General features: G+C 29.2%; 104 protein-coding genes, 2 tRNA genes, 1 pseudogene and 2 riboswitches (1 of these 109 only partly in view). Of the genes and pseudogenes, 46 read left to right on the top strand and 61 right to left on the bottom strand.

Features of this window, described 5'->3' with window-relative positions:
- Nucleotides 1-248, top strand: partial view of an NRDE family protein gene (locus tag BLT70_RS02140; RefSeq protein ID WP_091890920.1) — the final stretch only. Its footprint begins 451 nt before the window's first position; 248 of the gene's 699 nt are visible here — the last part of the coding sequence; the start codon falls outside the window, past its left edge; it ends in the stop codon at nucleotides 246-248.
- A gap of 49 nt (nucleotides 249-297) precedes the next feature.
- On the opposite strand, the gene BLT70_RS02135 is transcribed toward BLT70_RS02140, so the two are convergent.
- From BLT70_RS02135 to apaG, 4 genes and pseudogenes are all read right to left on the bottom strand, one after another.
- Nucleotides 298-1,035 (bottom strand): SDR family oxidoreductase, encoded by a 738-nt coding sequence (locus BLT70_RS02135; RefSeq protein ID WP_091890919.1) that lies wholly within the window; start codon nucleotides 1,033-1,035, stop codon nucleotides 298-300.
- A 114-nt stretch (nucleotides 1,036-1,149) separates the two neighbouring features.
- Nucleotides 1,150-1,980 (bottom strand): hypothetical protein, encoded by an 831-nt coding sequence (locus BLT70_RS02130; RefSeq protein ID WP_231962790.1) that lies wholly within the window; start codon nucleotides 1,978-1,980, stop codon nucleotides 1,150-1,152.
- A 12-nt stretch (nucleotides 1,981-1,992) separates the two neighbouring features.
- Nucleotides 1,993-2,124: pseudogene (locus BLT70_RS17540) on the bottom strand (DUF3667 domain-containing protein); the annotation flags it as partial.
- A gap of 161 nt (nucleotides 2,125-2,285) precedes the next feature.
- Nucleotides 2,286-2,672 (bottom strand): Co2+/Mg2+ efflux protein ApaG, encoded by a 387-nt coding sequence (gene apaG, locus BLT70_RS02125; RefSeq protein WP_091890918.1) that lies wholly within the window; start codon nucleotides 2,670-2,672, stop codon nucleotides 2,286-2,288.
- A gap of 390 nt (nucleotides 2,673-3,062) precedes the next feature.
- On the opposite strand from apaG, the gene BLT70_RS02120 reads away from it, so the two are divergent.
- Together BLT70_RS02120 and BLT70_RS02115 are read left to right on the top strand one after the other, a co-directional pair.
- The gene (locus BLT70_RS02120) at nucleotides 3,063-3,401 is read left to right on the top strand and encodes a hypothetical protein (RefSeq protein ID WP_091890916.1); all 339 of its coding nucleotides are present in this window, start codon (nucleotides 3,063-3,065) and stop codon (nucleotides 3,399-3,401) included.
- A 123-nt stretch (nucleotides 3,402-3,524) separates the two neighbouring features.
- The gene (locus tag BLT70_RS02115) at nucleotides 3,525-4,859 is read left to right on the top strand and encodes a sigma-54 dependent transcriptional regulator (protein ID WP_091890914.1); all 1,335 of its coding nucleotides are present in this window, start codon (nucleotides 3,525-3,527) and stop codon (nucleotides 4,857-4,859) included.
- Here the strand turns inward: BLT70_RS02115 and BLT70_RS02110 are convergent.
- Nucleotides 4,856-7,285: an ATP-binding protein gene (locus BLT70_RS02110; RefSeq protein WP_091890912.1), complete on the bottom strand. Its 2,430-nt coding sequence runs from the start codon at nucleotides 7,283-7,285 to the stop codon at nucleotides 4,856-4,858. The genes BLT70_RS02115 and BLT70_RS02110 overlap by 4 nt on opposite strands.
- 75 nt (nucleotides 7,286-7,360) lie before the next feature.
- The gene (locus tag BLT70_RS02105; protein ID WP_091890909.1) at nucleotides 7,361-8,575 is read right to left on the bottom strand and encodes a DUF5103 domain-containing protein; all 1,215 of its coding nucleotides are present in this window, start codon (nucleotides 8,573-8,575) and stop codon (nucleotides 7,361-7,363) included.
- 152 nt (nucleotides 8,576-8,727) lie between these two features.
- Between BLT70_RS02105 and BLT70_RS02100 the strand changes: the two genes are divergently transcribed.
- From BLT70_RS02100 to nqrF, 8 genes are all read left to right on the top strand, one after another.
- Nucleotides 8,728-10,629 carry a sensor histidine kinase gene (locus BLT70_RS02100; RefSeq protein WP_091890906.1) on the top strand — a complete coding sequence of 634 codons (1,902 nt, stop codon included), beginning with the start codon at nucleotides 8,728-8,730 and terminating at the stop codon, nucleotides 10,627-10,629.
- A complete protein-coding gene (locus tag BLT70_RS02095; protein WP_091890903.1) occupies nucleotides 10,626-11,270 on the top strand; it encodes a response regulator transcription factor in 645 nt (214 codons plus the stop codon). Before BLT70_RS02100 ends, BLT70_RS02095 begins: the two co-directional genes overlap by 4 nt.
- Nucleotides 11,271-11,830: 560 nt before the next feature.
- Nucleotides 11,831-13,180: a Na(+)-translocating NADH-quinone reductase subunit A gene (locus BLT70_RS02090; RefSeq protein ID WP_091890901.1), complete on the top strand. Its 1,350-nt coding sequence runs from the start codon at nucleotides 11,831-11,833 to the stop codon at nucleotides 13,178-13,180.
- A 4-nt stretch (nucleotides 13,181-13,184) separates the two neighbouring features.
- Nucleotides 13,185-14,384, top strand: coding sequence for an NADH:ubiquinone reductase (Na(+)-transporting) subunit B (locus BLT70_RS02085; RefSeq protein ID WP_091890899.1), 1,200 nt, complete (start codon nucleotides 13,185-13,187; stop codon nucleotides 14,382-14,384).
- Nucleotides 14,385-14,386: 2 nt separating this feature from the next.
- Complete coding sequence (locus BLT70_RS02080) at nucleotides 14,387-15,133, top strand: Na(+)-translocating NADH-quinone reductase subunit C (protein WP_091890897.1); 747 nt, start codon at nucleotides 14,387-14,389, stop codon at nucleotides 15,131-15,133.
- Between the two features lie 3 nt (nucleotides 15,134-15,136).
- A complete protein-coding gene (locus tag BLT70_RS02075) occupies nucleotides 15,137-15,784 on the top strand; it encodes an NADH:ubiquinone reductase (Na(+)-transporting) subunit D (RefSeq protein ID WP_091890895.1) in 648 nt (215 codons plus the stop codon).
- 79 nt (nucleotides 15,785-15,863) lie between these two features.
- On the top strand, nucleotides 15,864-16,589 hold the full coding sequence (nqrE, locus tag BLT70_RS02070; RefSeq protein WP_091890894.1) for an NADH:ubiquinone reductase (Na(+)-transporting) subunit E: 726 nt from the start codon (nucleotides 15,864-15,866) through the stop codon (nucleotides 16,587-16,589).
- A 4-nt stretch (nucleotides 16,590-16,593) separates the two neighbouring features.
- A complete protein-coding gene (gene nqrF, locus BLT70_RS02065) occupies nucleotides 16,594-17,904 on the top strand; it encodes an NADH:ubiquinone reductase (Na(+)-transporting) subunit F (protein WP_091890893.1) in 1,311 nt (436 codons plus the stop codon).
- Nucleotides 17,905-17,985: 81 nt separating this feature from the next.
- Here the strand turns inward: nqrF and BLT70_RS02060 are convergent, their stop codons facing one another.
- Nucleotides 17,986-18,447 (bottom strand): Na(+)-translocating NADH-quinone reductase subunit F, encoded by a 462-nt coding sequence (locus BLT70_RS02060; RefSeq protein WP_091890892.1) that lies wholly within the window; start codon nucleotides 18,445-18,447, stop codon nucleotides 17,986-17,988.
- 152 nt (nucleotides 18,448-18,599) lie between these two features.
- Here BLT70_RS02060 and BLT70_RS02055 point away from each other — a divergent pair, with 152 nt between their 5' ends.
- From BLT70_RS02055 to BLT70_RS02040, 4 genes are all read left to right on the top strand, one after another.
- Complete coding sequence (locus BLT70_RS02055) at nucleotides 18,600-19,058, top strand: retropepsin-like aspartic protease (RefSeq protein ID WP_091890890.1); 459 nt, start codon at nucleotides 18,600-18,602, stop codon at nucleotides 19,056-19,058.
- Between the two features lie 29 nt (nucleotides 19,059-19,087).
- Entirely contained in the window at nucleotides 19,088-19,540 is a 453-nt protein-coding gene (locus BLT70_RS02050; protein ID WP_091890888.1) for a GatB/YqeY domain-containing protein, read from the top strand.
- Between the two features lie 16 nt (nucleotides 19,541-19,556).
- Nucleotides 19,557-19,630 (top strand) — tRNA-Arg (locus BLT70_RS02045).
- A 139-nt stretch (nucleotides 19,631-19,769) separates the two neighbouring features.
- On the top strand, nucleotides 19,770-20,186 hold the full coding sequence (locus BLT70_RS02040; RefSeq protein ID WP_091890883.1) for a CBS domain-containing protein: 417 nt from the start codon (nucleotides 19,770-19,772) through the stop codon (nucleotides 20,184-20,186).
- A 54-nt stretch (nucleotides 20,187-20,240) separates the two neighbouring features.
- Here the strand turns inward: BLT70_RS02040 and BLT70_RS02035 are convergent, their stop codons facing one another.
- The 3 genes from BLT70_RS02035 to BLT70_RS02025 form a co-directional block, all read right to left on the bottom strand.
- Complete coding sequence (locus BLT70_RS02035) at nucleotides 20,241-21,602, bottom strand: exonuclease domain-containing protein (RefSeq protein ID WP_091890881.1); 1,362 nt, start codon at nucleotides 21,600-21,602, stop codon at nucleotides 20,241-20,243.
- A gap of 158 nt (nucleotides 21,603-21,760) precedes the next feature.
- On the bottom strand, nucleotides 21,761-22,417 hold the full coding sequence (gene rpe, locus BLT70_RS02030) for a ribulose-phosphate 3-epimerase (RefSeq protein ID WP_091890879.1): 657 nt from the start codon (nucleotides 22,415-22,417) through the stop codon (nucleotides 21,761-21,763).
- Between the two features lie 270 nt (nucleotides 22,418-22,687).
- Entirely contained in the window at nucleotides 22,688-23,551 is an 864-nt protein-coding gene (locus tag BLT70_RS02025; protein ID WP_091890876.1) for an RNA polymerase sigma factor RpoD/SigA, read from the bottom strand.
- 205 nt (nucleotides 23,552-23,756) lie between these two features.
- Between BLT70_RS02025 and BLT70_RS02020 the strand changes: the two genes are divergently transcribed.
- Genes BLT70_RS02020 through BLT70_RS02010 form a run of 3 tightly spaced genes read left to right on the top strand, consistent with a single transcriptional unit; the run spans nucleotide 23,757 to nucleotide 25,366 of the window.
- A complete protein-coding gene (locus tag BLT70_RS02020; protein WP_091890874.1) occupies nucleotides 23,757-24,329 on the top strand; it encodes an RNA polymerase sigma factor in 573 nt (190 codons plus the stop codon).
- Nucleotides 24,330-24,331: 2 nt separating this feature from the next.
- A complete protein-coding gene (locus tag BLT70_RS02015; protein WP_091890871.1) occupies nucleotides 24,332-24,514 on the top strand; it encodes a hypothetical protein in 183 nt (60 codons plus the stop codon).
- Between the two features lie 18 nt (nucleotides 24,515-24,532).
- Entirely contained in the window at nucleotides 24,533-25,366 is an 834-nt protein-coding gene (locus BLT70_RS02010) for a hypothetical protein (protein WP_091890868.1), read from the top strand.
- 121 nt (nucleotides 25,367-25,487) lie between these two features.
- On the opposite strand, the gene BLT70_RS02005 is transcribed toward BLT70_RS02010, so the two are convergent.
- Together BLT70_RS02005 and BLT70_RS01995 are read right to left on the bottom strand one after the other, a co-directional pair.
- Nucleotides 25,488-26,102, bottom strand: coding sequence for a deoxynucleoside kinase (locus BLT70_RS02005; RefSeq protein WP_091890865.1), 615 nt, complete (start codon nucleotides 26,100-26,102; stop codon nucleotides 25,488-25,490).
- Nucleotides 26,103-26,669: 567 nt separating this feature from the next.
- Nucleotides 26,670-27,269, bottom strand: a complete 600-nt coding sequence (locus BLT70_RS01995) for a ribonuclease HII (protein ID WP_091890853.1) — start codon at nucleotides 27,267-27,269, stop codon at nucleotides 26,670-26,672.
- A gap of 168 nt (nucleotides 27,270-27,437) precedes the next feature.
- Here BLT70_RS01995 and BLT70_RS01990 point away from each other — a divergent pair, with 168 nt between their 5' ends.
- Both BLT70_RS01990 and BLT70_RS01985 read left to right on the top strand, forming a co-directional pair.
- The gene (locus BLT70_RS01990; RefSeq protein WP_231962788.1) at nucleotides 27,438-29,396 is read left to right on the top strand and encodes a putative porin; all 1,959 of its coding nucleotides are present in this window, start codon (nucleotides 27,438-27,440) and stop codon (nucleotides 29,394-29,396) included.
- A 43-nt stretch (nucleotides 29,397-29,439) separates the two neighbouring features.
- Complete coding sequence (locus BLT70_RS01985) at nucleotides 29,440-29,694, top strand: hypothetical protein (protein WP_091890847.1); 255 nt, start codon at nucleotides 29,440-29,442, stop codon at nucleotides 29,692-29,694.
- Here the strand turns inward: BLT70_RS01985 and BLT70_RS01980 are convergent.
- Nucleotides 29,648-30,097, bottom strand: a complete 450-nt coding sequence (locus BLT70_RS01980) for a GNAT family N-acetyltransferase (RefSeq protein WP_091890844.1) — start codon at nucleotides 30,095-30,097, stop codon at nucleotides 29,648-29,650. The genes BLT70_RS01985 and BLT70_RS01980 overlap by 47 nt on opposite strands.
- A 1-nt stretch (nucleotide 30,098) precedes the next feature.
- A complete protein-coding gene (nhaC, locus tag BLT70_RS01975) occupies nucleotides 30,099-31,568 on the bottom strand; it encodes a Na+/H+ antiporter NhaC (RefSeq protein WP_091890841.1) in 1,470 nt (489 codons plus the stop codon).
- A gap of 80 nt (nucleotides 31,569-31,648) precedes the next feature.
- Here nhaC and BLT70_RS01970 point away from each other — a divergent pair, with 80 nt between their 5' ends.
- Nucleotides 31,649-32,671, top strand: a complete 1,023-nt coding sequence (locus BLT70_RS01970) for a metal-dependent hydrolase (protein WP_091890838.1) — start codon at nucleotides 31,649-31,651, stop codon at nucleotides 32,669-32,671.
- A gap of 152 nt (nucleotides 32,672-32,823) precedes the next feature.
- Here BLT70_RS01970 and BLT70_RS01965 read toward each other — a convergent pair whose 3' ends face one another.
- The gene (locus BLT70_RS01965; RefSeq protein WP_091890835.1) at nucleotides 32,824-34,023 is read right to left on the bottom strand and encodes an aminotransferase class I/II-fold pyridoxal phosphate-dependent enzyme; all 1,200 of its coding nucleotides are present in this window, start codon (nucleotides 34,021-34,023) and stop codon (nucleotides 32,824-32,826) included.
- Between the two features lie 158 nt (nucleotides 34,024-34,181).
- Here BLT70_RS01965 and BLT70_RS01960 point away from each other — a divergent pair, with 158 nt between their 5' ends.
- Entirely contained in the window at nucleotides 34,182-34,640 is a 459-nt protein-coding gene (locus tag BLT70_RS01960) for an Lrp/AsnC family transcriptional regulator (RefSeq protein WP_091890832.1), read from the top strand.
- Between the two features lie 9 nt (nucleotides 34,641-34,649).
- Here BLT70_RS01960 and BLT70_RS01955 read toward each other — a convergent pair whose 3' ends face one another.
- The 15 genes from BLT70_RS01955 to BLT70_RS01880 form a co-directional block, all read right to left on the bottom strand.
- Nucleotides 34,650-36,695, bottom strand: a complete 2,046-nt coding sequence (locus BLT70_RS01955) for a DUF3857 domain-containing protein (protein WP_091890829.1) — start codon at nucleotides 36,693-36,695, stop codon at nucleotides 34,650-34,652.
- Nucleotides 36,696-36,697: 2 nt separating this feature from the next.
- Nucleotides 36,698-38,605, bottom strand: a complete 1,908-nt coding sequence (locus tag BLT70_RS01950; protein ID WP_172824372.1) for a DUF3857 domain-containing protein — start codon at nucleotides 38,603-38,605, stop codon at nucleotides 36,698-36,700.
- Between the two features lie 216 nt (nucleotides 38,606-38,821).
- Nucleotides 38,822-39,463 carry a YceI family protein gene (locus tag BLT70_RS01945; protein ID WP_091890826.1) on the bottom strand — a complete coding sequence of 214 codons (642 nt, stop codon included), beginning with the start codon at nucleotides 39,461-39,463 and terminating at the stop codon, nucleotides 38,822-38,824.
- An 80-nt stretch (nucleotides 39,464-39,543) separates the two neighbouring features.
- Nucleotides 39,544-40,257, bottom strand: a complete 714-nt coding sequence (locus tag BLT70_RS01940) for a ThiF family adenylyltransferase (RefSeq protein WP_091890824.1) — start codon at nucleotides 40,255-40,257, stop codon at nucleotides 39,544-39,546.
- A gap of 1 nt (nucleotide 40,258) precedes the next feature.
- Nucleotides 40,259-40,897, bottom strand: coding sequence for a TatD family hydrolase (locus tag BLT70_RS01935; protein WP_091890821.1), 639 nt, complete (start codon nucleotides 40,895-40,897; stop codon nucleotides 40,259-40,261).
- A gap of 6 nt (nucleotides 40,898-40,903) precedes the next feature.
- Nucleotides 40,904-41,356, bottom strand: a complete 453-nt coding sequence (gene dtd / locus BLT70_RS01930; protein WP_091890817.1) for a D-aminoacyl-tRNA deacylase — start codon at nucleotides 41,354-41,356, stop codon at nucleotides 40,904-40,906.
- 3 nt (nucleotides 41,357-41,359) lie between these two features.
- Nucleotides 41,360-42,331, bottom strand: a complete 972-nt coding sequence (rsgA, locus tag BLT70_RS01925) for a ribosome small subunit-dependent GTPase A (protein ID WP_091890814.1) — start codon at nucleotides 42,329-42,331, stop codon at nucleotides 41,360-41,362.
- A gap of 468 nt (nucleotides 42,332-42,799) precedes the next feature.
- Nucleotides 42,800-43,882, bottom strand: coding sequence for a bifunctional 3-deoxy-7-phosphoheptulonate synthase/chorismate mutase type II (locus BLT70_RS01915; protein WP_091890807.1), 1,083 nt, complete (start codon nucleotides 43,880-43,882; stop codon nucleotides 42,800-42,802).
- A 21-nt stretch (nucleotides 43,883-43,903) separates the two neighbouring features.
- Complete coding sequence (locus tag BLT70_RS01910) at nucleotides 43,904-44,755, bottom strand: prephenate dehydrogenase (protein WP_091890804.1); 852 nt, start codon at nucleotides 44,753-44,755, stop codon at nucleotides 43,904-43,906.
- Between the two features lie 57 nt (nucleotides 44,756-44,812).
- On the bottom strand, nucleotides 44,813-45,970 hold the full coding sequence (locus tag BLT70_RS01905; protein ID WP_091890801.1) for a pyridoxal phosphate-dependent aminotransferase: 1,158 nt from the start codon (nucleotides 45,968-45,970) through the stop codon (nucleotides 44,813-44,815).
- 10 nt (nucleotides 45,971-45,980) lie between these two features.
- The gene (locus tag BLT70_RS01900) at nucleotides 45,981-46,805 is read right to left on the bottom strand and encodes a prephenate dehydratase (protein WP_091890798.1); all 825 of its coding nucleotides are present in this window, start codon (nucleotides 46,803-46,805) and stop codon (nucleotides 45,981-45,983) included.
- Between the two features lie 338 nt (nucleotides 46,806-47,143).
- Entirely contained in the window at nucleotides 47,144-48,166 is a 1,023-nt protein-coding gene (locus BLT70_RS01895) for a UDP-glucose--hexose-1-phosphate uridylyltransferase (RefSeq protein ID WP_091890795.1), read from the bottom strand.
- Nucleotides 48,167-48,186: 20 nt separating this feature from the next.
- Nucleotides 48,187-49,335 carry a galactokinase gene (gene galK / locus BLT70_RS01890; protein WP_091890791.1) on the bottom strand — a complete coding sequence of 383 codons (1,149 nt, stop codon included), beginning with the start codon at nucleotides 49,333-49,335 and terminating at the stop codon, nucleotides 48,187-48,189.
- A gap of 10 nt (nucleotides 49,336-49,345) precedes the next feature.
- Nucleotides 49,346-50,239: an aldose 1-epimerase gene (locus BLT70_RS01885; RefSeq protein ID WP_091890788.1), complete on the bottom strand. Its 894-nt coding sequence runs from the start codon at nucleotides 50,237-50,239 to the stop codon at nucleotides 49,346-49,348.
- A gap of 3 nt (nucleotides 50,240-50,242) precedes the next feature.
- Nucleotides 50,243-51,241 (bottom strand): GntR family transcriptional regulator, encoded by a 999-nt coding sequence (locus BLT70_RS01880; RefSeq protein ID WP_091890785.1) that lies wholly within the window; start codon nucleotides 51,239-51,241, stop codon nucleotides 50,243-50,245.
- 210 nt (nucleotides 51,242-51,451) lie between these two features.
- Here BLT70_RS01880 and BLT70_RS01875 point away from each other — a divergent pair, with 210 nt between their 5' ends.
- Nucleotides 51,452-52,543 carry a formylglycine-generating enzyme family protein gene (locus tag BLT70_RS01875; RefSeq protein WP_091890783.1) on the top strand — a complete coding sequence of 364 codons (1,092 nt, stop codon included), beginning with the start codon at nucleotides 51,452-51,454 and terminating at the stop codon, nucleotides 52,541-52,543.
- 136 nt (nucleotides 52,544-52,679) lie between these two features.
- Here BLT70_RS01875 and BLT70_RS01870 read toward each other — a convergent pair whose 3' ends face one another.
- The 27 genes from BLT70_RS01870 to BLT70_RS01740 form a co-directional block, all read right to left on the bottom strand.
- Nucleotides 52,680-55,427, bottom strand: a complete 2,748-nt coding sequence (locus tag BLT70_RS01870) for an outer membrane beta-barrel protein (protein ID WP_091890780.1) — start codon at nucleotides 55,425-55,427, stop codon at nucleotides 52,680-52,682.
- Nucleotides 55,428-55,544: 117 nt separating this feature from the next.
- Nucleotides 55,545-55,618, bottom strand: a tRNA-Asp gene (locus BLT70_RS01865).
- A gap of 64 nt (nucleotides 55,619-55,682) precedes the next feature.
- Nucleotides 55,683-56,606, bottom strand: coding sequence for a DUF58 domain-containing protein (locus tag BLT70_RS01860; RefSeq protein ID WP_172824371.1), 924 nt, complete (start codon nucleotides 56,604-56,606; stop codon nucleotides 55,683-55,685).
- Between the two features lie 65 nt (nucleotides 56,607-56,671).
- Nucleotides 56,672-56,989: a thioredoxin gene (trxA, locus tag BLT70_RS01855; RefSeq protein WP_091890777.1), complete on the bottom strand. Its 318-nt coding sequence runs from the start codon at nucleotides 56,987-56,989 to the stop codon at nucleotides 56,672-56,674.
- 65 nt (nucleotides 56,990-57,054) lie between these two features.
- The gene (locus BLT70_RS17500) at nucleotides 57,055-57,180 is read right to left on the bottom strand and encodes a hypothetical protein (RefSeq protein ID WP_302847799.1); all 126 of its coding nucleotides are present in this window, start codon (nucleotides 57,178-57,180) and stop codon (nucleotides 57,055-57,057) included.
- Nucleotides 57,181-57,195: 15 nt separating this feature from the next.
- Nucleotides 57,196-58,152: a methylenetetrahydrofolate reductase [NAD(P)H] gene (gene metF, locus BLT70_RS01850; protein ID WP_091890772.1), complete on the bottom strand. Its 957-nt coding sequence runs from the start codon at nucleotides 58,150-58,152 to the stop codon at nucleotides 57,196-57,198.
- Between the two features lie 226 nt (nucleotides 58,153-58,378).
- Nucleotides 58,379-58,615: a hypothetical protein gene (locus BLT70_RS01845; RefSeq protein WP_091890769.1), complete on the bottom strand. Its 237-nt coding sequence runs from the start codon at nucleotides 58,613-58,615 to the stop codon at nucleotides 58,379-58,381.
- Nucleotides 58,616-58,674: 59 nt separating this feature from the next.
- Nucleotides 58,675-61,350, bottom strand: coding sequence for a methionine synthase (metH, locus tag BLT70_RS01840; protein ID WP_091890766.1), 2,676 nt, complete (start codon nucleotides 61,348-61,350; stop codon nucleotides 58,675-58,677).
- A complete protein-coding gene (locus tag BLT70_RS01835; RefSeq protein WP_091890763.1) occupies nucleotides 61,347-61,628 on the bottom strand; it encodes an antibiotic biosynthesis monooxygenase in 282 nt (93 codons plus the stop codon). The genes metH and BLT70_RS01835 overlap by 4 nt, the downstream gene beginning before the upstream one ends.
- A 67-nt stretch (nucleotides 61,629-61,695) precedes the next feature.
- Nucleotides 61,696-62,697: a homocysteine S-methyltransferase family protein gene (locus BLT70_RS01830; protein WP_091890760.1), complete on the bottom strand. Its 1,002-nt coding sequence runs from the start codon at nucleotides 62,695-62,697 to the stop codon at nucleotides 61,696-61,698.
- A 51-nt stretch (nucleotides 62,698-62,748) separates the two neighbouring features.
- Nucleotides 62,749-62,854: riboswitch (SAM riboswitch) on the bottom strand.
- Nucleotides 62,855-62,914: 60 nt separating this feature from the next.
- Nucleotides 62,915-63,802 (bottom strand): cysteine synthase CysM, encoded by an 888-nt coding sequence (cysM, locus tag BLT70_RS01825; RefSeq protein ID WP_091890757.1) that lies wholly within the window; start codon nucleotides 63,800-63,802, stop codon nucleotides 62,915-62,917.
- Nucleotide 63,803: 1 nt separating this feature from the next.
- Nucleotides 63,804-64,562 carry a serine O-acetyltransferase EpsC gene (gene epsC / locus BLT70_RS01820; protein ID WP_091890754.1) on the bottom strand — a complete coding sequence of 253 codons (759 nt, stop codon included), beginning with the start codon at nucleotides 64,560-64,562 and terminating at the stop codon, nucleotides 63,804-63,806.
- A gap of 9 nt (nucleotides 64,563-64,571) precedes the next feature.
- Nucleotides 64,572-64,901: a 2Fe-2S iron-sulfur cluster-binding protein gene (locus BLT70_RS01815; protein ID WP_091890751.1), complete on the bottom strand. Its 330-nt coding sequence runs from the start codon at nucleotides 64,899-64,901 to the stop codon at nucleotides 64,572-64,574.
- Nucleotides 64,902-65,135: 234 nt separating this feature from the next.
- Nucleotides 65,136-66,191, bottom strand: a complete 1,056-nt coding sequence (locus tag BLT70_RS01810; RefSeq protein WP_091890748.1) for an NAD(P)/FAD-dependent oxidoreductase — start codon at nucleotides 66,189-66,191, stop codon at nucleotides 65,136-65,138.
- Nucleotides 66,192-66,360: 169 nt separating this feature from the next.
- Nucleotides 66,361-66,939 carry a bifunctional precorrin-2 dehydrogenase/sirohydrochlorin ferrochelatase gene (locus BLT70_RS01805; protein WP_091890745.1) on the bottom strand — a complete coding sequence of 193 codons (579 nt, stop codon included), beginning with the start codon at nucleotides 66,937-66,939 and terminating at the stop codon, nucleotides 66,361-66,363.
- A gap of 4 nt (nucleotides 66,940-66,943) precedes the next feature.
- On the bottom strand, nucleotides 66,944-67,714 hold the full coding sequence (cobA, locus tag BLT70_RS01800; RefSeq protein WP_091890742.1) for a uroporphyrinogen-III C-methyltransferase: 771 nt from the start codon (nucleotides 67,712-67,714) through the stop codon (nucleotides 66,944-66,946).
- 17 nt (nucleotides 67,715-67,731) lie between these two features.
- Nucleotides 67,732-69,825 (bottom strand): HEPN domain-containing protein, encoded by a 2,094-nt coding sequence (locus BLT70_RS01795; protein WP_091890739.1) that lies wholly within the window; start codon nucleotides 69,823-69,825, stop codon nucleotides 67,732-67,734.
- 45 nt (nucleotides 69,826-69,870) lie between these two features.
- Entirely contained in the window at nucleotides 69,871-71,118 is a 1,248-nt protein-coding gene (locus BLT70_RS01790) for a sulfate adenylyltransferase subunit 1 (protein WP_091890736.1), read from the bottom strand.
- Between the two features lie 101 nt (nucleotides 71,119-71,219).
- On the bottom strand, nucleotides 71,220-72,125 hold the full coding sequence (gene cysD / locus BLT70_RS01785; protein ID WP_091890733.1) for a sulfate adenylyltransferase subunit CysD: 906 nt from the start codon (nucleotides 72,123-72,125) through the stop codon (nucleotides 71,220-71,222).
- A gap of 9 nt (nucleotides 72,126-72,134) precedes the next feature.
- Nucleotides 72,135-72,749 carry a phosphoadenosine phosphosulfate reductase family protein gene (locus BLT70_RS01780; RefSeq protein WP_091897322.1) on the bottom strand — a complete coding sequence of 205 codons (615 nt, stop codon included), beginning with the start codon at nucleotides 72,747-72,749 and terminating at the stop codon, nucleotides 72,135-72,137.
- Entirely contained in the window at nucleotides 72,749-73,012 is a 264-nt protein-coding gene (locus tag BLT70_RS01775) for a DUF2061 domain-containing protein (RefSeq protein WP_091890731.1), read from the bottom strand. The genes BLT70_RS01780 and BLT70_RS01775 overlap by 1 nt, the downstream gene beginning before the upstream one ends.
- A 228-nt stretch (nucleotides 73,013-73,240) precedes the next feature.
- Nucleotides 73,241-74,461 (bottom strand): acyloxyacyl hydrolase, encoded by a 1,221-nt coding sequence (locus BLT70_RS17360; RefSeq protein WP_231962786.1) that lies wholly within the window; start codon nucleotides 74,459-74,461, stop codon nucleotides 73,241-73,243.
- A gap of 35 nt (nucleotides 74,462-74,496) precedes the next feature.
- Complete coding sequence (locus BLT70_RS01760) at nucleotides 74,497-74,916, bottom strand: Rrf2 family transcriptional regulator (protein WP_091890728.1); 420 nt, start codon at nucleotides 74,914-74,916, stop codon at nucleotides 74,497-74,499.
- Between the two features lie 96 nt (nucleotides 74,917-75,012).
- Nucleotides 75,013-76,224 (bottom strand): polysaccharide lyase family 7 protein, encoded by a 1,212-nt coding sequence (locus BLT70_RS01755; RefSeq protein WP_091890725.1) that lies wholly within the window; start codon nucleotides 76,222-76,224, stop codon nucleotides 75,013-75,015.
- 113 nt (nucleotides 76,225-76,337) lie between these two features.
- Nucleotides 76,338-77,504: a PLP-dependent aspartate aminotransferase family protein gene (locus BLT70_RS01750; RefSeq protein ID WP_091890722.1), complete on the bottom strand. Its 1,167-nt coding sequence runs from the start codon at nucleotides 77,502-77,504 to the stop codon at nucleotides 76,338-76,340.
- 81 nt (nucleotides 77,505-77,585) lie between these two features.
- Nucleotides 77,586-80,984: a bifunctional aspartate kinase/homoserine dehydrogenase I gene (gene thrA / locus BLT70_RS01745; RefSeq protein ID WP_091897319.1), complete on the bottom strand. Its 3,399-nt coding sequence runs from the start codon at nucleotides 80,982-80,984 to the stop codon at nucleotides 77,586-77,588.
- 98 nt (nucleotides 80,985-81,082) lie between these two features.
- Nucleotides 81,083-82,357, bottom strand: coding sequence for an O-acetylhomoserine aminocarboxypropyltransferase/cysteine synthase family protein (locus BLT70_RS01740; protein WP_091890720.1), 1,275 nt, complete (start codon nucleotides 82,355-82,357; stop codon nucleotides 81,083-81,085).
- A gap of 192 nt (nucleotides 82,358-82,549) precedes the next feature.
- Nucleotides 82,550-82,674: riboswitch (SAM riboswitch) on the bottom strand.
- A 377-nt stretch (nucleotides 82,675-83,051) separates the two neighbouring features.
- Here BLT70_RS01740 and metK point away from each other — a divergent pair.
- The 15 genes from metK (at nucleotide 83,052) to BLT70_RS01665 (ending at nucleotide 103,984) form a co-directional block, all read left to right on the top strand.
- Nucleotides 83,052-84,308, top strand: a complete 1,257-nt coding sequence (gene metK / locus BLT70_RS01735) for a methionine adenosyltransferase (protein ID WP_091890718.1) — start codon at nucleotides 83,052-83,054, stop codon at nucleotides 84,306-84,308.
- A gap of 230 nt (nucleotides 84,309-84,538) precedes the next feature.
- On the top strand, nucleotides 84,539-86,287 hold the full coding sequence (locus tag BLT70_RS01730) for an LruC domain-containing protein (protein ID WP_091890715.1): 1,749 nt from the start codon (nucleotides 84,539-84,541) through the stop codon (nucleotides 86,285-86,287).
- A gap of 319 nt (nucleotides 86,288-86,606) precedes the next feature.
- Nucleotides 86,607-89,087: a zinc-dependent metalloprotease gene (locus BLT70_RS01725; protein ID WP_091890712.1), complete on the top strand. Its 2,481-nt coding sequence runs from the start codon at nucleotides 86,607-86,609 to the stop codon at nucleotides 89,085-89,087.
- Between the two features lie 200 nt (nucleotides 89,088-89,287).
- Nucleotides 89,288-89,653 (top strand): hypothetical protein, encoded by a 366-nt coding sequence (locus BLT70_RS01720; RefSeq protein WP_091890708.1) that lies wholly within the window; start codon nucleotides 89,288-89,290, stop codon nucleotides 89,651-89,653.
- A gap of 488 nt (nucleotides 89,654-90,141) precedes the next feature.
- A complete protein-coding gene (locus BLT70_RS01715) occupies nucleotides 90,142-91,818 on the top strand; it encodes a glycoside hydrolase family 2 TIM barrel-domain containing protein (protein ID WP_091890705.1) in 1,677 nt (558 codons plus the stop codon).
- Nucleotides 91,819-92,149: 331 nt separating this feature from the next.
- Complete coding sequence (locus BLT70_RS01710; RefSeq protein WP_091890702.1) at nucleotides 92,150-93,745, top strand: glycoside hydrolase family 30 beta sandwich domain-containing protein; 1,596 nt, start codon at nucleotides 92,150-92,152, stop codon at nucleotides 93,743-93,745.
- Nucleotides 93,746-94,288: 543 nt separating this feature from the next.
- A complete protein-coding gene (locus tag BLT70_RS01705; RefSeq protein WP_091890699.1) occupies nucleotides 94,289-95,566 on the top strand; it encodes an APC family permease in 1,278 nt (425 codons plus the stop codon).
- Nucleotides 95,567-95,759: 193 nt separating this feature from the next.
- Nucleotides 95,760-96,953, top strand: a complete 1,194-nt coding sequence (locus BLT70_RS01700; RefSeq protein WP_091890696.1) for a hypothetical protein — start codon at nucleotides 95,760-95,762, stop codon at nucleotides 96,951-96,953.
- A 327-nt stretch (nucleotides 96,954-97,280) separates the two neighbouring features.
- On the top strand, nucleotides 97,281-97,556 hold the full coding sequence (locus BLT70_RS01695) for a hypothetical protein (protein ID WP_091890693.1): 276 nt from the start codon (nucleotides 97,281-97,283) through the stop codon (nucleotides 97,554-97,556).
- Nucleotides 97,557-97,660: 104 nt separating this feature from the next.
- Entirely contained in the window at nucleotides 97,661-98,161 is a 501-nt protein-coding gene (locus tag BLT70_RS01690) for a hypothetical protein (protein WP_091890690.1), read from the top strand.
- 138 nt (nucleotides 98,162-98,299) lie between these two features.
- Complete coding sequence (locus tag BLT70_RS01685) at nucleotides 98,300-99,346, top strand: D-alanine--D-alanine ligase (RefSeq protein WP_091890687.1); 1,047 nt, start codon at nucleotides 98,300-98,302, stop codon at nucleotides 99,344-99,346.
- 2 nt (nucleotides 99,347-99,348) lie between these two features.
- A complete protein-coding gene (locus tag BLT70_RS01680; RefSeq protein ID WP_091890684.1) occupies nucleotides 99,349-100,026 on the top strand; it encodes a hypothetical protein in 678 nt (225 codons plus the stop codon).
- 234 nt (nucleotides 100,027-100,260) lie between these two features.
- Nucleotides 100,261-101,664 carry an FAD-dependent oxidoreductase gene (locus BLT70_RS01675; protein WP_091890681.1) on the top strand — a complete coding sequence of 468 codons (1,404 nt, stop codon included), beginning with the start codon at nucleotides 100,261-100,263 and terminating at the stop codon, nucleotides 101,662-101,664.
- A gap of 5 nt (nucleotides 101,665-101,669) precedes the next feature.
- Nucleotides 101,670-102,341, top strand: coding sequence for a DUF6796 family protein (locus tag BLT70_RS01670; protein ID WP_091890679.1), 672 nt, complete (start codon nucleotides 101,670-101,672; stop codon nucleotides 102,339-102,341).
- Entirely contained in the window at nucleotides 102,338-103,984 is a 1,647-nt protein-coding gene (locus BLT70_RS01665) for a CRTAC1 family protein (RefSeq protein WP_197678379.1), read from the top strand. The genes BLT70_RS01670 and BLT70_RS01665 overlap by 4 nt, the downstream gene beginning before the upstream one ends.
- Nucleotides 103,985-104,183: 199 nt before the next feature.
- On the opposite strand, the gene BLT70_RS17495 is transcribed toward BLT70_RS01665, so the two are convergent.
- Complete coding sequence (locus BLT70_RS17495) at nucleotides 104,184-104,309, bottom strand: hypothetical protein (RefSeq protein WP_302847798.1); 126 nt, start codon at nucleotides 104,307-104,309, stop codon at nucleotides 104,184-104,186.
- A 368-nt stretch (nucleotides 104,310-104,677) separates the two neighbouring features.
- On the opposite strand from BLT70_RS17495, the gene BLT70_RS01660 reads away from it, so the two are divergent.
- From BLT70_RS01660 to BLT70_RS01635, 6 genes are all read left to right on the top strand, one after another.
- Nucleotides 104,678-105,871 (top strand): hypothetical protein, encoded by a 1,194-nt coding sequence (locus tag BLT70_RS01660; protein ID WP_091890676.1) that lies wholly within the window; start codon nucleotides 104,678-104,680, stop codon nucleotides 105,869-105,871.
- A gap of 89 nt (nucleotides 105,872-105,960) precedes the next feature.
- Nucleotides 105,961-106,566, top strand: a complete 606-nt coding sequence (locus BLT70_RS01655; protein ID WP_157691819.1) for a hypothetical protein — start codon at nucleotides 105,961-105,963, stop codon at nucleotides 106,564-106,566.
- Nucleotides 106,567-106,601: 35 nt separating this feature from the next.
- Nucleotides 106,602-107,135, top strand: a complete 534-nt coding sequence (locus tag BLT70_RS01650; protein WP_091890668.1) for a hypothetical protein — start codon at nucleotides 106,602-106,604, stop codon at nucleotides 107,133-107,135.
- Nucleotides 107,136-107,719: 584 nt separating this feature from the next.
- On the top strand, nucleotides 107,720-108,643 hold the full coding sequence (locus tag BLT70_RS01645; RefSeq protein ID WP_091890666.1) for a hypothetical protein: 924 nt from the start codon (nucleotides 107,720-107,722) through the stop codon (nucleotides 108,641-108,643).
- 65 nt (nucleotides 108,644-108,708) lie between these two features.
- Complete coding sequence (locus BLT70_RS01640) at nucleotides 108,709-109,188, top strand: hypothetical protein (RefSeq protein ID WP_091890663.1); 480 nt, start codon at nucleotides 108,709-108,711, stop codon at nucleotides 109,186-109,188.
- Nucleotides 109,189-109,266: 78 nt separating this feature from the next.
- Nucleotides 109,267-110,223: a tRNA-dihydrouridine synthase gene (locus BLT70_RS01635; RefSeq protein ID WP_091890660.1), complete on the top strand. Its 957-nt coding sequence runs from the start codon at nucleotides 109,267-109,269 to the stop codon at nucleotides 110,221-110,223.
- 175 nt (nucleotides 110,224-110,398) lie between these two features.
- Here the strand turns inward: BLT70_RS01635 and BLT70_RS01630 are convergent, their stop codons facing one another.
- The 3 genes from BLT70_RS01630 to BLT70_RS01620 form a co-directional block, all read right to left on the bottom strand.
- Nucleotides 110,399-111,280: an NAD(P)-dependent oxidoreductase gene (locus BLT70_RS01630; protein ID WP_091890658.1), complete on the bottom strand. Its 882-nt coding sequence runs from the start codon at nucleotides 111,278-111,280 to the stop codon at nucleotides 110,399-110,401.
- Nucleotides 111,281-111,436: 156 nt separating this feature from the next.
- Nucleotides 111,437-112,402 carry an endonuclease/exonuclease/phosphatase family protein gene (locus tag BLT70_RS01625; protein ID WP_231962784.1) on the bottom strand — a complete coding sequence of 322 codons (966 nt, stop codon included), beginning with the start codon at nucleotides 112,400-112,402 and terminating at the stop codon, nucleotides 111,437-111,439.
- Nucleotides 112,403-112,419: 17 nt separating this feature from the next.
- The gene (locus BLT70_RS01620) at nucleotides 112,420-114,054 is read right to left on the bottom strand and encodes a mechanosensitive ion channel family protein (protein WP_091890652.1); all 1,635 of its coding nucleotides are present in this window, start codon (nucleotides 114,052-114,054) and stop codon (nucleotides 112,420-112,422) included.
- Between the two features lie 90 nt (nucleotides 114,055-114,144).
- On the opposite strand from BLT70_RS01620, the gene BLT70_RS01615 reads away from it, so the two are divergent.
- Both BLT70_RS01615 and BLT70_RS01610 read left to right on the top strand, forming a co-directional pair.
- A complete protein-coding gene (locus tag BLT70_RS01615) occupies nucleotides 114,145-114,549 on the top strand; it encodes a Spy/CpxP family protein refolding chaperone (RefSeq protein ID WP_091890649.1) in 405 nt (134 codons plus the stop codon).
- 175 nt (nucleotides 114,550-114,724) lie between these two features.
- The gene (locus tag BLT70_RS01610) at nucleotides 114,725-115,189 is read left to right on the top strand and encodes a hypothetical protein (protein ID WP_091890646.1); all 465 of its coding nucleotides are present in this window, start codon (nucleotides 114,725-114,727) and stop codon (nucleotides 115,187-115,189) included.
- Nucleotides 115,190-115,343 lie beyond the last annotated feature (154 nt).

Below are 115,343 nucleotides of genomic sequence, written 5' to 3'. Positions count from 1 at the left end.
TATATACTGATGAAATGAAACAATTAAGAAAAGATTGGTTTGCTGATTGGTTATTAGAAAACGAAGTTTTTAAACAAGAAAAAGTTTTAGAATTTCATCAAAATGAAAATTTAGGAACTGTAGAGACTTCGTTAAAAATGAAACGTACTTTTGCAGAAACAGTAAGTATTACATCCATCAAAAAAGAGAATAATAAAATAAAAATTACATATTTCGATTTTTTGAAGGATGAAGTTAAAACACTATAAATAGATTTCTAAAATTAAATAAATAGTTGAGAGTTATCTAGTTTTTCTTCTAAACTAGAGCGCCGTTTGCGCCTATAACTTGCCCAGAAATCCATTTAGAATCATCGCTTGCTAAAAACAATACAACTTTTGCAATATCTATAGGTTTTGCTAATCGGTTAAACGCATTCATAGAACTTAATTTATCAATAAATTCTTGAGATTTTCCATTCATAAAAAGTTCTGTTTCTGTTGCTCCAGGTGCAATTGCATTTACAGAAATTCCTCTACCAATTTCTTTAGAAAACACTCTTGTAATTTGTTCTACAGCGGCTTTTGTTGCAGAATAAATTGAATAAGTTGGCAACATTAATTTTGTAGTGCTAGACGAAAAATTAATGATAATTCCATTGTCTGCTAATTTGCTATCTGCTTCTTGTAACGTATTAAAAATACCTCTTACATTCACTTCAAATTGTTTTGTAAAATCTTCTTGCGTAGCATCTTTTAATTTTTTAGAAATCATTGTGCCTGCATTATTTATTAAAACATCAATTTTGCCAAATTCTACTATTGATTTATCAAACAATTGTGTTACTTGATCTTTATTGCTCACATCTGCCTTTATAGAAATTGCTTTTCCTCCATTTTCTACAATTTTAGCAACTGTAGCAGCTGCTTCTTTTGGACTATTAGAATGATTAACAATAATTTTTGCGCCATTTTTAGCTAATAAAATAGCAACTTCTTTACCAATTCCTTTTGATGAACCAGTTACTAAGATTACTTTGTTGTTTAAGTTATTCATTATTTAGTTTTGATTTTAATTGGTGTAAATTGGGTTGAAATTTTTAATTTCTGGTTTTTTCTAATGAACTAAAAGTAATACATCAGAAAAAAATAAAAAATTAAAGGTATAAAATTAATAAAACACAAAAGAAATTAGACCAACAATTATAATTCCAAAAGATCCTAAAAAAATATAAACCATATTAAGCATTATAAATTTTATAAATGTTTTGAAAAACCCTTGCTGATAGAATTTTCTCATTGCAATAAAAAGGTAAATCAGAAATAGAATTAGAAAAATCCAAACATTACTTATATCAATATCTGTAAAAAATGAAATAAGATAATACATTGTAAGCAACATAAAAAACACTGTTTGTGTATGAAAAACAAAAATTAAATGATCTACATACGTAAATTTTCTTCTGATGTAAAAAAGCTTTAAAAATAAGGTGAAAAAAGGTAAGAATATAAAAAGAGAAATTGAACCATAAGATAATAAATCACCAAAATATTTTTCTCTATTTTCTTTTTTAACAATAGAATTAGCAGCTTTTGCTCTTGTATATAAAAATCTATTTGTAAAGTTTTTATCGTAGCCTAAAGAATCTAAAGCAGTATCTATTTTTGAATCTGGGTAATCTTTTTGATATTGAATAAATTTGTCTATTCTTGTCGTTCCGCCAAAAGAAATTCGATTTCCTGGTGCAATTTTAATAGATGTTGTGTCCTTTACATCCTTTTCAATTTCTTTTAAAATTTGATTTTTTGTAGCTTCTGGAATAGGAATAAAAGAGCTGTTCATTTTATCTGAAACCTCTTTTTTTATAGAATCGAGTTCTTTTTCACTTAGAGCTTCTTTACCTTTATTGAAATCATCTTTCATAACTTCAACAATATCATCTTTACTTTCTTTTGTTAATTCTTCAAATTTGCTTTTACTTATAGAAAGCCCAACAATCAAAAAAAAGAAAATGGAAACAGTTAAATAAAAACGAAATGGATTAGAATATCTACTTCTTTTTCCTTCAACATAATTTTTAGAAACTTTTCCTGGATTATTTAATAGCGGAATTATTGTGCGCCAAAACTTTGCATCAAAAGAGATAAACCCGTTAAAAATTTCGTAAACAAAACTGCCAAAGGTAATTTTATTTCCTTTGTTTTCCTGGCCACATTCTGGACAGAATTTTTCTTGTCCGCTAAAAGGATATCCACAATTTAAACATGCTGGATCTTTAATCTTAGCTACTTTATTTTTTTGTTTTCTTAGTTTGATAATACAGGATTTGTTAATTGAAAAGTTGGTATAAATACTTTAAATTCTTCTAAAGTGTTGCAATCTTTCATAATATAATATCCTTTCATTGCACCGATTGATGATTCTAAATAACACCCAGAACTATATGTGTAATTGTCATTAGGCTGTAAAATAGGTGTTTGCCCAACGACTCCTTCGCCTTCTACAATTTCTGTGTCGTTAAGTGAATCTATAATTTCCCAAAAACGAGTGGTTAATTGTACAGTTTCTGAAGATTTATTTTCGATAGTGATAAAATAAGAAAAAGCGTAAAACAACCTATGGTTAAGGTATTTTATACCATTGTATTTTGTTTTTACAGAAATTTTAATCCCTTTTGTAATTTGTTCTACCATTCATGGTAAATGTAGTTTTTTTGATTAAAAAACACAAATGATTTTTTACCCCATTTATGTCTTTTATTGCTCTTAAATAAATATTTCTTTTTTTTGGAAAAGATTTAAACAGATTATTATACTAAAATAATGAGGTTTTTTATCTTGATACTTTTTTAAAGTTTATTAATCGTTAGTAGAATTATCAATCTTTTTTGAGTAAAATTTACACAATGTTACTTTTAATTACACATATTTTACACAACTTAAATAAGTAACATAAAACTTAAAATTATTTTAACTTCTGATAACTAAGGTTTTAGTTCTTTTTTTTTGAAATAAGTGTTTTGCGGTATGTTTATTTCTATATACCTAATCGTAAAACAATTATTAATATTAAAAACTTAAATCATGAAAAAATTAATTTTAACAGTAGCAGTAACTATTTTAACAAGTTCAGTTTCAATCTCTGCTTTTGCAAACAACAACACTAACAACAATCCTAAGGAAGTTATTGTAGTGGTAATGAATGAAGAATTTAAAGAAATTGCTGTAAAAGAATTACCAGAAGCAGTTGCTAAAGCATTTTTAGAAAAGTATGAAACAGCTGCGATTACAAAGGCTTATGTAAATGGTAGCGAGCAATATAAAATTGAATTTACTGTTAATGACACAGAAAGTGTTGTTTATGCAGATAAAGAAGGAAAATGGTTAAAAGAAGAAGATGTGAATGCCGAAAAAGTAGAGTAATTTTTAGATGTACAAATCTATAATCTCAATTTTTCAAAAAGGAAAGACATTTTTTAATTAAAATGTCTTTTTTTTATATCAATCAATATATCTTAATACTTTTGTAAGAAATGTATAAGCATTATGAAAGGGATTTTATTAGTAGAAGATGATGTATCATTTTCAGAAATGTTAAAGCAGTTTTTAAAACGTCACAAATATGTTGTTGATGTAAGTTATAATATAAAAAACGCCTTACAGCAATTAGAAAATAAACATTACGATTTAGTCTTTACAGATTTAAGACTGCCTGATGGTGACGGAATTACACTTTTAAAACAAATAAAACTTAGCAATAATGCAGTTCCTGTAGTTTTAATGACTAGTTATGCTGAGGTTTCTACAGCTGTTGAAGCTATGAAGCAAGGCGCTTTTGATTATATTTCTAAACCTTTTAATCCAAGTGAGGTTTTAGAAGTGATTAGCAATGTTTTAGAGGAGAAAACGAATCACACAGAAAATCAACATAAAAAACAGGAAAAAAGTAAATCGAAAATAGATTTTGTAAAGGGAATTAGTAATTCTTCAAAAGTCTTAGACGAATATATTTGTTTAGTTGCACCTATTAATATGTCTGTGCTTATAACTGGTGAAAGCGGAACAGGAAAAGAAGTGGTTGCAAAAACAATTCATTTAAAAAGTCCTAGAAGTAATAAACCATTTATTGCTGTTGATTGTGGTGCAATACCTAGAGAAATAGCATCTAGCGAATTTTTTGGTCATAAAAAAGGTTCTTTTACGGGCGCAAATGATGATAAAATAGGTCATTTTGAATCTGCAAATGGTGGCACACTTTTTTTAGATGAAGTTGGTAATTTAACCTACGAAAATCAAGTGCAATTGTTACGTGCATTGCAAGAAAGAAGAATTAAACCTATTGGCAGTAGTAAAGAAATTGAAGTTGATATTCGTTTAATTACGGCAACAAATGAAGATTTGCTTACAGCAGTTGAAAAAGGAGATTTTAGAGAAGATTTGTATCATCGTTTAAATGAGTTTTCTATTAAAGTGCCTAATTTAAAAGATAGAACCGATGATCTAATTTTATATGCCGATTTCTTTTTAAATAAGGCAAACAAACAGCTAAATAAATCGGTAATAGGTTTTTCTAAAGAGGTGTTAACCATTTTTCAAAATTATCAATGGCCAGGTAATTTGCGCGAATTATCTAATGTTGTAAAAAGAGCAACTTTATTAACCAAATCAGAAATTATTGATGTTGATGTTTTACCTAGTGAATTAACTAAAGTTAAAGAAAGTAATATCTTATCAAATAAGTTTTCTAAAAAAGAAAACGAGAAAGCGTTGATTATAAGTGTGCTAAAAGAAGTAGATAATAATAAAACTCAAGCTTCAAAATTATTAAATATTACTAGAAAAACACTTTATAATAAAATGAAAGAATACAATATTAACTAAGAGTTAAGATAGTTTTTTAATGATTTGATAAAATCATTTAAGTGTTCTTCAAATTTAATAAAAACGGTGTTGTCTATAAATGTAGAATTTTCGAAGGCAATTAAAAAAGGGATAACATTTTTAACTTCTAATTGCTTAAACATACTAAGCATTTTATGACTAACTTCTTTAAAAAGTTTAATATCATTTTGTTGTTTTGCCTTTTTTAAGATTGAATAATTGTTTTTAGTATCTTCTAAAAAAATATGTAATGTATTTCTTATTTGAGTACTATCATTATTAGAAAAAGATTTTAAAGTATCAAGATTAAAATCGGCAGTTAATTTTTCTTCACTATTAGTTGTGTTAGTATTAAAGTCTACAAAATTTAAATTAAAAAATTGATGTAAAATATCTTGAAGTGTATTTGAGTCAAAAGGTTTAATTAATACATCAAAAAATCCGCTTTTTAGATATTCTTCTTTAGAGATATTTGCACGACCTGTCATTGCAATTATTGGTTGATTTTTATAGTTTTTATCCTTTTTAAGAATTTCCATAAAATGTATACCATTCATTTTTGGAAGTTGAATATCCGTTAAAACAAAGTTATACGCTATTTTATCAATAGATTTGATTGCATCTTGGGCATTATTAAAAGTGTATGTTTTAATATTAAATTGTTTTAAAAAATCTACTAGAAGTTGTAGCATTGAAACATCATCCTCAACAACAACCGCGGTTAAATTAAAAAGTGTGATTGCATTTTTATTTTCATCAGTTGGTATTATGGGTTTTGTTGATAGTTTTACAGGTATTTTTAGAGTAAAAGTACTACCAACATTTAATGTGCTTTTTAAAGTTAATGTTCCGTTTAATAATTCTGCTAATTTTTTAGATATGGTTAAGCCTAAACCAAAGCCTTTAACAGTATTGTTTGTATTATCAGCTTGACTAAAAGCTTTAAAAATAGTTGCTATTTGATCTTTACTGATGCCAATTCCTGTATCACTTACTAAAATCTCTAGATTAGTTTTATCTGCGTTCTGCGTAATTAAACTCTTAACAGTTATAGTGCCTTTGTTGGTAAATTTACAAGCATTTACAATTAGATTATATAAAATTTGTTTTAATCGAAACGGATCACTAATTATTAGGTTTTTTATGTGTTCGTCATGTTTAATTATAAAACTTATTGGTTTGTCTTTAACATTATTTTTTGTGATTTGAGTAATTTCATCAATAAGATTTTTTAAATCAAAAGGGACTGATTTAATAGAGATATTACCGTTTTCTAGTTTAGAAAACTCTAAAAGGTCGTCTACTAATTTGCTCATATAAGTAGATGCGTTTTGAATATGATCTATATAATTTTTGTCTTTTGTGTTTTGTGATGATTTTTGAAGTAGTTCGCTAAAACCAGAAATAGTACTTAATGGTGTTCTTAAATCATGACTTACCATAGAAATTAAACGCTCTCTACTTTTTAAAAGTGATTTTGTAGTTTTATTAGCTTCCTCTAATTGTTTACGGTAACGCTGGGTTTTCCAAAAATCATTTAAAATAATTAATGAAAAAATGATAATGATAATAAAACTGATACCTGCTGCAAATAAAATAATGTTTTTACTACGATTAAATGTATCTTCTCTACTTTTAATCATGTTATTAGTGTAGAGAATTATATCTTTTTCTAGGTTTTCTAAAAGCTCTTGTAATTTTCTAGAAATCGTTAAATCATTTTCAATAAGTTCGTTTTGTTTTCTTTTTAGGTAAATACGATTATTATAGGTTTTATCTTGAGCTTCTTTTAATATTTTTCTAGAAATAGATACAAGAGAGTCTATCTTTTTTTGTTCTGCTTTATTTATAGAATCTTTTGGGGTATATTCATAAAGGGCAATAGCAAAATTCTCTAATTTTGAACGAGTATCATTATCAATAAAATTTGAATTTTTAATAAAATCTGTAACTGCTGTTTTACTTAAAAGAGAATCAATAGCGCTTAATTTCTTTATGGCCTTATTAATAGATTTATCAGAATCATCGTTGCTATTTAAATTTTTTAAATCAATTATGTTTTTTAACTTTTTATCAATAATTAATTTAATGCTGTCTAGTATAAAATCTTGAGAATTATTGTTAGCAATAAGGCTTAGAGAGTCTATTTTAGATACTAATTTTTTATTTTCAGCTAAATATTCATTAAATTTCGATTTAGAATTAAATTGTAATGCAGCTCTAGCTAAACTTTCGTTTTTATAAATATTAGCTATTAAAGTACCAGTTTTTACAATTATTTTTCTATCTAATATATCTTGTTTTTGTATTTGTGTAAATGTTTTTACTTCAGAAAGTATTAAAAAACCAGAGATTGCTGCTAATAGGCCAAGTATTATATAACCTATTAAAACTTTAAAAGTAATTCTCTTTTTTAATGATTGCATAAAAACAAATTTGTACTCTAGTCTATTATTTTTGTTGTCTAAAAAAAATTACATATTAAAATGCTAATGTGTAGTTTATTTATTTTGATTAAAATAACCAGTGCCAATGCCAACAACTCTGTCATATAAACCGCCAAAAGCCTTGTAGTATACAATAACATTATATTCGTTTTCAGTTTGAAAAAACGAACCATTTATTTCATTTGTATCTACATTTTTGTTTTCATCAACTGTAGCAAATGTGTAATTATAAAAACCTTGTTTTAGAAGTATTTGTCCTTGATAACTTTCATTTTCAAAATTATAAAAGAGTCTATTTTCTTCGGTAATCTCAAAATTATTAAAGGCGCCATAAACGTATACTCCTTTTTCTGCAAAAGGTTCATCAGCAAATAAAGTAAAATGCATCATTGCGTAATCTGCTTCTGTATTTGCTATGGATGCATTTAAAGTTCTAATTACAAATTGCCCATTAATATCAGGATTGTATTTATATTTTATATTTTCATTATAGGTGTAAGGGTATAAATAATGATGAAAAATATCTTTCATTTCTATTTTTACAACATTTAAACTTTTATTTCTGATGAATTTACTATCAAAATTCAAATATTCGTTTCCTCCCCAAAAATTAGTTTTATTGGTATACGTGTATTGTAGTTGGTTTTGTTTAAAAAATGTTGGTTGTAAATTGGTTATTTTTTCATTCCAGTTTTCATTTTTTAGAATCACAACATTTATTTCTTGTGATGGATTATTGATGCGTAAATTAGGATGATTTATGGTGAATTCTACAGTTTGTTGTGTATTAATGTTTTTTGTATTTCTACTTCTAGAAACCTGAACACCAACAGATGTAGCGTTTTCATACAAAACTAATTTTCTTGAAAAAACAACTTCATCATAATCATCGATAACAGATATTAAATAATTTCCACTTTTAGTAATTACAGAATTTTTATTCGGAATTTGCACTGCATAATGTGTGTAATTTTGAAATGTATTAAAAGAATTAGTAACATCAATAATTGCGTTTTCATCAAAACCATCTATATATTGACTAGATAGTAATCTGCTCTTTTGCCAATCATGCGTCATGTGTTCTATTTTGTAATTATAATCTTTACTGTCTGCATCTAAATCATCAAAAGACAATTCAAAAATGGTTCCTAAAGGCATAATTGCAGAATAGTTATCTTCTTGTAAAGGTCTTAATTGTATAGATTTTATGTTTTGAGCAAAGAAACTTGTAGAAAAAAATATAAAAAAAAGGATTATTTTTTGATTCATAACTATATTTTGTGCTTTGTAAAAGTAATAAATTTTAAACTTCTAAAACCTGTGCAAAAACCGTTCCTTAACATCTCTTTTAAAGTAAGTTACAAAAGATAATTCTTAATTTGTATATTTATCAAACTTAAATAAAACCAAATATCATTCTTTTGAGAATTGAAATAAAAAAGCTGCTAATATTTTTTTTCTGTATTTTTTTAATACCTTTTTTTTATGCTCAAAAAGTAACCGAACCTATTAGCACCACAAATGTTGATTTTATAAAGTATAATTATAAAATAGGTTTAGAATTATTGTTACAAGAAAAATTTAAAGAGGCTAGAGTTAAAATATCTACCGGATTAGAAGCGTCTAAAAAATTAAAAAATAAAAATTTAATGGGTTTTGGTTATCAATATTTGAGCGATTGTTATAATCAGCAAAAAAACTACCAATTAGCAACATTAAATTTAAAAGAATCTCTACATATTTTTACTGATTTAAATATTGAAAAAGAAATTTATAATTGTAACTTTAAACTGGGACGATTATATTTTAAAATTTCTGAGTATGATAAATCTTTAGAAAGTTATTTTATTTCCTTAAAAATTGCAGAACAAAATAAAAATGAATTACAAGTTGCTGGTAATTTACAAAACATCGGTGAGGTTTATTTGTTAACTCCAGATTTAAAAACTGCCAGAATAAATTTTAACAAAGCATTAGTTATCTATAAAAAACTAAATAATGAAGAAGGTATAATTGGAAGTTTAACAAATTTAGGTGCAAGTTATCAAAAAGAAGGAAGTAGAAACAACAATGAAGCTCTTGTAATTAAGGCAATTGAACTTTTTAAAGAAGGTTTAGAAAGAGCAAGAAAAGATGGTTTTAAAAGAAATGAATCTATTTTTTTAGGAAATATTGGTTCATCTTTTAGACGTTTAAAAAAATATGATGAATCTTTAGAGTATCTTTTTAAGGCGTTGCAGTTAAAAATTGAATTAAAAAGGTTTTCTAGTGCAGCACATTCTTGTAACGATATTTCAGAAACTTACTTAGAAATAAATAACCTAGTTAAGGCTAAAGAATATGCGTTAAAAGCTGTTGAATATTCAAAAGAACTAAATATCCACCAAGAAAGATATGCAAGTTATTTGTTATCCAAAATTGAATATAGAACTAGAAATTTTAAAAACGCTTATAATTATTTAAAAAAATATCATCAAATTGATGACAGTTTGTTTTCTATTAAAAAAATTACAAAAATTAATGACTTGAAAATTAAATATGAAACTGAAAAAAAGAACCTAAAAATAGAAGCGCAGCAAAGTAATATTGCATTATTAGCATCAAAAAATCAAAATAAAAATCAATGGTTATTTTTTGGCGGAATTGGGCTTTTATCTGTATTATTAATTACAATACTCTCCTATTCTAGAAATAATGCAAAAAAAGAAAAAGCACGTCAAGAGAAGTTCTCTCACGAATTATTGCAATCTCAAGAAGATGAAAGAACAAGAATAGCAAGAGAATTACACGATAGTGTTGGGCAACAATTAACTCTAATTAAACAAAAATCTCAAAATTTACAACAAGATGAAATTACAATTTTAACTAATAATGCTTTAGACGAAGTAAGAAGTATTTCAAGAGGATTGTATCCAGCGTTATTAAAAGAGTTGGGTTTATCAGAAAGTATAGAGCAATTAATTAATGATTTTGATGAACAAACTAATTTATTTTTTTCTATGGATATTGATGCTATAAATTCTTGTTTTACAGAAAGTATTAGTCTAAATTTTTATAGATTAATTCAGGAGTGTTTAACAAATATTGTAAAACACGCAAAAGCAAAATCTGTTACAATCTCAATTAAAAGAGAAGCAAATACTATACTTACATTAATTTCTGATAATGGAAAAGGTTTTGATATAAATGATGGAAAAAAGAAATACAGTTTAGGTTTAAAAACAATTTCTGAAAGAATTAGAATAATGGATGGCAATCTTTCTATTGATAGTAAATTAGGTTCAGGAACAAGTTTTATTTTCTCAATACCAATAAAAAAATGAATCATAATATAAGTATTTTGGCTGCTGATGATCATCCTATTCTTTTAAAAGGATTAAGGGATGAATTATTAAACTTAGGTTATAATGTTTTAGAGGGTGCAACAAATGGTGCCCAAGCTTTAGAAATTATTATTTCTAAAAAACCTAAAATTGCAATATTAGATATAAATATGTCTTTTTTAACTGGTTTCGAAGTGATAAAAAAATGTAAATCAGAATCATTAAAAACCAAGTTTATTATCTTAACGTACTATAAAGAAAAAGGGTTTGTGTTAAAAGCAAAAAACATGAATATATCTGGATATTTGCTAAAAGATGAGCCAATTTCTGAAGTTCATACATGTATTCAAGAGGTTTTAAATGGTAAATTTTATGCAAGTAAAACTTTTGATGATGTTTTTAACAACGAAATATCTCCAGAAATAGAAAAAATAAAATATTTATCTCCATCAGAAAGAACAATTATTCGATTAATTGCAGGGGAAAATACTTCAAAAGAAATTGCAGAAATTTTATCAATTTCTATAAGAACTGTAGATAAACATAGATCTAATATTATAACAAAGTTAGACATAGCCTCTACATCAGACTCACTTTCTTTGTGGGTAAAAAGCAACAAAGATTTATTAGAAAATTTTTAAAAATAAGTACGGGTACTTACTTTATGTAGCATGTACTTATTTTTAAAGTAACATTTATAAGTTATTTTTACCAAGTATTAATCTTATAATATTGCTATGGGAAGAAAAAGTACACATTCTTAGATATAAAAAAAACTATTATAATTTAACGGAATAAAATAGGGGTATTTGACAGTATTTTCTCTAGTTTATTTACTTACAGAGAATTTATTTTTTGTTAAATAATAGTGGTTAGATAAAAAAAAAGTAAAGCTCTCGTATAGATTAATGTATTTTGTTAGCGTTTTTATACTTACAACTAAATAACTAACCAAACTTTTTCTTAATTAAGGTTGTATAAATAGAAAATTACTTATTTTTTTGTTCAGGCCTCATGTCTTTTTTAAGATATGAGGTTTTTTAACTTAAATAACGAAATCGTTTTCATTAAAAATATTTATTTAGAATAAATATAAATAAGATTTATTATTAAATATATAATTCAAAATACATCATCAATAATGGTTAAAAACATTAAATTTGCATGATTTTTTTAGATAACTAAATATTCCAAATTTACTATGTCAAAAGACATTCGTATTAAAAAAGGCTTAGATATTAAGCTTGTTGGTATTGCAGAGAAAAACACCGCAAACACTTCTGTAAGCGCTGTTTACGCAATTAAACCAGTAGATTTTCATGGAATTACACCTAAACTTATTGCCAAAGAAGGAGCAGTTGTAAAAGCTGGTGAAACACTTTTTTATTCAAAAAGTGATGAACGTATTTTATTTCCTAGTCCGGTTTCTGGTAAAGTTGTAGAGATAATTCGTGGAGCAAGAAGAAAAGTATTAGCGATGAAAATTGCTGCTGATACAACTCAAGAATATAAACAATTTGAAACTAAAGATGCGGCAAAAATGTCTGCAGAAGAAGTTAAGAATTATTTATTTACTTCAGGTTGTTGGCCATTTATAAAGCAACGTCCTTATGATGTTATTGCAAATCCAAATCAAGCTCCAAAGGCTATTTTTGTATCTGCATATGCAAGTGCGCCTTTAGCAGCAGATTTAGATTATACTTTAGCAGATAAACAAGCAGAATTACAAGCAGCAATTACCGCAGTTTCTAAACTTACCGATGGTAAAGTTCATGTTTCTGTTGGTGCTAATTCTAACTCTTCATTTGCAAAATTAAATGGTATAGAACTTCATAAAGTTTCTGGCCCACATCCTTCAGGAAATGTTAGTACTCAAATAGCAAAAATTGATCCTATTAATAAAGGTGAAGTTGTTTGGGTTGTATCTCCGCAAGATTTAGTAATTATTGGTGAATTACTTTTAACAGGTAAATTTAATGCGACAAGAACAGTAGCATTAACAGGATCTAAATTTAATAAGCCACAATATGTAACTGCAATTGCAGGAGCAAATATTGCAGATATAGTTGCAAATAACATAGATAACAACAACACAAGAATTATAAGTGGTAATGTTTTATCAGGAACTCAAGTAAAAGAAGATGGCTTCTTAGGGTATTATGATAACCAAATCACTGCAATTCCAGAAGGAGACGATTATGAATTTTTTGGTTGGACAAAACCAGTATTTAATAAGGTTTCTACTTCTAGAGCGTTAACTTTTTCCTGGTTATCACCAAGCAAGAGATATAATTTAAATACGAACACAAATGGAGAACATAGAGCATTTGTTGTAACAGGTTCTTACGAAGAGGTTTTTCCTTTAGATATTTATCCAATGCAACTTCTAAAATCATTTATGTATAAAGATCTAGATGAAATGGAAGCTTTAGGTGGTTATGAAATAGCTCCAGAAGATTTTGCACTAACAGAATTTATTTGTGTGTCTAAACAACCTCATCAGAAAATAATTAGAGAAGGTTTAGATTTAATGAGAGAAGAATTAGGATAAGATTATGGGCTTAAAACAAAACTTACATAATTTAAAAGAGAAATATAAAGGAACTAAAATGGCACCTGCATTTAATGCAATCCATACCTTTTTATATTTACCAAATGATGTTACTCACGGAGGAACACATATAAAAGCAGCAGACGATTTAAAGCGTACCATGAATACGGTAATTTTGGCTTTAATTCCTTGTTTGATTTTTGGAATGTTTAATGCAGGTTATCAACACTATGCAGCTATAGATAGCTCTTTAAGAGCAGATGTGTTAGCTAACTTTTTTACGTTAGATAACCTTTGGATTGGAATTATAAAAGTATTACCATTAGTAATTGTTTCTTACGGTGTTGGTCTTGGAGTTGAATTTATTTTCGCTATCATTAAAGGTCATGAAGTAGAAGAAGGATACCTAGTAACAGGAATGTTAGTTCCTTTAATTGTACCTATTGATACGCCTCTTTGGATGCTAGCAGTTGCAGTTGTATTTGGAGTTGTAATTGGTAAAGAAGTTTTTGGAGGAACTGGGATGAATATCTTAAATCCTGCATTAACTATTAGAGCATTCTTGTTTTTTGCATATCCTACATGGATGTCTGGAGATAAAGTTTGGGTATATCAAGCAGTAGAAAGAGCAGGAACAGCAGATGCAATTTCTGGTGAAACCATTTTAGGAAGTTATGCTCAAAACAGCGAGGTAATTTACTCTAATTGGGATAAATTCTTTGGATTTATTCCAGGTTCTGTTGGAGAAACTTCAACATTCCTAATTCTTTTAGGAGCAGCTTTTTTAATTTTTACAAAAATTGGAAGTTGGAGAATTATTGTTTCAACTTTTTTGGGAGCAGCAGTAATGGGCTTTATTTTTAATCAAATTGTAGCAGCAGATATTATTACAGAATCTAGTAAATTTTACGGATTAATGAATACAGTTTGGTGGGAACATTTAATGATTGGTGGTTTAGCATTTGGAGCAGTTTATATGGCTACAGATCCTGTAACAGCATCACAAACAAATAAAGGAAAATGGATTTACGGTTTCTTAATTGGTTTTATATCTATTATGATTCGTGTATTTAATCCTGCATATCCAGAAGGTGTATTTTTAGCAATTTTATTGTTAAATGTGTTTGCACCAACGATAGATCATTATGTGATTCAAGGAAATGTAAAAAGAAGATTAAAACGTACTAAAGTTAAAACTGCCTAATTATGAGTAAGAGAACAGATAGTAATTCATATACAATCATTTTCGCCGTAGTAATGGTGTTAATTGTTGGGTCGTTATTGGCATTTTTGGCTTCGTCTTTAAAACCTAATATCGACGAAAATAAAAGAATAGAGAAGCAGCAAAACATCCTTTATGCAATGGGTGTTAATGAAAACGAAGGTACAAGTGCAAACTTTGTTTCTACAGATGTTGCCGGAACCGAGTTTTTAAAATATATTAAAAAGCAAATAATTATTCAAGGTGATAAAGTTACTGAAGATAATAAAGCTTATTTAATTGATGTTAAAAAAGAACAAGCTTCTGCAAAAGCAGGAAATGAAAGAAGATTACCTTTATTTATTGGAGAAAAAGATGGAAAAACATTTTATGTAACTCCAATTAGAGGAAAAGGTCTTTGGGATGCAATTTGGGGTTATGTAGCTATGGATGAAAATATGGTTGTTCAGGGAGCATATTTTGACCATAAAGGAGAAACACCAGGTTTAGGTGCAAACATTAAACAACGTTTTTTTATGGATGATTTTATTGGGGAACACTTAATGACAGATTCTGGAGAATTTAAAGGAATTACTGTTAAGAAAGGTAACAATGATCCAAAGAACGAAGAAAAAACAGATTATGAAGTAGATGCAATTGCTGGTGCAACAATAACTGGTGATGGTGTTACTGCCATGATAAAATCTGATTTAAAATTATATGTACCTTATTTTAAATCATTAAAAAAATAATTTATGGGACTTTTATCAAAAAAAGACGCAGCATTAATTACAGATCCATTATTGGATAATAACCCAATTACAATTCAAGTATTAGGTATTTGTTCTGCATTAGCAATTACTGCAGAATTAAAAGCTTCTATTGTAATGGCAATATCAGTAATGGCAGTTTTAGCAATTGGTAACGTAGTAATTTCATTATTACGTAATGTTATACCATCAAAAATTAGAATTATTGTGCAACTTATTGTTGTTGCAACTTTGGTTATTATTGTTGATTTAGTTTTAAAAGCTTTTCAATATGAACTAAGTAAAACACTTTCTGTTTTTGTTGGGTTAATTATTACAAACTGTATTATTATGGGACGTTTCGAAGCTTTTGCTTTAGCTAATAAACCATGGAGATCTTTCTTAGACGGAATAGGTAATGCAGCTGGTTATGGTTTAATTCTTATTATTGTTGGTTTCTTTAGAGAATTATTAGGTTCTGGTACTTTATTAGGATTTAAAGTTTTAGGAGATCCAATAGAAAAAACGGGATTATATGCAATAGGGTATGAAAATAATGGATTTATGTTATTATCGCCAATGGCTTTAATCGTTGTAGGAATTATTATTTGGATACAACGTACTAAGAATACATCATTAATAGAAGAGAATTAAAAAACCAATTATCAGTGTTCACTTATCAATGAACATAACATTGAAAACTGATTACTGATAACTGATAATTGAAAAAAATATGGAACATATAGAATTATTTTTCAAATCGATATTTATAGATAACATGGTTTTCGCAACCTTTTTAGGAATGTGCTCTTACCTTGCTGTATCTAAAAAAGTATCTACTGCTGTTGGTTTAGGAGCTGCTGTAATTTTTGTATTAGCAGTAACTGTACCCTTAAACTGGTTGTTAGATCAATATATTTTAAAAGAAGGCGCATTAGTTTGGTTAGGTCCAGAGTATGCAGAATATGATTTAAGCTTTTTATCATTTATCATGTTTATTGCAACAATTGCAACTATGGTACAATTGGTAGAGATTATCGTAGAAAAATTCTCACCTTCTTTATACAATTCATTAGGTATTTTCTTACCATTAATTGCTGTAAACTGTGCAATTTTAGGAGGAAGTTTATTTATGCAATCAAGAGAAATTCCTACTTTAGGCTTAGCACTTACTTATGGTGTTGGTTCTGGAATTGGATGGTTTTTAGCAATTTTAGCAATCGCTGCAATTCGTGAAAAAATTAGATATTCAAGTGTTCCCCCTGCTTTAAGAGGTTTAGGAATTACGTTTATCATTACAGGATTAATGGCTATTGGTTTTATGAGTTTTGGGGGAATGTTAACTGGTGGTGATGAAGAGGAAGCAGCAAAACCAAAAGTAGAAGCTAAAATTGAGAAAAAGGAAATTAAAAAAGAAGCTAAAGAAATTGTAGCTGAAAACACAAATATAAATCAATAGTAGCATGATATTAGCAGCAGGTACAACAGGGACCATTATTGCAACAGTAACAGCTTTTTTAATATTAACACTGGTATTAGTAGCTTTATTATTGTTTGTAAAACAAAAATTATCTCCTTCTGGTCCAGTAACAATTACCATTAATGGAGAAAAGAAAATTGAAGTAGGTTCTGGTAGTTCACTTTTAACAACATTAGGAAACGAGAAAATATTTTTACCATCTGCTTGTGGTGGTGGTGGTTCTTGTATACAATGTGAGTGTCATGTCTTAGAAGGTGGTGGAGAAGCATTGCCAACTGAAGTACCACACTTTACAAAAAAAGAATTAAAAGAAGGAATTCGTTTAGCGTGTCAGGTTAAAGTAAAACAAGACATGAATATAACTATTCCAGAAGAAGTTTTCGGAATTAAGAAATGGGATGCAGTAGTTGTAAGAAATTATAATGTAGCTTCTTTTATTAAAGAATTTGTAGTTGAGATTCCTGAAGATATGGGATACAAAGCAGGTGGATATATTCAAATTGAAATTCCTCCGTGTGAAGTTAAATATTCTGATATGGATATTACGGCACATCCAGAAGAGCACGAAACTCCAGATAAATTTGAAGCTGAATGGGATAAGTTTAAACTTAGACCTTTAGTTATGAAAAATACTGAAACTGTAGAAAGAGCATATTCAATGGCTTCTTACCCAGCAGAAGGAAGAGAAATTATGTTAAATGTGCGTATTGCAACACCTCCTTTTGATAGAGCAAAAGGTGGCTGGATGGATGTGAACCCTGGAGTAGCATCTTCATATATTTTTAACTTAAAGAAAGGCGATAAATGTGTTATTTCTGGGCCTTATGGAGAATTCTTTATAAATGAATCTGAAGCAGAAATGTTATATGTAGGTGGTGGAGCTGGTATGGCACCAATGCGTTCTCACTTATATCATTTATTCAGAACTTTAAAAACTGGTAGAAAAGTATCATATTGGTATGGAGGGCGTTCTAAAGCAGAATTATTTTATATAGAACACTTTAGAGCATTAGAAAAAGATTTTCCAAATTTTAAATTCTTTATTGCATTATCAGATCCTTTAGAGGCAGATAATTGGATAGTGAAGAAAGATATTAATGATGAAGCTGGAGATGGTTTTGTAGGGTTTATTCATAATTGTGTAATTGAAAACTACTTAAATCACCATGAATCACCAGAAGATTTAGAATTGTATTTCTGTGGTCCACCATTAATGAACAATGCTGTTCAAAAAATGGGAGAAGACTTTGGTTTATCAGATGAAAACATCCGTTTTGATGATTTTGGAGGATAATCTAAGTTAAATTCTGATACTAATTCAGAACTTTTATAACTAAAGATAGAGAAAACCGATACTAATATGTGTCGGTTTTTTTTAGGCTAAAAAAGTTTCTAAATGATATACAGGTTCTCCGTTTTCTTGTTCAAATAATTTTGAATAATCTAGAATATAGGGAATGTCATCAAAAGCACATAGCAGCTCTATAACTTTGCATAAACCATTAAATAATACTTCATTAGAAGAATGATTTTTTGGTTTAGGATTATAATGACATAAAGGAGTTTTAAATCCGCAGGAATCTAAAAACACTTTTTCTATTTGTAAAATTTCTTGTGGAGAATAACCATTAAATTTTCTCCCTAAATTTTGATGAACTTGACCAACATAACTCAATTGTAAAGAACCATGTTTATCAGATAAATGCTTCCAACTATCATGATTATCTAAAATATTACCTACTGCGCATGCAGTACAATCTTCTGGTTTTAATCTGTTATTATGATAAGCATTGTATAATTTTATTAATGCAGCTTCTAATCTTCTTGTCGTTTTCATCATTTATCAATTATTTATGTTTTAAAAATACTAATTATTTGCACTTATTACAAATCTGTTTTATCTGTAATATTTATAATTATATTAAATAATGCTCTGCTAGGTTTTTTATCAAATGATTAAATTGTATTTTTGAGTACTTAATTTCTACTATGAAAAGTATTCAAAAAATTTTAAAAAAGAAAAAGTACGTTAAAATTAAATTAAAGAAAATTGCTACAAATCATTTAGAATTGAGAGCTAAAATAAATGGTGTTAAAGGCCAATTTATTTTAGATACAGGTGCTTCTAACTCGTGTGTTGGTATAGATATGATTGAATATTTTAAGCTAGATGCGCAAGTAAGTGAAACCAAAGCTGCTGGAGCAGGTGCAACAGATATGGAAACTCAGCTATCAGAAAATAATAATCTTAAAATTGGAGATTGGACTACAAAAAATTGTCATTTAGTTTTGTTTAACTTATCGCATGTAAATTTGGCATTAACACAGCATAATGCTAATGAAATTCATGGAATTATTGGAGCCGATATTTTACAAAAAGGAAAAGCATTTATAGATTATACAAACAATATTCTATTTCTAAAAAAAGTTAAAAAGAAAAAGAAATAAATTTATTAAAATCATAAAATATTTAAAAAATGAATTTGCAAAAACAAGTAATGGATAAGATGAAAGAAGCTATGAAAGCAAAAGATACTGTTGCTTTACAAGCTTTAAGAGCTGTTAAGTCTGCCTTTTTATTAGCAAAAACAGAAACTGGTGTTCAAACAGAATTGACAGAAGAACAAGAAATTAAGATAATACAGAAGCAAGTAAAACAAAGAAAAGATAGTGCAGCTATTTTTATAAAACAAGGTAGACAAGATTTAGCAGATCCTGAGTTAGCTGAGTTAGCTGTTTTAGAACAATTTTTACCAGAAGCATTATCAGCAGAAAAAATTGAAGAAGTAGTTATTGCTACAATACAAAAATTAGGTGCCTCTGGAATGAAAGATATGGGTAAAGTTATGGGAGTTGTTTCTGCAGAATTAGCTGGTAAAGCAGATGGTAAAACTATTTCTACTTTAGTAAAAAAGGTTTTAATGAGTTAAATTTTAATATAAATTTGGCTGTGTAGTTCAACTGGATAGAATATCAGATTTCGGCTCTGAGGGTTGGGGGTTCGAATCCCTTCACGGTCACATTAAAGTAACCTCAAGACAAATTTGTTTTGAGGTTTTTTTATGTTATAAAAAACATAAAAATCTTGAAAAATGATATTAATCATCTTTTAAAATCAATAATTTATAGAAATTTGTATCAGAATTAAAATACATACTGATGAAAAAAATAATCCCCATTTCTGAAATTATGACAACAAGTGTCGTAACATTAAGTATTGATGATACTTTAGAAGAGGCAGAAAAAATATTTAAAGAACATAAAATAAAACATATTCCTATAGTTAAAAACAAAGAAATTGTGGGGATGTTAAGTTATACAGATTTACTTAGAATTAGTTACGCAGATGTTTCTGATGATGAAAAGGATGTTGAGAATTTTGTTTATGACATATTTACAATTCAACAAGTTATGACTAAAAATCTTTATACAGTTCCTCCTTATTCTACCGTTAAAGACGTAGCAGAGTTATTATCTCAAAAAGAATTTCATGCATTACCAGTGGTTGAAGATAATGAATTAGTGGGTATTGTTACTACTACCGATTTAATCAATTACTTAGTAAAGCAATTATAGTTTTAAAAATAGTTATTTAGTTATTTAGTTAGTTATTAGTTAAAAAGAGGTTTTTTATAAGGCCTCTTTTTTCTTTAAATAAGCTGTAATAATTCTCTGAATATCTCTATTATCTTTTTTAGGCTCTACAAAAAATTGATAATCTTCTGGATTCTCTAATTCTCTAGATTGATAAATATCTACATAACCAAAACCCTGATAAATTCCATTTAAAATTAAAGCAAAACCAATTTCGTTTTTAGTTCTACCTTTTTCTTTAATTACTAAATTTTCTGCTCCAATTCCTACAGATTTTATTGCTCTTCTTACTCTAATATTATAATCTTCTACAGCTTCTTTATCGCTGCAAACACCTTTACATTCTTTAATTTGATAATGAAAACAGCTAGCAACGTTGGTTTGTAAATGGCAATATTTTGGGCATAATTCAAACTCCTTACAAAGCGTTTCTGTGTAAGTTCTGGCTTCTGCAACAGAATAAAATTTCATTATTGGGTTAGGAATTAATTTTAATCGATTCCATGCCAAATGTATAACACCTCTTTGATCTTCATAAGAAAATAATCCTATAGCTTCGGATGCTCTTCTTTGTGCTCTGTTAAATTTTGGATATATATGTTTTATTTCTGATGATTCATGTAATAACGCCAACAATTCGCTACCTGTTTTTGTGAAAGAAATATCAGCAATTTCTAAACACATAGTTTGCTCTTTTTTCTTTTTGTCATAAAAATGGCTGATAACTCGTTGTTTTATATTATTAGCTTTACCAACATAAATAATTTCTTTATCAATATTTTTAAAATAATAAACACCGTGTTTTTCAGGTAAATTATCAACTATTTTTTTGTCTAACAGAGGCGGTAATGTTGCTTGTCTAGACTTAGGATTTAAAAAAGAATTAATAGTAAAATTATCATCTCTTTCTATTAATCTTCTAAACAATTCTGTAGTTGCTTCTGCATCTCCTTTTGCTCTATGTCTTCCATTAATAGGAATATTTTCTGATGTACAAATGTTTCCTAAACTATAAGAACTTAAACCAGGAATTATCTTTCTTGATAAACGAACCGTACAGAGTTTTTTTCGCTTAAAGTCGAATCCTAAGTTTTTAAATTCTTCGTGAATAATATTATAATCGAAATTTACATTATGAGCAACAAAAATTGTGTCTTTCGTAATTTCGGCTACCTTTTTTGCAATTTCATAAAACTTAGGTGCATTTCTTACCATTGCATTTGTAATGCCTGTAAGATTGGTTATAAAAGCAGGAATATTTTGCTCAGGATTTACCAATGATGTAAATTCATCAACAATATTTTTACCATCAAAAACAAAAATGGATATTTCGGTTATTTTAGAACCTTTATATCCATTTCCTGTGGTTTCTATGTCTACAACTGTGTATTTACTCAAAACAAATAGATTTTTGGTTTTTATACTTGTTCTTTTTCTATTTTTTTGTGTTAAAATTTTAAACCATAGCTAGAGCTATGCTTTGAAATTTTGCCTTGAAAAAGAAAAAAATTACTGCCTCTAAAATTCCCAAAACCTATATGTTTTGAGTATAACAATTATGATATAATATTTTTTAAATCTGCAATAGTTTCTGTTGAATTTTCTGATCCAAAAACATAACTACCAGCAACCAATACATTTGCTCCAGCTTCAATTAATTTGTTTGCATTTAGATTCGTAACTCCGCCGTCAATTTCTATTTGGCAATTAGATTCTGTAAATTCAATTAAATGTTTTAACTGACTTACTTTTTTATACGTGTTTTCTATAAATGATTGTCCACCAAAACCAGGATTTACACTCATAATACAAACCATATCTAAATCTTCAATAATATCTTCTAAAACTGCAATTGGCGTATGAGGGTTTAAAGCAACACCAGCTTTCATTCCAGCTGCTTTAACTGCTTGAATTGTTCTGTGTAAATGTGTACAAGCTTCATAATGCACTGTTAAAATATTTGCGCCTAATGCTGCAAAAATTTCAATATATTGATCTGGATTTACAATCATTAAATGTACATCAATTGGTTTTGTAGCGTGTTTTGTAATTGCTTTTAAAACTGGCATTCCGAAAGAAATGTTTGGCACAAAAACGCCATCCATAATATCAATATGAAACAAATCTGCTTCACTATTGTTTACCATTTCTATATCTCTTTGTAGGTTTGCAAAGTCTGCTGCTAAAATTGAAGGTGCAATTAAATTACTCATTAGTTTGTTGTTGTGTTGTAAATTTATTTTGCAAAGGTAATTAATTCGTAATTGTGATAAAGAAAGATAAAATTTTATTTAAAGCAATTAGTTAATAAACAAGTTTAGCCCCGATTGAAACGGCATCCTTTTTTGTTTTTACAAAAAAGATATAGTGAAAAGCGGGAAATAGCTTCAAATAAAAAAACTCCCAAAATGAATTTGAGAGTTTTATATATGTTTTACACTTTTTAAAAGCATAAGTGAAATACCAAAAGAGGTTTGCGACCTCTAGCCTAAGTATGTCATTAAAATTTTAGATCTAGAAGTATGTTTTAATCTTCTAATTGCTTTTTCTTTAATTTGACGAACACGCTCGCGAGTTAAATCGAAAGTTTCACCAATTTCTTCTAAAGTCATTGGTTGGTGTTCACCTAAACCGAAGTATAATTTTACAACATCTGCTTCACGAGGAGTTAATGTTTCTAAGGCTCTGTTAATTTCGATTCTTAAAGATTCGTGTAATAATGTTCTATCAGGGTTTGGAGATTCTCCAGAGTTTAATACATCATATAAATTAGAATCTTCACCTTCAATTAAAGGAGCATCCATAGATACGTGACGGCCAGAATTTTTCATAGATTCTTTTACGTCATTAACTGTCATGTCTAATTTCTTAGCAATTTCTTCTGGACTTGGAGGTCTTTCGTTTTCTTGCTCTAAGAAAGCGTACATTTTGTTAATTTTATTGATAGAACCAATTTTATTTAACGGTAAACGTACAATTCTAGATTGTTCTGCTAATGCTTGTAAGATAGATTGACGAATCCACCAAACGGCGTATGATATAAATTTAAATCCACGAGTTTCATCAAAACGTTTTGCTGCTTTAATTAAACCTAAGTTTCCTTCGTTTATTAAATCTGGTAATGTTAATCCTTGATTTTGATATTGTTTTGCAACAGATACAACGAATCTTAAATTGGCTTTTGTTAATTTTTCTAATGCTCTTTGATCGCCAGCTTTAATAAGCTGTGCTAATTCTACTTCTTCATCAGCAGTAATTAAATCTACTTTTCCAATCTCTTGTAAATATTTGTCTAACGACGCAGTTTCTCTATTCGTAACCTGCTTGGTAATTTTAAGTTGTCTCATCTAATTCTCTATAACTTTTTAAAGGATTAATGTATTGCTACATTTACTTATACGTAGGAACTTATATAAATGTTACAAAAAATAAAAAATTCTTTTTTTCTTAAAGTAAAAATCAGACTTATTAACGAGGAAATTTAGCTGTCTAACTTTTTTAATTATTTTATGTGACTTAAATATATACTTTGTGTCCAAAATATAAGAAGTATTGAAAACTAGTAGCATACAAAAATTATCTGATGAAGATTTAGTCTTTAAAATAGTAGAAACAAACAACTCGCAATTGTTTGCTGTTTTATATGATCGATTTTCTAAAGTAGTTTATAATAAGTGTTATGGTTTCTCTAAGAATAAAGAGGAAGCAGAAGATTTAACACATGATGTTTTTATTAGATTATTTGTAAAACTAAAAACTTTTAAAGGAAACTCTAAGTTTTCTACGTGGTTGTATTCTTTTACATATAATTTCTGTGTAAATTATGTGCAAAGAAATGATCATAAAAAGAAAGAAAGAGTTACAGTTGTTACAGATCAAGTAAAAGATAATGATGATGACATAGAAGACATTGAAGATGCGCAATTATTTGAATTAAAATCTGAAAACCTAGCTAAAGCATTTGCTTTGATAGATGTAAAGGAAAAAATGATTCTTTTAATGAAATATCAAGATGACATGACTATTAAAGAAATATCTGAAGCATTAGAAATTGGAGAAAGTGCTGTTAAAATGCGTCTTAAAAGAGCTAAGTTAAAAGTTGTTAGTGTGTACGAAGAATTGTAAATATGAGTAACCCATTTAAAGAGATATTGCAACATCAAGAAGTTCCTGAAGTATTAAAGCAGAAGGTGTTAGATGATATTAATATGATTAAACTTACTATGGATATTGCAGATCTGTTTTTGGTAAAATACCCAAGTACTATTGGTGATATTTTAATAGGAAGTACATCAAAAAAGAAAAAATAACCAAATTTATTAAATATAATGAAAGCACTATTAATTATGCAACAGGCAGATTTTGATTTTAGTTTTTTACAAAATCTATGGAATAATATCGTCGATTTTTTACCTCAATTATTAAAAGGAATTGTTTTTTTAATCTTTGGATGGATTCTTATAAAAGTTATTTTATTTAGTATTAAAAAAGTATTAGGTTTTACAAAAATAGACAGCTTACCAGAAAAATTAAATGTTGATGAAATTTTTGGAAATTCTGCAATAAAAATTCAACCAACGAAGATTATAGTAACTGCCATTAAATGGATTCTTATATTAATTTTTATCATAATCGCATCTGAGTTACTTGGTTTAAAAATGATTTCTGAACAATTAAGTAATTTAATTGCTTATTTGCCAAAATTAATTAGTGCTTTACTTATATTTGCCATTGGAATTTATATTGCAAATATTGCAAGAAAAGCAATTTCGGCCATGTTTTCTTCGTTAGAATTAACTGGAGGAAGCCTTGTTGGGAACATTTTTTTCTATGTAATTTCAATAATAGTAAGCGTTACAGCACTTAATCAAGCAGATGTAAAAACAGACTTGATTACTAACAATTTATCTATTATATTTGCATCGATTTTACTAGCTTTTACAATAGCTTTTGGTTTAGGATCAAGAGATATAATAAAAAGATTATTATTTAGTTATTATTCTAGAAAAAATCTTCAAGTAGGCAATAAAATTAAAACAAATAATTTAGAAGGAGTAATAGAATCTATAGATAATATATCTGTAGTTTTAATATCAGAAAATAAGAAAGTTATAATTCCTATTAAGGAAATTGTAGATAATAAAATTGAAGTACTGAGTTAATAATTCTCAACTTAAGATCTGATAGAAAGTTGGGGGACTATCTATCATGAGTGATTTATCACAAAAAAAGAGACCGTTTTCACGGTCTCTTTACTTTTTTATATAATTATATGTTTATTTTTTAAAATAAACCATTTATTTGTGAATCTATTCTATCAATAATATATCCTAAATCTTCTTGGTTTGTTACAAAATCTAAATTATCTACATCTATAATTAGTAATTTACCTTTTGTATAGGTAGAAATCCAAGCTTCATAACGTTCGTTTAATCTACTTAAATAATCGATACTAATAGAGTTTTCATAATCTCTACCACGTTTATGAATTTGCCCAACTAAAGTTGAAATATCTGCACGTAAATATATTAATAAGTCTGGCGGAGAAACTATGTTTTCCATTAACTCGAACAAAGAGCTATAATTATGATAATCTCTATTGGTCATTAAACCCATTGCATGTAAATTGGGTGCAAAAATATGTGCATCCTCATAAATGGTTCTATCTTGAATAATGTTTTCTCCAGTTTCTCTTAACTCTACTATTTGACGAAAACGACTGTTTAAAAAGTAAACTTGTAAGTTAAAAGACCAGCGTTCCATTTCTCCATAAAAATCATCTAAATAAGGGTTTTCATCTACAGATTCAAAATGAGGTTTCCATTTATAATGTTTGGCTAAAAGTTGTGTTAGTGTGGTTTTACCAGCACCAATATTTCCTGCAATTGCAACGTGCATATAGTTAAATATTCTAAAATTAAAAGTGACGATAAAGGTAGTAAAAAATATAGTTAACCTGTTGTGCATTTTAAATAATGCTAATTTTAATATTGTTGATATTTCTGTTAAAAATAAACTTATTGATTTATTGAATTACAGCGAGCGTAGTTATTTTAAATAACACTCTATTTTTAAGCCTTTTAAGAGATTTAACATAATTTCTTCTAATCACAAATTGATCACAAAATTTAGCAAATAGCGTTTCGATTCTCTTTCTTTTTTTTCTAAATATATAAGGTTGATTTTTATAGTTTTTCTGATTTTTTCTCATAGGTGCATTCCATTTTATATTACAAGTTTCTAATAAATTAAGTTGTATTTATGTTGATAGGTAACCTTTATCAGTAATCAAATGAACAATTTTTTATTTTAAATTATAATGCACAAAAAACAGGTTAAAACTAAGATTATGCTAAAAGATAGAAAGCAGACTTAGCCCTGATTGAACGGTCTGTTTGAGCTCTTTTTTGCTATTTTGAAGCAAAAAAAGCGAGTAGTGAAAGCAGGAAATAGCTTCTAAAAAAATTACAAATCTAATTTTACTTGTTCTGGCAATAATCGAAATGTTTTTCTGTGATGGATATTTGCCCCAAATTCTCGAATTGCATTTCTGTGTTCTTTGGTTGGATATCCTTTATTTTTAACCCAATTAAACATAGGAAATTCTTGATGAATCTTTGCCATATATTCATCTCTATAGGTTTTTGCTAACACAGAAGCCGCTGCAATACTTAAATATTTTGCATCGCCTTTTACAATGGTTTTATGCGGAATTTCTTTATAATCTTTAAATTTATTACCATCAACAATAATAAATTCTGGTGTAATATTTAGTGCTTCGATCGATCTATGCATTCCTGTTATTGAAGCTTGTAACACATTTATTTTATCAACTTCGTCTTGCCAAACAAAAGAAACACCAAAAGCAATTGCATTTTTTTCGATAAATGGACGTAATTCTTCCCTCCTTTTTTCTGATAATTGCTTAGAATCATTTAAAAAAGGATGTGTAAAATCTTTAGGTAAAATTACTGCTGCAGCAACAACTGGACCGCATAAACAACCTCTGCCAGCTTCGTCTGTGCCTGCTTCTAAAGTAAAACCACTAAAATTAGATTGTAACATATTACAAAGAAAAGAAAACTTTTTCTTTTAGATTACCATTTTTACAAGAATGAGATTTCTTTTGAATCTTAAATAAATTTGAAGCAACATTTTTAAATTAACAGATTTCATCATAATTATTAACAAATATTTTCGTTTAATTATTTTACATTTGCCTTTGTATAATATATGATGAACAAACAATTCCTTTTCTTTTTAGTCTTAATTTTACTCACTGCTACAAATACTTTTTCTCAAAAAAGAATGTTGCAGAATGAATACACCAATCTTAACGGAATCGATAATGATTCTATAATCTCTGGGAGAACAAAAATTGAACTTTCTGGAAAAACCAAATATACAGATTATAAAATCTTTTCTCATAAAGGAGTTACCACATACATCGACACAACTTTATCGATTAAAAAAGAATACAAATTTAATTATTTAAGAAAAGATAATTTTGAACTTTTAGAGTTTCATAATCAAGGGCAAACTTTTAATAATTTAGGTTATAGTTTTAATAATTTAAAACAGTTTCCTGATATTGGTTTTACCGCAAAACAGTTTAGTTATTTTGAAATTGAAGACATAAAATATTATGAAGTTCCTACGCCAACTACAGAAATTTTATACAGAACTGGTTTACAACAAGGACAAGTTGTAGATGCGCTTTTTACTTTAAACTTCTCTAAAAGATTAAACGTTTCTGCTTCTTATAAAGGTTTGCGTTCTTTGGGCGCTTACAGGCAATCTTTAGCTAGTAACGGTAATTTTAGAGGAACTTTTCATTACACAACTAAAGAAAATCAATATGAAATTAGAGGACATTTTACAAGTCAAGATTTTTTTAATGAAGAAAGTGGCGGTTTAACAACTTCTTCATTAGAAAATTTTATTTCTGATGACCCAGATTATACCACGCGTGCAAGATTGGATGTGAATTTAGATGATGCAGAAAATCAATTTGACAGCAATCGAACTTATTTAGAACATAGTTATAAATTAATTTCTAGCAAAGATTCCATCAACAATAAAGACTTTAGCAACTTAAAAATTGGTCATATTTTTACCAATGAAAGCAAGAGTTACAATTTTACACAAGGAACCGAAACTACCGATATTTTTGGTGAAATAAATGCAACTGAAGCAACTGATAAAAATGCAACAAGTAAGATTACTAATAATGAAATTAACTTAGAATTTAACTCAAAATACGTTTTAGGTAAGTTTAAAGCAAAAGCAAATTACACTAGTTATTCCTACGGATATGACTCAATTTTAAACAGTAATAGTACAATTGATAAATTAAAATTAAAAGGAAGTGCCATTTCTGTTGGTGCAGATTGGAATGCAAAAATTAAAAAATTTCAATTAAATGCAGATGCTTCTTTAACACCTGGTTCTGGAAGGTTATCTGGTAATTATTTAAAAGGTGAAGCATTATATAAAAATGATAGTCTTTTTACTGTAAAAGGAAGTTTATTAATTAGTTCTAAATCTCCAAATTTTAATACTTTATTACATCAAAGTAACTACGACGATTACAATTGGGAAAACGATTTTAGTAATGTAAACACAAGAGATCTAGGTTTTACTTTTAATTCTAAATGGATAAATGCTACTTTAAATTTCACCAATATTGATAATTATACCTATTTTGATGAAAATAACACACCACAACAATTTGAAAATCAGATTACTTATTTAAAAGTAAAAGCTAACAGGGAATTTAAATTCTGGAAATTAGCTCTTGATAATACCCTAATGTATCAAAATGTTAGTAGTGGAAGTTCTGTTTTTAGAGTTCCGGAGTTTGTAACTAGAAACACTTTTTATTATACAGATTATTGGTTTAAAGGAAAACCAATGTTGGTAAATATGGGAGTTACTTTTAAGTATTTTACAAAGTATAATGAAAATGCATACAATCCTTTATTGGCAGAGTTTACGATACAAAACAATGAAGAAATTGGGTATCCTACTTTTGATGTTTTCTTTAATGCACAAGTTCGTAGAACGCGTTTGTATCTAAAAGTAGACAACATAACTTCTAGTTTTTCTGATAAAAATTATTTTTCTGCACCAAACTATCCTTACAGAGATTTTACAGTACGTTTTGGATTAGTTTGGAATTGGTTTATTTAAGCTAAAATCTGGCAATAAACTAAAATTTATAAACTCATATTACATGAAAAATCAACTTAAACATAACTGGAAACTTTTCTTAATTGCAAGTTTAACTTTAGGATTAGCGCCTTTTAATCCGCCACATATTTTAGGTAAAATTCAATGGATTTTAGGTGGAAATGCTTTTTCTGGAGAACATGCAATGCAAGCTCAAGATTGGTTTGACGTTTTGCTTCATGGATCGCCTTGGGTTTTACTTTTGATTTCTATTATTCTAAATCTTTTTGCAATAAAGGCAAAAAACGACCAACAATAGCGCTTTCTTTTTTACCAATTATTATAAATCCTTTAGACTCATAAAAAGAAACTGCATGAGGATCTGCTAATAAAGTAACTCGATTACAATTTAATTTTTTAGATTTTATAAAAGCATGTTGTAGTAACTGATTTCCTATTCCTTTACCAATAAAACTAGGTAAAACAAATAAAAATTCTAATTCAATTGATTTTTGTTTTGGCTGATTTAAAATATAGAAACCAATTATTTTATCATCAGAAATAAATTTACAAACTATCATTTCTTGAATCATTTTTTCGGAAACCGTTAAATCATGCGTCCAACTTTTAAGTAATTCATCAGAATATCCCCAATAAGATTTAGATTTTAAAGCAATTTCGGTAAGTTTTATTGCATCAGAAACAACAGCAATATCAATCATATTATTTCTTAGCTAATTGTCTAATTTTAATACTAAAAGCTGCGAACGTTAAAGTCATTATTGGACTTAAATAATTAAAAATTGCATACACAAAATAATCAGAAACAGAAACTCCTAAAACTCCAGATTGATATGCTCCACAAGTATTCCACGGAATTAAAACAGAAGTTACAGTTCCTGAATCCTCTAGAGTTCTACTTAAATTTTCTGGCGCTAAACCTCTATCTTGATACGCTTTTTTAAACATTTTACCAGGAATTACAATTGCCAAATATTGATCTGAAGCAATTACATTTAACCCCAAACAACTTACTACTGTACTTGCAAATAAACCCAAAATAGAAGTTGCTACAGATAATAATTCTTTCGTAATTTTTGCCAAAGCACCAATTGCGTCCATAATTCCACCAAAAACCATAGCACAAATAATTAATAAAATGGTCCAAATCATTCCTTCTACTCCTCCAGAAGAAAATAATTCTGATAAACTATCATTATCAGTCTCTATTTGAACATCAGTAAGTACAGCTTTACTTATTGCACTAAAATTAGAATCAGAAATTCCGTTTAAAACATCCGATTGAAAAATAAAAGCAAAAACAGCCGCTAAAATAACACCAATAGCTAAAGCAACTAACGGTTTCGTTTTCATTACAATCATTGCAATTACAACACCTGGCACAATAAATAACCAAGGAGAAATGTAAAAAGTATGATCTATAGTTGTTAGTAAATTACTAATATCTGCATTTCCGTTTGTATCAATTGTTCCGCTTAAAATAGTAAAAACGATTAACGTAATTATTAATGTTGGCACAGTTGTATATGCCATATATTTAATATGTGTAAATAAATCTGTACCTGCCATCGCTGGCGCCAGATTTGTTGTATCTGATAAAGGAGACATTTTATCGCCAAAATAAGCCCCAGAAATTACTGCTCCGGCAATCATTCCAGTTGGGATTCCTAGTGCACTTCCAATTCCAACCAAAGCAATACCAACAGTAGCAGAAGTTGTCCAAGAACTACCTGTTGCTACAGATATAATTGCTGCAATTATTACTGATGCTGGCAAAAATATTGCTGGACTTAACACTTGTAATCCGTAATAAACCATTGCAGGAATAATACCGCTTACCAGCCAAGTTCCTGCTAAAGCACCAACTAAAAATAAAATTAAAATAGGCACAAAAACGCTTTTCCAGTTTTCCCAAATTTCTGTAAACATTCTTTTTAGCGATACTTTATTATAAAAACCAACAACTGCAGATGCAATTCCGCCCATTAATAAAATATATTGATTTGTATAAGCTCCAAACCATTCTTGACTTTCTACAAAAAAGATATTATACGCTAACATACTCATCAAAAATACTACAGGAATTAAAGATTCTAATAGACTTAACTCTTTATTTACAATAATTCCCTGATCTTCAATCTTTATTTTTGATAAATTTTTATCGTCTTGCATTCTCTATTTTTTTTGATTTGTAATGTTACGATTTTACATAATATTATGCAAATCAAATTGCTTCACTTATTTTTGCGCTTATGGATTCATTAACTCAAATTGTTTTAGGTGCTGCTTGTGGCGAAGCTGTTCTTGGTAAAAAGATTGGAAATAGAGCACTTTTATTTGGTGCAATTGGTGGCACAATTCCAGATTTAGATGTTTTTATTGGGCGACTTTTATACGGCAATGAAATACAAGCAATGGCTTTTCATAGAGGTTTTATGCACTCTATTTTATTTGCAATTTTAGCTTGTTTTGTTTTTGGATGGATAACTTACAAACTATATAATACTGGTAAAAGACAAGAATCAACAACTTTAAAAAACTGGATTTGGCTATTTTTCTGGGCTATTTTTACACATCCCATTTTAGATTGTTTTACACCTTATGGCACACAACTATTTGCGCCTTTTTCTAGTTACAGAATTGCTTTTAACAATATTGCTGTTGTTGACCCTTTTTATACTATTCCGTTTTTAATATGTATGATTAGTTTAATGTTCATCCACAGAAAAAGTAAAAAAAGAACCTTTTGGTTAAAAACAGGAATTTACATAAGTTCTGTTTATATGATTTTTACAGTATTTAATAAATTTTATATGGATGCTGTTTTTGAAAAGTCTTTTGAAAAAGCAGGAATTAAGTTCACTCGATTTTCTGCACAACCCACAATTTTAAATAATATTTTGTGGTACGCAGTTGCAGAAACTGATAAAAATTATCATTTAACTTTTTATTCTTTGTTGGATAAAAAATCAATATCAGAAAAAGTAATTACTGTTAAAAAAAATCATGATTTACTTGATATGAATAATGCTAATTTACAAACCTTAACTTGGTTTAGCAATAAGTATTACAATATCTCGAAAAAGGAAAAAATAGGCACTTATAAATATGTAGATTTAAGATATCCAATGTTAAATCCTGATGATGCAAATACGTCTATTTTTAACTTTACCATTTATAATAAAGATAATGAATGGGATATTTTACCTTTTGACCGATCACCACCAAATAAAGAAGATTTTAACAAGTTTATTGAACGCTTAAAAGGGGTTTAGAAAAAGTGGTTAGTGTTAGTGTTAGTGGTTAGTGGTTAGTGGTTAGTGGTTAGTGGTTAGTGGTTAGTGAAACTAAAAAAATATAAATTCAAAAAAACAAAAAAGTGTGACATTTTAATGACACACTTTTTTAACTTGAAACTTAACGAGAACTACAAAACACCAACTTCAATCATACAAGACTTCATCATTTGATAAGTTCTTTCAATATCATTATCTAAACCGATAGAAAAACGAATTAAACCTTTAGAAAGTCCCATTTCTTTTTGTTCATCCGCAGGAATTTCTGAAGAAGTTGAAGTTCCAGGAGCAGAAAATAATGTTCTATAAAAACCTAAACTCACAGCCAAATTTCCTATATTTTTTTGTTGCATTAATTCCATTAACTCATTTGCTTTTTCTAAAGTACCAACATCAATTGTTAACATTCCACCAAAACCAAATTCGGTATTCATACTACTTTTAAAAAGATTGTGAGAAGGATGAGAATCTAAACCTGGATACACTGTTATTAATCCATCTGCTTGAAATTTATCAGCCAAATAAGCAGCATTAAAACTGTGTTGCTTCATTCTAATATGCAAAGTTCGCATGTTTTTTAAGATGGATGAAGCTCTTAAACTATCCATCGTTGAACCCAATAACATAGACGCTCCGTCATTTACATTTCGTAAATCATTTATGAATTCTTGCGTTCCACAAACTACGCCTCCAACGGTATCCGAAGAACCATTTATAAATTTTGTTAAACTATGGCAAACCACATCTGCACCTAATTTTGCGGGTGAAATTGAAAGCGGAGAGAAAGTATTATCAACCACTAATTTTAAATTGTGTTTTTTAGCTAAAACTGATAAACCTTTAATATCTGCAACTTCTAATAACGGATTACTTACTGCCTCACAATATAAAACTTTAGTATTTTTAGTAATTGCAGCCTCTACAATATCTAATTTTGTAATGTCTACAAACGTAGTTTTGATACCTAATCTTGGCGAAAAGTTTTTTAAGAAAGCGTATGTTCCTCCATAAATAGTTCTACTAGAAACAATATGATCACCAGCACCACAAATCTGTAATATTACTGGTGTAATTGCGCCCATTCCTGATGCTGATACATTTGCAGTTTCTGTGCCTTCCATTGCTGCTAAAGCTTTGCCTAAATATAAATTACTCGGCGTTGAATGACGAGCGTATAAATAACAACCATCTGCATTTCCTTCAAAAGTATCAAACATTGTTTTTGCTGATAAAAAAGTAAATGTAGACGAATCTGAAATTGATGGATTTACACCTCCAAATTCTCCATAATATTGTAAATCTTGAATATTATCTGCTGGATTAAAGCTCATGAGTAGTTATTTTAAGTTCAACACAAATCAACAACTAAATAGAAATTATATCAACATAAAACTATATATATAGATTATTTTTCTAAATTTGAGTTATTTATTAGTTTTAAAAACCAAAAATAATTCATTAAAAATCATTTTTTAGATAAAATTTAAGTATGCAATTAGATTCTATAGATAAAAAACTCATCAATTTATTACAAAATGATAGTAAACAGACTACAAAACAATTGTCATTACACCTCAACTTATCTATAACTGCTGTTTATGAGCGTGTTAAAAAACTAGAAAATCAAAAAGTGATTGATAAATACGTGGCGATTATCAACAAAAATAAAATTGAAAAATCTTTTTTGGTCTTTTGTCATTTAAAATTAATTCAACATTCTAGAGAATATGTAACTACTTTTGAGCGTGAAATTTTAAAACTAGAAGAAGTTTCTGAATGTTTTCATGTAAGTGGCGATTTTGATTATATTTTAAAAATCTACGTAAAAGACATGCAAGAATATCGAAATTTTATGGTTTCTAAATTAACAGCCATAAAATATATTGGCAGTACGCACAGTATTTTTGCCATAGAACAAGTTAAAAATACAACCGCAATTAACTTGTAGTAAAAAACATTACTCTTTAATTAACACTATTTTTTCTGATTGTTTGCTTACAGTTTTATCAAAGAAATCTTTTAAATCTTTATAATACTGTGCACCAATTAAAGGTTTATTAAATTGTAAAACAGAAATTGCTTTTATTTTATTACCAACTTGAGAAACTTGATATTTAAAAACGCCCATATTATCTGGTAAAGCAATAGCCAAAACTTCTGGTAATTTTTCTACTTTATAGCCTAATGGAATTTCGATTGTAACTCTATTTAATTCTTTCCAAGAAGCTGTAAAATCTATTGGAAACTTTCTTTCTTCTAATTTAAAAGGATTGTTATGTTTTGTTAGAAATAGCAAAGGCTCTATATATAATTTACCATTTATTCCTTCAATTAAATCATTACTAGAGAATTTTATCATTCTAACAATGGGTTTACTTAAATCTACCTTATTTTGAATCTTAAAATCTGTTATTTCTACATTGTTATTTTCTTCAAAATTGGTAATTAAGCTTTCTTCTTTTATGTGATTGTAACTTCTTCTAAAATCTAATGCTTTTAAATTATCGAACTTTGTTCTAACATAACCTTCTGTTACTAATTCGTTATTAATTTTTATCATTATCATGTTTTCCTCTAAAGAATGCTTTTCCGAAGTTAAATTTATCCAAGAAGAGTTACCATCTTTTTTAACCAATCTTCCATCCCAATTTAAAGCTCTTTCTGGTAAAATATTTGGTAAACTATAAGGTTCTGTTGCATCTAAAAGTACATATGTATTATCTTTAAAAGTAACAGCAGCTATTACATAATCAAAACCTTTTATTGTTGGAAATAACGGAATACCATTTCCTCTAGAACTTACCAAAACAGGATTTGCATCCAAACCTGCAAAACGCAACATAGAAGTTAACATTAAATTGATGTCTGCAACATTACCTACTCTTTCCTTGTACGCCTTTTTAACACCATTATATGTATACTTATCATAATAACCATTCCATTTTACTCTTGATTTTACAAACTGAAAGATAGTAGCAACTTTAAGCATATCAGACTTTCCTTCTAAGCTTAATGAATTTAAATCGTCCTTATAAAAACTAGACTTATCTAACTCACTACCAAAAGAAGAAGATCTAAAAATTTCTTTACTAACATCTGTCCAATCTGAAGAATAAAATTTCCTATCTCCACCAAGTTTTGTAAAGTTGATTTCTTTAATTTCAAATTCCATACCACCTCTGTAATTATTAATATTGTTAACAAAAGGTTCATTATTTTTTAAAGCTGGTATATTTTTATCATTAAAACTTAATTTTAAAATTTCGTAACTAAATTTCTCATAACTATATGTGGTATTACTTGCTTCTCTTGCACCAGTAGAAATACCTGTTGGTCTACCAATATTTTTTATTGTATAAGTTAAATTCTTACTTTTTGATTCTTGATTCGGAATTATAGAATGATATCCTTTTGTTCTTTGACTAAAAACATAATACTCAGGTATTGTAACCTCATAGTCTAGTTTTTTAACTGGGATATTATATTGAAAAACTAAATCATCAATAGTTCTTGTATAAGGTGAGGTTAAAGTGTATTGTATTTCAATTACTGAACCTTCTTTAATACTTGGCATTGTAATTTTTTTTTCGCTTCTATATTTGTTTCTTTTTTCTTCGAAAATATTTTTTTTAGCTAATTTAGTCTTTTCAACTTTTCCATTTAAAAGAGAAAAAGTATATCCTTTAATTGAACTTACAGACTCTTTACTTTCACCTTCTGGATTATAAAAAGGTATTAATTTTGTTCCATAATTAAACCCTTCTTTATTATAAATTTTTATTCTTTCATGTATTTCTGTCACTATTTGAAACCTACCTTCTCTTTGTAAAAACTCATAATATGTATTTCTACTTCTATACAAATAAGCAGCATCTGCTGTTGAATCTAAAGGATAAAATTTTTCTTGTAGCTCTTCTTTTGATACTTTTCCGAATTTGTAATCTTGTGCAAATGTTGCTAATTGAGTGAACACAAATAATGTGAATGCAATTTTCTTAATCATAACTATTTCTTTATTAATGCAATTCTTTGATTTTCTAATTTTGCTGTTGTTCTTCTAAAACTTCTATATTTTTCATATTCTTCTTTTGGATGAGTTCCTGCAAGAATAATAATTGTTCTTTTATAATATAAGGTGTTTTCATCTAATTTAGAAATACTCATTTCATAGCTACCAAACTGCGTTTTAATTTCCTTTTTTTCTGGAAGATATTCTACAGCATATTCTTTAGGAATTTTAATAATATATTCGTCAATATCTTGATAACCTCTAACAATCTGTAAAGGCAGTTTTCTTTTTCTATACCTTTTTGGCACTTGATTTATAGCATTAAATACATTTACTCTAAATAAATATTCCTTTTCATTTACAGTAGCAAAATCAGAAATATTTATTTTTAAATTTTCTGTAAACTTTATAGAATCTTTATCATTATTGATAACCATTTCCGCAACTTCTAAATTATTATTATAACTCCAAACATTCGATTTATAAATTTTCGTCAATTCTTCATCGGAAAAAGTATCATACCCAAACTTATCATCATATTGTATTCCTTCTGATGTTCTTTTTAAAGTTGCTTTTAAGTTTCCAGCTTCATCAAAATTTATTGTTGCTTTTGTAATTTGAAGATTTTTTTCGTTTTTATAGGCTGGTGTTCTTTTTATAATGCCGCCTTCAGGTGTTACAACTAAAACATTTCTATCCTCAGTAAAATCGCCTAAAAAATTAAAAGGCATTGTTTGATTTGTGCATTCTAACCAAATGTCGTTGCCTTTATTTGGGATATTTAAAATAATATGATTTCCTTGAATAGACGAAAATTCTTTATCAATATCTCGTTTTTCATCAGCATACACAATTGTATAATACGATTTTACATCGGCAACATCCATCAATGCTTTTGTGTAATTTGTTAATCCTTTACAATCTCCATAACCTACCTCATCCACTAGATTTGCAGCAATAGGTTCCCAACCACCAATACCAACTTGCACACTTATATAACGTGTTTTATTTTGCATAAATTGATACACCAATTTTGCTCTTTCAATGGGATCTTCAACTCCTTCAACTAATTTTCTAATTTTAAGCTTGGTAGATTCTTCTAAAATGTCTCTATCAGTAAGTAGTTTTTCGTTCATCCATTTACCAAATTCACTCCAGTTAGCATATTCTCCATAAACACCTTTTAAATAAAATTTATCTAAAGCAAAAATGGCTTTTGGCAAAATTTCTCTATAATGAACTGATGAATTTTCATATTTTAATGCTTTCTCATTTTCTAAAACATACGTTAATTCGGAAGGAGAATTCGTTGTTTTTATAGTATAATTTTCAAAATTGACTTCTTTTTTTCTAAAAGGAATTTCCTTCGGATTTTTGAAAGTAAAGCTACTTTTTTGAACGGATACAAAATATCCATTCACAGGAAAAAACCAAGGAATAAAACCCGTTGTTTCTGTTTCATACTCAGATTCGAAAACCAACGTATAAGGATAAGAAACCGGTGTGTAATCGATATATTTTACTCTAGAATCTGAGTATAAGGTTCCACCACTTACAGCACTTATATCTTCAAATTTTCTTTTAGAATATTTTTTTATTTCATTACCAAACGCATCATAAATTTTAGCTGATAAATCATTTATTTTAGTATCTTGATCATAACTTTCAGAAATTACTGCATCAACATCACCAAGTTTATTAAGTACTGTAACAACTTTTCTTTTTTTTACAGTCATTTTATTAACATCTTCAATTGTAATTTCAACGGAATTATCTCGTACAACTGCATTCGCATTTTCTTTTAATTCCACAGGAATTAGAAGCGCAGAATAGTTTATATCTTGAGAATAGAAAGTTGTACAAAGAAAAAGTAGCAGTAGTGTTGGGGAAATATATTTTATCATAAAAATTCTTTAATAGCACTGCAATTTAAAAAAAGAAAACCCAAAACAGATGTTTTGGGTTTAAAATTTATGAAATAAATTTTTTACTATTTATTTACATGTGATCCATCACAGTTTCCGTTTGGGTCTTCTGTATTTCCACATCCGCAAGGTCTATCAGCTTTTTGATTTTTCATGTTTTATAGTTTTAAATTATTAAATTCTTTTTTATTAATGTTATGCTTTTGTTTTTACAACAAAAGAAATTTCCATAATGTCGTCAATAAATTTATCTTTTAAATTATCAAAGAAAGATTTTGATTTATATTTTACGTTATAATCTGTTCTATTCACATTAAAAGTTTTACTTTCAAAAGTAGTTACTCCACCTTCAGTAGAAATCGTTGCAGGAATTGTAATACTTTTTGTAACGTCTTTTATTGTTAAATTTCCCGTTACATCCAATTTTCCATCTTCTGATTCCTCTACGTCTGTAATTACAAATTTTGAAGTAGGATATGTAGCTACATCAAAAAAGTCTGCCGATTTTAAATGAGCTTCAATTTTACCTGCTCCAGCGCTTCCTTTCATATCAACATTTACAATTGAATTCATATCAATTACAAATTCTCCATCAATTAATTCATCTTCTTCAATAATTAAACTTCCACTTTTTAGAGAAACAACTCCGTCGTGTGCGCCTAAAGGTTTTGTTCCTTTCCAGTTTAAAACTGATGCTTCTGTATCAACATTATATTTTTCTAATGTTGTTGCCTCAAATTCTACTACTTCTTTTACAGCTAATTTTTCTTTTTTCTCACTTTTACAACCAGTTAAAACTGATGCAACTAAAACTAATGATACTATTATTTTTTTCATTTTTTTTAAAATTTAGATTAATGGTTTTTTATTTTCCATGGCAAATATACATTAAATTTATTTTCCAAGGGAAATAAATATTACTTTTTTATAATTTCATTAATTACAAAAGCAGCTGCTTGCAATCCAAAAGCAGCTGGCATATAACTTATTGTACCATAAAAAGATTTTTTGAAGTTTAATCCATCAGTCATTTTTAGGCTTTCTGCAATTTGAAATTCTTCCGAATATACAGCTTTTATGCCTTTATCAACTTTGTGTTCTTTTAATCTTTTACGCAAAGTTCTTGCCATTGTGCAATTTTTAGTTTGCGAAATATCTTTAATCTTAATTTTCGTAGCATCTAACTTACCTCCTGCTCCCATAGAAGAAATTATTTTTACTTTTTTTCTTCTTGCGGCAACTATTAAATTAATTTTAGGAGTAATACTATCGATACAATCTAAAACGTAATCAAACTCTTCTGATACGATTTCAAAAGCTCTTTCTGGTGATAAAAATTCTTCTAAAACTGTCAATTCAATTTCTGAATTTATATCTTTTAATCTCCTTGCTAAAACTTGTGCTTTCGATTTCCCTATGGTAGAATCTAATGCCGTTAATTGTCTGTTTTTATTGGTGACATCAAAAACATCGCCATCTACAATTGTTATTTTATTTACTCCTGCTCTTGCTATAAACTCGGCTGCAAACGAACCTACTCCGCCCAAACCAACGATTAAAATATTAGCTTTTTGTAATTTTTCTAATCCTGCTTTTTGTACTAATAATTCTGTGCGTTCTAACCAACTCATTTTATAAATATATTTTTAAATTCTGATGAATTGCCTCTTGCAAATCTTTTAAATGTATGTTTTTTATTTCTGATGCTTTCTGATAAATTTCTTGAATCTCTAATTTTGAATCATCAGTTTCTAATAAAATGGTGGAAATCGGAATTTCTAAAAACACTTCTTGTAACTTTTTACTTTTGATAATTGCCGCGCCAAAAGAAAGTAGTATTCCGTTTTTGATAAAACTTTCTGCCAATTGTTTGCTTTTATTGAATCCGTGTAAAACCCAAGTTTGATTTGGTTGTATTTCTTTTTTAATTTCAATAATTTCTTGATATGCTTTTACACAGTGAATTATCAATGGTTTTTTATATTTTTCTGATAATAGAATTTGCTTTTTAAACACCTTTTTTTGAAGTTCAAAATCTACATCAATTAGTTTATCTAAACCACATTCTCCTAAAGCGACACAATTTTTATCTTGTAATTTACTTTCTAAAAGTAAGATTTCTTCTTCAATTTTATCAATATTGATAAACCAAGGATGAATTCCCATTGAAAAAGGTTGCGAAAAATTCAATGAATTTGGATAGGTATTTACAATTGAAAACACATTTTTATCCGAAGAAAAAGTATGTGTGTGCACATCAATAAAATCCATAGAAAATTATTCTTTATTCTTAGAATCGATAATAATGGTAACTGGTCCGTCGTTTAGTAAAGCCACTTTCATATCTGCACCAAATTTGCCAGTTTGTACTTTTTTATTCAATTCTTTTTCTAAGGATTTTACAAAATTCTCGTACAGCGGAATTGCAACATCCGGTTTTGCAGCTTTTATATAACTCGGTCTGTTTCCTTTTTTTGTAGCAGCTTGCAATGTAAACTGACTCACCACAATTGCATTTCCAGCTATATCTAAAAGTGAGTTATTCATCACTTCATTTTCATCATTAAAAATGCGAAGATTTGCTATTTTTCTTACTAAAAAATTAATATCTTCTTGAGTATCCTCATTTACAATTCCTAAAAGAATTAGCAATCCTTTTTTGATGTTTGCTACTTTTATTTCATTAATAGTAACACTTGCTTCAGAAACTCTTTGAATTACAATTTTCATATTTTAATCTACTTCGTCTTCTTCTCCGTCCCAAATATCTGTTCTGTAATGTTCAGATTCTTCTTCTCCGTTTAAAATTTGAAGATAACTTTTATAACGGGACCAAGAAATTTCTTCGGTTTCTAGAGCTTCTTTTACCGCACAATTTGGTTCTTTTAAATGCAAACAATTATTGAATTTACAATGTTGTTTCATTTCAAAAAACTCAGGAAAATAATCTCCTAATTCATATTTATCGATATCTACAATTCCGAAACCTTTAATTCCTGGCGTATCTATAATTTTAGCATCAAAACTTAAATCGAACATTTCTGCAAACGTTGTGGTATGTTTTCCTTGATTATGTTGATCGGAAATCTCTTTGGTTTTTAAATTTAATGTAGGTTCAATTGCATTTACTAAAGTAGATTTCCCTACGCCAGAATGACCAACAAACATCGATGTTTTACCAGTCATTAGTTCTTTAATTTTATCAACATTTATATTTTCTGTTGATGAAACTTCTATACATCTATAACCTATTTTTTCGTAAATATCTTTTAAATATAAAATTTCTGCTCTTTGCTCAATTTCATACGAATCTATTTTATTAAAGACTAGAATAGTATCTATTCTATACGCTCTTGTAGAAACTAAAAAACGATCTATAAACGCCGTAAAAGTTGGTGGATTATCAATCGTAATCAGCAAAAAAACCTGATCGATATTCGCTGCAATAATATGTATTTGCTTAGAAAGGTTTACAGATTTACGAACAATGAAATTATCTCTGTCTAAAATCTTTTTAATAACGCCTGTTTCTTCACCTCCTTTCTTTTCTAAATCGAACACAACTTTATCTCCAACTGCAATTGGGTTGGTACTTTTGATGCCTTTTATTCTGAATTTTCCTTTTATTCTACATTGGTAAAATTCTTCGTTATCAGATTTTACTTGATACCAACTTCCTGTAGATTTGTATACGATTCCTGTCATTACTACAAAGATGCAGAATTAAAATTGATTTAAGAAAAATTGGATTGAAATTGGTATGAAATCATGAATTAAAAAAAACTTCTCGATACAAAATTTCTGAAAAAGAAATTTCACTCGAAGTGACAGTTTTAGAAAAACCATTTTTTTTCCACACATTGAATGATAGAAAACATCTTTTTGTGGAAAAGTAAACCTGTGAGGTTTGTAAATATTATGAGATTTGTAAAAATTCTAAAGTAATAGTTCTAAAAATTTCCTTATTAAAGTTCGCTTTTGCGTTAAGGATTGAGCAATTGTTTGAGCTCTTTTTTGTTTTTTCTACAAAAAAAGCGAGTGTGAAAGCCTGACCAAGCTTTTTTGCTTGGTAACGCCCAAAAAAAATACCTTCAAATTTTAAAAAACTTGAAGGCATTTAAATATAAATCGATAATGATACTGAAACAAGTTCAGCATAATCTTCTCAGATTATTATGCGTTAATAATCTTTTCTTGATGATTTATTGATTCTTGATGAATTGCTTTAAACATTTTTAATATAAATTCTTCACTTAAACCTTTACTATTACCTTCCATAACCATGTTTCCTAAAATCTCGTTCCAACGACGTGATTGTAAAACAGCAACATTTTGCTCTTTCTTTAACTCACCTATTTGGTCTGCTACTTTCATACGTTTTCCTAACAAATCGATTAATTGATCATCTACAACGTTAATTTGAGCTCTTAAGTTTTCTAAAGGTTCTCTGTAACTAACTGCAGTTTCAGTTTCTTTTTTAACTTTTAAGTCTTGCATAATTTTCTTTAAAGAATCTGGTGTAACTTGTTGTGCTGCATCAGACCAAGCATTTTCTGGATCGTAATGAGTCTCAATCATTAAACCATCGAAGTTTAAATCTAAAGCAGTCTGACAAACATCAAAAACCATGTCTCTATTTCCTGTAATATGAGAAGGATCGTTGATTAATGGTAAATCCGGAAATTTATTTTGAAACTCGATAGCTAATTGCCATTCTGGAGTGTTTCTATATTTCGTTTTTTCGTATGTTGAAAACCCTCTGTGAATTGCTCCTAAATTTTTGATTCCAGCAGTATATAATCTTTCGATACCACCTAACCATAAAGCTAAATCTGGATTTACTGGATTTTTAACTAATACAATTTTATCTGTACCTTCTAATGCTTCTGCAATTTCTTGCATAATAAAAGGAGATACGGTAGAACGTGCACCAATCCATAATAAATCTACATCGTACTCTAAAGCTAATTTTACATGTGCTGCATTGGCAACTTCTGTACAGGTTTTCATACCTGTTTCTGCTTTTACTTTTTGTAACCATTTTAAACCTAAAGCACCTACACCTTCAAAATTTCCTGGTCTTGTTCTTGGTTTCCAAATTCCCGCTCTAAAATAATTTACATCAGAATCTTTTAATTCGTGTGCTATTTTTAAAACCTGTTCTTCGGTTTCTGCACTACAAGGCCCTGCTATTACTAGTGGATGATCTAATTTCATATCGTCCAACCATGTTCTTAATTCTTTTGTATTCTCCATTTTTCTACTTGTTGTGGCTTATTATTTTATGCCGTTTAAAATTTGTTTTATATAATTTGTGTTCTCCATTTCGTTAAAAATGTCTGAGAAATTATCTTGTTGCATCAATTCTTTAAAATGTTGTAAATTATTGATGTATTCTTCTAACGATTCTATGACGTTGGCTTTATTTTGTTCAAAAATTGGTGTCCACATTGCTGGCGAACTTTTTGCCAAACGAACTGTTGACGCAAATCCTGAACCTGCCATATCAAAAATATCGCGCTCGTTTCTTTCTTTATCAATGACCGTTTTACCTAACATAAATGCACTAATGTGAGATAAGTGCGAAACATACGCAATATGCTTGTCATGAGAAACTGGGTCCATGTATCTAATACGCATTCCAATGGCTCTAAAAAGTTCTAAAGCTTTTTCTTGAAGCTTAAAAGTTGTCTTTTCTACTTCGCAAATAATGTTCGTTTTTCCAACGTATAAGCCAGAAATCGCTGCTGTTGGTCCAGAATTTTCTGTTCCTGCAATTGGATGACATGCTAAAAAATTTCTTCTTTTTGGATGATGTTCAACTGCTTTACAAATTGCTTCTTTTGTTGATCCAGCATCTACAACCAATCCATTATCAGAGATTTTATCTAAAATTGTTGGCAATAATTTTACGGTAGCATCAACCGGAATAGAAACAATTACTAAATCTGCATTTTCTAAATCGTCTAAAGTTGCTTTTTTATCAATTAGCTTTAATTCTAACGCCTTATTTAAGGTTTCGTCTTTTCTACTAATTCCGTGAATTACAACATCTGGATTGTTTTTTTTAATGTCGATAGCAAAACTACCGCCAATTAAACCAATACCAATCATGTAAATATTTTTCATTTCTTCCGCTTTTCGCCTTTAGCTTTTTGCTATTAGCTATTCTACTTTTGCTAATGGCTAATTGCCAATAACTAAAAACCTACTAATTGCTTCTTTAATTACATCTGTAGTTACACATAATGAAAAACGAATATATCCTTCTCCTTGTGAACCAAAAATAGTTCCTGGTGTGATAAAAATATCATTCTCATACAACACTGCATCTGTAACTTCTTCAGATTTTTTTCCTTCAGGAATTTTTGCCCAAACAAATAAACCCGTTGAATTTTTATTATAAGTAGCATCTAATTTATCTGCCAATTGCCAAATTAAATTTCTGCGTTCTTCATAAATTTTATTTTGAGAAGCAAACCAATCATCAGAAAGTTGTAAAGCTTCTATTGCTCCTTTTTGAATTCCGTAAAACATACCAGAATCCATATTAGATTTTACTTTTAAAATCTCGTTGATGTATTTAGCATTTCCCAAAACCATACCAACTCGCCAACCTGCCATATTAAAGGTTTTGCTTAAAGAATTTAACTCTAAAGCAATATCTTTTGCGCCTTCAACTTGTAAAATACTGATAGGTTTATCATTTAAAATAAAACTATACGGATTGTCATTAATAATTAATATCTGATGTTTTTTACCAAAAGCCACTAATTTTTCTAACGTTTCAATCGTTGCGTTTGTGCCTGTTGGCATGTGTGGATAGTTTACCCACATTAATTTTACATTTGATAAATCTTGATTTTCTAATTCCTCAAAATTTGGTTGCCAGTTATTTTCATCACTTAAATTATAAAAAAGTGGTTCTGCTCCGACTAAATTTGTTACTGATGTGTATGTTGGATAGCCTGGATTGGGAATTAATACTTGATCGCCTTCATTTAAAAAAGCCATAGAAATATGCATAATTCCCTCTTTGCTTCCCATTAAAGGTAAAATCTCGTTTTCTGGATTTGAATCTACTGCATATTTATTTTTATAAAAATCTGCAATTGCCATCCTTAACTCTGGCAAACCTTGATATGATTGATATTTATGTGCATTTGCATCTGCTAAGCTTCCTTGAATTGCTTCAATAACTTTTGCTGGTGGTTGCAAATCTGGAGATCCAATTCCCATATTGATAATTGGTTTTCCTGCAGCTACTAAATTTCTTACTTCTCTTAATTTTATAGAGAAATAATATTCTTTAACTGTATCTAATCTTTTAGCTGGTTGTATCATAATAACTTCGTTATTTTCTTCCGTTTTTGTAAACTCCTAAAACCTTAAAATCTTCTGCCATAATTTCTATCAAAGAATATGCTTTTTGATAGTCTTTATAATCCTCAAAAGTTACATCTACAAAAAAAGAATATTTCCAAGGAGTATCTATTACTGGTAAAGATTGTATTTTAGTTAAATTCATTTTACAATCGCTCATGGCATTTAAAATGGCTGCCAAACTTCCTCTTTTATGATTTAATTGAAATTTAATTGATGCTTTATTTACATTTTCATCTTCTTCTGGTTTTGTTGTTTGAACAATTACAAATCTTGTAGAGTTGTCTTTTATGGTTTGAATTCCGTCTTCAATAACAACTAATTTAAAAATATCTGCTGCAATTTTTGGAGCAATTGCTGCAATACCAACTAAATTTTGTTTCGCTATTCTTTTTGCAACTTCTGCAGTATCTACATCTTCTACTAATTTTATATGTGGATGTTTTTTAAAGAATTCTTTACATTGTAATAATGCCATTGGATGTGACCAAACTTCTTTAATGTCTGCAAGACTTTGACCTTCTAAAGCCATTAAATGATGATGAATATTTAAATATTCTTCGCCAATAATGTGCAAATTATGATTATCAATTAATGCATAATTAGGTATTATAGAACCTGCAATCGTATTCTCTAAAGCCATGACACCAAGGTTTGCAGATTTATCTAAAAGACAATCTACTAAAACATCAAAAGACATGCATTCTTTTAATTTTACAGATTCCCCATAAAAGTCGCATGCAACCTTATGATGATTTGAGCCTTGAGCTCCTTGTATGGCAATAATTTTATTCATTAATTTAAAATAATGTCAAAAAAAAAGCCTCGAATTAGATTCGAGACTTTATATTTTATATGTGATGCTTAATAACACGATACAAAGTCTCTTCTTTTATTGTAAAAATAAAAGTAGAAATAGAAACGTGTAAAATTGTTATTTAACATTTTAATTTTTCTTTGTGAGCAACAAATCTAAAGATTAAATTGGTATTTACAAATATTATTAAAAAACTTTATGAATTTTTATGGATTAAGTAAAAATACCAAATTATGCTACATAATAGCTAAACAAATTGCAGAATCCCTTAAAATTCTGCAATATTTAAAGCTTTATCACTTTATGTTTTTAACTATTTATAGTAAATCTCTTAATCTTTTAGCTGCAATTTCTGCCGTAATATCTCTTTGAGGAGAACCAAACATCTCATAACCAACCATAAACTTCTTAACTGTTGCACTTCTTAATAAAGGCGGATAAAAACTCATGTGCCAATGCCAATGCTCGTTTTCTTCTCCGTCTGTTGGCGATTGATGAATTCCGCTTGAATACGGAAAAGAAGTATTAAACAACTTATCATACACTTGCGTGATTACAGAAATTGCCTCAGCATAATCTTTGGCTTCACTATCAGATAATTCTAAAATATTTTTTTGCGCTTTTTTAGGAGCAATCATTGCTTCAAAAGGCCAAACTGCCCAAAAAGGAATTAACACAACAAAATCATCATTCTCGAAAATAATTCTTTCTTTAGCTTCTAATTCTTGTTTTAAATAATCACCTAAAAGACTCGTTTTATTTTTTTCGAAATACGCTTTTTGATGCTGATCTTTTTTATCAACTTCATTTGGCAATGTAGATTGACTCCAAATTTGACCATGAGGATGTGGATTACTACAACCCATTACAGCTCCTTTGTTTTCAAAAATTTGAACATAATTAATGCCATCAATTCCACCTAATTCTTTGTATTCTTTTTGCCAAGCATTTACCACTTTTTTAATGTCTGCAACTTCCATTTGTGCCAAACTCTTAGAATGATCTGGGCTAAAACAAATAACTTTACAGATACCTGTTTCGCTTTGTGCTTTAAACAAGCCATCATTTACTGCAAAAGAAGGTGAGTCTTTTTGAAGTGCTGCAAAATCATTTGTAAAAACAAATACGTCTTTATAATCAGGATTTACTTCACCGTTAATACGTGTATTTGTTGCACATAAATAACAACTTTCGTCGTAAGCAGGTCTTTTTTCTGTTGATATTTCTTCATTTTGACCTTGCCAAGGACGTTTTGCTCTGTGTGGAGACACCAAAACCCACTCGCCAGTTAATATATTAAATCTCTTATGTGAGTAATCTTGTAAATTTGTATTTTCCATTTTATATCTTTTTTAGTTGATTATTTTACTAAATGTGTACCATCAGAAAGTTCTATAAAATACACAGAACACTCATTATCAAATTTATTTTTAAATGCTTTAGATGCAGATTCTGCAAAAGATTTTGCTTCGGTTTTTGCAATTAAATTAATTGTACAACCACCAAAACCACCACCCATCATTCTTGCTCCTAACACATTTTTATTTTTCTTAGCTTGATCTACCAAGAAATCTAATTCCTCACAACTTACTTTATATTGATTTTGTAAACCATTATGAGACGCATAAATTAAAGCACCTAAAGTAACCAAATCGTTTTCTTCAATTGCAATGGCTGCTTTTTGAGTTCTTTCTATTTCTTGAATTACATACAACGCTTTTTGATAATTTTCTGGCGTAACTTGGTCTATAATTGCCTCTAAATCTTCTTCGGATGCTTCCCTTAAAGTTTCAATATTTAAGATTTTTGCAACGCTTTCACATGCAGAACGTCTATCATTATAAGCACTATCTGATAAACTATGTTTAACGTTTGTGTTTATCAACATTAATTGATGATCTTTAAAATCAATTTCATAAGGTTTAGATTCTATGGTTCTACAATCTAACAATAATGCGTTGTTTTTAATACCAAACATACTTGCATATTGATCCATAATTCCACATTTTACACCCACATAATTATGTTCTGCTTTTTGGGAAATTAAAATCATTTCTGTTTTTGTTAAGCCTAAATCAAATAATTCATTTAAACCAAAAACTACACTATTTTCTAAAGCTGCAGATGATGACATTCCTGCTCCTCCTGGAATATTTCCTTTAAAAATGATATTAAAATCGCCAACAACTTTATTTCTATTTTGTATTTCTGCAACCACACCAAAAACATAGTTTTCCCAACTACCTTCTTTAGATGGTTTTAATTTATCTAATTCAAACTTAATTGTGCTATCTAAATCTAAAGCAATTGCGGTACTTGAACCAGAATCACTTTTTTGAATTGCAGCAGCAATACCTTTATCTACAGCCGCAGGAAAAACAAAACCGCCGTTATAATCTGTATGTTCTCCAATAATATTTATTCTACCTGGAGAAAAAATAAGAATCGGTTCTGTATTAAAAGTTTTTAAAAACTTCGCTTTTACATCTTTTATTAGTTGTGCGCTCATTATTGTGGATTTAATTATTATTGAATTTTACATTCCAAGTTATAGAATACGTTTCATTTGGTTTTAAAACTTGCAATCCTATTTTATTATTAAAACTATTAGAAATACCTGTCATTGGTTCAATCGCTATTAAAGGCAACCCTTTTGGTGTGTATAATTGCAAATAGTTTTCTATTTTATCTGTAGAAATTTCTAGCTGATATGTTGGTGTTTTAAATTGAACAACATCAGAATTTAGGATAAAACAATCATCTAATTGTTTGTCTTCAATTTTAAATTCATCTTCAGTTATATGATCTATCACTTTTTTTGTAATTAAATTCTCATTGAATTCAATTTTTTTATCACTTTTAAAACTTAAAGAACTTTTAGTTATATCATCACTTAAAAAATAAGGATGCCAACCTAAAGTGAAAGGAAAGGTTTTAGCATCTGTATTTTTTATTTTTATAGATAAATTAATATCGTTTTCAAAAAGTGTATAGGTTACAAAAATGTTATAAGTATAAGGAAAACCTTCAATTACTTTTGTTTCTTTATAAGCTATTGTAACAGCACAAAAATTAACATTTTCTTCTTTACTTATCAACTCAAATTTTTGGTTATATACCAAACCATGCAATGCATTTTTACCCGTTTCATTTAAATAAAACTGATAATCTTTATCTTCAAACGAATATTTACCTTCTTGAATTCTACTTGCAAACGGAAACAAAATTGAAGATGCATACGAATCTTTGTAATCAAAATTTTGCTGATCTTTTATTAAAAAAAAATCCTTAAATTTTAATTCTTGAAGCCTTCCACCTTCATTTAAAGAAATTCTTGCATTTGCTGTATTATGCGGGTTTTTTAACTCTAAAAAACTACTCTTATTTTCTGATATTTCTTCTACTTTATACATTTTTTAAATTGATTTTCTTAAAATTAAACTACTTGGATTCTCTATTTTAACTTCTTCGTTATTCAAAATCATCTGCGCCAATCTTTCTCCCATTAAATTAAAATCTGTAGAAATTGTTGTAATTCCGTCTTCTACAACTTCTTTTAACAAGTTGTCATTAAAAGAAATGATACCAATATCTTTTGCTAAAACTAATTTATTTTCTTTTATTTTTTTGATGATTCTAATCAAATTTTGATCATCTAAAACCACATATAATTCTCCAATTTCTGGAACTCTACCTTTTATAGATGCAACAACTTCATGTTCAATTTTATATTTTTCACAGAATTGTATAAATCCTTTTAAAATACCTTCTGGTTGCTTTTCATCAGGAAATAATAAAACTATTTTTTGATATTTTACAATACTTGAAATTCCAGAAGAAAGACCGTTAAAAACATCTTTTTCAAAATTTTGATAAATAGCAGCATATTCTTCTAACCCTTTATGAACTTGATCTAAAATATAAACTTTTTCTCTTGGTAAATTCTGAATTACATTTTCTGTATCACTTAAATTTGCAGGCATAATTACGTAAGAACTGTAATTACCAATATTATCGTTTATCAGTTTTGCAAAAACATCATAATTAAAATGATGAAAGAAAATATCAACCTGTATATTGTCTCCTAAATTTAGTAAAAAGGAATTATATAAATCTTCTTTAAATGAATTTAATTCATCAAACAAAACAAATATTTTTTGTTTAACATCTATATCTTCTGTAGAAACATAATATCCTTTTCCTACTACAGAATGTATAATTCCACGATTTTTTAATTCATTAAAAGCAGTTAAAACAGTATCTCTAGAAAGTGAATTTTCGTTTTTTATAACATTTAAGGAAGGTAATTTATCGCCTTTTTTAAGTAAACCATCAACAATAGCATTTTCAATAGCAACAACTATTTGCTTGTATTTTGGCGTTCTTGAATCTTTTTTAAGCGATACAATTTTCATATTACAAATATATAATATTTTACCAAATAAACAACTAGTATGTACTGGTATGTTTTTAAAATAATTATTTCCCTTTTTTTTTATTAAAATTTTAGAAACAAATTGTCTTCATTTTAAATTTTGTTATCAAATTAACTAAAAAAGACAAGAATTTAAAAGACAGTTATTACCTTCGTAATTCATAAAATTATCAACAATTAAAAGAAACACATGTATCATCAAAATAAGAGCAAACTTTTCAATTACTTTTCACTCATTTTTTTAGCATTTTTATCACTTTCTAGTTGTAAAAATTCAAAAACTGAAGAAACTAAAACTATAAACAAATCAGAAATAAAAACTCCTGAAGGTATGGTTTGGGTAGAAAGTAAAACCTTTTTACAAGGCGCAAAAGAAACAGATAAATTTGCAATGCCAAGAGAAAAACCTGCACATTTAGTTACTGTTGATGGTTTTTATATAGACGTTACAGAAGTTACCAATAAACAATTTGCAGCTTTTGTTGATGCCACAAAATATGTAACAATTGCAGAAAGAAAAATAGATTGGGAAGAAATGAAAAAAATGCTTCCTGCTGATACTCAAAAACCTCATGATTCTATTTTACAACCAGGAAGTTTAATTTTTAATAAAAGTGTAAACGCAATTGCTGATATGAATAATTATGGCCAATGGTGGACATGGAAAATTGGTGCAAATTGGAAACACCCAGAAGGACCAAATTCTACCATTGAAGGTAAAGAAAACAACCCTGTTGTACACATTGCTTTAGAAGATGCTTTGGCATATTGTAAATGGGCAAACAGACGTTTACCTACAGAATCTGAATGGGAATCTGCTGCACAAGGAAAAAATTTGAACACCATTTTTACTTGGGGAAATGATGCTACAATTTTAGACAATAATGCAAATACTTGGCAAGGTGTTTTTCCTACAAAAAACGAATCTAAAGACGGATTTGAATTTATTTCGCCTGTAAAATCATATCCACCAAATAGTATTGGTTTGTATGATATGGCAGGAAATGTTTGGGAAATTACAGCCGATTTATTCAACGTAAATTATTATAAAGATATAGACATTTCTCAACCTCTTTTAAATCCTAAAGGAGCAAATAAATCTTATAGCCCAAGTAATCCTTATCAAGTAGAACATGTTATGAAAGGTGGCTCTTTTTTATGTCACGAATCGTATTGTGCAAGTTTTAGAATATCAGCAAAAATGGGAGTTGCAACCGATTCTGGTTCAGATCACATGGGTTTTAGAACTGTTGCAACAAACAAAATGTTAGCATCTAAATAAAGGTCTATTTTTAAATTTTATCACAAAAATCACTACAAATTTATAGTTTTTAGTGATTTTTTATACAGTAATTTTATTTAAATCAGAAAAAATAATAGCTAAAATTATAAATTCTGATAAACAGTTTTAGAAAATTCTACGCTTTTGCACTTTTCTTCTTTTTACCAATACCATTCAACTTATACGTATAGCTTAAAATAATATATCTCCCCAAACTTTGTGAAGTAGTTTCTTCAAAAAAGTTAAGAGTACTCCTTCTAAAAACATCAACATTTTTATCTAGCAAATCAATAAAAACTAATTTAAAGATATTATTGCTTTTTGACAATGAGTAAGATATTGCTGCGTTCCAAACTGGTATTTCTTGATGAATTGAAAAACTATTATCTTCATAAAAAATGTAATCTAATTGGGTATTAAAATTGAATTTTTTAGTTACATCAAAATCTATCATTCCAAAGTATTTTTGAGTAGTAAATTTTCTGTCTAAATCTTTTTCTATAGAAAAACCTGTATTGTTTTCGCTATAATAAACACCAGCTTTTAAATCTACTTTGTTTTTTCTGATATTTTGGATGATAAAATTAGTCGAAAAATCTTCTGAAACAACTGTATTTAAATTAAAATTAATTATAGAATTAGAAGAATTGTATAAATATTTATTCTTTAAACTTAGCCTAATTCCTAATTTTGATAACTTTTTAGTAAAACTTCCTTCTGCTTTAAATTGTTCTTTTTTTCCATTATTTTGATAACTGCTAGCTCTTATAAAATCGTCATCAATTGTAATATTTCTAATAATTGCATCTTTTGTATGATTGTACTGCAACTTAGCATTGAAACCTAAAGATGTTTTTAAATCATTAATATTTAAAAGCATCTGAAAAGAATTTACCTTTTCTGGTTTTAAATCTACATTTCCCGTTTTTATAAAATAAGGATTCAAATCATTTACAAAAGGGTTTGTTTGACTTGGTCTTGGGGCTTTAATTAATTTTTTATAAACAAATTTGTATTTTCTACCTCTTTGGGGTTTGTACTGAAAAAAGATGGATGGATTAAAAAATAATTGTTCTTTAATAAACTGTTCTTCTTGCTCTTGACCAAATTCTCTCCTTAAATTTTGTAACTCTAAAGCTGATGAAATATTTAATTTAGAAGTGTTATAACTATGAGAAATTTTAGATTTCATAATATTTTGAAAATAATTATAATTAATTTCTAATAAATCTTCTACTGTTGTTGTTTTTATTGTTTTTCTAAATTGATTCGTTTGCTCTTTTCCTGTTAAAAAATCAGCAAAAACCTCTGTATTTAAATAATGATTTCCACCTAAAGGTTCTGTATATTTAAAACGTAGATTAAATAATTGCGTACTATTATCCTCATTTCTAAAAGTAATTACCTCTTGCATTGTTGTACTAGAAGTATTTAAACCCCTAGTAATTAACATGTTTTGATTGTTTTCTCTATCTAAACTTGTAATTACAGTATTAAACCCCACATTAAAGCTTCTTCCTTTTTTTTGTAATCTTTGATAATAATTAAAATTTATATTTCCAAACTTCTTTAAATTGCTATTTTCTGATGACAAATTATTTTCTGTAACCAATTCTTCATCAGTATTAAAATACGAACCACCTCTGTCTAATTTATAATTTCTATCATCAGAATAAAAAAGCCCACGAAGACTTAAACTACTTTTTTTACTAGATTTATTTTCATAATTAAAATTTAAATTATGATTTTCTGAAGTATTTAAAAAGTTATTTTTAGATTTAAAATTAAAATTATTAAGACTTGTAAAAGAAATTCTATTCGTTTCTGAAAGTCCGCTATTTTCTGATGAATTATAAAAATAATCTCCACTCAATGATTCTTTCTTTTTAATTTCTGTTCCAAAATGAACACCAGTAACTGCTGTTATTAAAAAGCCGCTTAAACTTTTTTTATTATTAGAAAAATCGCCATCAGTATCATCACCAGAATCATCTGCAACGCCATCTGCATTTTCTAAAAAACCCTGAATATTAGAACCTGTAATATTGATATTATTAAATTTGCCAATAATAGATAACTGGTTTTTAGTATTAAATTGATTATAATTAATGTTTCCGAAATATCGATTATCTAAACCAACACCAGCAGACAATTTACCAAAACCACGGTTTTTCTTCTCTTTTTTTAATCTAAAATTGATTACTATTTCTTTATTACCATCACTTACACCTGTTAATTCTGCTTCATCACTTTTCTTATCAATGATTTCAACTTTAGCAATTGCATCCGCAGAAATATTTTTCATAACAATTGATGGATCTCCTCCAAAAAACTCTTTTCCATCAATCATAACTTTGGTGACTGTTGTTCCTTGAGTAACTATACTTCCATTTTCATCAATTTCAATTCCAGGTAATTTACTTAACAATCCATCAATATTGTCATCATAATTCACTTTAAAAGAGTTGGCATTAAAACTAACAGTATCTTTTTTAATTTGAACAGGCACTACAGCAGATATTACAATTTCATCTAAAGAACTAATATCTTCTTTTAAAACAATCGTATCTAAATCTATGAGCTTTTTTTTATAAATAATCTTTTTAGAGTACGTTGTAAAACCTAAAAAATTAAGCTGAAGTAAAATTGAGTCTTTAGGAATATCATCAATATGAAAAGCACCCTTGACATCTGTAGTTGTATAACTTAAGAATAAAGACTCTTTAGTACTTAAAAGAGCAACTGAAACCATTTCTAAAGGCTGATTTGAATCATCTACAACAACACCTATAATTCCTGTTTTTTGAGAATAGTAATTTGTAGAAAAACAAAATACAAATAACACAAACATTATTGCTTTTAAAATACCTTTTTTTATTTCCATAATTCTTTAAATCAAAATTAAGAAAAAAGATAATTAATTAACAATTATATTAAAATAAAAAGATACTTTGAAAACCATATAAATGAAAAAAGGTTCATCTTTCGATGAACCTTTTCGCGGTCTGGACGGGACTCGAACCCGCGACCCCCTGCGTGACAGGCAGGTATTCTAACCAGCTGAACTACCAAACCGTTGCTGTTAGCGGTGGCAAATATAACACTGTTTTTTAATTACACAATGAAAAAAGTAAAAAAATTACAAAATATTTTTTCTGCTAATTAAATAACTTGAAAGCACCTTAGTAAAACCTGAATTTATATCTACAGGAACATAATCAATTTTATATTGTAAGCATTTATTTTTCAATTCTTTAAAGAAATTACCTGCTAATTTCTTATAATTTTCCTGAATATTTTCTGCGTAAATATTTATTTCTTCTCCAGTTTCTACATCAACAAATTTTTTTGGTGAATTGTCAAAATTGAAGTTAAACTCTGTTTTTTCATCATAAGTATGGAATAAAACTACTTCATGTTTGTTATATTTTAGATGACGTAAGGCCTCAAAAAGCTTTTTATCATCTTTATTTGTCTGAAACATATCAGTAAATAAAAAAATTAAAGAACGTCTGTGCATTTTTTCTGCAATTTCATGTAAATACTGGTAAGTTTCTGTTTTTGCATCAGATTTAGAAACTAATAATTCCTCTAATTGATGTAACAACATTTTTCTATGACGTTCACTTCCTTTTTCTGGAGCATAATATTCATAAGTATCAGCATAAATACTTAAACCTACAGCATCTCGTTGTCTTTTTAATATTTCCATTAAAGAAGCTGCTGCAACCGCAGAAAAACCTATTTTGTTTAAATTATCTAAAGATTGTTTTTTTACTATCGGATAATGCATAGACGCAGAATTATCAATAACAATATGACATCTTAAATTAGTTTCTTCTTCGTATTTTTTTATATAAAGCTTTTCGGTTTTGGCAAATAGTTTCCAATCTATATGGCGCGTACTTTCGCCATTATTATATAGTTTGTGTTCAGAAAATTCTACAGAAAATCCATGAAACGGACTTTTATGAATACCTGTTATAAAACCTTCTACAACTTGTTTTGCTAGTAGCTCTAGATTTTTAATTTCTACTGATTTAACTTCAGACACTTTTATCATATTACCAAAATAAAAAAAGGTTTGACGTTAGCCAAACCTTTTTAAAAATATATGTTTTTAAACTACTATAAAGCAGCATCGATTTTACCAGTATAAACATTTTTAGGAGCAACACCTACTTGTTTATCTACTACTTCTCCATTTTTAAAAATTAAAACAGTTGGTATATTTCTTACACCATATTTTGCTGCAAATTCTTGATTTGCATCTACATCAACTTTACCTACAATAGCTTTACCATCATATTCTGCATGAATTTCATCAACAATTGGTCCAACCATTCTACAAGGCCCACACCATGCAGCCCAAAAATCTACTAATACTGGTTTGTCAGATTTTAATACTAACTCGTCAAAATTTGCGTCTGTTATTTCTAATGCCATTTTCTTTATATTTTAAAATTGTTATTTCTCTTTTAAGATACAAAAGTAAACAATTTATTTACTTTCTAGTTTTCAAAAAAATTACTTTTTACTATTTGTCTATAAATTGTCTTTATGCTTACAATTAAAAATTCATCAAAAAACAACCCTTTTACAGCTTCTTTCTGATGAATTCTTAATATTAAACTCATAAAAAAATTACTTCCTTAAAATAATTCTGATGCAATTGCCTGTATATTATCACTTTTCCCCATAGAGTAATAATGTAAAACAGGAACTCCTGCTGCTAATAACTCTTTAGATTGCTGAATTGCAAATTCTACACCAACCTGTCTTACAGCTTTATTATCCTTACAATCGTATACAGCATCTATTAAATCTTGCGGTAAATCAATTTTAAATACTTGTGGTAAAATTTGTAAGTGTCTTTTAACAGCTAAAGGTTTAATTCCTGGAATAATAGGAACATTAATTCCTATTTCTTTAGCTGCTTTTACAAACTCAAAATATTTATTATTATCAAAAAACATCTGCGTTACCACATAATCTGCACCAGCATCCACTTTTGCTTTTAATCGTCTTAAATCTGAAACTAAAGACGGAGCTTCCATATGTTTTTCTGGATAACCAGCAACACCAATACAAAAATCTGAGTGATGCTCTACATTTATATCATCATGTAAATATTGCCCTTTATTCAAGTTTGCAATTTGATCTACCAAATCACTAGCAAAAGCATTTCCTCCTTTTGTTGGTTTAAAATACGATTCATCTTTCATAGAATCTCCACGTAAAGCCATCACATTATCTAGCCCTAAATAATGACAATCTACCAAAACATATTCTGTTTCTTCTTTGGTAAAACCTCCGCATAATAAATGCGGAATTGCATCCACCTTATATTTATGCATAATAGACGCACAAATACCAACAGTTCCAGGGCGCATTCTGGTAATTCTTTTATCTAAAAGCCCGTTTCCTTTATCTAAATAAACGTACTCTTCTCTAGAAGTTGTAACATCTATAAAAGGCGGATTGAATTCCATTAACGGATCTATATTATTATATAAATCTTGAATGTTTTTTCCTTTCTGAGGCGGTATTACTTCAAAAGAAAATAATGTTTTGCCATTTGCATTTTTAATGTGATCTGTAACTTTCATTTTATTTTGTTGTTCGTTATTCGCTGTTCGTTATTCGTTTTATAAACCTCAACTTTACAACTCTAAACTTATTTTTTGGGCGTTACCACAAGGGTCGCGCTTTACACTATATCTTTTTATGCCGAATTTATTTTAGCATCTGTAATTTCTATTAACTGCAATTCTACTAACCTAAAGTTACTGAAACGTGTTCAGCATAAAAAGGATGCCTTTTCAATCGCTAACGCTATCTATTTAGCAGCTTTTTTACGTCTTCGTAATCTTCTTTGTATTCCCAATATATCCATCTCCCATCTACATAATCTGTTAAAATATATTTTTGACTTAAAGATTTGATTCTAGAAACTGCAATTAATTTTTTTCCAAATTTATCAGCAACAATAGGAGTCATTTTCTCTTTATTGTTTTTATCAAAACCATGAGAAATAATATAACTTCCTAAATGCAATTCTATAAACTCCATATATGCTCTTTATGTAAGAAAAAACCTAAAAGGGTTTTAAAACCTTTTAAGATTAATTATTATTCTTCTGCTAAAATAGGATGTAACCATTTTCTGGCTTTCTCTTTTGTAATTCCCTTTCTTGTTGAATAATCCGTTACTTGATCGTCTGTAATTTTACCCAAACCAAAATACTTAGCTTCTTTGTTTGCAAAATAATATCCAGAAACAGCTGCTCCAGGCCACATTGCCATACTTTCTGTTAAGGTAACTCCTATTTTTTCTTCAACTTTAAGTAAATCCCAAATGGTTTCTTTTTCTAAATGATCTGGACAAGCAGGATAACCTGGTGCAGGACGAATTCCGTTGTAACTTTCCTTTATTAAATCCTCGTTTGTTAAACTTTCATCGGCAACATAACCCCAATGTTTTGTTCTAATTTGTTTATGCAAATATTCTGCCATGGCTTCTGCAAAACGATCTGCAATTGCTTGCGCCATAATTGCATTATAATCATCTTCTTTTGCCTTATAACTTTCTGCCAATTCTTGCGCACCAAAAATACCTACACAAAATGCCCCAATGTAATCTGTAACCCCAGTTTCTTTTGGTGCAATAAAATCTGATAATGCGTGATTTGGTATACCTTCTCTTTTCTTTAATTGCTGACGTAAAGTTCTAAAAATAAATTCTTCTCCCCCTTTTTTCTTTACAGAAATATCATCGTCATTTATAGTATTTGCTTCAAACAAACCAAAAATTGCTTTTGGTTTTAACAGTTGCTTTGCAATAATTTCTTTAATCATTGCTTGGGCTTCATCGTACATAATTGTAGCCTGTTCACCAACAAGATCATCCTTTAAGATATCAGGAAATTTACCATGTAAATCCCAACTTCTAAAAAACGGACTCCAATCTATAAAAGGAACTAATTCTTTTAAACTTAACTGCTCTAAAGTCTGAATTCCTAATTCTTTTGGTTTTACAATCTCAGAAGTTTTCCAATCAATTTTGTATTTACGCTTGCGAGCTTCATCAATAGAAATATATGATTTTTCTTTACCTCTTTTTAAAAATTTGGTTCTAAACTCATCATAATTTTTCTTTAACTCGGCAACATATGCATGAGAGGTTTTTTTGTTTAATAAATCTCCTACAACCGTTACTGCCCTAGAAGCATCATTTACATGCACAACTGCATTGGTATATTGTGTATCTATTTTAACAGCTGTATGCGCTTTAGAAGTTGTTGCGCCACCAATTAACAAAGGCAATACAAAATTTTGGCGTTGCATTTCTTTTGCTAAATACACCATTTCATCTAAAGAAGGTGTAATTAAACCAGACAAACCAATTGCGTCTACACGCTCGCTAATGGCCATTTCAATAATCTTTTCTGGCGGAACCATTACGCCTAAATCTACAATTTCGTAGTTATTACACGCCAAAACAACACTTACAATGTTTTTACCAATATCATGCACATCTCCTTTTACGGTTGCCATTAAAATTTTACCAACAGGTTCTTGCTTATCGCCTTTTTCTGCTTCAATAAACGGATTTAAATACCCTACCGCTTTTTTCATTACACGCGCAGATTTTACTACTTGTGGCAAAAACATTTTTCCTGCTCCAAATAAATCTCCCACCACATTCATACCAATCATTAAATGACCTTCAATCACTTCTATTGGTGCTGCTGCTTCTTGCCTTGCTTGTTCTATATCTTCTATAATAAAAGCATCGATTCCTTTTACTAACGCATGTGTAATTCTATCTTGTAAAGGGTTTTCTCTCCAAGATAAATCTACTGTTTTTTCTACTTTCGAACCTTTTACAGTTTCTGCAAAATCTAATAAACGCTCTGTTGCGTCTTCTCTTCTATCTAGAATTACATCTTCTACATATTCTAGTAAATCTTTTGGTATGTTATCATACACTTCTAAAAGTGCAGGGTTTACAATTCCCATATTCATACCAGCTTGAATAGCATAATATAAGAATACAGAATGCATTGCTTCTCTTACTCCGTCATTTCCTCTAAAAGAAAACGACACGTTACTTACACCCCCACTTACAGAAACATTTGGTAAATTTTGTCTTACCCAACGAGTTGCTTCAATAAAATCGATGGCATTTTTTCTATGTTCATCCATCCCTGTGGCAACAGGAAATATATTTAAATCGAAAATGATGTCTTCACTAGGAAAACCAACTTCATTTACTAAAATATCATACGATTTTTTAGCAATTTCAATTCTACGATCATAATTATCTGCCTGTCCTACTTCATCAAAAGCCATTACAATTACCGCAGCTCCATAACGTTTTATTTGTTTTGCTTCCCAAATAAATTTTTCTTTTCCTTCTTTAAGTGAAATAGAATTTACAACACATTTTCCTTGTACAACTTGCAAACCAGCTTCTATAATTTCCCATTTAGAGCTATCAATCATAATTGGCACTCTACAAATATCTGGTTCTGCAGCAATTAAATTTAGAAAACGAACCATGGCTTGTTTTCCATCAATTAAACCGTCATCAAAATTAATATCGATAATTTGTGCCCCTCCATCTACTTGATGTCTTGCAATGTCTAAGGCTTCATCAAATTGCTCGTTTTTTATCAATCTTAAAAACTTACGAGACCCCGCAACATTTGTACGTTCACCTACATTAATAAAATTGCTGTTCTCATTCAAGACTAGAGGTTCTAATCCTGATAAATGCATATATTTTGTTTGTTTCACTTTCATATGTAATGTTCTACTATAGGAAAAGGATCATAAAAATGATGTAATAACTCTTTCCATTCTTTATATTCATCAGATTTTCTAAATCCAATTTCGTGATCTTCAATTGTTTCCCAATTTACAAGTAAGATATATTTATCTTTTTGTTCGATACATTTTTTCAATTGATGAGAAACATATCCTTTTTTAGAAGAAATAATGCTTTCTGCCTTCTTAAAACTAGCTTCAAAATCTTTTGACAGCCCTTTTTTTATGTTTAAAACAGCTACTTCTAAAACCACTTACTTATAATTTATTTTTTTATAATTCTGCTTACGCAGTATTAACTACCTTTTTTATATCTAAAAACTATTCATTTACTACAAATTCTCTCGGCTTGTATTTTGCCGCAATGGTAGCAATTTCTTTAATATGTTCTGGCGATGTACCGCAACAACCTCCAATAATATTAATTAAATTTCTCTTTAAATATTCTTCTATTTGCTCTCCCATTTCTTCTGCTGTTTCATCATACTCACCAAAAGCATTTGGTAAACCTGCATTTGGATGTGCAGATATTGCAAAGTCTGTTTTACTTGCTATGGCTTCTAAATGTGGTTGCAATAAACTAGCGCCTAGAGCACAGTTAAACCCAACAGATAATAACGGAATATGAGAAACTGAAATTAAAAATGCTTCTGCCGTTTGTCCTGACAATGTTCTACCAGAAGCGTCTGTAATCGTACCGCTTAGCATGGTAGGAATATCAATTCCTCTCTCGTCTTTTACTTCTTCGATGGCAAATAAAGCAGCTTTTGCATTTAAGGTATCGAACACGGTTTCTACTAAAAGTAAATCTACACCACCGTCTACTAAAGCTTCTATTTGTTGTTTGTATGCAATACGTAACTCATTAAAGGTTACAGCTCTATAACCAGGATCATTTACATCTGGAGACATACTTGCTGTTCTGTTTGTAGGACCAATAGAACCGGCTACAAAACGAGGTTTGTGAGGTTCTTTTGCTGTAAACTCATTTGCAACTTCTTTGGCAATTTTTGCAGATTGAAAGTTTAGCTCGTAGACTAAATCTTCCATCTGATAATCTGCCATAGCAATAGTTGTTCCTGAAAAGGTATTGGTTTCTATAATATCTGCACCCGCTTCAAAGTATTTACCATGAATGGTTTTAATAGCTTCTGGTTGGGTAATAGATAACAAATCGTTGTTACCTTGTAATGGTGTTGGATAATCCTTAAAGCGCTCTCCTCTAAAATCTTCTTCCGTAAATTTATAGGCTTGCAACATGGTACCCATTGCACCATCTAAAACCAAAATTCTTTCTTGTAAAGCTTTGTATATATTTGACATTCCTGAAAATTAATTTTTGTGTTATCAGGAAAAGAAGAATTGACATTTTTTCCGTTATCTCTCTGTTTATCTCGCAGTAGAAATTAGCACCTTCTTTAAAGATAAAGGGTTGCCAAGGCTTCCTTGGGTCTAATCCCTCAACCTTTCTTGATAACAATATTAAATAAATGAACTAATTACGCTACAAAGTAACGAACTTTTTTCTTGTTTTTATAATTTATTCGTAGATATCTGATGATAAGTAACGGTCTCCTCTATCACAAATTATAGCAACCACAACACCTTTATCTATAGAATTAGCCACTTTTATTGCCGTAGCAACAGATCCTCCACTGCTCATTCCTGCAAAAACACCTTCTTCTTTGGCTAAACGAATGGTCATTTCTCTTGCTTCTTCTTCCCCTACTTCTAATACTGTATCTATTTTTTTGGGTTTAAAAATAGCAGGCATATATTCTTCAGACCATTTTCTAATTCCAGGAATTTTAGCTCCATCTTTAGGTTGTGCTCCAATAATAGTAATGTTTTGGTTTTGTTGTTTTAAATAATCAGATACCCCAGTTATGGTTCCCGTTGTTCCCATTGCAGAAACAAAATGAGTTACCTCTCCTTCTGTATCTCTCCAAATCTCTGGGCCCGTTGTATTAAAATGTGCTTTCGGGTTATCAAAATTATCAAACTGATTTAATCTAAAATATCCTTTTTTATATTTCAGTTTTAATGCATAATCAATAGCACCTTCCATCCCTTTATCTGCCGGAGTTAAGATTACTTTTGCTCCGTAAGCACGCATTGTTTTAACACGTTCTATAGTAGAGTTTTCTGGCATTGTAATTACCATATTCACCCCTAAAACTTTTGCCATTAAAGCTAATGCTATACCCGTGTTTCCACTGGTTGCTTCTACCAAAGTATCTCCTTTTCTTATATTTTTTCTTTTGATAGCCTCAGAAATCATATAATAAGCAGCTCTGTCTTTAACGCTACCTCCAGGATTGTTTCCTTCTAGCTTTAACAATAAAGTTACCCCTTCTTTTTTAAATATGTTTTGCACTTCTACAAGCGGCGTATTTCCAACAAAATCTATGATACTTTTGGTTTGCATTTTAATTTCTTTTTTGAAAAATATTATTTTCTAATTGCACTGTAACTACAGAGTTTTCTGGTACTGATTCCATAATACAAACATTGGCACCAATTACTGAGTTTTTTCCTATAACAACATCTCCTCCTAAAATAGTAGCATTTGCATAAATAACCACACCACTTTCAATAGTAGGGTGTCTTTTAGTAGATGCTAAACTTTTCTTTACTTGAATTCCGCCTAAGGTAACTCCCTGAAAAATCTGTACATTCTCTTTAATAATGGTCGTTTCTCCAATAACAATTCCTGTTGCATGATCTATAAAAAAAGAATCTCCTATTTCTGCTCCTGGATGAATATCTGTACCCGTTTTACTATGTGCAAACTCGCTCATTATTCTTGGAAAAACAGGAATTCCTAATTTTAATAATTGGTGACTTAAACGATACACTGCAATTGCATAAAAACCTGGATACGCTAAATAAATTTCTTCTAAACTTTTAGCAGCAGGATCATTTTTTTCTGCAGCCGCAGCATCTAAATCTAATTTTTGACGTATAGAAACAAAAGAGTTTTCAAAATCATTCCACAAATTTTCTCCGTTTTCAACGGATAATCGTTCTAAAATTTTAAGAAATTTCAATCTTGTTTCTGGTCCACTTTCAGACAAATGGCGTTCATCAAACAAATTATTAATTAACTGTTTGGTAAAAACTTCTACGGCATCTCTTAAACACATGCTGTAGTTTTTAAACGTAACTATTTGTGCCGTTTCTTTCATTGTAGCGTTTTACATTTCTGGTGCTAAAGTTACCTCTAAACCTTCCATTTCTGGTGTCATTTGAATCTGACAACCTAATCTACTATTATCTTCTACATTAAATGCTTCTGCTAACATAGCATCTTCATCATCTGTCATTTCTGGCAATTCATGCTCTGAATTTACATAACATTGACAAGAAGCACACATAGCCATACCTCCACAAATACCAATTGTTCCTTCTTCTGCTAATTCGTAAGAACGAACAACTTCCATTAGGTTCATTGCCATATCTGTTGGTGCAACAACCTCATGTGTTTGACCATTTCTGTCTGTTATTTTAATATTGATGTCTTGCATCTATCTATTTTTCTTTATTTATGTTGTCTGCAAATTTATACAAACCTAACAAATTTACACTTAGATTGTTTTTAAATAAACAAGAAAGCCGTTATGGTTTAAATTCGCAATTAATTGCAAGAAAGCTACTTGATTCAGACAAGTCTAGCCCAGATTGAAGCATTTGTTTGAGCTCTTTTTGCTTTTTGGAGCAAAAAAGCGAGTGCTGAAAGCTGAAAATAGCTTCTAAAAAAATTAATGAATTGCTTTTACAACTGCTTTTGGCGCTTCTTTTTTAGTTCCATCAAAACCTTCTACACCACCAACTGTAGTATATTTCATTACATATTTCTTGTCTGGAAAGATTCTTTTGTATGCACTTTGACACATTAAAGTTGCTTCGTGAAAACCACAAAGAATCAATTTTAATTTTCCTGGATATGTATTTACATCACCAATAGCGTAAATTCCTGGAATATTTGTTTGATAATCTAAGGCATTATTTACCTTAATTGCATTTTTCTCGATTTCTAATCCCCAATTTGCAATTGGACCTAATTTTGGAGATAATCCAAATAAAGGAATAAAATGATCTGTTTCTACATCTACAGGTTCTTCTCCTTTCTTTTGAACAGTAACACCCGTTACTTTATCATCACCTAAAATGGCTGTAATTTCTGCAGGAGTAATTAAAGTAATCTTACCAGCATCTTTTAATTCTTGTACTTTTTCTACAGAATCTAAAGCTCCTCTAAACTCGTTACGTCTATGTACTAAAGTTACAGATTTTGCAACATCAGCTAAAAATATAGACCAATCTAAAGCAGAATCTCCTCCACCTGCAATTACTACATTTTTATCTCTGTAAAACTCAGGCTCTTTAATGATGTACTCAACTCCATTATCTTCAAACTTAGTAATATTATCTAACTTAGGTTTTCTTGGTTCAAAAGAACCTAAACCACCTGCAATTGCAACAATTTTTGCATGATGTTTTGTTCCTTTATTGGTTGTTACAATAAAAGTACCATCTTCTTGCTTGTCTATAGTTTCTGCTCTTTCTCCTAAAGTAAAACCAGGTTCAAATTGTTTAGTTTGTTCTATTAACTTATGTGTTAAATCACCTGCTAAAATTTCTGGATATGCAGGAATATCATAAATTGGTTTTTTCGGATAAATCTCTGAACATTGCCCTCCAGGTTGTGGTAATGCATCAATTAAATGACATTTTAATTTTAATAAACCTGCTTCAAAAATTGTAAATAATCCTGTTGGTCCTGCACCAATAATTAATATATCTGTTGTAATCATCTTGTTTATAATCCTTATATTATTTAATATTTTGTTGAGATTTCTCAACTCCGCTAAAGCTTCGTTCGAAATGACAAACTTTTGTCATCTTGAGCGAAATGTAATGAAGTCTAAAGATCTCTATTTACAGAGAGATTGCTTCACTTTATTTGCAATGACAGTTTCTAATCTACTTTTTTTCTACTAAACTCTTCGTAAACTCGTTTAGTTTTTCTACTTTTTCTTCAAAGTCTCCTTTGATGGTTTTTCTATATTCGTTTAAATTCTTCACTAAATCGTCAATATTTTCTGGAATTACTTCCTCAAAAAACTGACGTAATCTTTTGGCTGTTGTAGGTGATTTCCCGTTTGTAGAAATGGCAACTTTTACATTTCCTTTGGTTACAATTCCTCCCATATAAAAATCACAATAAGGCGGATTATCTGCAACGTTAACTAATTTTGCTTCCGCTCTACAATCTTTCCAAACTTGTACATTTACTTCAGGGATATCTGTTGTTGCTACTACAATGTGTCTGCCAAGTAAATACTTTTTTTGATACGAATCTGTAACTAAAGTAACACACCCTTTTTTTGCCAACTCGATAGTTCCTTCCCTAAAAAAAGGTGAAACCATTGTTACATTAGCATCTGGACTTGATTTTAACAAAAAAGTTAATTTTTCTTCAGCTACAAAACCTCCACCAACAATTAAAACTTCAAGGTTTTTTGTTTTTAAGAAAATAGGATATAAATTATTTCTTTCCATAAAACTATCCTTTTAAATCGTTTGCAAATTGTTGTTGAATATCTAAAATTGCTTGACGATGCTTTACAACTTCTCCTAAAACAATAATTGCTGGATTTTTTAATTCCTTTTCTACAACAATACTTTCAATAGTATCTACAGTTCCAATTCCAACTTTTTCTCTAGGAGTTGTTCCTCTTTGAATAATTGCAACTGGTAAATTATTTTTACCTTCAGCTTGAAACAACTTTACAATTTGAGGCAACTTACTCATTCCCATTAAAACAACTACAGTTGCATTCGATTTTGCAGCCAACTCAATATCATTAGAAATTTTATGATCTTTTGTTGTACCTGTAATTACCCAAAAACTTTCTGCACTTCCGCGTTTTGTTAAAGGTATGTTTTGATATGCAGCAACTGCTAACGATGATGAAATTCCTGGAACGACAGCAACCTCTACACCTAAATTTGCAACAAATTCCATTTCTTCTGCTCCTCTACCAAAAATAAAAGGATCACCACCTTTTAAGCGAACTACATGTCCAAAAGCTTTTGCTCTTTCTACAATTAACTCATTAATTTGTTCTTGTTGATAAGTGTAACATCCTCTTCTTTTTCCTACAAAAATTTGTTCTGCTTCTGGATTGATATAATCTAACAATTCTTCATTTACCAAAGCATCATACAAAACAACATCTGCAGTTCTTAAAACTTTAATGGCTTTTACTGTGATTAAATCTATATCTCCAGGGCCAGCACCTACTACTGTTAACTTTGGTGTTTTTTTACTCATTGTATTCTTTTAATAGCTTATTGCGCTATTGTTGTTTCAGATTCTCTATAAGCTCTTACTTTTTGTAAAAACCTATTCGCATCATTAATATATTTCTTTGCAAATTCTGCTGTTGGAGCAAATTTATTGATTTGATATATTAAATCGGCAAAAGAAGACCCTAAATCTATTTTTTCTGATGTAATAAATAATTCGTCAAATTGAGAAATGATACTTGCATGCGTATTTGTTTTCTTATTTTCTGCTAATAATGACGCTTTTGCTGAATTTACAATAGATTGATAAGCATAATAAATTGCTCCAGAATATACTTTGTTTTCAAAAGCTTCTTTTGCATTGGCTATTTTTTCATCACTTTCTAAAAATAAAGTAGCAATTAAATCGATGACAACACCTGCACATTCTCCAATTCCGATTTCTTTTACATACTTTTCTGATTCTCCCCAATCAATAAAATCTTCTTGCGTTAAATTAGAAACATCTTGTAAATCATTTAAGAAATCATAGAAGTACTTTTCTCCTTTTTCTTTATAATATTCAACAAATTGTTTTCCGTTTGCATTAGCTTCAAAATCATTTAAAATTCTACGTAAAGCTTCAGGCCCTCTTTTACTTGGTACTTTTACAACTTTATCTGCAAAAGTTCCATTTCCATTTCCTAAATTACCTCCACCTAATAAAACTTGTAAAGCAGGTGCCACTAATTTATCTGGTGTTCTAACCGTCATTCCTTGAAAACCAATGTTTGCCATATTGTGTTGTCCACAAGCATTCATACAACCACTAATCTTAATAACAAGATCTTCGTTTTTTAAATATTGTGGATAATCTGCTGCAATTATTCTTTCTAATTCTACAGAAATCCCTGTACTACTTGCAATTCCTAAATTACAAGTATCTGTTCCTGGACACGCTGTAATATCTACTGCTTTGTTATAACCCGCTTCTACAAAATCTAATTTTTCTAATTCTTGATAGAAATAAGGAACTAAATCTTCTTTTACAAAAGGAATCACTATGTTTTGACGCAATGTTAATCTGATTTCTCCAGCTGCATATTCATCTACTAAATCTGCTAACAATCTTGCTTTATCTGTATAAAAATCTCCTAATAAAACTTTAATTCCGACAGCAACAAAACCTTCTTGTTTTTGAGGAATTAAGTTTGTTGATTTCCATAATTCAAACACAGTTTGGTCTTTAATTTCTACTTTTGGTGCTTCTACAGAAACTGGGGTTGATGGCACATAAGAATCTGCATCAATTGCAACAGTTTTTAATTCAATTGCATTTTGTTCTTGTTCAATTAAATCTCTAAAAGCTTCTAAACCGATATCTTTTAACAAGAATTTCATTCTAGCTTTGGCTCTACTTTTACGTTCACCATAACGATCAAAAATTCTTAAAACACCTTCCATTACTGGAATAATTTTATCTGAAGGTAAAAACTCATACAAAGTTTCTGCATGTCTTGGTTGTGAACCTAATCCTCCTGCAACCATCACTTTAAAACCTCTTACTCCATCTTGTACTTTAGCTATATATCCTAAATCGTGTAAATAAGACAAACCTGTATCTTCATCTGTAGATGAAAAAGACACCTTGAATTTACGTCCCATCTCTTGACAAATTGGGTTACGTAAAAAGAATTTGTATAGTGCATCTGCATAAGGAGAAACATCAAAAGGTTCATCAACATCTATTCCTGCAGTTTCTGAAGCGGTTACATTTCTAACAACATTACCACAAGCTTCTCTTAACGTAACATCGTCACGTTCTAATTCTGCCCATAATTCTGGAGTTCTATTTAAATCCACATAATGAATTTGAATATCTTGACGTGTTGTTATGTGTAATCTTCCTCTAGAATATTCATCTGAAACTTCAGAAATTCTACGTAATTGATTACTCATTACTTTACCATAAGGTAGTTTTATACGAATCATTTGCACGCCTTCTTGACGCTGACCGTAGACTCCTCTTGCTAAACGTAAACTCCTAAATTTTTCTTCATCTATTTGTAGATTATTGAATGCTGCAATTTTATCTGCTAATTCTATAATATCTCTTTCTACAACAGGATTTTCTATTTCGGTTCTAAAACTCTGCATGATTAAATATTGGTTGGTAATGGTGGTTGGTGATTAGTAATTGGTTTATTTTATAAAACCAACTCCTACTGTATTGTTCGATTTTGGATTGATTAAAATGAAAGATCCATTAGATTTATTGTCTTCATAGGAATCAAAAGCTAGTGGTTTGCTTAACTTTAATTGAATTTCACCTATTTGATTTAATTCTAATGCTGATGGATTTTCTTCTTTCCCTGAAAAATCTGTTTTTATAATGCTAGACAATTGTGTAATTTTTGCTTGTGCATCATTTACACCATGTTTAATATAATATTTTTGAGAAGCTTGTAAAGGCTCTTTATCCATCCAACAAATGGTTGCATCTAATTGCTTTGCAATTGTTGGCTCTTCATTTGTTTTTACTAACATATCTCCTCTACTTACATTTACATTATCTTCTAAAGTAATTGTTACAGAACTTCCTCTTTTAGCAGTTTCGAATTCTTTATCGAAAAAATTAATCGTTTTAATTTTCGATTTTGTTTGCGAAGGTAAAACAGCAACTTCATCTCCAACAGCTAAATCTCCTCCATAAATTTTACCTGCATATCCTCTAAAATCGTGATACTCTTCTGTTTTAGGTCTAATTACAGTTTGAACTGGAAAACGCGTTTGAGATTCATCATTAATATCTTCTGGCTCTAATCTCTCTAAATGATGCATTAATGTTTCTCCCTTATACCAAGGTGTATTTTCAGATTTTTGTACAACATTATCTCCTTGTAAAGCTGATAAAGGAATGAAGGTTAAATTCTGACCTTTATACTCGCTTTTACTTGCTAAATATTCGATTTCTCCTTTGATTGCATTGAATTTTTCTTCAGAAAAATCAACTAAATCCATTTTATTTATCGCAATTACAACATCTTTAATTCTCAATAGATTATTGATAAAAAAGTGTCTGTAAGTTTGTTCTACAACGCCGTTTCTTGCATCAATTAAAACAATAGAAGCTTGTGCTGTTGAAGCACCTGTAACCATGTTTCTTGTGTACTCTATATGACCAGGAGTATCTGCAATAATGAAACTTTTTGATGGTGTAGAAAAATAGATATGTGCTACATCAATTGTAATTCCTTGTTCTCTTTCTGCAACCAAACCATCAGTTGCTAAAGAAAAATCTAAATAGTCAAAACCTCTTTGTCTACTTTTTTCTTCTATTGCTTCTAATTTATCATCAGTTAGTGATTTTGTATCGTATAAAATACGACCAATTAAGGTACTCTTACCATCATCTACACTTCCTGCTGTTGCTATTTTTAATACTTTCATTTTTTATCAGCTGTTCGCTATTAGCTTTTGGCTTTTAGCTTAATTTGTATTCATTTTTAATTTTTACTAATGGCTAACAGCCAAAAGCTAAAGGCTATTTTCTAGAAATACCCTTGTTGTTTTCTTTTTTCCATTGCAGCTTCCGATCTTTTATCATCTATTCTTGCACCTCTTTCGGAAATGGAAGAATCTCTAATTTCTTCTACTACTTTTGCAATATCTACAGCATCAGATAAAACTGCTGCTGTACAACTCATATCTCCAACAGTTCTAAAACGAACCATTCTTTCCTCTACAACTTCTTCTTTATCCCTATACACAACTGCATCGTCTGCAGACCAAATCATTCCGTCTCTAACAAATATCTTTCTTTTGTGTGCAAAATAAATAGATGGAATTTCGATATCTTCTTGCTCTATATAAGACCAAACATCTAATTCTGTCCAATTAGAAATAGGAAAAACACGAACATTCTGACCTAAATCTATACGACCGTTTAACATATCGAATACTTCTGGACGTTGGTTTTTTTCATCCCACTGACCAAAATCATCTCTTACAGAAAAGATTCTTTCTTTAGCTCTTGCTTTTTCTTCATCACGTCTTGCACCTCCAATACATGCATCAAAACCAAACTCTTCAATTGCGTCTAATAAAGTTTCTGTTTGCAACATATTTCTACTTGCATATCTACCAGTTTCTTCTTTTACTCTACCAGAGTCAATATTGTCTTGTACATTTCTTACAATTAACTCAACACCTAATTCTTTTGCTAAACGATCTCTAAACTCTATGGTTTCAGGAAAATTATGACCTGTATCAATATGCATTAATGGGAAAGGAATTTTTGCAGGATAGAATGCTTTTTGTGCTAAACGCACTAATGTTATACTGTCTTTTCCTCCAGAAAATAATAACACAGGTTTTTCAAACTGAGCTACCACTTCTCTAAAAATATAAATTGCTTCGCTTTCTAAAGCATCTACTTGTATTATTTTATTACTCATAATTCTGTTTTAGATGTGTAAACCACATTCTCTGTTACTTTCTACTTTTGTAGGATCGAAATAAGTGAATTCGTTTGGTAAATTCTTTTCTTCTAAATAAGCATCTAATTGTTCATCTGTACTGTTGTAAAAAGGACTAACTTTTATAATTCCGTCTTTACTTACAGAAACAACGTCTATGCTATTTCTAAAAGCAGTTTGTCCTTTTCTTAAATTTGTAAACCAAACATCTGGCTGATGTTCTTTCATTGCTCTTGTAAATGGCTCTAACTTTACTTGTTCTGTAAAAAGAACATGTTTAGGATCTTCTATTGACGGAACTCCTAAAACTACATTTCTATGAGCAGCAGTTTGCTTTGGTGTATACAAGTGAATGTTTAAATTCAATTTTTCTATAATTTCTTCTGCATGTTTATACGTTTGTACAGTATTGTAACCCGTATCACACCAAATTACTTTAATGTCTCTTTGAACATCTGTAACTGCTTTTAAAATTGCAACTTCATATGGTCTAAAGTTGGTTGTAATTACCGGTTTTTTTGCAAAAGAAATAGCCCAAGCTATAATTTCTGCCGGACTTTTACCTTTAAGGTCTTTGTTTATTTTATCTAAATCTAGGCTCATTATTTTCCCCATTTTATTTTATTCCATATTCTCTCGTGAAAGAAATATAAAATTAGTTTTGTTATAAAATCTACTGATGCTATTGATGCTGCTAATGCAATTTTACCTGTTAAAATATATGAAACCACTAATGTATCTAGTGTTCCAACTATTCTCCAGCTTAATGCTTTTGCAATACTTCTTACTGGTTTTTCTGAAGTTTTATCCTCTTCAAAACTCTGACTTTCTATTTTTTTACTAAAAATCATTTGATCTGCAATCATAATAATTAAGTCTTTTAATTACCCTATTCAATTAATAGGGTATGCAAACATACATTATTTATAAGCAAAAAGTCATAGAAGATTCTTAAAAATTACTAAAACCCTATAGATTTAATAGATTAATAAAAAAAAGACTATTTATTTAAGAATATAGAACCACTAAAAGGATTTAGCGATATAAATATTACAACATCAAAAAAGATAGAAAAAATAGACGTTTTAAAAGACTTAAAACGTTTTACCTAAAGTAAATTGAAGAGGAACTGCAACACCATCATTTTTTGTAAAAATATTTCCATTTGAATAATGCATGATTCGTAATTCAAAGTTATACGCTCTTTTTTTTCCGAAGAAAAAACCAAAACCCATAGTGTCTTGATACGTAATTTTTGGTCCAGAATCCAAACCATCAATATTACTTTTCGTTAAATAGGTTGGGCCAATTATAGAATAGTTTGTATAAAAATCAAATCCTTTTTTTCTTAATAAATAAAAACGTAAAACAGGAAATATTGAAAAAGCAAACACATTTTCGTTGGTTAATTCAGATTGAAATGCAGTTATACTTGTTCCCCAATCTAAAGAAAAAATCTTTTCTGTTCTAAAAATTAATCTTTGATAAGTTAGAGAAAAAGCATGTTTTGCTTTTACTTCTCCAACCCAAAAAATAGGAATTCCAAAACTTTCGAAATTACCTACTTTTAAGCTCATCCCAAAAAAACGATTTACACCAAAACCAATAGCACTTGTGCCGTAACTTACTTGAAAAATATTTTTTGGAAAAAAATAATCATTATTTGCAAATTGGAGCGCCTTTTTACCCTGAAGCTGCTGTAAATGATACTCAAAACCTAAAGAAACTTGAGATATTGAAGGTTGATTTTGCTTTGTTGATTTCGGTAAAAAAGTTCCGTTTAAAGACAATCTCCATTTATCATTTAACTTATGCTGCACACCAAAACCATACAATAAACTTGCGTAATGTGCGTCTTTATAAATTTCTTTATCATTTATTGAAAAACCAAATCTTGTTAAATTTGCAATTCCTGCTTCAGCATAGAAAGTAGTATTACTATGGAGTTTAAAATCTTTTTTAAGTGATAATGACCAAGCATTAATCCAAACACTTCTATCATAACCAATATTGTTTACGTTATCATATTTAAACCAAGATGCTGGTCTCATTGTACCAAATTGAACTGCTAAATCCCCAGTTAATTTATGTCCTAATAACAATCTACCAGAAAACCAATTTCTACTAAAAGTTTCGGTTTTATATCCATCAATTAAGTTATCGTTTGAAAACGGATAAAAAATCCCTCCTAAATTGATGCTATAATAAGATTTTGATAAAAAGTTTGTAAGTTTCGTTTTTGATTCATTTTCTTCTTGACTAAAAACAGCGAAGGAAATCAGAAAAATTAAAAAGAATACAACGTTTTTTTTCATCAGAATTAGTTCAATTTATTTAAAAAAATAACACTTTAAGCTTTCTTAAATGTTAAATCTGCCAAAGTAGTATTTCTAAAAATTTGTAATGAACTATCTCTAAATTGCATCATTAATTTGTTTACAGCACAGATATTTTCATCAGGACAATCATCGCACTTTTCATAGAAATTTAAACTTACGCAAGGAACCATAGCAATTGGCCCTTCTAAAATACGCATTACAACTGTCATCTGAATTTCGCTAGGCTCTTTTAAAAGGTAATAACCACCTCCTTTGCCTTTTTTAGAACCTAATAATCCGTTTTTACGAAGTGTTAACAGAATGCTTTCTAAAAATTTTAAAGAAATGCTTTCACTCTTAGATATTGTAGCAATAGATACAGGAGTTTTGTTTTCCTGTCTTGCTAAATAAGTAAGTGCCTTTATTCCGTATTTTGTTTTCTTTGAAAGCATAAAACAAAATTACATAATTTAATGCAATTACCATACTAAAATAGTAGGATAACTTTAAATCTAAATTCTAATAACTAAAAAATTAATAAAAGCCTCTTAGTTTGTTGTATGTGTTTTTTCTAAAGCGTAAAAAGTAGCTTGTACATAATCATCTGCATCTCCAGAATTATTTTGATTATAAACACCTGCTTTAAAATACATATATTGTCCGCTTACATTAAAGCCACTATTTTTCATATCAACAGTTTTAACAACATCATCTTTACCTTCTCTAATAATTGTAACCGTTAAAGCATCTCCAACAACATTAATGGTATAGCTAAATTTCTCATCCAACGCAATTCCATCTATTGGATTAGAAGCACTACTACTTCTAGAACCAATCATGTCATGCCATTGTTCACTTCCATTTCCATCTGTTGGTTCGTGAGCAAAATAAATAGATCCTAAAGTATTATTGGCTAATTTTCTATAATAAAGACGAATAGGTTCATCATCATTTGCGTGAATTTGACCTACAATTACACGTCCTTTTTGACTAGAATCTCCTGTAGTAGTTACGTGATTTACAGAAAGAGTAGCAGACATTTCTCCATCAAAAGCAGCTGCAGCATTTATATCTGCTTGCGGAGCAGTACCAAAAACCCAATTATTCTTATTTACACCTTGTGTACTAATACTAGTATTTGTACCTCTTAGCATTTCACGCAATTCTACTCTTGTATAACTAGTACCTGTAGATGTTTTATAACCATCAACAGGACATTTAAAAACCATACCTCCATCATCTGCTGTATAGAAATAAGCATCATTTTCGTACTTATTATTTAATTGTGATACAGTAATTGTCGTTGCGGTTCCATCACCTTTATTTACAGGAATGCTTAAATTCCAGGTTGATAAATCAAAATTTTCTGAAGGTGATTTATTGGAATCTAAACCACTTGAAGATTGATTATCTCCATTTGCTGATTGTTCTATAGTTATCACTCTAGAAAGACTTCCTCCACTAACAGTTAATTCTCCAGAACGATCACTATTTGTTGTGTTTTCATCAACGGAAACAAGTATTGATTCACTATTTGCTCCACCCGAAGGAGTAATAGAAATCCAATTTTCATCAACATTTGCTGTCCAATTTAAATTAGATGTTACTCTAATTGATTTCGATTCTCCATCTGCAGAAAAAACTGTTAATGTAGATAATGACAAACTGCCAGACTCTTCTACTGTACTTGAATCCTTAGAACAACTAAAGAATGAAAATAAAAGAACTAAAACCGTAAAAAAATTGAAAAATAACTTCATAAGATACTTTGAAATTGTTTAAAAAATGATGAATTAAAAATAATTATAAATTAAGAAACAGAATTCATTTTTATTTAAAATTCTATTATGGACAAAAATACATTTAATCCTTATTAATTTCCTAATGCTTGTTTTAAATCTGAGATTACATCATCTGCATGCTCTAATCCTACAGAAACACGGACCAAACCATTTGTAATACCCACTTCTAATCTATCTTCTTCAGACAATCTACCATGTGTTGTAGATGAAGGATGTGTAACAATAGTTCTTGTATCTCCTAAATTTGCAGATAATGAACACATTTTAATTTTGTCTAAAAATTTTCTACCAGCTTCAATTCCTCCTTTAATTTCGAAAGCAACAATGTTTCCACCTAATTTCATTTGATTTTTTGCGACTTCATATTGTGGATGCGATTGTAAAAATGGATATTTCACGAATTCTACATTTTCATTTTCTTCTAAAAACTGAGCAACTTTTAATGCATTTTCGCAATGTTTTTCTACTCTTATAGATAAAGTTTCTAAACTTTTAGATAAAACCCAAGCATTAAATGGCGACATTGCTGGACCAGTATTTCTTGCAAAAAGATAAATTTCTCTTAACAAATCTTTTCTACCAACAGTAACTCCACCTAAAACACGACCTTGTCCGTCAATTAATTTTGTTGCAGAATGAATTACTAAATCTGCTCCAAATTTAATTGGCTGTTGTATATAAGGTGTTGCAAAGCAATTATCAACTATAAAAATTAGATTATGCTTTTTTGCAATCTTACCAATTCTATCTAAATCTAAAATATCTACTGCAGGATTTGTAGGTGTTTCAATATAAAGAACTTTTGTATTTTCTTTAATTAAACTTTCTACTAAATCTACTTCATCAACTTTAAAATATGATGTTTCTATATTCCATTTTGGTAAGTAATTAGTAAACATACCATGTGTAGAACCAAAGACAGATCTACAAGAAACAATGTGATCTCCTGCACTTAATAAAGCTGCAAAAGAGGAAAAAATTGCTGCCATTCCTGTTGCAAAAGCATAACCTGCTTCTGCTCCTTCCATGTCTACAATTTTATCTACAAATTCTGTTGTATTTGGGTTTGTAAATCTACTATACAAGTTACGTTCTTTTTCTTCTGCGAAGGATGAACGCATGTCTTCTGCATCATCAAAAACAAAACTTGATGTTAAATATAATGGTGTAGAATGTTCTGAAAACTGACTCCTTTCAGTTTGACTTCTAATGGCTTTTGTTTCGAAATGTTTACTCATTTAAATAGTGGTTAGTGGTTGGTTTTTAGTTGTTCTTATTTGACTGAAATATAATCAACTAAAAACTACTTACTATTTTTTTTAATTATTATGTTTTGCTAATCTTAATATATCTCCAAAAACTCCTCTTGCAGTTACACTTGCTCCTGCTCCTGCTCCTTGAATTACAATGGGTTGTTCTCCATAAGATTCTGTATAAATTTCAAAAATTGCATCAGAACCTTTTAAAGAACCTAAAGGTGTACTTTTATCTGTAGAAACTAATTTCACTTCTAATTTCCCTTTATTTTTAGACAAATCTCCACTTAATTCACCAATATAACGTAAAACGTGATTTGGTTCTTGATTATCTTTTATTATTTGATATTCTTCATTTAAAAGTTCTAAATTACTTAAAAAATCGGCAGCAGAACCTTCTCTTAAATTTTCTGGAATTAAATTTTTAATTTCAACCTCATCAAATTCGTTTTCTAATTCTAACTCTCTTGCTAAAATTAATAATTTTCTAGCAACATCATTTCCTCCTAAATCTTCTCTTGGATCTGGTTCTGTAAATCCTTTATCTATTGCTTCTTGTAATGTTTCTGAAAAAGAAACATTTTCTGCAGAAAAAGTATTAAAAAGATAACTTAAACTCCCCGAAAAAACACCTCTAATTTTAGTGATATTCTCTCCAGACTCATGTAGTAAACGAATGGTATCAATTAAAGGTAAACCTGCACCAACATTAGTTTCATACAGATATTGCTTTTTATATTCTTTTAATTTTGATCTTACTTCTTTGTAAAAATCGAAAGATAAAGTATTGGCTATTTTATTACAAGAAACTAAATCGAAACCAGCTTCTATAAAAGGAATATAATTTGCCACAAAATTTACACTAGCTGTATTATCTACTGCAATTAAATTTTCGAAATGATGCTCTTTTGCAAAGTCAATGATATCATTAACATTTACATTTTCTTCACCTTTTTCTAAAAGATTTTCTTTCCAATTTTTGGAAACTCCGTCTTTTTTTAACAGTACTTTTTTAGAGTTTGCAACTGCAAAAACATTCAATTGTAATTTTCTTCTTTCTAAAACAGATTGTGTGTTTTCTATAATTTGATCAATTAAAGTTCCTCCCACTAAACCTTTACCAAAAATGGCAATGTTTATTTTCTTAGTTACTCCAAAAACCTGACCATGAATTACATTTACTGCTTTATACAATTCATTTCTTTTAACCACCAAACTGACGTTTTTACCAGTAACAGTATTGTTAAATAAAACAGGAACAATTTGATTTTTTATCAATGCATTATAAGGTAAATGGAATTCGCTTAAATCTTGACCGATAATAGAAATTACTGAAACATTTTTTACAACAGAAATCTGATTTACATCTTGAGAATAAAAATCGTTTTCAAACTCTTTTTCTAATGCAGCAACTGCTTCTTCAGAATTATGAGCATCAATAATTAATCCTATTCCTCTTTCTGATGAACCTTGCGCAATGATACTTACACTTATATTTCTATCACTTAAAGCTTTAAAAATACGAGCATCAACTCCTACTTTCCCTAATAAACCTCTTCCTTCAAAATTTAATAAAGCAACATCATCAATTGTAGAAATTGATTTAATTCCTTTTGTTGAAGATTCTGAAGTGATTAAAGTTCCTTTATCTTCTTTATTAAACGTATTTAAAATTCTTAAGTTGATATTTTTTTCTAATAACGGAATTATGGTTTTTGCATGTAAAATAGTTGCACCAAAATTTGCCAATTCATTAGCTTCTGAATAAGATAATTGTTCAATCTTTTTGGCATCTGCAACTAAATCTGGATTTGCAGTATAAATTCCACTTACATGTGTATAGTTTTGCAATTCATCTGCATCTAAATAATTTGCTAATAAAGCTGCTGTATAATTACTTCCATTTCTACCCAAAGTAGTTGTTTCTCCTTTTTTATTAGATGCAATAAAACCAGCAACAACATTAATGGCATTACTATTCTTAAAATAAGAAATAACATTCTCTTTAGAAAGCGCAGTAATAGGTTGCGCATTTCCGAAATTTTCATCCGTAATTATTAAAGTTCTAGCATCTACAGAATTGGCAGAAATATTTTCTTTTTCCAATAAACTTGCTACTAATTTTACTGATAATAATTCTCCTTGTGCTAAAACTTCATCTTTAATTTTCTGACTAAAATCTCCTAACAAAGAAACCCCTTCAAAAATGGTTTCTAATTTTGAAAATTCTTCAGAAAAATCAACCTCACTATTTGGCTCTAATTGATATGTCTTAAATTCTTCAAACTTCGATTTATAAGCAGTTTTTGCTGCAGCATTTTGCAAAATAGACTCTAATTCGTTCGTAGAATTTCCTCTTGCAGAAGCAACTATCGTAATTTTTTCTCCGGATTTATATTTATTGACTATAATCTCTATAGCATTTTTTAAGCCTTTTCCGTTGGCTAAAGATTTTCCTCCAAACTTTAAAACTTTCATCTTCTTTTCTCTATAATCTTTATTAAAAATAGGTTCTATAATTTTTTGTAGTTGATCATATTCCATTAAAAATGCATCATGACCATGAACCGAATTTATTTCATTATATGTAACATTATCTTTTGTTAATGCTAACTTTTTATGTGTTTCTCTATTTTCTTCTGCTGTAAAAAACAAATCAGAATCAACACCTATAATATGAATATTGGCATCAATTTTATCTAAAATTTCATCAGATTTTTCTCCTCCAATAGTTACATCAATTGTTTTTAATAATTGATTCATTAATTTATATGAAGACAATTGATAACGTTCTTGCAATGATTTTCCATGATGCAACAACCAACTTTCTACGTCAAAAATGTCTGAATCTTCTTTTTTTGATCGATGAAAACGTTCTTTAAAAGACTCTGGAGTTCTATAACATAACATGGCATGCATACGTGCATCATGAACAGGATTGCTAGAGTTTACTAAAAATTGTTCTTGAATCTGACAATTTGCAATTAACCAATCTGTAGATTTCCAATCGGTTGCAATTGGTAAGAAATGTTGGGTTAATTTATTGTTTAAAACCATCATTTCCCAAGCAATTCCTCCACCTAAAGAACCTCCTATTAAAGCAAATATTTTATCAATATTTAAAATTGACAAGCCTTCTAAAAATATTCTTGCTACATCTCTGGCAATAAAATCTTTATAATTATCAATTAAAAATTCATCAAAACCATTACCAGGAATATTAAAAGATAAGATTGTATAAACATCTGTATTTATTGCTTTATTTTCTCCAACAATATCTTGCCACCAACCGTTTTTACCTGCAACGTTTGAGTTACCCGTTAAAGCATGATTAATTAACACTACAGGAGCTGAACCTAATTTTTGTCCGAATTCTTGATAACTCAAATTCAGTTCAGAAATTAAAGCACCAACTTCTGTTGTGAAATTATTAATTTTAATATGTTGTAATAAATCTTTCAATTTTGACATTTATTTTTTGTCTGTTCGAGCGCAGTCGAGAACTCTTTATTTACGAAAAGCTATTTAAAACTTTCGACTGCGCTCAAGGAGACATTTATTTATAATTCTGAAAAAGCTGCTTTTAGATCTGCTTTTAGATCTTCAATATTTTCAATACCAACAGACAATCTAATTAAATCTTGACTAACACCAGCACTTTCTTGTTCTTTTTCATCTAATTGTTGATGCGTTGTGCTAGAAGGATGAATAATTAACGATTTTGTATCTCCAATATTAGCTAATAAAGAAAATACTTTTGTTTTATCTGCTATTGTTTTTGCTGCTTCAAACCCTCCTTTTGGACCAAAAGTAACAATTCCACTTTGTCCATTAGGTAAATATTTATCAGCTAAATCTTTATACTTACTACTTTCTAAACCAGGATAATTTACCCAAGCAACTTCTTCTTGCTCTTCTAACCATTTTGCTAATTCTAAAGCATTTTTAGAATGTTGCTGAATTCTAACTGGTAAAGTTTCTAAACCTTGAATAATATTAAATGCATTTGTAGGACTTAAAGCGCCACCAAAATCACGTAATCCTTCTAAAATTAATTTAAAAGTATATGATGCTGCACCTAAAGCTTCATGATATTTTAATCCATGATAACCTGCTGAAGGCTCTGTAAATTCTGGAAATTTACCATTTGCCCAGTTAAACGTTCCAGCATCTACAATTGCTCCTCCTAAAGAAGTTCCTTGACCTCCTATATATTTTGTTAAAGAATGAATTACAATATTTGCTCCATGTTTAATAGGATTTAATAACGCAGGTGTTGCTACAGTATTATCTACAATAAAAGGCACTTCTGCTGCTTTAGAATGTACAGCAATTGCTTCTAAATCTAATACATCTAACTTCGGATTTCCTAAAGATTCTACAAAAAATGCTCTTGTGTTGTCTTGTACAGCTTCTGCAAAATTATCTGGATTAGAAGCATCTACAAACGTAGTAGTAATACCAAACCTTGGCAAAGTAACACTTAATAAATTATACGTTCCACCATATAAACTACTAGAAGCTACTATATGATCTCCAGCTTTTAGTAAAGTTAATAATCCTGTTGAAATTGCTGCTGTTCCAGAAGCAAAAACTACAGCTCCAATTCCTCCTTCTACAGCCGCCAAACGATCTTGTAAAATTTGATTTGTAGGATTGTTTAAACGTGTATAAATAAAACCTAATTCTTTTAATGAAAAAAGATTTGCTGCATGTTCTGAATTATTAAAAACATACGAAGAAGTTTGATAAATAGGAACTGCTCTTGTCCCTCCATTTTGTGTTACGTCATGCCCTGCATGTAATGCGTTTGTTGCTAATTTGTGCGTACTCATTTTTCTAATTTTTTTGAGTTAATATTGGTTCTCGTTTTCACGAGAATGACATTTTTAAAAGAAACACAATATTGCATATTGTGAATCATTTTAGAATTAAAACAAAAGTTGAATGCATCAAAATTTTTGATGTACTTACTAGAAAAATGTTATTAAGAAGTTTTACAAATACACGTAGGTATACTTGTTTTTGGGTTATCTATCCAATTTCTGATAAATGAATCTGAAATTAAGTAGAATTTAGCACCTTCTTTTCCTCACGAAAAGGGTTGCTAAGGCTTCAACGGGTCTAATCCCTTCACCTTTCTTGATAACATTTCAATAAGTTATTGAACTTTGTGAGTGCAAATATATGTTCAGAAAAATTTAATATCCAAATAAAATTGGATTTATTTTAAAACAGATAACAATATCTCATTAAAAACATAAAGTTTTTAATGATTAAATAAATATTTAATAACGAGCTTAGTTTTATTAATGATACCATAAAAAAATATTATTATTAAAAATTATGTTATTTAGATTTATAGTGTAACTTTGCACAGAATTTTAGAGGAAAAATTTGAACTGATTGCAACCTCTGACGCTGATTTTTATCAGCCGAAACAAAAAATGCTAAAGCAGTAATTATATACTCCTTTCAGCGACCAAGCAATCTCTTTTCATTTTTCATTAATCATAAAAGAAGATTATTATGTCATATTTATTTACCTCAGAAAGTGTTTCTGAAGGACATCCAGACAAGGTTGCAGATCAAATTTCTGACGCTTTAATAGATAACTTTTTAGCTTTTGATAAAACAAGTAAAGTTGCTTGTGAAACTTTAGTTACAACAGGACAAGTTGTTTTAGCTGGAGAAGTAAAATCTAAAACTTATTTAGATGTACAAAAAATTGCTAGAGATGTAATTAACAAAATTGGTTACACAAAAGGAGAATATATGTTCGATGGAAATTCTTGTGGAGTTTTATCTGCAATTCACGAACAATCTCCAGACATTAACCAAGGAGTTGATAGAGCAAAACCAGAAGATCAAGGAGCAGGAGACCAAGGAATGATGTTTGGTTACGCTACAGATGAAACAGAAAACTACATGCCTTTAGCATTAGAATTATCTCATAGATTGTTAATTGAATTGGCAGCTTTAAGAAGAGAAAATAAAGAGATTACTTATTTGCGTCCAGATGCAAAATCTCAAGTAACTATTGAATATTCTGATGACAATGTACCTCAAAGAATTGATGCCATTGTTATTTCTACACAACATGATGATTTTGACGCATCTGATGATGTAATGTTAGCAAAAATCAAAAAAGACATTGTAGAAATTTTAATTCCTAGAGTTGTAGCAAAATTACCAGTTCATATTCAGAAATTATTTACAAATGACATTACATATCATATTAATCCAACAGGAGTTTTTGTTATTGGAGGACCTCATGGAGACACAGGTTTAACAGGTAGAAAAATTATTGTGGATACTTATGGTGGAAAAGGAGCTCATGGTGGTGGAGCTTTTTCTGGAAAAGATCCTTCTAAAGTGGATAGATCTGGAGCTTACGCAACAAGACATATTGCTAAAAACTTAGTTGCTGCCGGACTTTGTAAAGAAGTTTTAGTACAAGTTTCTTACGCAATTGGCGTTGCTAAACCAACAAGTATAAATGTTGAAACTTATGGAACTTCTAATGTTGATTTGACAGATGGGGAAATTAGTAAAATAGTAGAATCTATTTTTGATATGCGTCCTTATTTTATTGAAAAACGTTTAAAATTAAGAACACCTATTTACTCAGAAACTGCTGCATATGGGCATATGGGTAGAACTCCAGAAGTAAAAACAGTAACATTTACAAATCCTATGGGAGAAACAGTTTCTGAAGAAGTAGAAACTTTTACTTGGGAAAAACTAGATTTTGTAGAAAAAATAAAAGAAGCTTTTAAACTTTAAAAAACGTTATCAAATAACCATTTACAAAGGGCTGTCTGAAAAGACAGCCCTTTTTTTTATATATTCTAAACTATTTCATGTTTCTTTTATAAGTTCATAAAAACCCATTCATCGACACTTGTGTGCATTTTAATGCAACAAAGACTGGAATAATCTTTATTTTAAAAAATAATATCTCTATATGTATATCTTTGCCATATAATATAAAAAAACAATAATACCTTTATATAATGAAAACATTTAACTTTTATCTTGTATTTTCTTTCTTGCTTATTTTTAGCTCTTGTGTGCCAAATGCAGATGACATTCAAAACCCAGAAACAGAAGACACTACAGAGACTCCTATAGATGTTTTAGAAAACTTATTAATTCCAGATAATTTTAACTTTGAAACAGAAAGATCGGTAACATTATCTATTTCAGATGCTACTCCTTTTGTAAAATACGAAATTTTTGCATATTCAGAAAACTCAAGTAGTGAAGAAGAAAATATTTCTGAAGCTTTAAATAATTTATTGTACTCTGGTAAACCTTTTAATGGTGAACTTAATCAATCTTTTAGTTTATCGAGCGTTTACGATAAAGTGTATCTTTTAAGAAAAGACGGACTCGAGTATACATCAGAAATTATTACCATTTTAAATAATCAAATTAATTTTAAGTCTGCAAGTAAGACTACAAATTCTGATAAAAGTGCATCTAAAACAAACACAGATAGTTGTTCTATTTGTACAGATAATTTCTTTTTAAACAGTGATTTTGAAAACGGTCCTACACTTCCAACTACATTTATTATAACTAATGAGACGAATGTTGAAGGTTGGTCTACAACAGCAACAGATAATAAAATTGAATTGTGGAAATCTGGATTTAATGGTGTACCAGCACAAAACGGAACTTATTTTGCAGAACTAAATGCAAATCAAAGCTCGGCATTATATCAACGTATTTGCACAAGTCCTGGCGCAGAAATAAGCTGGTCTGTTTGGCATCGAGGAAGATCTAAAGTAGATAAAGCTGTAGTAAGAATTGGAGAAAACTTAGCAACTGCAACTATAGAAGCTACCATGGAAACAGGTACATCTGCTTGGGTACAATATTCAGGAACGTATACTGTACCTGCTGACCAACAAGATACTTATTTTATATTTGAAGCTATTGGTGGTGGAAGTGTTGGTAATTTTATTGATAATATTGTAATTACAGAAACTGTTGCTGGTGATTGTACAAGTGTTAATAATAAAATGTATTATCCAACAGAATTAACAAACGCTACTTTGGCTTTTGAAGATTTATGGCCTTATTCTGGTGATTATGATTTTAATGATTTAGTGATTAGCTACAACATTCAAACTATATTAGATGCAGAAAACAATGTAACTCAGTTAGATTATAATTACACTCTAGAATCTATCGGAGCAAGTTATACAAATGGGTTTGGATTAGAGTTAGAAGGTGTTTCACCATCTGCAATATCAAATGTTACAGGACAAAATTTAACAGAAGGATTTATTCAAAATAACGCAAACGGAACAGAGCAATCTCAACAAAATGCAGTAATTATATTCTTTGATAACTCGCACATTAATGTAGGTATAAGCAATACAATATCAATTGTATTCGAAACTCCTATAACAACAGCAGCTTTAGGTACTGCTCCTTTTAATCCTTTTTTAATCGTAAACAAAGACAGACTTAAAGAAGTACATTTACCAACGAAAGCAACTACTTATTACCCAACAACGACAACTATAGAAACATCTGGAGATGTAAAAGATAGTGATGGTGATTTTAAATCTCCTACAGGTTTACCTTGGGCTATTAATATAACAGGAGAATATAGAGCACCAAAAGAAAAAGTACTTATTACAGATGCATATAACTACTTTGCTACTTGGGCAACTTCTGGTGGTACAAGAAAAATAGATTGGTTTCAAAGCAAAAATGGATACAGGGTTGAAGCCAACTTAAAAGACTAAAGTTAAAAACATATAATTTAAAAACCTCCGATTAAAATTTAATCGGAGTTTTTTTTTATTTCATTCTTTCAAACATAAAAGGTTAGCAGCCTAAAAAAACCATATTTAATTCTCTTTTTAAGGTCGTTTAATAAAATTTGAAATCAAACAAAAAAAAATAAATCTAAAAACAGCCCTTTAAGCCCTAAACTTAAAGGGTTTTTCATAGTATCTTAAAATACTTCATTTTAACACACATACATTGTTCTCTTTAACATAAATTTAAGAGTTCTTCTTTTATAGAATATGTAATTTCGGAAAAATTCAAATCAAACATTTTATGACCAAAAAAAAAATACTCTTACAGCTATTTTTAGTAGCCTTTGTTTTTGGCTTTTCTACAAAAGCTAATGCACAATTCTGGAAAAAGAAAAAACCAGAGACAAAAAAAACGACTAAACCAGCAGCTAAGCCTAAAAAAGGTGACATTCAACCTTACGGAAAAGTCGTAACGAAAGATTTTACTACAGATGAAGGTTTATTTAAAGTTCATCAAGACGAAGGCACTTATTTATTCGAAATTCCAGATTCTCTTTTAAAAAGAGAGATGTTAATGGTAACAAGAATTGCTAAAACCGCAAGCGGAATTGGTTTTGGTGGAGGAAAAACAAACGAACAAGTACTACGTTGGGAAAAGAATAATAAGCAAATATTATTACGTATTGTTTCTCATGATGTAGTTGCAGATACTATTTTACCAGTTCATGAAGCTGTAGTAAATTCTAACTTAGAACCTATTTTGTTTTCGTTTCCAATAAAAGCGTTTAGTAAAGATTCTACTGCAACTGTAATAGATGCAACAGCTTTATTTAATACTGATGTAAAACCTTTTGGATTTCCAAACTTTTATAGAAAAGCGTACCAAGCAACTAGAATGGATAATAGCCGTTCTTATATCGATAGAATTAGTAGTTACCCTAAAAACATAGAAATAAGACATGTAAAAACTTATTTCGCAAACAAGGCTCCGTCTAATAGCGATTTAGGCTCTATTACAATAGAAATGAGTAACTCAATGGTTTTATTACCTAAAGTACCAATGAAACGTCGTTATTTTGATGAAAGAGTTGGTTGGTTTACAAGCAGACAAACAGATTACGGTTTAGATGTACAAAAGAGTAAAAGAGTTGCCTTTTTAGATAGATATCGTTTAGAAGTAAAAGACGAAGACATTGCTAAATTTAAAAGCGGCCAATTGGTTGAACCTAAAGAACAAATTGTATACTATGTAGATAGAGCTACACCAGAAGAGTGGGTTCCTTATATTATACAAGGTGTAAATGATTGGCAAGTTGCTTTTGAAGCGGCTGGTTTTAAAAATGCAATTATTGCAAAAAGAGCACCAACTAAAGAAGAGGATCCAGATTATAGCCCAGAAGATGTACGTTATTCTGTTATTCGTTATTTAGCTTCTCCAATACCAAATGCAAATGGTCCTCATGTTAGTGATCCACGTTCTGGAGAAATTTTAGAATCGGATATTAACTGGTATCATAATGTAATGTCTTTATTACACAACTGGTTTTTTATCCAAACTGCAGCAATTAATCCTGATGCCAGAGGAAACAATTTTAAAACAGAAACTATGGGTGAGTTAATTAAGTTTGTATCTTCTCATGAGTTAGGTCATACTTTAGGATTGCCTCATAATATGGGAAGTTCTTCTGCAATTCCTGTAGATTCTTTACGTTCTGCTAGTTTTACTAAAAAATACGGAACTGCACCTTCTATTATGGATTATGCACGTTTTAATTATGTTGCACAACCAGAAGATAAAGGTGTTGCTTTAATGCCAAACATTGGTTTATATGATAAATATGCAATTTCTTGGGGATACAGACCTATTTTAGATAAGACTGCCGAAGAAGAAAAAGAAACCTTAGATGCTTGGATATTAGCTAAAGCTGGCGATCCTATTTATCGTTTTGGTCGTCAACAAGGTGCTGTTGTAGATCCTAGCTCTCAAACAGAAGATTTAGGTGACGATGCTGTTAAAGCTAGTACTTACGGAATTAAAAACTTACAGAGAATTTTACCAAACTTAGAGAAATGGACATCAGAAAAAGGTAAAACTTATGACGATTTAGCAACAATGTATGGACAAATTGCTAGTCAGTTTGCAAGATATATGGGGCATGTTTCTTCTAATGTTGGTGGTATTTACGAAAACTACAAAACAACAGATCAAGAAGGCGCAGTTTATACGCATGTAGATAAAAAACGTCAAAAAGAGTCTTTACAATTTGTAATTACCCAATTGTTTAAAACACCAACTTGGATGTTAGATAAAGACATTTTCTCTAAAGTACAATCTAGTGGCGCCATTGAAGATATAAGATCGCTTCAAGCAAGAACTTTAAATAGTATTTTAAGTACAGATAGAATGGCTAGAATGATTGAAAACGAAACTTTAAATGGTTCAAAAGCATATACTTTAGTTTCTATGTTCTCTGAATTAAGAAAAGGTGTTTGGTCGGAAATCTACTCTAGAAAAAGTATTGATACTTACAGAAGAAATTTACAAAAAGCGCATATTGAGCGTTTAGATTATTTATTAAACAAAGTAATGAACCAAACAGGTCGTTATGGTTCTGCAACTGTAAATGTTGGTCAGTCTGATATTAAATCTTTTGCAAGAGGAGAATTAAACAGATTAAGAAGAGATGTAAAAGCTGCTGCTTCAAGAACTTCTGACACCACTACTCGTTATCACTTAGAGGATGTTGTTGCTAGAATTGATGTTGCTTTAGATCCTAAGTAAAAAGAATATTATTATCCTATATTGTAAAACCTCATCTTAATTGATGAGGTTTTTTTGTTTTGGTGATGTGTTTTTTAAGGAAACATCACTTGGTTAATTGTTTGATTTATAGTGAAATTGTTTATTATGATGCAACTTTTGCTTGTATTGGCATAACTACACTTAAGAGCTTTAGGTAATTTGCTATTGGTTTTATGTGTATGTACTATTCTGATATTCCTACAAAAAAGATTTCAATACAATTTCCTCAATTATGTGATGCTCTTTATCGTTTCGGAAAGATAGATAAAGAATTAGCTCAAAATTTACTAATTGACTTTAAACCACTATTGATCGAATCCTACAAAAATATTGGATTTAGAAAATTACCATCTGGTTTAAACACACTTGGTAAACTCAATATAGATTACGCACAAAGTTTACTTCGTGAATTATCAATTGAAGATTTGAAAAATAGAATAGATAATATTTTAAATAATGAGAATAATATAAATGGAGCATTAGGCGAAATAAAAAAAGTAGATGAGAAGATATGGAAAACCTTTTATGAATATGCCAACGCTTAAAGCCATACACATTTGCAATACACCACAAACTACATACAACCAATAATGGTAAAAGAGTATGTCATTACCAACAATACAAACAGAACGGAAAATAAAGTACGAAAACATAACAAATAACTAAGTTTAAAAACAAACTTTTTTTCTTCGTTAAGTTTATGCATAATTATTCTTGCATCATAATTCTATTAATTGGTGTTTTAAGCTTCTATTACACTATGTAAACACTTTTATTTAGTTAGTACAAAAATGAGAGTTTGATTATGAGATTCCTTCATTCTTCGGAATAACAAGCTGGGGTGGTTGGCTTTAATTATTTCTCTTTTGCAATGTCATCTTTGATTGCAATGATGCTTCTTTACTTGGGGTTTAGGTAGTGATTTTGTTTTGCTCTCAGTTTAAAAAACGTTAACTTCGTTATTGCTTGGTGTAGTGGGCTAAAACTCACTAGATATATAAAGTTGTAAACAACAACAAAAAAAACAAAAAAAATGAAACCAAATTTAGCTTTAGCATCCATTCTCTCTCTTTTTCTACTGATTATAGGATGTTCTCAACCGGAAACTACAATAATTAAAGAATCATCAGCAACAACAATTGAACTTAAAGATAATTGGTATTATCTTAATGGAGAAAAGTTTTTTATTAAAGCAATTGGTTACGAAATAGGTGCACGTCCAGGACAGCATCCTTATGAAGATGAAAAAAAAGATCATTTAGAGTTAATGAAATTTGATCTTGAAAATATAAAAAAAGGCGGTTATAATGCGATAAGAACTTGGAGTCAATTTTCTGAAGCACAATTGCAACTTGTACAAGAATCTGGTTTAAAATTGATTATGGGTTTAGAAGTGAATCCAGAAGAAGATTATAGTGATCCTAAATTTATAAATCATTGCAAAACGCAGCTTGAAAACATCTTAAAATATGCACCAAAGTATGATTGTATCATTACATATTTAGTTATTAACGAACCTCAAACAGATCACATTCATAAAGTTTCTGCATCATCATTTAAAGACTTGATGAAAATGATGATAGATATGATTCATGAGCAACATCCAAATATACCAGTAACACTTTCTGCAAATGCCATGATTAGCGATTGGATGGATGAAAGCATGTATGATGTTTATGCTTACAATTGTTATGGCTACAATGAAGGTCAAACTGCAACCATGGGATTTAGAGATTATATTAAAGGTTTAAATACGTTAAACGGATTAGATAAACCATTTATAATTACTGAGTTTGGACATTCCGTTTCACCAAAAGGAGGCTTTGGTAGTTTTGGTTCTCGAACTTTACAAGAACAAAGCGAAGGACTTATCTCTAATTACAGAGATCTTATAGATGCTGGTTCTGTAGGAATGTGCCCATTTTATTATGCTGATGGTTGGTGGAAAGGTGGCGAAAAAAGCATCCATAATAAAGAACAACCCGAAGAATGGTTTGGCTTTTGGGGTTATAAAGATGTAAACGACAAATATGGATCTCCACGTCCTGTTTGGTTTGCCATGCGAGATTATATGAAAGGACTTATTATCAGTCCAAAAAACAAAACAGTACACACCAATACAACGATACCTATAGAACTTTATAATGATAATAGTATTAAAAAAGTAGTTGTAAAAAATCGTGATAAAATTATCTATTCTAAAAACATCACAAAAGAAGGTTATTTTAGCGATCAATTAACAATTAATCCAGAAGGATTAGAAGCCATGGAGCTTGCTTTTGAGTTTTTTGATAGTGAAGATAATAGTATTAAAAACGAATCTATTATAATTCTGGCTTCTAAAACAGCTATAGACTTGCCTAAATTAACTATAGAAGTAACACCTAAAAAAGATTTAAATGATACAAAAGTTGGAAGTATTAAAACAAGAATAGAAACCAGTGAGAATTTTAAATTGATTGGAGATTTAATAGTTAGCTATAATACACATCTTGGTTGGGACGTTGGTCCACAGGAATCTGTTTCTGTGAACGATCAAATGGATAAAAAAGTAATTACTTCTGAAAATTTCTTTACAATTCCTGATAATTGTTGGGTTGTAAATGCATCCGCAGGAATGTCTGTTAGGTATGGTAAATTCACTTTTAAAATTCACGACCAAAAGATAATTTATAGAGATGATTGGGCTAAAGAAATAAGTAGAAAGTAAGGTTACACTAAACAATGTATAAAAAATTACTGGATAAAATAATTAGAGTACTCTGATTAACAATTGCTCTTATGAATGACAGACTGGGTGTTTTTTTTGCTTCTTTTGTGAGAATCGTTTTTGTAGCTTTGGGTTTGTTGTTTTTTTTAGTTTGATTATGGGATTCCTTTATTCTTTGGAATGAAAAGCTGGATGATTTTGTTCTCAGTTTAAAAAACGTTAACTTCGTTATTGCTTGGTGTAGTTGGCTAAAACTTGGAATATTACTAAATATTATAGCCAATTAACTACAGAAAACAGCATGATTTCAACTATTATAAATTAACAATTAATGTTTAGATTATCGAAACCTACTATTCCTATTTTACAAATTCTAACTATACTCTGTTTAATTTACTCCTGCTCTCCTAAAAAGACTGATTATGTAGTTGCTGTTTATCAAACTTCACAATCTGGAGATAATCTGAAATTAATTACAAAAAACCAACCGACACCAACTAGTGAAAAAATAAAAAAAGTTAGTTTACAGGTTAATCCTGACCTAAAATTTCAAGAGTATGTTGGTTTTGGGGCATCTTTTACAGAATCTTCTGCATGGAACTTGGCGACGATTCCGAAAACACTGCGTAAAGACGTATTAACACGCCTTTTTAGTCCAACAGCAGGTGCAGGATTTTCTCTTACACGAACACACATCAACAGCAGTGACTATTCAAATAAACATTACACTTATGTTGATTCTGGAGATACGAGCCTTTCTTCTTTTAGTATAAACGAAGATATGAAAGGTTTTACTGGCGAAGAAAATGATCAAGTAATAGGAATTAAGTTGATAACACCTAATTACGATCTTATACCAATGATTCTTGAAGCAAAAAGCATTAAAGGAGCAGATTTTAATATCATTGCCTCACCTTGGAGTCCACCTTCTTGGATGAAATCTGGAGAAACATCAGAGATGACAAACGGTAGTTTACTACCTGAATACTATGGCGTTTGGGCAAAATATCTTTCAAAATACGTAAGTGCTTATGCAGAACAAGGTGTTGACCTTTGGGGAATTACTCCGCAAAATGAACCCCTACACGCACATAATGCACGTTGGGATAGCAATGGATTTACTGCTGAGCAAGGTCGTGACTTTTTAAGAGATTACTTAGGGCCACAGCTTGTTGCAGATGATCATCTGAATCTTGACGATTTGGATGCTGGTTTGCGAGTACTATTATATGACCATAATAAATCTACCATGAACAATTATGTGAACACCACTTATAACGATGTTGAGGCAGCTAAATATGCATGGGGTACTGGGTTTCACTGGTATGCTAATTCTGAACTTGAAGAAAATAATTGGTATCAAAAATCATTAGATACTTTGAGAACTTCTTGGCCAAACAAAGGAATGATTCATACTGAATCTAGCATTGATATTGATGCTAAGGATCCTGTAGGTCAATATTGGAGAGAAAGTACTGATTATGCAGGTACTTTTGTACCTTTTGACACTTATGCTTACGATATCATCACTGATTTGAATCACGGAGTTCAAGGTTATATTGAATGGTGTATGATTTTAAGTGATAAAGGACAACCAAATCCTTACGACAACTTTAACAGTGCACCAGTGCTGATTAACCCAGTTACAGACAAGGTAATTTACACACCTCTTTATTACTTATTAAGCCATTTTAGTAAGTTTATACGACCTGGAGCACACAGAATAGAACTAATTGGCGAAGAGCTTGAGGGGCTTGCATATACAGCAGCCATTAACACCAATGGATCTATAGCCGTAGTTGTGTTTAATAGAACCACAACACCTCTAGACCTTGAGCTAACTTTAAAATCTACCACCCATAAAACACAAATTGCACCAAGAGCTTTGCAAACAATTAATATAACAAATAGTACAACCAAAAAGTAACCTTACGAGGTTTCTATTGGGTGAAATTTTGTTCTTAAGGAACTATTGAGTGTTTTTTAATACCTACTTTTTACAGACTTACCAATACAAAATATTAAAAGTCTATGATAAAAACCGTACAGAAATGAAATGGTTTGTGTTTTTGTTTGTGTTAGTTTGATTATGAGATTCCTTAATGCTTTGGAATGACAAAATTAACGATAGGCTTTAATTGATCTTCTTTTATAATGACTACTTTGATTGCATTGAAACTTCTTTATTTGTGCTGGATGTATTATAATTTGGTTTTGCTTTAAATTTAAAAAACGCTAACTTCGTAATTGTCTGGCTTAGCTAATTAAACTTTGAAGTATTCATAAAACTCTTAGTTTTTTTGAGTAAAAGAATATGACACACCTTAAAATAATATGACACACCTTAAAATAATATATAAACTCAAAAAATCCTCATTTACTGATTAGAATGGGAAAAACACCAACTTGAATTTTAAGATGAATTACCTGTTACAGCAATTGAACAATTAAAGGATTAGAATTAAACAGTATGAATAAAAAAATAAGTTTAAAAGAAGCTATTTCTATCGGCATTGGAGGAATGGTTGGTGGTGGAATTTTTGCTGTTCTAGGACTTGCCGTTTCACTTGCCAAAGGCGGAACACCAATTGCCTTTTTATTTGCTGGTATCTTAGCGCTCATCACTTCTTACAGTTATGTAAAGCTATCCACAAAGTATCCTGACAGAGGAGGAACTGTTAAATTTATTAATCAGGGTTTTGGAAAAACAATTTTTAGTGGCGGTATTAATAACCTTTTGTGGATCAGCTATATTATTATGCTTTCGCTTTATGCTTCGGCATTTGGGTCTTATGCACCAAATTTATTAGCGTTAACAAACGACAAAATAATTGATTCACATATTTATGCAAGTGCCATTATTGTTTTAGCTACAGCGATTAATTATTATAGTATTGCTGTTGTTGGTAAAATAGAATCTTACGCAGTAATTATCAAATTAGTCATTCTAATTTCCTTTATTTTTATTGGTGCTTATGGATTAATTGGAAATCCGAATATCTCTCAATTAGCGGTTTCCCAATGGGAAGGTCCAATTAAATTATTTGCTGGTGGAATGGTTATTTTTGTTGCTTATGAAGGATTTGAGCTTATTGCAAATGCAGCACCAGACATCATTAATCCAAAGAAAAATATACCAAAAGCCTATTACTATTCTGTAATTTTTGTAATTGTACTCTATATCATTATTGCTTTTGTAACTGTAGGCTCACTTCCGTTTGCGAAAATTGCCACTGCACAAGATTATGTTTTGGCAGAAGCTGCAAAACCAATGTTAGGAAAAATCGGTTTTACAATCATTACAGTTGCTGCCTTAATTTCTACTTTTTCTGCTATTAATGCATCACTTTATGGAGGAAGTAAGGTTAATTATGAAATTGCGGAAGATGATGAGCTACCTCATCATTTTTTGGCAAAACTTTGGAATCAGCCTATTGGCTTACTGATTACAGCAATTGCAACATTGATTTTAGTAAACATACTTAAACTAGAAAGTATATCTACTGCAGGAAGTGTTGGTTTTTTACTAATTTTTGGTGTTGTTAATCTTGTTGGATATCGACTATCTAAAGAAACAGGCAGTAACAAAATAGTTCCGTTAGTCGGTTTTGTTTTGTGCATTATTGCTACAATTATCTTAATTCATCAACAATACACTTCAAATACTATTGGTGCTATTATTGCACTCGTAATTATTCTGTTTTGCTTTACCCTTGAGTGGGTTTATAAAAAGACTGAGAAGAAATAAGGCTTTGTACAACGTAGAACTAAGTTTAAAAATAAACTCTTTTTTTCGTTACGTTTATACAGTACTATTCTTGGCTTATGCATTATTTAGTTTTATTCTCAATTTAAAAAGGGTAACTTCGTTTCTGCTTTGTGTGGTGAATTAAAGCTCTCATATTACTAATTTTGTACGCAATGTAAATACATAGAAAATTATGAGAAATACATTGATTTTACTTATTCTTATTTCTACTTTTTATAGTTTTTCACAAAACTCAGAAATTAAACCGTACTCTGATTATCTGAAAAAAATAGAAAAAAAATCAGCTAAAGATTACATTCTACAAAAATTTAAAAATCACGATATTGTAATTCTGTGTGAAAGAGATCATAGTGAATTTTCTCAATATGAATTAATTAAAGAAGTTTTATCTGATGCTTATTTTAAAAACAATGTTGGAAATTTATTTACAGAAATTGGTGTTATTAATTTACAACCAGAAATAACTGCATTTTTAAAAACACAGAATTTAGACAGAGCTTTTGTAGAGAAAAAACTAAACACATTTCAGCAAAATGCTACTTTTTGGTTTATTTGGGAAAGATATAATTATCATTATCTGTTAAGAACCATTTACGATATTAATAACACATCCGATAATCAAATATCTTACTTTCCTTCGGATGTTGAATTTGATTGGAAAACAGTACATACAGCTGAAGAATATACAAAAGAGCAAGATTTTGAGATTGAACCAAGAGATAGTTTACTTGCTTATAACATCATAAATCAGTATAATAAACTATCCTCTAAAAATAATAAAAAAGCACTTATTATTTTAAACTACAGACATGCCTTTAAAATTCATACAACTAGCAATAATGGCGAATTGGCCAAAAACGCAGGTAAATATTTAGCAGATTACTTTGGCAATCGTGCGGTAAGTATTTTATCTAATCGTCCTATTTTTGTTAAAAAAGAAAATCGTTATGTATATGAACTTATACATGATGGTAAATGGGACGCTGCTTTTAAAGAACAAGGCATAGAAAATATTGGGTTTGATTTTGATAATTCTGTTTTTGGTAATGATGATTTTGATTTAATTAGCGCAAAAAATAATGCTAAATATAAAGATGTATTTGACGGTTTTTTATTTTACAAAACTATTGAAAATCAGCATTTAATAGAATTTTACGACGGCTTAGTTTCCAAAGATTTTGAACAAGAATTTTTTAGAAGATATAAAATTCAATTACAATATTATGAGGATAGTACAAGAGTAAAAAAACTTGAAAGTAAAGAATTTAGAGAAACCATATTAAGAGAATTAAACACAACTAGAAAAAGAAAATATCCAAATTTTGAACACTTAATAGATCGTAGAGACACCTATTTAAAAGATTAAAAAATAGGGTGTAATACCATATATAATTTTTGTTTGTTTTTTTTGATTGTGTTGTATTTTAAGTTTGATTATAGAATTCCTTCATTCTTTAAAATGACAAACTTGGTGGTTTTGTTGGCCTGTGCAGTTTTGAGTTTAATTGTTCTTCTTTTGCATTGATAACTTTGATTGCGATGCCCTTTTTATTTAGTTTTTGGCTTTAGCAAACAAAATACTTTATAATTTCTATTAAAAATTTAAATCCTTTTAAAAAATTACTATCAATTTTAAATGTAAGGAATTACTTTATTTAAGGTCTAAAGGTCTATAACAGTTAAAATATACTAGATGACTATCAAAAAGAAAGCCTTAATTCTCCTAGTTCTAGGAATTATAATTACAGTAAGAATAGGATTCTATATGTTTAATCAACCCGCTAGAGATATCCAAGCTACCAAAACAGATATTTCAGAAAAAACTACAATTGTAGTAAATGACGGTAAAATTAGTCTGAATTCTAAATTTAACCTAACTTTAGCAGACTATGAAGTTGCTTTTAAAAAAGGTAAACCATTTACAAATATTGCTAAAACAGTAGCGGTTTCTGTTGAAGCCCACTATTAATTAAAAAAATAAAACAGATAAAAAACAATCTTGATGTAATACTCAAGATTGTTCTTTACTTTTATAGCTACAAATAATAAAAATTACTATTAAAAGAATTACCCATGCATATCTATTGTAAAGAGAATTTAAACGAGATAAAAAATGTATTAATTCAGTTAACTAATAAGCAATATACATTTAAATCTACCAACTTATTCGGTTCAACAATAGGGCAACATGTAAGACATATTCTTGAAATTTATCAAAGTGTTTTAAATGGTTTTGAAACTAAAGTTATAAATTATGATAACCGAGCGAGAAATTTATTAATTGAAACTGATACGAATATAGCTATTGCGGTAATTGATGAGATTTGTTTAAAACTAACAGAAAACCAGCAGAATATACAAATGGTTTTGGAAGGTAATTTTTGCAAAAAAGAAGGGAAACAAATTAAAATTGAAACATCTTTATTAAGAGAATTGGCTTATTGTTTAGAGCATAGTATTCATCATCAAGCGTTAATTAAAGTGGGTTTACTAGAAGTTAAATGCATGAATTTTATTGATGACACTTTTGGGTTAGCACCAGCAACAATAAGGCATAGAAAACATTGTATTTAACAAACTTTGTATCATTTTAAGATCATTTCATTTTTACGTTCAACACAAGTAAAAACACTTATTACTAACGCAATGAACCTAAAACTAAATTGAAAGGTTACATGCATAAAAAAATAATTTAATAAGAAAGTTACAAGTTTGAGAAGCCTAAAAAACACAATTCATAAAATTCTAAATTGGGAATATTGGAATACAAATGTGATTTATTTTCCAATTTATTTCTATTGGCTTTTTTTAAGTATCAAAGCACGCTCATTAGGATTTTTTAATGCCAGTAATCCTAAAATAATAAATGGAGGTTTTGCACTTGAGAGTAAAAAAGAAATTTATGATTTAATTCCTACTCAATATTACCCAGACACGTTGTTTTTTAAAGCTCATGAAACATCAGTAAACATAAAAAAGGCTTTAAAAAACACTTCTATTGATTTCCCTTTTATTATAAAACCAGATGTAGGCTTGCAAGGTTTGAGGGTAGAAAAAATTAATTCATGGCAATCCTTAGAAACCTATCTACAAAAAACAAATTATGATTTTTTAGTACAGAATTGCATAAATTATCCTCTAGAAATTGGTTTGTTTTATTATAGAATGCCAAACGAAACCGAAGGTACTATTACAGGTATTGTGAATAAAGAATTCCTTATTGTTGAAGGCAATGGTAAAAACACGATTCAAGAACTTATAGAGCAAAATCCTAGGTTTTCTTTGCAATTGGCAACTCTTAAGAAAAAATATGGTACTCTGTTAAATGATGTTTTACCTAAAGATAAAAAATTTAATTTAATGCCTTATGGCAACCATGCAAGAGGAAGTAAGTTTACCGATGTTAGTAATAAAGTTACAAAAAAACTTACAGAAACAATTAATACTATTTGTTTACAAATTCCGGATTTTTATTTTGGAAGGTTAGACATTATGTTCAATTCTTGGGAAGATTTAGAGCAAGGAAAAAACTTATCTATCATTGAACTTAATGGAGCAGGAAGCGAACCCACTCATATTTACGACCCTAAACATTCCATCTTTTTTGCTTGGAAAGAGATTATAAAGCATTACGATATTTTATATAAAATTTGTACTTACAATCATCAAAAAGGACATTCTTATCTAAATTTAAAACAATCTAGACAATTAATTATCGACAACAAACGCTTAACTAATTATTTAAAATCTATATCATAGCCGTGAAATGGATTCATAAATATAGTTTTACAAACAAAGCTTTTCTATTAGGGTTTTTAATTAGTTTTATAGGATCTTTACCTTTAGGCTATTTAAATATAATTTGTTTACAAATTTTAGTAGCGCAAGGTCACTTAGCAATTACTTCCTTTATTCTTGGAGTTATAGCTGTTGAGTTTTTTGTACTTAAAGTAGTGAGTTTTGGAGCTAAGTGGTTAGTAAAACAAAAAAAACTTTTGTTAGCCATAGATATTTTTACAATCTTATTTTTTACAAGTATTGCATTGTATTTTATTAGTAATAATGATGAAACTTTCGTTTTATCACAATTAGAATTTGCAACATACCCATTTTTATTAGGTCTGCTTTTAAATGGTTTAAATGTTATTCAGTGGCCTTATTGGTCTGGAATTTACATTTATGTTTATCGAAACAATAAACTTAAAACAACTAAAAAAGCCAATTATTTATTTATTGTTGGTGCCTTGATAGGCACAGGAATTGGCATGTTACTTTTTGCCTACCTAGGGCAATATATTTTGGTTGAAAATAACATTGAAATATCTAATTATCTCAATCTTGTATTCGCTATTTTATTTTTCATATTAGCATCCATTCAAATATCCAAACTGGTTATCAACCAAAATAAAAAAGTAAAAAAAACAAGTAATAAAAACTAAATTGATTGCTATTATTTTTCTTTACGAAGGTTTTAGCGAGCGACTTCATTTTACTCTAAATTTAAAAACGTTTACTTCGTAATTATCTAATATTATGGATGTAAACTTTAAATATTTATAAAGTCGTAATTCCTTAAAAAAATAAAAACCTTAATAAAATAAAATGATTTTGTTAGGTATTTATAATTCTCACGACATAGCATTCTATTAGAAACACATTATAAAAAAAACCAAATGAATAGAGTAAAGTTATACGGAGCAGATTGGTGCCCTGATTGTAGAAGAGCAAAAAGTTTTTTATCAGACAACAATATTAGTTTTGAATTTGTTGATGTAGATTTAGATAAAGCCGCTACTGCTTTGGTTGAGTCTATTAATAATGGTAAAAGAATTATTCCTACGCTATTGATTGATGACAAATCTTACACAAACCCGAATAACAATATTATAGCTTCTATTTTTGGCATTAATGAAGTTGGAACCGTTCAATTATTTGGCGCAGATTGGTGTCCAGATTGTAGACGAGCAAAAAGTTTCTTGACAGACAATAATATTAATTTTGAGTTTATTGATATTGAAAGTGAATGGGCAACAAAAAAAGTTGAAGAAATTAATAACGGTAAAAGGATTATTCCTACTATTTTAATTGATAATATTCCATTCACAAACCCTGACAATGCTAAACTAACAGAGGTATTGTCTATAAATACAGAAAAATCGCATAAAATATTTGATACTGTAATTATTGGTGCAGGAGCTGCAGGTTTAACAACTTCTATTTATGCCCAAAGAGATCGTTTTGATTCTTTAATTTTAGAAAAATCTACCGTTGGAGGAAATGCTTTTTTAACTGAAAAAATAGAGAATTATCCTGGTTTTGAATCTATCTCTGGACCAAAACTAATGGAGAGAATGGAAGCCCAAGCAACAACTTATGGTGCAAAGATAAAAACAGGAGAAGATGTACTATCGATTTCTAAAGAAGATGAAATTTTTACAATTAAAACCAATACAGCTAGTTATTTAAGTAAGACAGTAGTACTTTCTACAGGTTCTACTTATCGTAAATTAGGCATCACCAATGAAAAAGAATTGATTGGTTCAGGTATTCATTACTGTGCAACTTGTGATGGTGCTTTTTACAGAGAAAAAGATATTATAGTAATTGGAGGAGGGAATTCTGCTTTAGAAGAAGGTATTTTCTTAGCTGGATTTTGCAAAAGTGTAAAAATTGTAAATCGCTCAAAAGAGTTTTCAGCTTCACCTACCTATATTGAGAAACTAAAAACAATTAAAAACATTACTACATATATGAACCAAACTTCATTAGAGTTTGTTGCTAATGAAAAAGGAATGTTTGAAAATTTAAAGGTGGTAGATAATGAAACTAAAGAAGAATCTTCATTATCAGCAGATGGTGTTTTTGTTTTTATTGGCTTAATTCCGAATACAAAAGTTTTTGAAAATGTAGTAGACTTAAATGAAAGAGGTTTTATAAAAACGAAGAACTTAGCAGAAACATCTATAAAAGGAATTTTTGCTGCTGGTGATTGTAGAGAAGGAGCCATTGCTCAAGTTGCAGCAGCAACAGGAGAAGGTGTTTTAGCAAGTTATGGAATTAGAAATTACTTGAAATAACACAAATGATAGTTGATAAAAAGAAAATATTTATAGCTGGACTTCTGGGATTATTCGCAAGTATTATAGTAGGTGCTGGAGAATTTCTCCTTCATTTTAGTCCTCAAATTATTGGTAATGCAGAAAATTATCAGTTCTTTCAATTCGTTTCTGAAAACAATTTAATTACGGGTCATTTTTTAGCAGTATTTGCCATTCCTTTCTACTTTGTAGGATATTACCATATTTATAAAATGTTGGAAAAAGGAAATAAAAAATTAGCCTCTATTGTTTTTGGCTTAGGAATTTTGGCTTTTACCATTGGTGGTTTTTGGATGACTTCGCGCGCTTTTTTAGGTACCATTGTTCACTTACAAAACGATATTGATGTAAATGTATATCAAAAAATATTAGACAATTACACCTTAATTAGTGAATCTCTTGTTCAGTTTTTAAGAATCATCATCCTTTTACTTTCTATCTTTTTTAGTATCACCATACTAAAAGGAGGAACTTATTATAAGAAATGGATGGCTATTTTTAATCCTATAGTACTATTAATTTCTGTATTTGCAATCTATTTTATTTCTCCTGAAATTGGAAAATACATAGCACCAATAGCAATGAATGTAGTTCATTTTATATTATTTAGTTTATCATTATATCAATTCAACAAAATAAAAAAATCATCGTTATGAAAATAGTAAAAAAAATTTTAGGAGGTATTTTAGCTTTCATACTTGTTATTATCATCATTGTAGCCGTTAAGTTTAGTACCGACAGAAACAATCCTTATGACAATACAATAGCAGAAAATTTAATTCCTACATTCAAAGAAATTTCAATTGATTTTACTCATCAATTTAATGGAACGGAATCTTTACCTGTTACAGCATCTGTATTAATAGATATTGATAATGATGGTGTTGATGAATTATTTTTAGGAGGTGGATACAATCAGCAAGATGAAATTTTTAGTTATAAGAATGGGGAATTTGTTTCTATTTCAAAAAATGTAGGGCTTCCTGCAAAAGAAAACAGTACAACTTTAAGTGGTGCATCTACCGATTTTGACAACAATGGTTTTACCGATTTGATTCTTTCTAGAGAAGATGGAATTGTGATTTACTACAATACCAACGGAAAATTTACACCAAAGAAATTAGACTATGATTTGGCAGCCAATGCAACTCCATTAGGTTTAACTTTAGGTGATGTTAATAAAGATGGACATACCGATATTTTTGTTGCCAATTACATCAGAAAAAAACAAATGGTTGGACAAAATAATTTCAGCAAAAATTATGGGCCTCAGAGTCTATTGTTGATTAACAACGGAGACAATACTTTTAAAAACACAACTATTGCAGCTGGTTTAGAATACATCCACAATACATTTATGGGTATTTTGATTGATATTGATAACGATACTTGGTTGGATTTAGTTATTGCTTATGATACAGGCGAAATTAGAACCTATAAAAACAAAGGTGATGGCAGTTTTGAAATGAAAGAAAACCCTTCTACCAACAAATATGGGTATCCTATGGGAATCGCTGTAGGAGATTATAATAATGATGGCTTGGTAGATTTTATGTTTTCAAATACTGGATCAACAGTACCTAGCTTTGTTGCAAGTGGAAACATTGAAGACAAGAGTCTTTTTAATCCTAATTGGATATTTTTTGAGAATAAAGGAAACTTTGTATTTGAAGACGTAGCCGAAAAAACGCAAACTAAAGATTTTGAATTTTCTTGGGGAGCCGTTTTTGCTGATATGAATAATGATGGATTACAAGAATTGATTGTTGCAGAAAACTATATTGACTTTCCGCCTCATAAAATATTTAAATTACCAAGTAGATTTCTAACCCAAAAAGAAGACCATACTTTTGTTGCTACTGAAGAAAAAAGTGGTGTAGTAAACCCTAATTATGCCATAACTCCATTGGTAAGTGACTTTAATAAAGATGGTTATTTAGATTTGGTTTGGGTAAACATTGGGACGCCTGTTTTGGCATACATCAATAATGGAGGAGACAATAATTTTGTCCAAGTAAAATTAGATGATACAGCTAAAAATTTAGGTGCAAAAGTTGAAGTTGTAACATCAACTGGTAAAAAAATAACGGAAGATTTTATCGTTGGAGAAGGATTGACGAGTGACCAATCTGCAACCTTACATTTTGGTTTAGGCAAAGACACTATAAAAAGTGTTGTTGTAAAATATATTAGCGGAAATGAATACACATTCTCAGAGGCTAAGATAAATACACTTTTAACGATTCCTAAAGTTATAATTTCAGATGCTATATCAACGACTGATTTAACTCAAGAATAGTGATCTTAAAGAAAGTATTACCTATTATTTTAATACTCATTTTTGTTTTAAGTATTTTGGGAGCAAGTAGTTTAGTTTACAATGAATTTGTAAATCATTCTGTTTGTCCCAAAATACTTACTATACCAGCTTGTTATATTATAATGGGTTGTTTTATCATTCCCTTATTAGGACATCTACTAAAATGGAATAATTCTATTTATTTTATAGGAACAGGTCTTGCATTTTCTATTGCTTTATATGGCACAATAATGCAACTATTAGAAATTATACAATGCCCAAAGACTTCTTCAGGAATACCAATGTGTTTTATTTCTTTATCCATTTTTACAAGTCTGATACTCTTAAAAATAATACTTTTGAAAGTGAAACCTAAACCAAACAATGTCTACAAATAAAGGCTTTTTGTTCGAGTATTTTTGAGTTTGACTATGAGATTCCTCAATGCTTCGGATGACAGACTGGGCGGTTATTTTGTGCTTGTATTATGAGAATAATTACTCGGTGATAAGCTTTAATCGTTTCTCATTATAAATAGTAAATTTGATTTCCATAATGCCTCTTTACTAAGATTTTAGTCTCTATTTAGCTTTGTTCTAAATTTAAAAAACTTTAACTTCGTTATTGCTTTGTGTGTGTATTAAAGCTCACCATATTACTAATTTTGTACGCAATGTAAATACACAGAAAATTATGAAAAATACATTGATTTTACTTTTTCTTATTTCTACTTTTTATAGTTTTTCACAAAACTCAGCAATTAAACCGTACTCTGATTATCTGAAAAAAATAGAAAAAAAATCAGCTAAAGATTACATTTTACAAAAATTTAAAAATCACGATATTGTAATTCTGTGTGAAAGAGATCATAGTGAATTTTCTCAATATGAATTAATTAAAGATGTTTTATCCGATGCTTATTTCAAGAATAATGTTGGAAATTTATTTACAGAAATTGGTGTTCTTAATTTACAACCAGAAATAACTGAATTTTTAAAAACAAAGAATTTAGACAGTGCTTTTGTAGAGAAAAAACTAAACACATTTCAGCAAAATGCTACTTTTTGGTTTATTTGGGAAAGATATAATTATCATTACTTATTAAGAACTATTTACGATATAAACAACGTATCACAAAATCAAATATCTTACTTTCCTTCGGATGTTGAATTTGATTGGAAAACAGTACAAACAGTGGAAGAATATACGAGAGAGCAAGATTTTGAGATTGAACCTAGAGATAGTTTACTTGCTTATAACATCATAAATCAGTATAAAAAACTATCCTCTAAAAATAATAAAAAAGCACTTATTATTTTAAATTACAGACATGCCTTTAAAATTCATACAACTAGTAATAATGGCGAATTGGTAAAAAACGCAGGTAAATATTTAGCTGATTACTTTGGCAATCGTGCTGTAAGTATTTTATCTAATCGCCCTATTTTTGTAAAAAAAGAAAATCGTTATGTATATGAACTTATACATGATGGTAAATGGGACGCTGCTTTTAAAGAACAAGACATAGAAAATATTGGGTTTGATTTTGATAATTCTGTTTTTGGCAATGATGATTTCGATTTGATTAGCGCAAAAAACAATGCCAAATATAAAGATGTATTTGATGGTTTTGTATTTTATAAATCTATTGAAAATCAGCATTTAATAGAGTTTTACGACGGCTTAGTTTCCAAAGATTTTGAACAAGAATTTTTTAGAAGATATAAAATTCAATTACAATATTATGAGGATAGTACAAGAGTAAAAAAACTTGAAAGTAAAGAATTTAGAGAAACCGTATTAAAAAAATTAAACACAACTAGAAAAAGAAAATATCCAAATTTTGAACACTTAATAGAGCGTAGAGATACCTATTTAAATGATTAAAAACAACTTTAAACCAACTAACAAAAAGAAAGCTTATATATCAACTAAAACAAACCACAAACAATCTACTACAACCTAAAATAAAATTTATGAAGAATACAATACTGATTATAATGCTAGCTTTATCAAGTATAATTTATGCCCAAGAAAATTATAAAATAGAAATAAATGGTGAAACATTTGAAATAAAATTAGGCGAAGATTATGAAATTAATGTAAATGACAATTTATTAAAAATTAATGTTAAGCAAAAAGACACCTTATTATATTTTGATGAAGTTTTTAACTTTAAACATCCCAAAGAATACAACGTTGCAAAAACAGATCTTGGAGATGGAGTTGAACAATTAATGCTTATGACTGCAGAGGGTTCTGGTTTTATGATTCAAAAATATTCAACAATTAATCCAACTACGCTTAACGAATTAATGATAAGCGAAGTCACAAAAGAAAGTATTAGTTATGGATATAAATTGACAAGGGAAGATTATGAAAGAAAATTAGCTTCTGGCTTAAAAATTAAAGTAAATAAGGCAACTTTAACTTATAATGACGAAGTAAACATTTATGAAATAGCTACAATTGGTAAAAAAGATTCTGGTTTAATAATAATGTCAATGGAAATGGATGATTTAAAAAAATCTCAAGGAAAACAATTGATTAATTTGATTTGGAATACATTAGACATCAAATAATTTTTTACTATAAAACCTAAAAATTGCTAGTCGATATGAAAAAAAGTATTCTCTTATTAATACTCATATTAACACTTAATTGTAGTAGTACCAACACTAAAAAACACGAACCTGAACTTTCTTTTGAAGAGAAAATTGATTTATTAGAATATAATTTAATATTACCTTTTAAATGGCATCCTTATTTAGACATCCATAAAGACATAGCTTTTAGCCCTTTAATTACATCTGATAAAAATTCAAGAGTTCATATTCTTATAATGAAAATTCCACCTTCTGAACATAATGACATTTCATTAAAAGAAATTGCTGAAAAAGGGAATAAAAATTTAGCGAAGTATTTAACAGTGTATGGTGCAAAAATCACTACAGAACAATCAAAATTTGGAGAAACCTGTATCAATACCTATAGTTATACTTTAAATTCTAATAAGATAAAACTAGAAAAAACGTATTTTAAGTTTCAAGAAGATTATTACTGTTTTATTTATGCTTCTGATGAAAGTTTGTTTCCTAAATATTACACTGATTCTAAAAAAATATTCGAAAGCTTAAAGTTTAAGGAATAAAAGGTTGCAAAACGCTAAAATAATAAAATTCTGTTGAAAAATTAGACAAAACTAACTTTCAGAAACTTATCTTAAAACAATCCCAATTTGACATCTAACAAAATATTACCCCAAATATAAAAAGTAGGTTTTGCACATAGGAGAACAATTGAATTTTAAACAAATTTTGAAAGGAAATTCAGAATTTTTCGACTATAAATAGGATAGAAATTCATAGGTATTGGTAAAATGCAAAATGATAGAGAATTATCAATATAATTATCTGAAATCCAATTTTTAAGAAGTGCTTAATTTACTTTGAATAACTAAACAGTAATATGAATAAAAACTTTTTATTAAAGATATAGAAGCTTAATCGAATTGAAAACAACTAAAGTATAGCATTGCTATTTTTAAAAATGAATGAGAAAAAACCTATTAACACTAATACGATTAATGCTAATTTAAATTAAAAGAACTAAAAGAAATTGAACTTTTAGCTTCTGAAAAACATCGATTAAAAGACCCAAAAACTATTGCTAAAACCTTATAAAATTAGTTATTTAACCACATAACTATTTACCCAAAAACAAATTTATAAAAACATGAGTCCATTTTTAAAAGTATTTTACTTATTAAGTATATCTTCACTTTTTGCCTGCCAACAAAATAAAAAATCAGTTGCAAACCAACTACCTGCCATAAAAGAAAAAGAAGTAGTGTCAACTACAAATCAGTTTAATAATTATTGGTATTCTGGCAAAGCCGAGTTAAATAGCTATGAATTAAAACAGTCTCGATATGGAGAAATCCGCGAAGGAGAAGTTGTTTTGGTATTTGTTACAGAACCATTTTCATTAAGTAAACAGGTTAAATTAGATCGTCCTAAAAATGCTGGAAACGACAATGTACCTGTGATGAAATTAAACAACATTAGAAAATTTACCACAGGTATTTATGATTACTCGATTGTAACTTCCACTTTTACACCTATTGATTCTAAAAAATATCCTCATACATTAAAATCGAATACAAGTATTCAAGAATGGTGTGGACATACTTTTACACAACTAAATCTTAAGGAAGAAAACTATCATTTTCAAGAATTTTCTTACTTTGAAGCTGATGGTGATACAGAAAAAAATATACCTGTAGCACTTTTAGAAGATGAGTTAATGACACGTATTCGTTTAAACAAAGGAGAATTACCTTTAGGAGAAATTGATATGATTTTCTCTACGCTATATAGCAGATTTGCTTATCAAAAAATGAAATCTACTAAAGCTAAAATTAGTAAAACAGCAGCAGAAACTACTTTGACTTATACCGTTGAATACTTGAATTATGATAGAAAGATTTCTATTACGGTTCAAAAAGAATTCCCTTATAGAATACAATCTTGGACAGAAGATAATGGTAACGGATTGATTACTGAAGCTAGCTTGAAAAAAAGTATAAATGAACCCTATTGGAATCAGAAAAGTGTCACTGATGAAGCTAAAAGAAAGGAACTACAATTATCAAATTAAAAACGTTTATCAATCATTAAAATAAGAAACTTATAAAATTCTGCTCTTTTTTTTATCTTTAGAAAATGAATTATACACTTTTAGAAAATAAAGAAATAAAACCTGATGCTATTAATTGCAAATACTTTACCATAAAAGAGGAATTAATTGATAAAGTTGATGTACTTATTGTTTCTTTTTTTGGCGAATATCCTGATGGTTCTTTAGGTAAAAAGCACGGAACTTATATTTCTAAAAAAGCAATTTCTGGCATTATTGATTTTAATCCGGAGGCAATTATTTTAGATTTTAGAGAATTAATGTATAATTGGGGAAACTCTATATTATCTGTTTTTCAAGATATTGAACAGTTTAAGAATGCTGGAAACGAAGAAAATGAACCTAATTTCCCTATATTAATTGTTACATCAGAAAAATCTAAAAAAGGTTTACTATCACTTTTAACGCCAGCAACAAGTAATTCAGTTCCTGATTTTATTTTTGAAGACATTAATCTCGCTATCAAAGAAGCAGAAAAAAGAGGTAGCTATTGGTTAAACAATTAAATTATGTAACCTGATTAACAACAATTTGTTTCTCTAACACTTTAAAAAGTATGCTATATTTGCACAACTTTATTTTTCATGAATCAGACACTTTTATCTTCACCTTTACAAGGTTTTACAGATCATAAATTCAGAAATGCTTTTAATCATTTCTTTGGCGGAATTGACACTTTTTACGCGCCATATATCAGACTAAATGGAAAACTGATTATAAAAAATTCTTACAAAAGAGATCTTCTTCCAGAAAACAATACGGAGTTAGAGGTAATTCCGCAAATAATGACCAATGATGCTGATGAGTTTTTATTCGTAACAAAATATGTACAAGAATTAGGCTACAAAGAACTGAATTGGAATCTTGGCTGCCCTTATCCGATGGTTACAAAACAAGGAATGGGCTCTGGATTGATTAGTGATTTTGAAAAAATAAACAGTATTCTTCATAAAGTTCATAATGAATCGGACATCATCGTTTCTATGAAAATGAGAATGGGTTATGATACTCCAGAAGAAATTTTAGATGTTTTACCAATTTTAGACACCTATCCTTTAAAGAATATTGCAATTCATGCAAGAATTGGAAAACAATTATACAAAGGAGGAACAGATTTAGACGCATTTCAAAAATGTTTAGATAATAGCAAACATAAAATGTATTATAATGGCGATATTACTTCTGTTGCTGCTTATAAAAAATTAAAAGAACGTTTTCCTTCAATTGATCATTGGATGATTGGTCGTGGCTTAATTGCAGATCCTTTTTTACCAAGTATGATTAAAGCGAATACAACTGAATATCCTAAAAACAGGTTTGATATTTTTAATGAATTTCACGATCGTATTTTTCAAGAATATGATGCTGCACTTTCTGGACCAACACCTATTAAAATGAAAATGCTTGGTTTTTGGGAATACTTTTCTCAGAGTTTTTCAAATCCGCAGAAAACGTATAAAAAGATAAAAAAAGCAGGAAATGTAAAAAATTATGCGAAAGCTGTTGAAGAAATTTTTAAGGATGAAAAAAGTTATTTCTAACACTTAAAATCTTCTTTCTCAACGTAAATCAGTTAGTTTCTATATTTAAAACACCAACTAGATAATTGATTATAAAAAAATATAGCGAGCTTAAAACTCGCTATATTTATAAATTGTGTACTCTATCTAATTTAAATCAATAAAGGAAAATCCTCTAAAATTTAAATCAAAAAAACTATTTCTTTAGTTTTACAAAATAATCGAAGATTTCTGGAACATTACCATTACCCATATCTGCATTTACTGCAGTCTGAAGATTGGCAGAAGTAGCTTCTGCAATTTGAGAAACTGTACCAAGATCATTCATCATCTGTACAAAATAACCTAAATCTTTATTTGCATTCGCAATAGAGAAACCTAAATCACTAACGTTGTCTACAGCGTAATGTTTACAGAATTTCATAAATGGAGAATTTGACGGTCCTGATGACATGATATCAAAAAGTTGTTGTTTATCTACACCTGCAAGTTCCGCTGCTGCGAAAGCTTGAGACATAGCAACTACAGTCGTCATTCCCATAAAATTATTAATCAACTTAGTTGTATGACCAGCACCAGCACCACCTAAATAGAAAACGTTTTCACCTTGTTCGTCAAGAACTGGTTTTACTTTTTCGAAAGTTTCTTTGTTACCAGCTGCCATAATATTTAGCAATCCGTCTTTTGCATGAGCAGGTGTGCGTCCTAATGGAGCATCAATCATACCTGCGCCTTTTTCTGCTAAATCTTTACCTATTTTGATAGTTGATGCCGGAATCGACGTTCCGAAATCAATTAAAACAGCGCCTTCTTTAATCCCTGCTAAAATACCATTTTCTCCGTAAACAATCTTTTCTACAACCGCAGAAGTAGTAAGACAAAACATTACGATATCACTATTTTCTGCTAATTCTTTTGGCGAGTTTGCTTCAGTAGCATTACCTCTTGCAATTACTTTTGCAACTTCATCTTTATTAAGATCCATTACTATTAGCTTGAAACCTCTATTTTGCAGATTTTCAACCATGTTACCACCCATAAGGCCAAGACCGATAAATCCGATAGTGGGTTTTTTCATATTTAATATATTTAAATTCTAATTATTTAAGCAAAGATATACATCTATAAGCACTTACGAAATTATTTAAATGAATTCTTAATGCATTAAACAAGCTTATAAGCACTAAAAAACTTCAAATTAAGGACTATAATGTAAAAAACAAGAAAAATAATTTTATTTTAATTTAAATTCCATAAAAACAGGTAAATGATCTGAAGATTGCCCAAAACTATTTAACACTTTTCCAGAAACGTATTCAATAGAATTTTTGGTATAGAAAATATAATCTATTCTTTCGTATGGATCTTTAGAGTCGAATGTTTTTTCTAAATTTTGAAAATCAAAAGCAGCGTTTCCTATTTCGTTATTTGCAAATAAATTTTGAACTACAGCTGTTTTATTTGTTGCACTTGAATTAAAATCGCCTAATAAAATAGTTGGATATTTGTCTTTGTATTCATTAAATATTTGCAGAATCTCTTCAAATTGTTTTTCTCTAGTAGCTTTATCAAAAGCTTCTAAATGTATATTTATTATTACAACTTCTTTCTCATTCAAAACAACCTTAACCACTTGTGCCAAACGTTCTAAATAAAAAACATCTCTATAATAAGGTTCATCTGCAACTCTTGATAAAACAATTCTTTTGTGCTCTTTTAAAGGATATTTGCTTATAATAGATTGCCCAGAAACTACTTTCCCAAATTGCATGCTAATTGGCCAATAAGGAAAAGGTAAATAACGTTCATCCCAATTAATAGCTTTTGCTCTGTAACCAAAACCTAATTTAGCAATTTCTTCTTGTTGATTTACTTTATAACTTCTAGAAGCATTGTAATCTATTTCTTGAAACGCAATAATATCTGGATTTATCTTTTTTGTTTCTGATAAAACAGTGGCTAAATTATCATCAAATAATTCTTTTGGTTTTGCAATTGGCCGATTATTTGTCATTCCGCTTAAATAACCAATATTATACGTAACAATACTAAAAACTGAATCGTTTACAGGAACTTCAATCGAATTATCTTCTAATAATTTAGCATAATCGTTTTCATCTAACGTTGCTGAAGATGCCCAAAAAAAGAAGATTACAAAGGCAATTATCAGCAATAACAAAAAGCGAAAAAATATTATCAAGAAGCGTATCATTTGTTTTAGTTAGGATTTTCCATTGGGTTTTCTGCAGTAAAATCTGCTACTATTTTTGATATTGTAGCATCAATTTTTTCTTGATCTGTATTATATCTTAAATCTAATGATTTTTTTTCTGGAAATTGCTCAATTGTAACAGTAGTTGATGGAAAAGCAAATTCAACGCCTAATTCTTTGGCTAATTTAACAATTGCCATATGCAATCTATGTTTAGAAGATTGCTCAACACCCCAAGCTAAACTTTTAAAATAAACGTTTACCATAATTAATAAGGCAGAATCTCCAAAACCAGTAAACTCTACATTATAAGAATCAGACCTTGTTTCTGGATGCGCAATAACAATTTCTCGTACACCTTTTACAAAAGCTTCAATTAAAACTGGAGGCGTATCGTAACGTACACCTAAATTTGTATTGTATCGTCTAAACAAACGCAAACCTTTATTATTAATAACAATTTCTGATAATTTACTATTTGGTATTTGGTAAATAGAAGTATCTGCACCACGCACAATTGTAGATCTAAAACCAACTTGTTCTACCGTACCAGCAAATTCTCCTGTTTCAATCCAATCATCAATATGAAAAGGTTTATCAAGAAAAATCATAATGGTACCAATTAGGTTTTTAACCGTGTCTTGAGACGCCAAAGCAAATGCTAAACCACCAATTGTTGCACCTGCAACTAATGTTGTTGTATCTACACCAAATAATCTTAATACTTTAAATAATCCAAAAACAAGCACAAGTCCTTTTAAAAAATTATTTAAAATTGGCACTAATTGATCGTCTAATCTACTTTCTGTTCTTTCTGTAAATTCTTCGTAAATACGCATTACAACTTTTACTAATTTTAGTAAAACATAAATCCAAAAAATAGTTTCTGCAATATTTAATGCTAAGAAAACCCACGTATTTATTTCTAAAGAAAATTGTAATGAAGGAAAAATTTTATCTATAAATGCCAATGAAATTAATAAACTAATTGGATGTGCTAATTTTTTAAGCACTTTATCTAATTCTAAATTGGATGTTCTATGTGTAACCTGATGCTGAATTCTTCGTAATATAAAAAAGGCTATTTTTTTGGCCAGAATAAAAATAATAACTACTAATATTAATAACAATACAATTCCTAAAACTTGCCAAAGTTCTATTCCTAAAGCTTTTATATGACCAGAAACTGGAATAACTTCTTGTAATTTTTCTACATACCAAGGAAAAACATCTTTGTAAATTTGATCTATACTTGCCACAGTTTCTGCAGAATAATACCAGTTATTACCAACTTTTTCTACATATATTTTTGGCATTCTTTGCGGAAACAATATATATTTATGAAAAGTAGTAAAGCCAATAGAATCTTTATAATTAGCATTAATTGGTATTTTATTAAAATCTACATTTAACCCTTTACCATCTAAAACTTGCTTAATTTTTATAGCTTTTTGTATTGCTTTTTCTTCTGATAAACCTAAAATTGTAGCTGCAGCTTTTTCTGGTTGATAAGAATCTGTTTGTAAAAAATACAAATGCGTATATATAGTTGCATGTGGGCTACTTAGATTTACTTCTACTGTATCTTGCGCATTAGCATAGAACGTAATAAAGGCAAATAACCAAATAAATCTTTTCATTATAAATATTTTAAAAAATTTTACTGCAAATTTAAACCTTTTCAATTTTTATCAGTCTAAGATTAACAATTAAAAAAACAATTATTAAAGATGAAAAAAATAGTAACAATTTTAATTTTAGTATTCGCTTTTACATTAACTGCGGAAGCTCAAAAAAAAGAAGGTAAAAATCCAGTTGATAGAATGTTATCAAAAATGACAACAGATTTAAATTTAACAACTGAACAACAAAATAAAATTAAACCTTTAATAGAAGAACAAATTGCCGATAGAAAAGCAATGACCGACTTAAGAAAAATGCAAGGAGAATCTGGAGTAAAACCTACTCAAGAAGATCGTAAAAAAATGAGAGAAGATAGAATGGCTAAAGAAGCTTCTATGGATGCTAAAATGGCAAGTATTTTAGATGCTGAACAATTAGAAAAATATAATTTGCAAAAAGAAGAATTGAAAGGAAGAAGAGGACAAAACAGAAAGAAAAAAGATAATGAATAATAAATTAATTTGGGTTGATTAATTTAGTAAAACTCGAGTTCTTAATTGAATTCGAGTTTTTTTTTGTTTTTAAATTTGTTGTTAAAAAACTGTTAACCATAAAAATAAGATTAAACCTTTTTACTTTTTAAAAGTCAAAGAGGTGTAAATAAATAATAATTAAAAATTTTATATCATGAAAAAAATAGCAAGCATTTTAATATTAGTATTCGCTTTTACTGTATCTACTCAAGCACAGAAAAAAGAAAAAAGAAACGAAAGAGGTCCTAAATTAACAGTTGAACAGTATACAGATTTAGCAGTTAAAAAAATGACTTTGGCTTTAGACTTAACAGATAAACAACAAGGCCAAATTAAACCTATAATTAGCGCACAAGCAGCAGCAAAAAAAGCAGAAATGCAAAGCAGAAAAGAAAATAGAGATGCAAATAAAAAACCTTCTGCAGACGAAATCTATGAAATGAAAAGCAAGCAATTAGACAATCAAATTGCATTTAAAAATAAAATGAAAGACATCTTAAATAAAGAACAATTTGAGAAGTTTGAGAAAATGGCAAAAAAGAGAAAAGGAAAAGGAAAAAAAATGATGAAAAATAAAGATGCTAAAAGAGGCAAAGGAAACAAAAGAAACAATAAATAAAGTTTTTTGATAACTAGTTTTGGTTGATTAGTTTTAAATAAAACCCAATTTCAATTAAGAAATTGGGTTTTTGATTTTATACTAAATTTTGCGTTAGGGATTGAACGGTTTGTTTGAGCTCTTTTTTGAGATGCTGATTTTCTTCAGCACGAGA

It is taken from the genome of Polaribacter sp. KT25b (assembly GCF_900105145.1).
In the GTDB taxonomy this organism is placed as follows: Bacteria; Bacteroidota; Bacteroidia; order Flavobacteriales; family Flavobacteriaceae; genus Polaribacter.
The sequence above is the reverse complement of the archived record's forward strand: the minus strand, read 5'-3'. Positions and strand labels throughout refer to the sequence as shown.

Bases quoted from the DNA above. Each gene is read 5' to 3' on its own strand.
- BLT70_RS02135 (WP_091890919.1), bottom strand. From the start codon at position 1,035: ATGAATAACTTAAACAACAAAGTAATCTTAGTAACTGGTTCATCAAAA.
- apaG (WP_091890918.1), bottom strand. From the start codon at position 2,672: ATGGTAGAACAAATTACAAAAGGGATTAAAATTTCTGTAAAAACAAAA.
- BLT70_RS02120 (WP_091890916.1), top strand. From the start codon at position 3,063: ATGAAAAAATTAATTTTAACAGTAGCAGTAACTATTTTAACAAGTTCA.
- BLT70_RS02115 (WP_091890914.1), top strand. From the start codon at position 3,525: ATGAAAGGGATTTTATTAGTAGAAGATGATGTATCATTTTCAGAAATG.
- BLT70_RS02110 (WP_091890912.1), bottom strand. From the start codon at position 7,285: ATGCAATCATTAAAAAAGAGAATTACTTTTAAAGTTTTAATAGGTTAT.
- BLT70_RS02105 (WP_091890909.1), bottom strand. From the start codon at position 8,575: ATGAATCAAAAAATAATCCTTTTTTTTATATTTTTTTCTACAAGTTTC.
- BLT70_RS02095 (WP_091890903.1), top strand. From the start codon at position 10,626: ATGAATCATAATATAAGTATTTTGGCTGCTGATGATCATCCTATTCTT.
- BLT70_RS02090 (WP_091890901.1), top strand. From the start codon at position 11,831: ATGTCAAAAGACATTCGTATTAAAAAAGGCTTAGATATTAAGCTTGTT.
- BLT70_RS02085 (WP_091890899.1), top strand. From the start codon at position 13,185: ATGGGCTTAAAACAAAACTTACATAATTTAAAAGAGAAATATAAAGGA.
- BLT70_RS02080 (WP_091890897.1), top strand. From the start codon at position 14,387: ATGAGTAAGAGAACAGATAGTAATTCATATACAATCATTTTCGCCGTA.
- BLT70_RS02075 (WP_091890895.1), top strand. From the start codon at position 15,137: ATGGGACTTTTATCAAAAAAAGACGCAGCATTAATTACAGATCCATTA.
- nqrE (WP_091890894.1), top strand. From the start codon at position 15,864: ATGGAACATATAGAATTATTTTTCAAATCGATATTTATAGATAACATG.
- nqrF (WP_091890893.1), top strand. From the start codon at position 16,594: ATGATATTAGCAGCAGGTACAACAGGGACCATTATTGCAACAGTAACA.
- BLT70_RS02060 (WP_091890892.1), bottom strand. From the start codon at position 18,447: ATGAAAACGACAAGAAGATTAGAAGCTGCATTAATAAAATTATACAAT.
- BLT70_RS02055 (WP_091890890.1), top strand. From the start codon at position 18,600: ATGAAAAGTATTCAAAAAATTTTAAAAAAGAAAAAGTACGTTAAAATT.
- BLT70_RS02050 (WP_091890888.1), top strand. From the start codon at position 19,088: ATGAATTTGCAAAAACAAGTAATGGATAAGATGAAAGAAGCTATGAAA.
- BLT70_RS02040 (WP_091890883.1), top strand. From the start codon at position 19,770: ATGAAAAAAATAATCCCCATTTCTGAAATTATGACAACAAGTGTCGTA.
- rpe (WP_091890879.1), bottom strand. From the start codon at position 22,417: ATGAGTAATTTAATTGCACCTTCAATTTTAGCAGCAGACTTTGCAAAC.
- BLT70_RS02025 (WP_091890876.1), bottom strand. From the start codon at position 23,551: ATGAGACAACTTAAAATTACCAAGCAGGTTACGAATAGAGAAACTGCG.
- BLT70_RS02015 (WP_091890871.1), top strand. From the start codon at position 24,332: ATGAGTAACCCATTTAAAGAGATATTGCAACATCAAGAAGTTCCTGAA.
- BLT70_RS02010 (WP_091890868.1), top strand. From the start codon at position 24,533: ATGAAAGCACTATTAATTATGCAACAGGCAGATTTTGATTTTAGTTTT.
- BLT70_RS02005 (WP_091890865.1), bottom strand. From the start codon at position 26,102: ATGCACGTTGCAATTGCAGGAAATATTGGTGCTGGTAAAACCACACTA.
- BLT70_RS01995 (WP_091890853.1), bottom strand. From the start codon at position 27,269: ATGTTACAATCTAATTTTAGTGGTTTTACTTTAGAAGCAGGCACAGAC.
- BLT70_RS01990 (WP_231962788.1), top strand. From the start codon at position 27,438: ATGATGAACAAACAATTCCTTTTCTTTTTAGTCTTAATTTTACTCACT.
- BLT70_RS01985 (WP_091890847.1), top strand. From the start codon at position 29,440: ATGAAAAATCAACTTAAACATAACTGGAAACTTTTCTTAATTGCAAGT.
- BLT70_RS01980 (WP_091890844.1), bottom strand. From the start codon at position 30,097: ATGATTGATATTGCTGTTGTTTCTGATGCAATAAAACTTACCGAAATT.
- nhaC (WP_091890841.1), bottom strand. From the start codon at position 31,568: ATGCAAGACGATAAAAATTTATCAAAAATAAAGATTGAAGATCAGGGA.
- BLT70_RS01970 (WP_091890838.1), top strand. From the start codon at position 31,649: ATGGATTCATTAACTCAAATTGTTTTAGGTGCTGCTTGTGGCGAAGCT.
- BLT70_RS01965 (WP_091890835.1), bottom strand. From the start codon at position 34,023: ATGAGCTTTAATCCAGCAGATAATATTCAAGATTTACAATATTATGGA.
- BLT70_RS01960 (WP_091890832.1), top strand. From the start codon at position 34,182: ATGCAATTAGATTCTATAGATAAAAAACTCATCAATTTATTACAAAAT.
- BLT70_RS01955 (WP_091890829.1), bottom strand. From the start codon at position 36,695: ATGATTAAGAAAATTGCATTCACATTATTTGTGTTCACTCAATTAGCA.
- BLT70_RS01950 (WP_172824372.1), bottom strand. From the start codon at position 38,605: ATGATAAAATATATTTCCCCAACACTACTGCTACTTTTTCTTTGTACA.
- BLT70_RS01945 (WP_091890826.1), bottom strand. From the start codon at position 39,463: ATGAAAAAAATAATAGTATCATTAGTTTTAGTTGCATCAGTTTTAACT.
- BLT70_RS01940 (WP_091890824.1), bottom strand. From the start codon at position 40,257: ATGAGTTGGTTAGAACGCACAGAATTATTAGTACAAAAAGCAGGATTA.
- BLT70_RS01935 (WP_091890821.1), bottom strand. From the start codon at position 40,897: ATGGATTTTATTGATGTGCACACACATACTTTTTCTTCGGATAAAAAT.
- dtd (WP_091890817.1), bottom strand. From the start codon at position 41,356: ATGAAAATTGTAATTCAAAGAGTTTCTGAAGCAAGTGTTACTATTAAT.
- rsgA (WP_091890814.1), bottom strand. From the start codon at position 42,331: ATGACAGGAATCGTATACAAATCTACAGGAAGTTGGTATCAAGTAAAA.
- BLT70_RS01915 (WP_091890807.1), bottom strand. From the start codon at position 43,882: ATGGAGAATACAAAAGAATTAAGAACATGGTTGGACGATATGAAATTA.
- BLT70_RS01910 (WP_091890804.1), bottom strand. From the start codon at position 44,755: ATGAAAAATATTTACATGATTGGTATTGGTTTAATTGGCGGTAGTTTT.
- BLT70_RS01905 (WP_091890801.1), bottom strand. From the start codon at position 45,970: ATGATACAACCAGCTAAAAGATTAGATACAGTTAAAGAATATTATTTC.
- BLT70_RS01900 (WP_091890798.1), bottom strand. From the start codon at position 46,805: ATGAATAAAATTATTGCCATACAAGGAGCTCAAGGCTCAAATCATCAT.
- BLT70_RS01895 (WP_091890795.1), bottom strand. From the start codon at position 48,166: ATGGAAAATACAAATTTACAAGATTACTCACATAAGAGATTTAATATA.
- galK (WP_091890791.1), bottom strand. From the start codon at position 49,335: ATGAGCGCACAACTAATAAAAGATGTAAAAGCGAAGTTTTTAAAAACT.
- BLT70_RS01885 (WP_091890788.1), bottom strand. From the start codon at position 50,239: ATGTATAAAGTAGAAGAAATATCAGAAAATAAGAGTAGTTTTTTAGAG.
- BLT70_RS01880 (WP_091890785.1), bottom strand. From the start codon at position 51,241: ATGAAAATTGTATCGCTTAAAAAAGATTCAAGAACGCCAAAATACAAG.
- BLT70_RS01875 (WP_091890783.1), top strand. From the start codon at position 51,452: ATGTATCATCAAAATAAGAGCAAACTTTTCAATTACTTTTCACTCATT.
- BLT70_RS01870 (WP_091890780.1), bottom strand. From the start codon at position 55,427: ATGGAAATAAAAAAAGGTATTTTAAAAGCAATAATGTTTGTGTTATTT.
- BLT70_RS01860 (WP_172824371.1), bottom strand. From the start codon at position 56,606: ATGATAAAAGTGTCTGAAGTTAAATCAGTAGAAATTAAAAATCTAGAG.
- trxA (WP_091890777.1), bottom strand. From the start codon at position 56,989: ATGGCATTAGAAATAACAGACGCAAATTTTGACGAGTTAGTATTAAAA.
- BLT70_RS17500 (WP_302847799.1), bottom strand. From the start codon at position 57,180: ATGAGTTTAATATTAAGAATTCATCAGAAAGAAGCTGTAAAAGGGTTG.
- metF (WP_091890772.1), bottom strand. From the start codon at position 58,152: ATGAAAGTTACAGATCACATTAAAAATGCAAATGGCAAAACATTATTT.
- BLT70_RS01845 (WP_091890769.1), bottom strand. From the start codon at position 58,615: ATGGAGTTTATAGAATTGCATTTAGGAAGTTATATTATTTCTCATGGT.
- metH (WP_091890766.1), bottom strand. From the start codon at position 61,350: ATGAAAGTGAAACAAACAAAATATATGCATTTATCAGGATTAGAACCT.
- BLT70_RS01830 (WP_091890760.1), bottom strand. From the start codon at position 62,697: ATGTCAAATATATACAAAGCTTTACAAGAAAGAATTTTGGTTTTAGAT.
- cysM (WP_091890757.1), bottom strand. From the start codon at position 63,802: ATGCAAACCAAAAGTATCATAGATTTTGTTGGAAATACGCCGCTTGTA.
- epsC (WP_091890754.1), bottom strand. From the start codon at position 64,562: ATGAAAGAAACGGCACAAATAGTTACGTTTAAAAACTACAGCATGTGT.
- BLT70_RS01815 (WP_091890751.1), bottom strand. From the start codon at position 64,901: ATGCAAGACATCAATATTAAAATAACAGACAGAAATGGTCAAACACAT.
- BLT70_RS01810 (WP_091890748.1), bottom strand. From the start codon at position 66,191: ATGATTACAACAGATATATTAATTATTGGTGCAGGACCAACAGGATTA.
- BLT70_RS01805 (WP_091890745.1), bottom strand. From the start codon at position 66,939: ATGGAAAGAAATAATTTATATCCTATTTTCTTAAAAACAAAAAACCTT.
- cobA (WP_091890742.1), bottom strand. From the start codon at position 67,714: ATGAGTAAAAAAACACCAAAGTTAACAGTAGTAGGTGCTGGCCCTGGA.
- BLT70_RS01795 (WP_091890739.1), bottom strand. From the start codon at position 69,825: ATGCAGAGTTTTAGAACCGAAATAGAAAATCCTGTTGTAGAAAGAGAT.
- BLT70_RS01790 (WP_091890736.1), bottom strand. From the start codon at position 71,118: ATGAAAGTATTAAAAATAGCAACAGCAGGAAGTGTAGATGATGGTAAG.
- cysD (WP_091890733.1), bottom strand. From the start codon at position 72,125: ATGAGTAATAAAATAATACAAGTAGATGCTTTAGAAAGCGAAGCAATT.
- BLT70_RS01780 (WP_091897322.1), bottom strand. From the start codon at position 72,749: ATGAGCCTAGATTTAGATAAAATAAACAAAGACCTTAAAGGTAAAAGT.
- BLT70_RS01775 (WP_091890731.1), bottom strand. From the start codon at position 73,012: ATGATTGCAGATCAAATGATTTTTAGTAAAAAAATAGAAAGTCAGAGT.
- BLT70_RS17360 (WP_231962786.1), bottom strand. From the start codon at position 74,461: ATGAAAAAAAACGTTGTATTCTTTTTAATTTTTCTGATTTCCTTCGCT.
- BLT70_RS01760 (WP_091890728.1), bottom strand. From the start codon at position 74,916: ATGCTTTCAAAGAAAACAAAATACGGAATAAAGGCACTTACTTATTTA.
- BLT70_RS01755 (WP_091890725.1), bottom strand. From the start codon at position 76,224: ATGAAGTTATTTTTCAATTTTTTTACGGTTTTAGTTCTTTTATTTTCA.
- BLT70_RS01750 (WP_091890722.1), bottom strand. From the start codon at position 77,504: ATGAGTAAACATTTCGAAACAAAAGCCATTAGAAGTCAAACTGAAAGG.
- BLT70_RS01740 (WP_091890720.1), bottom strand. From the start codon at position 82,357: ATGAGTACGCACAAATTAGCAACAAACGCATTACATGCAGGGCATGAC.
- metK (WP_091890718.1), top strand. From the start codon at position 83,052: ATGTCATATTTATTTACCTCAGAAAGTGTTTCTGAAGGACATCCAGAC.
- BLT70_RS01730 (WP_091890715.1), top strand. From the start codon at position 84,539: ATGAAAACATTTAACTTTTATCTTGTATTTTCTTTCTTGCTTATTTTT.
- BLT70_RS01725 (WP_091890712.1), top strand. From the start codon at position 86,607: ATGACCAAAAAAAAAATACTCTTACAGCTATTTTTAGTAGCCTTTGTT.
- BLT70_RS01720 (WP_091890708.1), top strand. From the start codon at position 89,288: ATGTACTATTCTGATATTCCTACAAAAAAGATTTCAATACAATTTCCT.
- BLT70_RS01715 (WP_091890705.1), top strand. From the start codon at position 90,142: ATGAAACCAAATTTAGCTTTAGCATCCATTCTCTCTCTTTTTCTACTG.
- BLT70_RS01710 (WP_091890702.1), top strand. From the start codon at position 92,150: ATGTTTAGATTATCGAAACCTACTATTCCTATTTTACAAATTCTAACT.
- BLT70_RS01705 (WP_091890699.1), top strand. From the start codon at position 94,289: ATGAATAAAAAAATAAGTTTAAAAGAAGCTATTTCTATCGGCATTGGA.
- BLT70_RS01700 (WP_091890696.1), top strand. From the start codon at position 95,760: ATGAGAAATACATTGATTTTACTTATTCTTATTTCTACTTTTTATAGT.
- BLT70_RS01695 (WP_091890693.1), top strand. From the start codon at position 97,281: ATGACTATCAAAAAGAAAGCCTTAATTCTCCTAGTTCTAGGAATTATA.
- BLT70_RS01690 (WP_091890690.1), top strand. From the start codon at position 97,661: ATGCATATCTATTGTAAAGAGAATTTAAACGAGATAAAAAATGTATTA.
- BLT70_RS01675 (WP_091890681.1), top strand. From the start codon at position 100,261: ATGAATAGAGTAAAGTTATACGGAGCAGATTGGTGCCCTGATTGTAGA.
- BLT70_RS01670 (WP_091890679.1), top strand. From the start codon at position 101,670: ATGATAGTTGATAAAAAGAAAATATTTATAGCTGGACTTCTGGGATTA.
- BLT70_RS01665 (WP_197678379.1), top strand. From the start codon at position 102,338: ATGAAAATAGTAAAAAAAATTTTAGGAGGTATTTTAGCTTTCATACTT.
- BLT70_RS17495 (WP_302847798.1), bottom strand. From the start codon at position 104,309: ATGGATAAAGAAATAAAACACATTGGTATTCCTGAAGAAGTCTTTGGG.
- BLT70_RS01660 (WP_091890676.1), top strand. From the start codon at position 104,678: ATGAAAAATACATTGATTTTACTTTTTCTTATTTCTACTTTTTATAGT.
- BLT70_RS01655 (WP_157691819.1), top strand. From the start codon at position 105,961: ATGAAGAATACAATACTGATTATAATGCTAGCTTTATCAAGTATAATT.
- BLT70_RS01650 (WP_091890668.1), top strand. From the start codon at position 106,602: ATGAAAAAAAGTATTCTCTTATTAATACTCATATTAACACTTAATTGT.
- BLT70_RS01645 (WP_091890666.1), top strand. From the start codon at position 107,720: ATGAGTCCATTTTTAAAAGTATTTTACTTATTAAGTATATCTTCACTT.
- BLT70_RS01640 (WP_091890663.1), top strand. From the start codon at position 108,709: ATGAATTATACACTTTTAGAAAATAAAGAAATAAAACCTGATGCTATT.
- BLT70_RS01635 (WP_091890660.1), top strand. From the start codon at position 109,267: ATGAATCAGACACTTTTATCTTCACCTTTACAAGGTTTTACAGATCAT.
- BLT70_RS01630 (WP_091890658.1), bottom strand. From the start codon at position 111,280: ATGAAAAAACCCACTATCGGATTTATCGGTCTTGGCCTTATGGGTGGT.
- BLT70_RS01620 (WP_091890652.1), bottom strand. From the start codon at position 114,054: ATGAAAAGATTTATTTGGTTATTTGCCTTTATTACGTTCTATGCTAAT.
- BLT70_RS01615 (WP_091890649.1), top strand. From the start codon at position 114,145: ATGAAAAAAATAGTAACAATTTTAATTTTAGTATTCGCTTTTACATTA.
- BLT70_RS01610 (WP_091890646.1), top strand. From the start codon at position 114,725: ATGAAAAAAATAGCAAGCATTTTAATATTAGTATTCGCTTTTACTGTA.